The sequence below is a fragment of the Actinomadura sp. K4S16 genome (assembly GCF_008327685.1).
Lineage (GTDB): Bacteria > Actinomycetota > Actinomycetes > Streptosporangiales > Streptosporangiaceae > Spirillospora.
The window spans coordinates 1-113817 of sequence record NZ_BDDE01000020.1 but is presented as its reverse complement, the minus strand read 5'-3'; the positions used below and the strand labels follow the sequence as shown (position 1 = coordinate 113817).

Sequence of the window (113817 nt, the reverse complement as noted above, 5' to 3'; positions counted from 1 at the left end):
GCGTGCCCGGCGCCGACACCACCGTGGTGGACACGCCGCCGGCGCAGGAGGGCAAGGGCTCGTCCGGCATCCTGAAGTCCGGCGCGATCATGGCGGTGGGCACGCTCGCGTCCCGCGTCACGGGGTTCCTGCGCACCGCCGTCATCGTCGCCGCGCTCGGCACCGGGCTGCTCGCCAACGCCTACAACACCGCCAACACCATCCCCAACCAGATCTACGACCTGCTGCTCGGCGGCATCCTCACCAGCGTCATCGTTCCCCTGCTGGTGCGGGCCAAGCAGCGCGACCGGGTCGCCGGGGAGCAGTACGAGCAGCGCGTCTTCACCCTCGCGGTGATCGGCCTCGGCATCCTCACCGTCGTGTCGGTGCTGCTCGCGCCGCTGTTCATCGACGTCCTGGCGGGCAGCTACGACGGCGACCAGCGCGCGGTCGCCATCCTGTTCGCGCGGTTCTTCCTCCCCCAGCTGTTCTTCTACGGCGTCGGGGCGTTCGCCGGGGCCATCCTCAACACGCGCGGCAGCTTCGGCGCGCCGATGTGGGCGCCCGTCCTGAACAACATCGTCGTGATCGCGGTCGGCGGCGCGTTCCTCGCGATCACCACCGGCCGCGTCGACCCGTCCAGCATCACCGACCAGCAGCTCATGCTGCTGTCCATCGGCACGACCGGCGGGATCGTCCTGCAGACGGTCGCGCTGTGGCCGTCGCTGCGCCGCGTCGGGTTCCGGTGGCGGCCCCGGCTGGACTTCCACCGCGGCGAGCTCGGCGAGGTCGGGCGGATGGCCGGCTGGACGCTGCTGTACGTCGTCGCCGCCCAGGGCGCGTTCGCCGTCGTCACCGCGCTGACGAACCGGGCCGGGAAGCTGGCGTTCCAGCAGGGCCTCGGCGAGGGCTACGGCTACACCCCCTACTTCAACGCCTACCAGCTCTTCCAGCTGCCCTACGCGATCGTCGGGGTGTCGGTGATCACCGCGCTGCTGCCGCGGATGAGCCGGTTCGCCGCCGAGGGCAAGACCGCCGACGTGCGCGCCGCGTTCTCCAGCGGGCTCCGGCTCTCCTCCGTGATCATCATGCCGGCGGCGGCGCTGATGCTGGTGCTCGGGCCCGAGATCACCACCGTGCTGTTCGCGCACGGCAACACCAACGCCGACGACGCGCTGGTGATCGCGCGGGTCATGCAGATGTTCGCGGTCGCACTCGTCCCGTTCTCCATCTACCAGCTGATGCTGCGGGTCTTCTACTCCTACGGCGACACCCGGACGCCCGCCCTGATCGGCCTCGTCGTCACCTCCTTCAACATCGCGATGGCGTTCACCGCCTCCAGCGTCCTCGACCTCAAGTGGATCGTGGTCGGCATCGCGGGCGGGTTCGCGCTCAGCAACCTGGTCGGAACGATCACCTGCTGGCTGGTGCTGCGCCGCAAGCTCGGCGGCATGGACGGGCGCCGCATCATCGGCGGCCACCTCAAGCTGCTCGTCGCGATCTGGCCGCTGATCGGGTTCGCCTACGCCGCCCACACGGTCGCGGACGCGCTGGGCGGCACCGACACGATGCTGCCCGCGCTGGTCACGCTGGTCGCCGGATCCGTCGGCGGCGGGCTGCTGTACGTGCTCTTCGCCAGGCTGATGCGGGTGGAGGAGATCCAGACGACCATCGCCACGTTCGCCCGCCGGCTGCCCGGGCGCGCAAAGTAAAAAAGGACGCGCGGCGATAAGGCGGCCACTCGCGTGAGTAACCACTACCATGTGGGGGACTACGGCTTGCGGGGCGACACCCTGGGGAACGCAAAGAGGAGGGTCGGAGGCGTAAGCTGCCACGCCACGAACATGGGATCTGACCACCTGTGCAGGACGTTGCCGTGAGCACGTCAGTCATCGAGCCCGGCACCCGTCTCGCCGGCCGCTACCGGCTCGAGGAGCGCATCAGCGACTCGGGCGGCTCGTCGCTCTGGAAGGCCATCGACGAGATCCTCGCGCGGGCGGTCGCCGTCCGCACCTTCGACCCCGAGTTCCCCCGGATCGCCGAGGCGGTCACGTCCGCGCGCTCGGCCAGCCGGCTGACCGACCCGCGCCTCACCCAGGTGTTCGACGCCGACGACTCGGGCGAGAGCGCCTACATCGTCAGCGAATGGGTCGCCGGCGAGACCCTGGAGGGCATGCTCGGCAAGGCCCCGCTGGAGCCCGGCCGCGCCGCGACCCTGCTGTACGAGGCGTCCGAGGCGCTCGCCGCCGCCCACGCCGCCGGGCTCTCGCACCTGTGCCTCACCCCCCGCGACCTCGTCTGGACGACCGGCGGCACCGTCAAGATCCTCGGCGTCGCCACCGACGCCGTCCTCTGCGACCGCGAGTCCGACGACGCCGCCGCGGAGGACGTCCGCGGCCTCGGCCGGATGCTGTACGCGGCGCTCACCGCCCACTGGCCCGGCGACGAGGACGGCTCCGCGCTGCCCGCCGCGCCGGCGTCCGACGACGTCCCGCACGCGCCCCGCCAGGTCCAGGCCGGCATCTCGCATGCGATCGACGCGATCGTCTGCCGCTGCCTCGGGATCGGCACGGGCGAGCCTCTCGCGTCCCCCGCCGAGCTGGCCAAGGCGCTGCGCGGCGTCCCGCGCACCCCGCTGCCCCTGTTCGCCGGGCTCGGCCACACCCCGCCCGCGGCCCCGCGCCAGACGGCCCCGCCAAGGCGTCCCGCGGCCCCTCCGTCGCCGCCGCCGGCGGCGACGCAGCCGCACCAGCAGCACCGGGCGCCCGCGCCCGAACCGTCTGCGGCCTCGCACGTCCCGCCGCCGCGTGCCCAGCGGCACGCCGCCCCGCCCCCGCCCCCGCCGGCGACGTCCACCCGGACGACGCCCACGCACGGCCACGGCGGCCCCAAGCGCCAGACCAACCGCGCCCTGATCGGCGTCGCGGCGGCCGCGCTGACCGTCATCGTCGGGCTCGGCGCCTGGGCGCTGTCAGGTCCCGGCGGCGACGACCCCAAGGGCGGCCACCCCAGCGACAACTCCCAGACGAGCTCCCCGCCCAAGCCGTCCGTCGTGAAGCTCGTCCCGCAGGACATCGATCCCGCTGAGCGCCCCGTGGGCGGCCACCTCGACGGCACGATCGGCAAGAACCTCCAGACGGTCATCGACGGCAGGCCCAGCGGCGCCTGGGAGACGCAGAGCTACGCCGACGCCGACTTCGGCCGGTACTCGAAGGGCCTCGGCGTCCTGCTCGACATGGGCAAGCCCGTCAAGGTCGCCAGCGTGAAGGTCAGCTCCCCGGTGAGCTCCGGGACGCTGCAAGTCCGCATCGGCGACTCGCAGACCCCGACCGATCTGCAGCGCGTCGGCGAGCAGACGCCCACCGGGGGAGAGGTGACCATCACCGCGAACCCGCAGGCCACGGGCCGCTACGTGGTCGTGTGGTTCACCAAGCTGCCGAGCGGCCCGTTCAAGGGGAAGCTCGGTGAGGTCACCGTCTACGGGACGGCCGGCTGATCACGTTCCGGCAAGGGCCCGACATGAGCTGTGACGTGGAGCGGCGCATGTCTGTATCGTGCCTGTGAGCAGATTGTCCCCTCGCCCCCAGGAACCCGTGGTGCCTACCTCAGCAGCCGGTCGCGGACGCCCGGCGCCGGCCGGGCGTCCCGAACGAGAAAGCGGTCGCTCATGACGTCGGTGAGCATGCGTCGCGTAGGCGAAGTTCCCGACAAGGAGCTCCTCGCCCGGCACGCCCAGGGGGACCCGCACGCCTTCGCCGAACTCGTGCACCGCCACCGCGACCGCATGTGGGCGGTCGCGCTGCGCACCCTCGGCGACCCGGAGGAGGCGGCCGACGCGCTGCAGGACGCGTGCCTCTCCGCGTTCCGCGCCGCCGGGCGGTTCCGCGGGGACGCCGCCGTCACCACCTGGCTCCACCGCATCGTGGTGAACGCCTGCCTCGACCGCGTCCGGCGCAAGTCCGTCCGGCCGGCGACGCCGATGGGCGACGACGCGACGTTCGACGCCGTCGCGCCCAAGATGCCCGACCCGACCGACGCGCACGGCGTCTCCCTCGACGTCCGCACCGCCCTGGAGCAGCTCCCGTACGAGCAGCGGGCCGCCCTCGTCCTGGTCGACATGATGGGCTACTCGGTCGACGACGCCGCGCAGGTCATGGAGGTCCCGCCCGGGACGATCAAGAGCCGGTGCGCGCGGGGCCGCGCCCGGCTGGCGCCCCTTCTCGTCCACCACCGGAACCGACGCGAGCCCAGGAACGTCGGAGGTGTGGAAGGAGGTGGCATGCCCAAGTGAACCCCGCACACCTCGACTACGACGTCCTGGCCGACCTGGCCGAAGGACTCCTCGAAGACGACGAAGCCGCCTCCGTCAACGCGCACCTGGAAACCTGCGCCGACTGCCGGGAGCTGTCCGCCGACCTTGCGGACGTCTCCCGGATACTGGCGGAGGCACCGATGCCGCCCATGCCCGCCGAGCTGGCCGAACGCATCGACACCGCCCTCGCGGCGGAGTCGATGCACACCGCCACCGTGGCGAGCCTGGAGCAGCGGCGCGGAAGGCGCCATTGGCGGATACTGTCGGCGGCCGCGGCGGCGGTCGTCGTGCTCGGCGGCGGAGCGACGGTCGGCAAGGTCGCGCTGGACGGCGCGAGCAGCAGTGACAGCACGGCGCACCAGCCGGCCCCGCAGCACTCCCTGACCGATCCGAGTTCCGGCACCGGATCAGGGGTGCCGAAGGTCGCGCCCGGCGAGCCGGCGCCCGCGTTCAAGGTCGCCCACAGCGGTACCGACTACCGGTCCGGCACGCTGGGCGAGCAGGTCGGCGGCGTCGTCACCGGCGAGCAGAAGCTGCGCGCCGAGGCCGCCGCGCCCGACCCCCGGCTCCACGGGTGCGTCACGGGCGTCGCCGGCTCGCAGGCGCCCTTGCTCGTCGACCAGGCGAGTTACGAGGGAAAGCCGGCGATCATCATCGCCGCACCCGGCGACCAGCCCGGCAAGCGCGACATCTGGGTCGTCGGACCGGACTGCTCACCGCAGTCCCACCACCTGCTGAAGCAGCTGAAGAACGCCTGACCCGCCAAGCCCCGAACCGGGCACCCACCTGTTGAGGCCATGGACGGCCGACCCCGTCCATGGCCTTTCACATGACGCAGGGTCCGGCTGAGACGCTCGGTCCTCTATGTGATGCCGACTCCGCAAGGGAAGTTCGCGGAGCCCGCACCAGCAATTGCCAGGCCCCCACCCCGGGTCACTCGCCGGGGTGCCGCAACGGTGCCCTGGCGATGCGGGGCGGGGGTCAGAGGGAGGCAAGGAAGTCCAGGGCCGTCGCCCAGGCGCGTTCGGCCGCCTCGGCGTCGTAGTCGGGCAGGTCCGGGTCGGTGAACAGGTGGCCCGCGCCGCGGTAGCGGAACACCTCCACGTCCGCGCCCGCCTTGCGCATCCGCAGGTACCACGCGTTCAGCCAGTCGACGGGCTCCCAGGTGTCGGGATCGGCGACGTGCAGCTGCACCGGGATGTCGGTGGTCGCGTCCTCCGCGATGTCGGACGTGCCGTGCATCAGCAGCAGCCCGCCGGCCTTCTCGTCGGCGAACGCGAGGTTCTGGGCGATGGAGCCGCCCAGCGAGAACCCCGCGTAGACGAGCCCGCCCTCCCCCATCAGCGGCGCGGCCGCCACGACGCCCCGGTGCAGCAGCTCGTCCCGCCCGATCTCGTCCTTGATCGCGATCCCGGCCTCGGCGTCGTCGACGACACGCCCGTCGTAGAGGTCGGGGACATGCACCTCGTGCCCGGCCGCACGGAGCCGGTCGGCCGCCTGGTGCACCGCGGGCCGCAGCCCGTACATCGAGTGGAAGAGCAGAATGCGTGCCATGCGCCACAGCCTAGAGCGCCTCCGGCCCCCGGCCGGCGGGCGGACAGTCCCCGGCCGGCGGGCGGACGGCCCGGCGCCGCGTGCCGGGGAATCAGCGGGGCCTAGGATCGGTTGACGCGACTGTGAGGCCGGGTCGTGCGGCACCGACGGCCAACGAGGAGAGGCAAGAACTGTGAGCGACGTCCGTAACGTCATCATCATCGGCTCGGGCCCCGCGGGCTACACGGCCGCCGTCTACGCGGCCCGCGGCGACCTGAAGCCGCTGGTGTTCGAGGGTTCGGTGACGGCCGGCGGTGCGCTGATGAACACCACCGACGTGGAGAACTTCCCCGGCTTCCCCGACGGGATCATGGGCCCCGACCTGATGGACAACCTGCGCAAGCAGGCCGAGCGCTTCGGCGCCGAGCTCATCACCGACGACGTCACCGAGGTCGACCTGACCGCCGACCCGAAGGTCGTCAAGGTCGGCGACGAGACCCACCTCGCCAAGACCGTGATCGTCGCGACCGGCTCCGGGTACCGGGAGCTGGGGCTGCCGGACGAGAAGCGGCTGTCCGGGCGCGGCGTCTCCTGGTGTGCCACCTGTGACGGGTTCTTCTTCCGCGAGCAGGACATCGCCGTCGTCGGCGGCGGCGACACCGCCATGGAAGAGGCGATCTTCCTGACCAAGTTCGCCCGCTCGGTGACCGTGGTCCACCGCCGGGACGAGCTGCGCGCGTCCAAGATCATGCAGGACAGGGCGTTCGCCAACGAGAAGATCAAGTTCCTGTGGGACAGCGAGGTCGCCGCGATCCACGGCGACGACCGGGTGACCGGGGTGACGGTGCGCAACACCAGGACCGGCGCGGAGTCCAGCCTGGAGATCACCGGGCTGTTCATCGCGATCGGCCACGACCCGCGCAGCGAGCTGTTCGCGGGCCAGCTGGAGACCGACACCGACGGCTACCTGCTGGTCGACGCCCCCACCACGAAGACGAAGATCCCCGGCGTGTTCGCCTGCGGCGACGTGGTCGACCACATCTACCGGCAGGCCATCACCGCCGCCGGCAGCGGCTGCTCGGCCGCCATCGACGCCGAGCGCTGGCTGCAGGACCGGGACGCCGCCGAGACCGTCCCGCAGGCCTGACCGCAACGCGGGCCGCCGGCCGCACCACCGGCCCGACCCCCCGCGGCACCCGACCTCACCACCACCCGCCGCCGGCCCGGCGTTTCCGCCGGGCCGGCGCTGCGGTGGGCTGCATCGAGCGGGGGAGCGTCCCCGCCCCACGCGAGAACCGAAGGAGACCGATGAAAGCCGTGACCGACGCCGACTTCGCGTCCGAGGTGCTGGAGAACGACAAGCCCGTTCTCGTCGACTTCTGGGCGGAATGGTGCGGCCCGTGCCGGATGGTGGCGCCGATCCTGGAGGAGATCTCCAAGGAGCACGGCGACAAGCTCCAGATCGTCAAGCTGAACATCGACGAGAACCCGCGGGTCCCGCAGCAGTACGGCGTCATGCAGATCCCGACGATGAACGTCTACAAGGGCGGCGAGGTCGTCAAGCAGATCATGGGCGCCAAGCCGAAGGCCGCGCTGCTGAGGGATCTCGCCGAGTTCATCTGAGCCTTCCCGAGTCGCCTCCCGTCTCCCGCGGCGAGCGCGAGTGTGGCCCGCACTCCACCCGGAGTGCGGGCCACACGCCGTTCAGAAGGCCTCAGACGGGCCGCAGCGCCCCTTCCGGGGTCATGGAGCCCAGGAGCCGTTCGAGCGCCACCTCGACGTCCTCACGCCACGACAGCGCCGACTTCAACTCCAGCCGCAGCCGCGGGTACCGGTGGTGCGGCCGGACGGTCTTGAACCCGACCGACAGCAGGTAGTCGGCGGGCACCATGCACCCGCCCTCCTCGCCCTTCAGGTCGCCGAACGCCTCGATCGCCTTCACGGCGCGGCGCGTCAGGTCCTTCGCGACGCCCTGGACGAGCATCCGCCCGATGCCGCCGCCCGCGAACTCCGGCAGGACGTGCGCCGTCATGAGCAGCACCGCGTCCGCGCTCACCGGGCTCGTCGGGAACGCGACCGAACGCGGCACGTACAGCGGCGGCGCGTACATCACGAAGCCCGCCGGGACGTCGTCCACGTAGACGATCTTGCCGCAGCTGCCCCACTCGAGGAGGGTGGAGGAGATCCACGCCTCCTTCTCCAGCCCCGCGTCGCCGCTCTCCTGGGCACGGTCCCGGCTCACCGGATCCAGCTCCCAGAACACGCAGCCGCGGCAGCGGTGCGGCAGATCATCAAGGTTGTCCAGCGTGATGTTGACGAGACGACGCGACACCGGGTCGGCACCCCCTGCTGCGATCCTCGCCCGCCGGCCTGGACCCGTGGCGGCGGAAGTTCCCGGCAACCATCCGGGACCCGCGGGCATCGTATCGGACAGGAGTTTCCCCAATGCCGCGGCACGCCACACCCGGGCGCCTCGCCGCGTCCCCCATGACGTAGTTTGCATGGAAGCCGTTTCCGCCCCGGAGGTGCCTCGTGGAACAGCACTCGCGCACGGATGCCTATGCCGACCGTTACGCCGCCCGTGCCGCCGGCATGGTGCCGTCGGAGATCCGGGCCCTGTTCGCGATGGTCGCCCGCCCCGAGGTCGTCTCGCTCGCGGGCGGCGCGCCCTACGTCTCCGCGCTCCCCCTCGACGCCGTCGGACAGATGATCGGCGAGCTCGTCGCCGGCCGGGGCGCCGAGGCCCTCCAGTACGGCTCCGCCCAGGGCGACGAGCAGCTCCGCGAGCACATCTGCGAGGTCATGTCGCTGGAGGGCGTCCAGGCGTCCGCGGACGACGTGGTCGTCACCGTCGGCGCACAGCAGGCGCTCGACCTCATCACGAAGATCTTCGTCGACCCGGGCGACGTGGTCCTCGCGGAGGCCCCCTCCTACGTCGGCGCGCTCGGCACGTTCGCCGCCTACCAGGCCGACGTGGTCCACGTGCCGCTGGACGAGGGCGGCCTCATCCCGGCCGCGCTGCGCGAGACCCTCGCACGCCTCCGCGCCCAGGGGCGCCGGGTCAAGTTCCTCTACACCGTCCCGACGTTCCAGAACCCCGCGGGCGTCACCCTCACCACGGCCCGCCGCGCCCAGATCCTGGAGATCTGCGCCGAGTACGACGTCCTGGTCGTCGAGGACAACCCCTACGGGCTCCTCGGCTTCGACGGCGAGCCCATGCGGGCCCTCCGCGCGGACGACGCCGAGCGCGTCATCTACCTCGGCTCGTTCTCCAAGACGATCGCGTCCGGGCTCCGCGTCGGCTGGGTGCTGGCCCCGCACGCGGTCCGGGCGAAGCTCGTGCTGGCCGCCGAGTCCGCGATCCTGTGCCCGTCGAACTTCTCCCAGCTCGCCGTCCGCGAGTACCTCGCGACCCAGCCGTGGCGAGAGCAGATCAAGGACTTCCGGGAGCTGTACCGGGCGCGCCGTGACGCGATGCTGGAGTCCCTTGACCAGCTCATGCCCGAGGGTTGCACCTGGACCCGCCCCGCGGGCGGCTTCTTCGTCTGGCTCACCCTCCCCGAGGGCCTCGACGCCAAGGCGATGGCGCCCCGCGCGATCGCCGAGCGCGTCGCCTACGTCCCCGGCACCGGCTTCTACGCGGACGGCACCGGCCACCGGCACATGCGCCTGTCGTACTGCTTCCCCGAGCCGCACCGGATCCGCGAGGGCGTCCGCCGGCTGGCCGGGGTGGTGGAGCAGGAGATCCGCCTCCGGGAGACCTTCGGAGGAACCACCGGCGGCTCGTCCACCGGCGTCCAGACGCCGGGCCCGGACGTCGTCTGACTGTTTCACGTGAAACGAGGGGCATCTTGGAACTCGGGCATGTCGTCGTCCTCGCCGGAGGGCTCTCCTACGAGCGGGAGGTCTCGCTCCGCTCCGGCCGCCGCGTCGCCGACGCGCTGCGCGCACGCGACATCCCGGTCGAACTCCGCGACGCCGACGCGACACTCCTGGACTCCCTGACCGACGACCCGCCGGACGTCGTCTTCCCCGTCCTGCACGGCGCGGCGGGGGAGGACGGCTCGATCCGCGACGTCCTCGGACTCCTGGACGTCCCCTACGTCGGCGCCCGCCCGGACGCATGTCGCGTCGCATGGGACAAGCCGACCGCCAAGTCCGTCGTGCGACGCGCGGGCCTCCGGACGCCCGAGTCCGTCGCGCTGCCGAAGGAGATCTTCCACGACCTCGGCGCGGCGTCGGTCCTGGACCAGATCGTCCGCAGCCTCGGCCTCCCCCTGTTCGTGAAGCCGACCCGCGGCGGCTCGGCCCTCGGCGCCTCCGTCGTCCACGAGGCGTCCGAGTTGTCCGCCGCCATGGTCGGCTGCTTCGCCTACGGCGACGCCGCCCTCGTCGAGCGCTACATCGAGGGCACCGAGATCGCGGTCAGCGTCATCGAGCGCGACGGCGTCCCGACCGCCCTCCCCGCCGTCGAGATAGTCGCCCCTGGCGGCCGCTACGACTACACGGCCCGCTACGACGCCGGCGACACCGAGTTCGTCACGCCGGCCCGCCTCACGCCGGACGCGACCGCCCGCGCCACCGCCGCCGCCGTGACCGCCCACCGCGCCCTGGGCCTCCGTGACCTCTCCCGAACCGACCTCATCGTCTCCGCCGACGGCGAGGTCCACTTCCTGGAGGTCAACGTCGCCCCCGGCATGACCGAGACAAGCCTCCTCCCCCGAGCCATCAGCGTGGCCGACCTGGACATGGGCGAAGTCTGCGAGTCCCTCCTCCAGGCCAACGTCCGCTAACGACGCCCCGCCGCCTCCAACCCGACCCTGACGCGCCCTCCGGCCGTTTCACGTGAAACACCCCCGCCCCGACGCCAACCTCCAGAGGCACGCCCCACCAGGCGCCGTCGACCGCCGTCCACCGCAACGCCACCCGCGCCAGAGCACGCGCCGTACCGCAGCGCGGGCCGTATCGGAGCGCGGGCCGTATCGGAGCGCTGGCCGTATCGGAACGCGATCCGTACCAGAGCGCGAGCCGTACCAGAGCGCGAGCCGTACCGAAGCGCGGCCCTTATCGGAGCGAGGGCGCGGGTCATGCCGGAGCGCGGGCCGTACCGGAGCGCGGCCCGCGCTGGCAGCCGATCCAGGCTGCAGGGGGCCCAGCGCCTCGCTGGCCGCCGTCCGTTCTCAGCCCATGCCGAGACGTGATGCCGCCCGGGGATGCCCTCGCCGGTCCTCTGGGGCCCTTGAAGCTGCCTTGCTCCGGGAGGTTGGGCGGCGAGGTGGGGGCCCGTCCCCGCAATCTCTCTCCTCGCACGGTGGGAGCCCCGTCTCAAGGCGAACGCCGAACTTGACGACGGGTTGGCTCCTTGGAGATGGACCAGAGCGGTTCCCTTGCCGCGAGTGTTACCCGGCCCAGGCGACGGCCGACTGGCTCGTGGTGGCCGCCTCCCGGTGAGCCCGCGCTTGTTTCACGTGAAACGAGCACCATCACCCGTCCGCCTGAGGGTAGCGAGACGACGGAGCTGTGCAGCTCCGCCGAAGGCAGGGAAGGTCGATCAGGCGGGGACACCCAACCGACTGCCACCAACTGGAAGCTCCGCTACTTCGGCCTCGGCTCGAGGAAGGCGTGAGTACGCCGAGAGGACCTGTTCGCGCGTCGTGACGTCCTCGGACAGAGTTGCCGCTCGGAAGTAGTCGCCGAAGGACGGCTGCTGGGGAGTTCGTACGCCACTCCGCGCGTCGCCAAGGAGCCCGTCTCGGAGGTCGGGGCTTTCGCCTCTACGTCCGCGTCTCTTCGCCGACCGACCATGGGGCAAGGCTCGCCGACCCGGACGGGCGAGGTGGCAGGAGGGGGATTCCATGTTCGTCCGAAACCGTGTGGTCAATCCCGTCATGGGATGGCTACTGCGTTCGCCGCTGCACCGCATGGTGAGCGGCCGCGTCGCCCTGATCACGGTCACCGGTCGCAGGACAGGCCGCGTATACAGGTTCCCGGTCATGTACGCGCGAGCGGGAGACAGGATCTACGTGCTCGTCGGGCAGCACACCCGCAAGACATGGTGGCGCAACGTACGCCGCCCGGCTCCTGTTCGCGTGCTCGTCGCCGGTCGCCGGTTGGACGGGACGGCCGAAGTGCTGGAGGGAGCGGAGGCGGAGGCCGCCAAGGAGGCGTATCTCGCCCGGTTTCCCAAAGCCGCAAGGGCGGTCGATCGGGACACTCCGGTAGTCCGGATCACGCCGCGTCCGGAGCCGTCGGCGGACGCACCTCCTCAGCATCGCGTCCTGGTGTCCCGGTATGGCGGGCCGGAAGTCCTGCGGCTCGTCGAGGAGCCCGTTCCGGAGCCGGGCCCGGGCGAGGCGCGGGTGAAGATCTCCGCGGCGGGCGTGAGTTTCACCGATGTCCTCATCCGAGAGGGCGTCTACCCCGGCGGCCCCCGGCCCCCCTTCACCCCGGGATACGACCTCGTCGGGGTCGTGGACGCGGTCGGTCCCGGGACCACCGGAGCGGCGCCGGGCGACCGTGTCAGCGCGCTCGTGGAGTACGGCGGATACGCCCAATACCTGTGCGTTCCGGCCACCCGCCTCCTGCCAGTGCCGGACGGCGTGGACGCCGCCGGGGCCGTGTGCCTTCCGCTGACCTACGTCACCGCCTACCAACTGCTCCATCGGGCGGCCCACGTGCAGCAGGGGGAGCGGGTACTCGTGCATGGGGCGGCAGGAGCAGTGGGAAGCGCCGTGCTCCAACTGGGCCGGCTGGCCGGGCTGGAGATGTACGGAACGGCCACCGCCGAGCAGGCCGATCTCGTCACGAAGCTGGGCGCGACGCCGATCGACCATGTCTCCGAAGATGTCGTGGGGCGCGTTCGCAGGGAGACCGGCGACGGCGTGGACGTGGTGCTGGACGGAATCGGTGGTGCGGTCGCCCTGCGCTCGTACCGGGCGCTCCGTCCGGACGGGCGCCTGATCATGTTCGGGCACTACGCCACCCTGCGGGCGGGGCGCCGGAACCTGCCCCGGACCCTCGGCTTCTATACGGCAGGGACCGCGGTGCTGCTCGGCTCCGCGCTTCCCCGTGGCCGGCGGGTCGGCTTCTACAGGATCGCCGAACTCCGAGACCTCCACCCCGACTGGTATCGGGACGACCTGGCCCGGCTCTTCGATCTGCTGACCGAAGGCCGGATCGCGCCGAACGTGGCCGATCGACTCCCGTTGAAGGACGCGCGGAGCGCGCACGAGCGCATCGGCCGCGGCGAGGTGACCGGACGGCTGGTCCTCCTACCGTGAACCTCCGCCCGGTCCCCGTGGTCATGCTGCGCGGTTCGTGTCGGGTTCCTGGCGTCCCCCAGTAGACGAGGGGGCGCCGTTGCACGACGCCGCGAGCCCGCTCCACGGGGGCAGGGATGTTTCACGGGAAACATCGGGGGAGCAGGCGGGAAAGCGAAGCGCCCCGGAGCCGTGGGATCCGGGGCGCGCAGCGGTGCGGGGCGGCTTTAGGAGTCGCCGACTCCTCCGTCCTCAGGGGCCATGGACTTGATGATGCGGTCGAGGTCCTCCAGTGTGGCGAACTCGACGACGATCTTGCCCTTGTTGCGGCCCATGTCGACGCGGACCTTGGTCTCGTACCGGTCGGAGAGGCGGTCGGCCAGCTCCTTGAGGCCGGGCGCCACCGGCTTCTTGCGGCGGCCCGGTCGCGGTGCCTTCGGCTCGTCCCCCACCTCGCGGAGCGCGATCATCTCTTCCAGCGCGCGGACCGAGAGGCCCTCCTGGACGATCCGCTGTGCCAGATGCTCCTGGGCCTCCACGCTGTCGAGGGAGAGCAGCGCGCGGGCGTGACCGGCGGACAGCACTCCGGCGGCCACCCGGCGCTGAACGGCCGGCGGCAGGTTCAGCAGGCGGAGCGTGTTGGTGATGTGCGGACGCGACCGGCCGATCCGGGTGGCGAGCTGCTCGTGGGTGGCGCCGAAGTCCTGGAGCAGCTGCTGGTACGCGGCCGCCTCCTCCAACGGGTTGAGCTGCTGCCGGTGGAGGTTCTCCATGAGCGCGTCACGGAGCAGGTCGTTGTCGCCGGTGTCGCGGACGATCGCCGGGATGACGTCCAGCCCGGCCATCTGGGACGCGCGCCAGCGGCGCTCGCCCATGATGAGCTCGTAGTCGTGCTCCTCCGAGGGGGACCTGCGCACGACGATCGGCTGGAGCAGCCCGACGATGCCGATCGACTCCGCGAGCTCCTCCAGGGCCTGCTCGTCGAAGTGCTCGCGGGGCTGGCGCGGGTTGACCGTGATGGAACGGACGGGCAGTTCCGCGAAATGGGCTCCGGCGACCGGTTCGAGGGCCGGTGCGGGAGCGGCCGTTCCGTCCGAGACGGAGCCGCCGGGGTATCCCGGCTCGCTCGCGCCGTTCGGCTCGGCCGACGTCGGCATGGGCGGGGCGGTGGGAATGAGGGCACCGAGGCCCCGGCCCAGACCGCGTCGCTGCTGGCTCACTGGACGGCTCCTCCGTGGGCCATTTCCGAGGCGGCCTCGCTGTAGGCGAGGGCGCCGCTCGATCCGGGGTCGTAGGTCATGACGGACTGCCCGTAGCTGGGCGCCTCGGACACCCGGACACTGCGGGGGATCACCGTGTTGAGGACGACGTCGCCGAAGTGGCTCCGGACGTCTTCGGCGACCTGCGCGGCGAGGCGGGTCCGGGCGTCGTACATCGTCAGCAGGATGGTGGACACCCGCAGTTTGGGGTTGAGGTGCGCCTTCACGAGGTCGACGGTCCGGATGAGCTGGCCGAGGCCCTCCAGCGCGTAGTACTCGCACTGGATCGGGATGAGCAGCTCGTCCCCGCCGACGAGGGCGTTCACCGTGAGCAGGCCGAGCGACGGCGGGCAGTCGATCAGCACGTAGTCGAACTTCTCGATGTCGTAGGAGTCCAGCGCGCGCCGCAGGCGCGACTCGCGGGCCACCTTGGAGACCAGCTCGATCTCCGCGCCCGCGAGGTTGAGGGTCGCGGGCGCGCAGTAGAGGTTGGGGATCTCCGGCGCCGGGACGATGATGTCGGCCAGCGCCATGTCCTCGATCAGCACGTCGTAGATCGACGGGACCTCGGCATGGTGCTCGACGCCGAGGGCGGTGGACGCGTTGCCCTGCGGGTCGAGGTCGACCACCAGCACCTGGGCGCCGTGCATCGCGAGAGAGGCGGCGATGTTCACCGAGCTGGTGGTCTTGCCGACGCCTCCCTTCTGGTTGGCGATGGTGATGACCCGGCACTTGTCCGGCCGCGGCCACTCCCGCTCCCTGCGGCTCGCCATCGTCTTGAGCGCGGTGCCGGCTGTTTCACGTGAAACCTTGGCGTCCCGCAGCGCCTCTCGCACGAGTTCTGACTCCCCCTGAGTTGGTCCGCCGCGCGGGCTCGGCGCCTGCGCGCCGGCGTTCGTCGGCACGTAGCCGACGTTCTCCGCGGTCCCGGACGTCGTGTTACCCCACATCGCGTGCCCTGAGGGCGCGGTGCCCGGCGACGATCCCGGGTCCTGCCGCGTCCCACCGGCGGCGGGCGCCTGGGCGCCCTCGTCCGCGCCGGGCGCGCCCGGGCCGGACGGCTGTTCGTCGGGGGATTCGTCGGCGCGGTCAGGCCTGCCCAGTCCTGGTCCCGTGCTCATGAAGACCTCTTCCTCGACCCTTTGGCGCGCCGGGGGGCGCGCTGCCGTCGCCCGACAACCTCTTCTCGGCCGGCGACCACACGGACGAGTGTTGTCGGCGGATCGACCATACCGCGCCCGACTTGCAGCAGTTCCGTCGAGCGCACCCCGAACCGCTTCAGCACCGGCTCCGCCTCCTCCAACTCGGCCGCGGCCCGCTCGCCCTTGAGCGCGAGGAGCTCGCCGCCCGGGCGCAGCAGCGGAAGCGCCCACCGGGCCAGGCGTTCGAGGGGCGCCACGGCGCGTGCCGTGGCGACGTCCACCGCGAACTCGTCGGTCACGTCCTCGGCCCGGGCCCGCCGGACCTCGACGTTTCGCAGGTCGAGCAGCTCGACGCACTCGTTCAGGAACGTCGTGCGCCGCAGCAGCGGTTCCAGCAGCGTGATCCGCAGATCGGGCCGGACGATGGCCAGGACGATGCCCGGCAGCCCCGCGCCCGAACCGATGTCGACGACCTCGGCGTTCTCCGGTATCGCCGCCGAGACCACCGCGCAGTTGATCAGATGCCGTTCCCAGAGCCGGTCGGCCTCGCGCGGACCGATGAGCCCGCGTTCGACCCCGGCCTTCGCGAGGAACGCCGCGTAGCGCTCCGCGACCGGCAGCGCGTCACCGAATACCTCACGTGCAATCCCCACCAGACGAATCGTTCCACAAAACCCGGTGCCGCCGTACACGCGAAACGTTCCCGTGGTGAACAGGGCGCTGTAGTGGGAGGACCCTTGCGTTATGGCAAGAACCACATGACCCGCCCGCATATTCGCCGGGCGTGGGGTAGAGCCTGCGGTGTCGCCCGTCCGTCCCCCGGAAGGAGCTCCGACACATGGGAATCGGAGTCAGTCTCGCATTCATCGCCCTTGGGGCGATTCTGGCGTTCGCCATCCGCGTTGACCTCAGCGGCCTCGACATCCACATGGTCGGATGGATCCTGATCCTGGTCGGACTGATCAGCATGGGATTCACGCTCAAGTACACCCGGCCGCGCCGCGCGGCCGGACGTGTGGCCGGGGCAGATCCCGCGTACGGGGACGAGCCCGGCACGGTGGTCCGCGAGGAGCACATCATCGAGGACCCGCCGCCGCCCGGCGGCCGCCCGGCCGAGCGTGTCGACCGCGTCGTGGAGCACCCCGCCGACACCGGGGTCACGCACAGCGGCCATCCGCAGGACCCCGCGTACGCCCAGGACCCCGCGATCCAGAACGACCCGGCGATCCAGAACACCACCTCGGTCGGCGGCGGCGACGTCCAGCGCCGGCGGTGGCGCCGGACCGTCAGGCGGTAGTACCGAGAGCCTGCTCGGTGTGCCAGGGCGGCGGTGCACACCGAGCTCCCCAGGGCCCCGCGTCGGCCAGGGCGCGGGGCCCTCTCATGCCCTGAAACGCCGCCCATCCCGCGCGACCCTGCCGAGCGGTGACGCGGAACGCCCGGAACGACGGATCGCGGACATCGCGCCCCCATTGGGATCGGCTCTCTACCGCCTCCGCTCCGAGCGTCCTCTCCGCCCAGCACCGGCTCCCAGTCGGACGCCGGTTCTCAGCCGGTCGGCGTCCGGAAAGGCGACGGCCCCGACCGGAGATCCGGTCGGGGCCGTGTGATGCCCGGGTGGTCAGGCGGGGAAGACGACCACGTAGCGGTCGGGCTCCTCGCCCTCGGACTCGCTGCGCAGGCCCGCCGCGGCGACCGCGTCGTGGACGATCTTGCGCTCGAACGGGGTCATCGGGGCGAGCGGCTTCGGCTCGCCGGACTGCTTGACCTCGTCCGCGACGTCCGTTCCGAGCTTGGTGAGCTCGGCGCGGCGCCGCTCGCGGTACCCGCCGATGTCCAGCATGAGGCGGGTGCGGTTGCCGGTCTGGCGGTGGACGGCGAGCCGGGTGAGCTCCTGGAGCGCCTCCAGCACCTCGCCGCGCTTGCCGACCAGCTCGTCCAGGGAACCGCCGACGACGGCGACGATGGCGCGCTCGCCCTCGACGTCCATGTCGATGTCGCCGTCGTAGTCACCGATGTCCAGCAGGCCCTCGATGTAGTCGGCGGCGATCTCGCCTTCCTGCTCGAGCGCCTGGACGTCGACCTCGGTGGTGTCGGTCTGGCTCAACGCGGTCTCCTTCTCCGGCACGTGCTCGGGGTCCAAACTAGCGCTTCTGGGTGCCGCTGCGCTTGCTGCGCGACTTGCGGGTCGGCTGGTTGCGCACGACCTTCGGCTTGTCCTCGGGCTCGGGGGCCGGCTCCGGCTCCTTCTTCAGCTTCGCCTTGATGCCGGACGACGGCGCCTGGCCGTTCTTGGACGCGCCCGCCTTCGAACCGGCGGCCTTGGGGCCGGTCTTGGTCCCCGTCGTGGCCGCCGCGGCGGCGGCGTCCGTCCCGGGCGGTGGGTACCGCTTGTAGATGTAGTGCTGCTGGGCCAGGGTCCAGCTGTTGGACGTCACCCAGTACATGAGGACGCCCAGCGGGAAGCCGAGGCCGAAGAGGCCGAACAGCGGCGCCAGGAAGACCATCATCTTCTGCGCCTGCATCATCGGGTTGGCCTCGTCCGCGACCGGCTGCCGCTTCATGCTGGCCCGGACGGTGAAGAAGGTCGTGACGGAGCTGATCACCACGGCGATGCCGGTGACGACGATCGCCGTCCAGCTCTTGGGGTCGGTGCCCCAGGCGTTCAGGAACGTGTCCGGGATGTGGGCGCCGAAGATGTTCGCGTTCTGCGCGCTCGCCACCAGGTCGGACGAGACGGCGAAGACGCTCTGCCCCGGCTTGGCGTCCGAGATCCGCTTCAGCGTCTGGAACAGCCCGATGAAGATGGGCATCTGCACCAGGAGCGGCAGGCAGCCCGACAGCGGGTTGGCGCCGTTCTCCTGGTAGAGCTTCATGACCTCCTGGTTGAGGCGCTGCTTGTCGTTCTTGTACTTCTTGCGCAGCGCCTGAACCTTCGGGTTCAGCTCTTGCATCTTGCGCGAAGCGTGGATCTGCTTCACGAAGAGGGGGACGAGGAGCAGCCGCAGGAGGACGGTGAGGAGGATGATCGAACCGCCCCACGCCCATCCGCTGTCCTTGGGGACGACCGTACTGAGCCCCGTGTGGATCCACACGATGAGCTGAGAGACGATCTCGTACAACCAATCAAGCACCGGGCAGCTCCTTGTGCTCTGCTAGGGCGGGGCCGCTCTCCTCGCGGCCGGAGTTCGAGGAAGCCGCCGCGCGCTCTCCGGGCGTCTTCTTCGGCGGTACCGGGTCGTAACCGCCTGGGTGGAACGGATGGCACCGCGCGATCCGGCGGGCCGTCAGCCACGTGCCGCGCAACGCCCCGTGCACCTGAAGGGCCTCCAGGCCGTATGCGCTGCAGCTGGGGTGGAAGCGACACTGCTGCCCGAGCAGGGGACTCAAGAAGCGGCGGTAGGCGCGGACGAGAAGGATCAGCACGGCCGCGACGGGACCCGGGTGGCCCGTCGGATGCTGCGCGGGGACTGCCGTCCCCTGCGGACTTCTCATCTTCGCCCCTTGGACGCGGGCCGCAGCAGCCGGTCGAGCGCCGACTCCAGATCCGCGGCCAGTTCGTCTGGTCGCGCCGCTCCCGCGCGGGGGTTGGCGCGCACTACGAGCAGGCTACCCGCTGAGAGGCGGTCGAGGTGCGGGCGCATCAGGTGGCGGAGCCGGCGCCGCGTCGCGTTGCGGACGACGGCGTTGCCGACGGTGCGGGCCACGATGAACCCGACCAGCGGCTGCGCCGCCGCGTGCGGGGCCTCGTCCGGGCGTAGCAGGTGAACCACGACAGTTGGCCGTCCGGCGCGGCGACCGCGCCGGACGGCCAACGAGAAGTCGTCCCGCCGCCGCATCCGGTTTCCGGACGGCAGCACTGTGAGGGGTGGCTCAGACCGCGATGCGGGCGCGGCCCTTGCCACGCCGGCTCGACAGGATCGCGCGGCCGGCGCGCGTGCGCATGCGCAGCCGGAAGCCGTGCTTCTTGTGGCGGCGACGGTTGTTCGGCTGGAAGGTACGCTTGCTCACTTTGAGGCTCCAGTGCTGCGGTCGGTTCGTCTTGAGGACTTGAAGCTTCGAAGGCTCGCATCGAGGGCCGCGTACGGTCCCCCGCAGCGGGGGCCCACCCGAGCGTTCCTGAGGGGCTGCCGGCGGGCACGCGGCATCTCCGTCGATGCGACTCGACCTCAGAACGTTACGGGGTATCCGGGGGGCCGGTCAAACGGAGGCCGCCGCCGGTGGACGCCGCGGAGCCGGCGCCGCAGGACGGGCGGGATCGGTGGTGACCGTGTTGCGACCGTCCCCGGCAGGGGTTAAGGTCGTCCCGGCGAGCCGACACTTCTTCGACGAATCCGATGTCGGCGATCAGCCCTCAAGCCCCCGTTCGAGAACCACCCCTTACCGGCCCTCACCAAGGCCGGTCCCTTGTCGACCGCGTACCCCTGAACCCGCCTCACGGGTTTTACACAGGGTCCTCCATGCCTATGCACAGCATGTGGACAACTCTGTGGACAACTCGTGAGAGAGTAAGTCTCCCGCGTCGCGGCAGTGCCCTGCGAGGCGTGCGGCATCCCGCGGGACAGCCGAGCAGTCAGGTACTCCGTTCGGCGGAGTTGTGGGGAGGGGACCTTGCGCATGGACGGTCAGGATCTCGGATCGGTCTGGGCCCGCACCCTCACCGCGCTCTCCGAGAGCGATCTGTCGCCGAGTTACCGCGCATGGCTGCCCATGGTCCGCCCGCTTGCGCTCGTGGAGGGGACGGCGCTGCTCGCCGCGCCCAACGAGTTCGCCAAGGACGCCCTGGAGACACGCCTCCGCAACCTCATCACGCAGGCCCTTTCCCATGAGCTGGGCAGGGAGATCCGCGTCGCGGTGACCGTCCAGCCGGAGCCGCCGGGCGGTACCCGTCCCGGTGCGGGCGAGCCTCTTTCCGCGCCGCTTCCGGGGCCGGGAGCAGGGCTCGGCATGCACGACTCCACTCCTTCTTACGGGGAGCCCTACGGGGAGCGGGGGCACGACGAGCGCGACCGCGACCGTCCTTATACCGAGCAGCCGTACGGGGATCAGTCGTACGGGGACCAGTCGTCCTACCCGGAACGGCCCGACCGCCCTTATCCGGAGCAGCCGTACGGAGATCAGGGATACCGGCCGCAGTCGGGAGTTACCCACAACCCCGGTTCGCCCGGAGGTTATCCACAGGCTCAGGACGACGACCGTGGAACGTATCCCCCGGCGCCCCGCCCGCCCGCCTACGGTGCGGGCCCCGGCGGCCGCGGCCCGGCGCCGTACGAAGGGCGCGGCTACCCGAGCTACGGAGGGCAGGAAGGCTTCGGCGGCGAGCCTCCAGGGCGGCCACCGCACTCCCACCTGAACGACCGCACGCTCGGCCCCCTGCGTCCTGGAGGTCGCCCAGAGCAGCAGGGCCGCGAACCCCAGCGCCCTGGGAATGAGGCTCCGCTCGGGCACTCGGACGACACTTTCCAGAGCGGCGAGCAGCCCTATCCCGGGAGCGAGCAGTCCTACACGGGCGGTGGCGGCGAGCAGCCCTACCGGAATGAAGGCGTCTTCAGGGACGAGGAGGGCTCCGACTCCAGGGTCCCTGGCTCGGATCCCCGTGGCCCCACGTCCGACCCACGCGCGCCCGCACCGGCACAGCAGTCCGGCGCGTCCGAGCATGCGCGGCTGAACCCGAAGTACACGTTCGAGACGTTCGTCATCGGCTCGTCGAACAGGTTCGCGCACGCCGCCGCGGTCGCCGTCGCGGAGCAGCCGGCCAAGGCGTACAACCCGCTGTTCGTCTACGGCGACTCGGGCCTGGGCAAGACGCACCTGCTGCATGCCATCGGCCACTACGCGCAGAGCCTCTTCAACGGGGCGCGCGTCCGCTACGTGAGCTCCGAGGAGTTCACGAACGACTTCATCAACTCGATCCGCGACGGCAAGGCCGACGGGTTCCGCCGCCGCTACCGGGATGTGGACATCCTCCTCGTCGACGACATCCAGTTCCTTGAGGGCAAGGAGCAGACGCAGGAGGAGTTCTTCCACACGTTCAACACGCTGCACAACGCGAGCAAGCAGATCGTGATCTCCAGCGACCGGCCGCCCAAGGAGCTCGTCACGCTGGAGGACCGGCTCCGCAACCGGTTCGAGTGGGGCCTGACGACCGACGTCCAGCCGCCCGAACTGGAGACCCGGATCGCGATCCTGCAGAAGAAGGCGCGCCAGGAGGGCCTCGCCGCGCCGCCCGACGTGCTGGAGTTCATCGCCTCGCAGATCGCGACGAACATCCGCGAGCTGGAGGGCGCGCTGATCCGGGTCACGGCGTTCGCGAGCCTGAACCGGCAGTCGGTCGACATGAAGCTCGCCGAGATCGTGCTGAAGGACCTCATCCCCAACGACTCCGGCCCCGAGATCACCGCCGCGATGATCATGGCGCAGACGGTCGAGTACTTCGGGACGACGATCGAGGACCTGTGCGGCCCCTCCCGCTCGCGGATGCTCGTCACCGCCCGGCAGATCGCGATGTACCTGTGCCGGGAGCTGACCGACCTGTCCCTTCCCAAGATCGGCCAGCAGTTCGGGGGGCGCGACCACACCACGGTCATGCACGCCGAACGCAAGATCCGCTCGCTGATGGCCGAGCGCCGGGCGATCTACAACCAGGTCACCGAGCTGACGGGCCGCATCAAGCACCAGGCCCGCAAGCGCTGAGCCCCCTCCTTCGTACACACTGTGGACAGACCGGCGCCACGCCTGTGGACGGGTCGCCGCCGCGCCGTCCACACCCTGTTCAAGGCAAAGAACCGACAAAAGGCGCGCGTCCTCCGAGAATCGGCCGCGCTCCTCACAACTTGTGGAAAACTCTGGGGATTTTCGCGGATAACCCTGTGGGCAACCGTTGGAGAAGCTGAGGATGAACAGTGGACGGGTGTGGACCGGCTGTGCACCGCCGCCCGGCCTTCTGGGGAAAACCGGTGGACGGGCTGGGGACGGCTTGGGGACCGACCCGGCGGCCAGGCGTCCCGTCGTCCCCAGTTCAGGCGAACGGGCGGCGAACCCGCGGATGACCCGTGGAGAACTCGTGGACAACCGGGGGATGACATGAGGACGACGTGTGGGGACGAAATCGCCGTCCCCAGGCGCCGTCGCGCCGTCCACGCCCCGTACACAGCGCCGGTGGACAGAGGAACGCGCTCTCACCTGCGAGGACGGCTGTTGTCCACACTATCCACGGCCCCTATTACTGGTACTGCTCTACTTCTCTATCCAAGAAAAGATCCATCTCAAGTCAGGGCCTGGGGACAACGCGCTGCGAGCGCCCCGGCCCGGACGAGATCAGCTCACCCTTGTCCGACACCTGCAGGAGGCGGGTCCCTTTGAAGTTCCGCATCGACAGAGACGCCCTGGCCGACGCCGTCGCCTGGACCGCGCGCACGCTCCCCGTCCGTCCCCCGGTGCCGGTCCTCGCGGGCATGCACATCGTGGCCGGGGGTGAGGACAACGGCGACCGCCTGAAGCTGTCCGCGTTCGACTACGAGGTCTCGGCGCAGGTGTCCACGGACATCGACGTCGAGGAGGCCGGGACGGCGCTGGTGTCCGGGCGGCTCCTCGCCGAGATCTCGCGCAGCCTTCCTCCCCACCCTGTGGAGGTGACGACGGACGGCGCGAAGGTGATGCTCCGCTGCGGCAGCGCGAAGTTCACACTCCTCACCATGCCTGTGGAGGACTACCCGACGCTGCCGGAGATGCCGCCCGCCGCGGGATCGGTGGGCAGCGACGAGTTCGCCGCCGCCGTCTCCCAGGTCGCGATCGCCGCGGGCAAGGACGACACGATCCCCATGCTGACCGGCGTCCGGGTGGAGATCGAGGGTGAGACCGTCACGCTGGCGTCCACGGACCGCTACCGCCTCGCCGTCCGCGAGTTGCACTGGAAGCCCGAGCGCCCCGACTTCTCCGCCGTCGCGCTCGTTCCGGCCCGCACGCTGGCCGACACCGCCAAGTCGCTGACGGCCGGCGCGGAGGTGTCGATCGCGCTCGGCGGGACCGGCGGCACCGGCGAAGGCATGATCGGTTTCGAGGGCGGCGGCCGCCGCACCACGTCCCGGCTGCTGGACGGCGACTTCGTCAAGTACCGCTCGCTGCTGCCGAGCGAGTACGCGGGCCTCGCCGAGGTCCAGACCGCCTCGTTCATCGAGGCCGTCAAGCGCGTCTCCCTGGTGGCGGAACGCAACACCCCCGTCCGGCTCTCGTTCAGCCAGGGCGAGGTCGTCCTGGAGGCCGGGACCGGGGACGAGGCTCAGGCCGTGGAGGCCCTGGAGGCGTCCCTGGAGGGCGAGGACATCGACATCGCCTTCAACCCCGCGTTCCTCCTCGACGGGCTCTCCGCGATCGGCTCGGACGTGGCCAGGCTGTCCTTCACCACTCCGACCAAGCCGGCCGTCCTCACCGGGAAGCCGCCGCAGGACGGGGAGAACCCGAACTACCGTTACCTGATCATGCCGGTCCGTTTGTCTGGATAAGACCTCCGCTCCGGGGCATGGCATCCGGGATGTCCCGCGGGGGAGCCGCGCCCCCGCGGGAAGGCAGAGCAGGCACGCACAGGGGAGAGTGAGCGTTTCATGGAGCTTGGGATCATCGGCCTGGGCAAGATGGGCGGCAACATGGCCGAGCGGCTGCGCCGCGGCGGCCACACCGTCGTCGGCTACGACCGCGACCCGGACGTCAGCGACGTCGGCTCGGTCGAGGAACTGGTCGAGCGCCTGTCCCCGCCGCGCGCCGTGTGGGTGATGGTGCCCGCGGGCAAGCCGACGGCGGAGACCGTCCACAAGCTGGGGGAGGTCCTGGAGCAGGGCGCCCTCGTCGTGGACGGCGGAAATTCACACTATGTGGACGACCGGAAGCACGGCGAGGAGCTGGCCGCCAAGGGCATCGGGTTCGTCGACTGCGGTGTGAGCGGCGGCGTGTGGGGGCTGGAGAACGGCTACGCGCTCATGGTCGGCGGCGACGAGGAGCACGTGAAGCGGCTGATGCCGATCTTCGAGACGCTCAAGCCGGAGGGCGAGTTCGGCTTCGTCCACTCCGGCAAGATCGGCGCCGGCCACTTCGTGAAGATGGTCCACAACGGCATCGAGTACGCGATGATGCAGGCCTTCGGCGAGGGTTACGAGCTGATCGAGGCCAGCGACGTCGTCACCAACGTCCCGGAGACGTTCCTGAGCTGGCAGGAGGGCACGGTCATCCGCTCCTGGCTGCTCGACCTGCTGAACCGCGCGCTCGCCGACGACCCCGAGCTGGACGACCTGCGCGGCTACGCCAACGACTCCGGCGAGGGCCGCTGGACCGTCCAGGCCGCCGTCGACCACGCCGTCCCGCTGCCCGCGATCACGGCGTCCCTGTTCGCCCGCTTCGCCTCCCGCCAGGACGACTCCCCCGCGATGCGCGTCGTCGCCGCCCTCCGCAACCAGTTCGGCGGCCACGCCGTCGAAACGGCCAAGGGCGCCGACTCCCCCGGCGCCGACGTCAACCCCCCTTCGGTCTGACCCCCAGTTATCCACAGTTGTGGGTTCCGGCCCCGGCTCTCGGCGGTGTGTTCCAGGCTGGGAGTGGGGTCGGCCCCCTGGGCGGGCGGGGTGTGCACAGGCTGGGGGCGTGTGCGCGAGCTGGAGGCGGGGAGGCGCGCCGGGGGTGTGGGGGAGGCTCTACGCTCGTGTGTTGTGCACGTCGCCCACCTTTCGTTGCAGGACTTCCGCTCGTATCCGGCCGCCGAGGTCGCGTTGGAGCCGGGAGTCACCGCGTTCGTGGGGCCCAACGGGCAGGGCAAGACGAACCTGGTCGAGGCCATCGGGTACGTCGCCTCGCACGGGAGCCACAGGGCCGCGACGGACGCGCCGCTCGTCCGGCACGGTGCGCCGCGGGCGATCGTCCGGGCCGGGGTGGTGAAGGACGACCGCAAGGCGCTGATCGAGCTGGAGATCAACCCGGGCAAGGCGAACCGGGCGCGGCTCAACCGGTCCCCCGTCCCCAGGCCGCGCGAGATCCTGGGGATGCTGCGGACGGTGCTGTTCGCCCCGGAGGACCTCTCGCTCGTGAAGGGCGACCCGGGGGAGCGGCGCCGGTTCATGGACGAGTTGCTGACCGCGCGGGCCCCGCGGTTCGCGGGCGTGCGGTCCGACTATGACCGCGTCCTCAAGCAGCGCAACGCCCTGTTGAAATCGGCGGCCGCGCATAGGCGCTCACCCGGTCCGGAGGTGCTCGCAACCCTGGACGTGTGGGATTCGCACCTGGCGCGCACGGGGGCGGAGCTCCTGGCGGGGAGGCTCGACCTCGTCGAGGCGCTGCGTCCGCTCGCGGCGCGGGCCTATGCGGCGCTCGCTCCGCACAGCGGCGGGGCCGATCTGATCTACAGGAGCTCCCTGGGAGACGCGGAGTTGTCCACAGACCGTGGACAACTGGCCGAGCAGATCCTCAAGGCGGTGGCCGAGTCGCGCAAGCAGGAGCTGGAGCGCGGCGTGAGCCTCGTCGGCCCGCACCGCGACGAGCTGGTCCTGCGCCTGGGGGAGCTCCCGGCGCGCGGCTACGCCAGCCACGGCGAGTCGTGGTCGTTCGCGCTCGGGCTGCGGCTGGCCGCGTTCGACCTGCTCCGCGCGGACGGCGACGACCCCGTCCTCATCCTGGACGACGTGTTCGCCGAGCTGGACACCGGGCGGCGCAGCCGGCTGGCCGAGATGGTCGCGCCGGCCGAGCAGGTCCTGATCACGGCGGCCGTCCCCGCCGACGTCCCCGCCGAACTGACGGGCGGCTCGTATACCGTCTCCGACGGCGAGGTCGTGCGTGACTCCAAGGGGGCGAGCGCGTGAGTGATCCACAGGATGTGCACAAGTCAGACGAAGCCGGGACGCCTCCCGCCAAGTCGGGGATCGAGCTGGCTCGCGAGGCGCTCGCCCAGGCGAAGGCGGACGCCCTCAAGCGCGGCACCCTCCCCGGGCAGGGGGGCAAGCGCAAGGGCACCGGCCGGGTCGGGCGCGTGCGGGACCCCGGGCGGGGCGGCGACCCCAAGCTGTTCGGGGCGGCGATCCGGGAGCTGCTGGCGACCCGCGGCTGGGAGCAGCGCGCGGCGGTCGGCGGCGTGTTCGGCAACTGGGCCGGCATCGTCGGCGCCGAACTGGCCGAGCACACCCGGCCGGACCACTTCGAGGACGGCGAGCTCACCGTCGCCGCCGACTCGACGACCTGGGCCACGCAGCTCCGCCTGCTGTCGTCCACGCTGGTGCGGCGGCTGAACGAGGAGCTCGGGCACGGGACCGTCCGCCGGGTCAAGGTGGTGGGGCCCTCGTCCGGGCCGCGCCGGACGGGCGCGTGGCGCGCGCGCTGAGCCCGTGACCCCGGGCCTCACCGAGTGTCAGTGGCGGGTGGGAACATCTGTTCGGTGAGAGGACGTTCAGTTCAGCGGCGAGCGCCACGTAGGCCAGAGAACCCCCCTAGCCCAATGGGGGGATGTGTCTCCGGGGCCGCTCGGCCGCCACACGCGCACACAGCGCTCGTGAGTGCCACTTTTCACCGCGTCACCCGGTAGAATGAATGCGGGTTCAGGATGCTGCGCCGCCATGGGGTGCCCGGGGCTCTGACCAACGCGAACAGAGCACGACCGGGTGCCCTCGTGTGTGTTACGGGGCACACCGCGCCTCCCTCGGGCGCGGAGCGGCAGACATCCCCGGCAGGAGGATCTCCTTTGGCGTACGACGCTAGTTCGATCACTGTCCTTGAAGGGCTTGAGGCGGTTCGCAAGCGCCCGGGCATGTACATCGGCTCGACCGGTGAGCGCGGCCTGCACCACCTCGTCTACGAGATCGTGGACAACGCCGTCGACGAGGCCTTGGCCGGCTATGCCGACGACATCGTGGTCACGCTCATGGCCGACGGCGGCGTCAGCGTCCTCGACAACGGCCGCGGCATCCCGGTCGGCATGCACCCTGTGGAGAAGCGCCCCGCCATCGAGCTGGTGCTGACCACGCTGCACGCGGGCGGCAAGTTCGACGGCAAGTCCTACGCCGTCTCGGGCGGCCTGCACGGTGTCGGCTCGGCCGTGGTGAACGCGCTGTCCACCCGGATGGAGGCGGAGGTCCGCACCGACGGCCACGTGTGGCGCCAGTCCTACACGTGGCAGGGGCCCGAGATCGAGCTCCAGAAGGGTGAGGAGACCGACGAGACCGGGACCCTCATCACGTTCTGGCCCGACCCGGAGATCTTCGAGACCACCGAGTGGAACTTCGAGACCCTCTCCCGCCGCATGCAGGAGATGGCGTTCCTCAACCGCGGCCTGTCCATCACGCTGCGGGACGAGCGCCCCGACCACGTCAACGGTGAGCCGCACGTCGTCCGGTACCACTACGAGGGCGGCATCGAGGACTTCGTCCGCTACATCAACGCGCGCAAGGACGCCGCGCACGAGTCGGTCGTCTACTTCAGCGACGACACCACCGGCATGTCGGTCGAGATCGCCATGCAGTGGAACTCGTCCTACTCCGAGTCGGTGCACACCTTCGCCAACACGATCAACACGGCGGAGGGCGGCACCCACGAGGAGGGCTTCCGCGCGGCGCTCACCACGATCGTCAACCGGTACGCCCGCGACAAGGGCCTGCTCCGCGACAAGGACGACAACCTGACCGGCGAGGACGTCCGCGAGGGCCTCACCGCGATCATCTCGATCAAGCTGGCCGACCCCCAGTTCGAGGGGCAGACCAAGACCAAGCTCGGCAACACCGAGGCCAAGTCGTTCGTGCAGCGGGCCTGCAACGTCTACCTGCGCGACTGGTTCGAGGAGAACCCGGGCGAGGCCAAGGAGATCATCAACAAGGCCTCGCAGGCGGCGCGCGCGCGGGTCGCGGCGCGGCAGGCGCGCGACCTGACCCGGCGCAAGAGCCTGCTGGAGTCGACGTCCCTGCCCGGCAAGCTGTCGGACTGCCAGTCCACCGACCCGGCCAAGTCCGAGCTCTACATCGTCGAGGGCGACTCGGCGGGCGGCTCGGCCAAGGGCGGCCGCAACCCGCACTTCCAGGCCATCCTCCCGATCCGCGGCAAGATCCTCAACGTGGAGAAGGCCAGGATCGACAAGATCCTGAAGAACAACGAGGTGCAGGCGATCATCACCGCCCTCGGCACCGGGGTGCACGACGAGTTCGACATCACCAAGCTGCGCTACCACAAGGTCATCCTGATGTCGGACGCCGACGTGGACGGCCACCACATCAACACGCTGCTGATGACGCTGCTGTTCCGGTTCATGAAGCCGCTGATCGAGGCCGGCCACGTGTACCTGTCGCAGCCGCCGCTCTACAAGATCAAGTGGGACGCGCGGGGCAACGAGGCCGACTACGCCTTCTCCGACTCCGAGCGCGACGCGATCATCGAGGCCGGGATCGCCGCGGGCAAGCGCGACCCCCGCCCGCGCGACCAGGTGCAGCGGTTCAAGGGCCTCGGCGAGATGAACGCCAACGAGCTGTGGGACACCACCATGGACCCCGACAACCGGGTCCTCCTGCAGGTGCAGCTGGACGACGCCGCCCAGGCCGACGAGCTGTTCAGCGTGCTCATGGGCGAGGAGGTCGAGCCCCGCCGGGAGTTCATCCAGCGCAACGCCAAGGACGTGCGCTTCCTCGACATCTGAGGTACGCGCCAAGGCCGGCGGCCCGGCCTGACTCCCAGAGGCGGACGTACTTCCTTCCCACCGAGCAGAAGAGGTCTTGAGAGTGACGGACGTGACCACAGAGGGTGGACACCCGGGCGAGCGGATCGAACCGGTCGACATCCAGGTCGAGATGCAGAAGAGCTATCTCGACTACGCGATGTCGGTCATCGTCGCGCGCGCGCTGCCCGAGGTGCGCGACGGCCTCAAACCCGTCCACCGCCGCGTCCTGTACGCGATGTACGACGGCGGCTACCGGCCCGACCGCGGCTACTTCAAGTGCGCCCGCGTCGTCGGCGACGTCATGGGGAACTACCACCCGCACGGCGACTCGGCCATCTACGACGCGCTCGTCCGGCTCGCCCAGCCGTGGTCGATGCGGTACCCGCTGGTCGACGGCAACGGCAACTTCGGCTCGCGCGGCAACGACCCCGCCGCGGCCATGCGGTACACCGAGTGCCGCATGGCGCCCCTGGCGATGGAGCTCCTGCGCGACATCGACAAGGAGACCGTCGACTTCTCCCCGAACTACGACGGCCGCTCGCAGGAGCCCGACGTCCTGCCGTCCCGGTACCCGAACCTGCTGGTCAACGGGTCCGCCGGCATCGCGGTCGGGATGGCGACGAACATCCCGCCGCACAACCTGCGCGAGGTCGCCGACGGCGTCCGCTGGTACCTGGACAACTACGGCGCGTCCGACGAGGAGCTGCTCGAGGCGCTGATCGAGCGGGTCAAGGGCCCCGACTTCCCGACCGCCGGGCTCATCGTCGGCCGCAAGGGCATCGAGGACGCCTACCGCACCGGCCGCGGCTCCATCACCATGCGGGCCGTCGTCGAGGTCGAGGAGATCCAGGGCCGCACCTGCCTCGTCGTCACCGAGCTCCCCTACCAGGTCAACCCGGACAACCTCGCCCTCAAGATCGCCGACGGGGTGAAGGACGGCAAGCTCGACGGCATCGCCGACGTCCGCGACGAGACCTCCGGCCGGACCGGGCAGCGCCTGGTGATCGTCCTCAAGCGGGACGCCGTCGCCAAGGTCGTCCTGAACAACCTGTACAAGCACACGCAGCTGCAGGAGACGTTCGGCGCGAACATGCTCGCGCTGGTCGACGGCGTGCCGCGCACCCTGCGCATCGACCAGTTCGTCCGGCACTGGGTCGCGCACCAGATCGACGTCATCGTCCGCCGCACCCGGTTCCTGCTCCGCAAGGCCGAGGAGCGCGCCCACATCCTGCGCGCCCTGCTCAAGGCCCTCGACCGCATCGACGAGGTCATCGCCCTGATCCGGCGCTCGCCGTCCGCCTCGGAGGCGCAGCAGGGCCTGATGAACCTGCTGGAGATCGACGAGATCCAGGCGCAGGCCATCCTGGACATGCAGCTGCGCAAGCTCGCCGCCCTGGAGCGCCAGCAGATCACCGACGAGTACGACAAGCTCATGGCGGAGATCGCCGACTACAACGAGATCCTCGCCTCCCCCGAGCGGCAGCGCCAGATCGTCGCCGACGAGCTCGCCCCGATCGTCGAGAAGTTCGGCGACGAGCGGCGCACCCAGATCATTCCGTTCGACGGGGACGTGTCGTACGAGGACCTCATCGCCGAAGAGGACGTCGTCGTCACCATCACCCGCGGCGGCTACGCCAAGCGCACGCGCACCGACCTCTACCGCGCGCAGCGGCGCGGCGGCAAGGGCGTCCGCGGCGCGCAGCTGAAGCAGGACGACATCGTCGACCAGTTCTTCGTCACCACGACGCACCACTGGATCCTGTTCTTCACCAACAAGGGCCGCGTCTACCGGGCCAAGGCCTACGAGCTGCCCGACTCCGGCCGCGACTCGCGCGGCCAGCACGTCGCGAACCTGCTCGCCTTCCAGCCCGACGAGCACATCGCCCAGGTGATGGACCTGCGCGACTACGACGTCGCCCCCTACCTCGTGCTCGGCACGAAGAAGGGCCGCGTGAAGAAGACCGCGCTGCGCGACTTCGACTCGCCCCGCACCGGCGGCATCATCGCCATCAACCTCGTCGACGACGACGAGGTGATCGCGGCGCGGCTCGTGTCGTCCGACGACAACCTGCTGATGGTCTCCACCGGCGCCCAGGCGATCCGGTTCCGCGCCGACGACGAGTCGCTGCGGCCCATGGGGCGCGCCACCTCCGGCGTCATCGGCATGCGTTTCGAAGAGGACCAGGAGGTCCTCAACATGCTCGTCGTGCAGGACACCTCGCAGGACGTCCTAGTGGCCACCCGTGGCGGCTACGCCAAGCGCACTCCGGTGGACCAATACCCGCTCCAGGGGCGTGGGGGTAAGGGCGTTCTCACCGCTAAGATCGTGGAATCTCGCGGAATGTTGGTAGGGGCCCTGATGGTCGGCCCGGACGACGAGGTGTTCGCGATGACGTCGAACGGCGGCGTCATCCGTACCACCGCCGCCGAGATCAAGCAGTCCGGCAGGCAGACCATGGGCGTCCGCCTGATGAACCTCGCCGACGGGGACAGCGTGGTGGCCATCGCGAGGAACGTAGAGTCCATGGAGGACTCTGACGAAGCCGAAGGGGGCGACGGTGAGTGACGTATCCTGCATCGTCACCGAGCCGCTAGGCCAGGAGGACACGTGAGCACCGAGCCCGGCCAGGACAACGACGGGTCCGGCACCGCCGGCGCCGGTGAGGGCGACGACCGGAAACCCGGCGCCAAGTCCGGCCCTGCCAAGCCCACCGGCAAGTCCGGTGCGAAGCCGGGCAAGACGGTGTCGGCCGCGTCCGCCAAGGCCGGGCGCGACGAGACGACCGTCGACATCGACACCGGCGCGACGGACCCCACCGGCAAGGGCGCGGACGAGACGCGGTCCGACCTCGCCCAGATCGACGACGCGCCCGCCAAGGCGGCTGGCGCGCCCGAGATCGCCCCGGTGAAGGACACCGCCGAGCCGCCCAAGCCCCCCAAGCCCGCGCCGCCGGCCGCCGGGGAGAGCACTCCGGCCGGTTCCGCGGGAGGCGCCGGCCCGGCGGGCTGGGCCAAACCCGCCGAGCCGTCCGGTTCGGTCTCGACAGGACGTACGGACAAGCCCGGCACGGCGTTCAAATCGTCGGGCGGACCGTCCGGCAACTCCACGTCGGGATCGTCCGGCTCGGGCGGCCGCGGCTTCGCCGGCACCGTCCTCAAGGACCGGCCGTCCGCGTCCACCTCGGTGGCCCCCGCGGGCGCCTCCAACAAGCCCGTGCCGGGCAAGCCCGCCCGCAAGGCCCAGCTCCAGCTCGCCAGGCTCGAACCCTGGTCGGTGATGAAGTTCAGCTTCGTCATGTCGCTGGTCTGCTTCGTCGTCCTGCTGGTCGCCGTCATCGTCCTGTACGTGATCCTGTCCGGGCTCGGCGTCTTCGACGCGATCAGCGACACCGTCAACAGCCTCACCAAGGAGCAGGGCGAGACCACCGGAGGCGTCGACGCCGGAAGCTGGTTCTCCTTCGTCCGCGTCTTCGGCTACACCGTCCTCGTCGGCGCCCTGAACGTCCTCCTCATCACCGCCCTCTCCACGGTCGGCTCCGTCATCTACAACCTCGCCGCCGACCTCGTGGGCGGCGTCGAGGTCACCCTCAAGGAGGCCGAGTAGCCCCACCCGCCGCCGCCCGGCAATCGATTTCCGGTTGCCAGCCCAGATGGGGTAACCTCTCGTTGCGCCGCCAGGGCGGCGGCACATTCCGGGCCTATAGCTCAGTCGGTTAGAGCGCATCCCTGATAAGGATGAGGCCGGAGGTTCAAGTCCTCCTAGGCCCACTCGGAGTTGGGAGTGGTGTGGTCGAAGCCCTTTGGGCTTCTTCCCCGCCACTCCTTCGTCGTGTTTGCCCGGGGGGCGACCCCCGGACCCCCGATGTGGGGGCTCCGCCCCCACGCCCCCTGCCGGTTGCGGTCCTTGGTCATGTGGCCGTTTGCGCGGGGCTGTTGTTTGTGGGGCTCCGCCCCTACACCCCCTGTCGGTTGCGGTCCTTGAGCAAGTGGCCGTTTGTGGGGCTGCGCCCCTACAGCCCTCCTGGTTGCGGTGGGGGCGCTTCCTGCCTTGTCCGTCGGGCCGTTCTGGCCGGGAGCGGGGTGGCTCTGGCGCCAGGTCCCTGGGCCTTGCTCGATCTCAGCCATTACCATCCCACGATGGAAGACGATCTCAACTGTCTGCGTTGCGGGGCGAACGGCCTGGAGCAGGGGTACCTGCTCGACTCCGGAGACAGTGCGTCCGGTGACACCCGGTGGGTCGAAGGGCCTGTTGAACGCAACTGGGCTGGTCACGCGAAACTCAAGAACAGAAGGGTGTGGCATGTTGTCGCGCTCCGCTGTCCCCGGTGTTCTCACTTGGAGTTGCTCGCCCCCGCCTCGAAGGACTGATCCATACCTGCGGTGGGTGTGGGGGTTTAGAAGGGTGGGCTGTAGGGGCGGGTTTTGACGGCCTCGTAGATGGCGCGTAGCCAGGGTTGGCGGACGTCGCTCAGGCGCGCCAGCGTGTTGAGGAACACGTCTCCGCTGGGGCGGAATGGGCCGTTCGGTAGCAGTGGGGGTAGGTCGTCCAGGCGGGCATCGTCGGCGGGGATCCCGCCCGCTCTGGGGGCGGGGCTGGGGGGTTGGCAGAAGGCCAAGTACGTCCACACGTTGGCGGCCAGTGGCACTGGGGCTGCGGTACCGGACGGCTTCCATGTGTCGTCGGTCTGCGGGTGTTGGGGGACCAAGGCGATCTCCGCGGTGGTGGCGGGCAGGCCCGGTCCGGCGAGGGCCAGGGTCTTCGCCGGTGGGCCCGGAGGCAGCAGGGCGTCCAGGGGGCGGCGGAACACCTCGGCGACGAGGCCGTCAGGGACGGTGACGTGCACGCCGGCCGACACCGCCAGCACGCGGGCCAGTGCGTCCGCCGCGGCCGCCGCCCACAGCGGGCTCCACATGCCGGGCGGTTCGGTCGGCGGTGTCCCCGGCCGTTCCTCGCGGAGCTCGTCCCAGCGGATCACACGCGGGGCGGGGGCGTCGTCGGCGAGACGGCGCACGGCCCGCGGGTCCAGCCGAACCGTCTGCCACAGCGAGCAGTCGTCGATCCGGGTCGCGACCGCCTGCCCGCACTGGACGCACGCCAGGTTCGGGCCGCCCCTGCCGTCCAACCCCATGCAGTAGCCATCGCACCGCTCTGGGATCAGCCTGGTGCCGCGGACATCGCCCGGTGCCACCAGGATCGTTCCCGGCGGCCCATCGGCCAGGCCGTACACCGGCGCGTAGATGCCCCGAGCCTCCGCCTCTTCGGGGCTGACCTCGGCCCACGGCCGCGACGGCGGTCCGAAATGCTCTGGATCCACCGCGTACGTCCCGGGCTCCATGAGCGCGGGAAGCAGTCGATGGCCATACGTCTGGCGAGCGTGGACAGGGAGCGCGACCCGCGACACCGGCACGGTCAACGCGGCCCCGCATTCCGCACATGCAAAGACGACCACGCGTCCTCCCGGCCGGATCGACCCACTTTCAGATCATTCCACCCGGAACGCGTGGACGAGATCGTCCGCATGGTCACGACCCATCAGGGCTCTACGCGTCGCGTGTGCGTAGTAGGGCGCCGCCGGTCACGAGTGCGGCGGTGGCCCATGCGGCGGTTACGCCGAGACCGGCCCAGGGACCGAGGGGCTGGTCGTGCAGATCTGTCGTGGCCTGGATGGTGAGCCCGGCGCTCATCGGCCCGATCTGCCGGAGCAGGCGCTCCCAGTGCGGGTCGCCGATCGCCTGGGAGAGGACGGGGAGAAGGTAGAGCAGGCCTAGGACGCCTCCGATGCTGGTCGCGGAGTCCCGCACGATGGCGGCCATGCCTAGGCTCAGCAGGCCGATCAGGGCCAGGTAGAGGATCGACCCGGCGGCCGCACGTAGCGTCGGCCCGTCGGCCAGGGACAGGGCGGGGTGGCCGTGGTCGGGCGTGAAGCCGTTGCCGGGCAGGATGAGTCGTCCGGCCAGGAGCGAGCCGAGAACCGCGACGGTGCCGGCCGCGCCCACGATGCCGGTGAGGGTGACGGCTTTCGCCGCGAGAGCTGCGGCCCGGCGTGGCATCGCGGTCAGGGTGGTGCGGATCATTCCTGTGCCGTACTCGCCGGCGACGACCAGTACGGCGAGGACGGCGACCAGTGCCTGGCCGAGTTGGACGCCGGTGAGGCTCAGCTTCGCCGGGTCGCCCCCGCAGCCGGCGGAGTCGCATCTCACCACCGAGGCCGCTCCGGCGCTCAGGGCGACCGTCACAGCGATCATGCCGAGCAGCAGCCACAGGGGGCCGGCGACGGTCCGGATCTTCGTCCACTCCGCGTGCAGGGCCCTCAAACGTCCCTCCTACGGAGAAGAACGACGGCAACGGCCAGGCTTGCCGCCGCGTAGCAGGCCAGGACGGCGATCCCCGCCAACGGAGCCAGCGGGTAGTAGCCGTTGTACGGCGTGTAGAGGCTCGAGACCTGGTGATAGGGCACGAGCGTCTGCTGGGAGGCGAACGCCGCGGCCGGGGTCACCCGGGTCAGCCAGTTCGACACGCTCACGGGCATGAACGGGTTGGCGACCAGGATGTAAGGCAGCACGATGACCGCCATGGCGGTGGTGACCGCGCCGGCACCGTGCCGGAGGACGGCGCCGAGGGAGAGCGCCATGATCGAGGCGATGGCGAGCAGCGCCGCGATCCCCAACTCCACCCGTAGCTCGGTCCACGCGGTCACCGGAAAGATGTACACGCCGTTGGCGTGGGCGAGCCGCTCGCCGAGGGGTACCGCGACGGCCGCTCCCGCGAGCCCGGCGACGAAGGTGACGCCTCCTAGCACGATCGCCTTGGCGACCAGGACCCTGCCGCGGCTCGGTTCGGCTGCCATGGTCACCCGGATCAGGTTCTCGCGGTACTCCGCGGTGATGAACAGCGCCCCTACGACGATCACCACGACCAGTGCGGCGAACGTGCCGATGAGGATCTCTCCGAGGGTGCCGCCGGTCGGCAGGGTCTCGCGAACGGCCGGTGCCATGTCGCCCGCGCCGGTCACCGTGAGGGTCCCGCCGGTTTCCGTGACCGAGCCCGAGGTGTTCGGCGGGTAGCCGGCGAAGGTGGGGGATTCGGCTCCCACCTGGTCGCCCGTCCATTCGCCACCGGCCCAGAGCCCCTGGACGCCAAGATCCCCGAAGGCGGCGGTGGACACACTGCCGCGCGTCCCCATGCCGTCCATGTAAGGCGGAGAGGCGACGAACAGCCCGCCTTGCGCGGTCGGTCCGAGCCACCTCGCGTGCACGGTGCCCACCTTCGTCCAGTGGGTGCCGTCCGCGGAGGCATAGCCGGTGATCACGTCGCCCGAACGGTCCAGCCGCAGCCGGCGGACGGCGGAGGCGGGGCCGGGGAGGCCGGCCGTGTCGTGGACGTGGTCGGCCTGCATCCGCACGCCGTGGCGGCCGGTCACCATGATCGCCACGTAGGGCGATCCCTGGCGGGTGCTCTGCTTGATGAGGAGTCCGGCCTTCGCCCAAGGCACGGTGCCGGGCCGCAGCTCCCCCGGGCCGTCCGGAATGCTGCTCGTGAGCGCGGAGACGGAGACGGTGATGCCGCCGTTTCCGGACAGCGGCCGGTGCACGAAGTAGAAGCTGTCGGTCACCGGCTCGCCGCCCGGCCCGATCGGCACGGGCGGTGAGCCCTTCTGATCGCTGCTCGCCCCGGTGAGCACGGCGAACAGCACCAGCATCAGCGCCGCGGCCGCCATGCCGATCACCGAGCTGCGGACGGTCCGGAACTTGGTCCATTCCGCGTGCAGCAAGCGGAGGAAGCCGTCCCGCCCGGCCCTTCGGCCGGATCGGTTCGGCGTGACGGTGGAGGTCATCGCCGCACCTCCGGCGGCGTCGCGGTGCGGAACTCGACCGCGTCGCGGGTGAGCTCCATGTAGGCCTCTTCCAGCGTGGCGCGGTGCGCCGAGACCTCCGAGAACGGGACCGCGCTCTGGTTGAGCAACGCCACGATGCGATCCGCCGGCAGGCCCGAGACGGTGAGGGCGTCCCGGCCGGTGACCGCGACGTCCGCGCCCGCATGCCCGAGCACGGTCATCGCGTCCGGCCCGGCCGTGGTGCGCACGGCCACCCGGTCACGGGACGCGGCCGCGAGGAGGTCGGCCACGTCGGCGTCGGCGATGGTCCTGCCGCGCCCGGCCACGACGAGGTGGTCGGCGGTGTCCTGCACCTCGCTCATCAGGTGGCTGGACACCAGGACGGCACGGCCCTCGGCGGCCAACGACCGCAGGAAGCCGCGTATCCAGACGATGCCCTCCGGGTCCATGCCGTTGAACGGCTCGTCGAGCATGATGATCGGCGGGTCGCCCAGCAGGGCCGCGGCGATCCCGAGCCGCTGCCGCATGCCGAGCGAGAAGCCGCCGGCCTTGCGCCGGGCCGCCGAGGCCAGGCCGACCTGCTCGATCACCTGGTCCACCCGCCGCGTGCTCAGGCCCTGGGAATGCGCCAGCCAGAGCAGGTGGTCGCGAGTGCTCCGGCCGGGGTGCAGCGCCGCCGCGTCCAGCAGGGAACCGAGGTGGCTCAGCGGACGCCGGAGGCTGCGGTACGGCCTCCCCCCGATGAGCGCGGCGCCCGCGTCGACGGCGACGAGGCCGAGGATCGCCCGCATCGTGGTGGACTTCCCCGCCCCGTTGGGCCCCACGAAGCCGGTCACCACCCCCGGACGGACGGTGAAGGACATGCCGTCGAGGGCCCGGGTCGCCCCGTACCGCTTGTGCAGCCCGGCGACGGTGATCTGCGCGGCGCTCATCGGAGGGAGCGGCCGGTCCGGTGTGGTCTCATGCCGGCCGTTTCTACCCGCCGCCCGGTTCCCGCCCGGTCTCAGCCGCTGCGACCTGGTTGGAACCCGCGACCTGGCATCGTTGACGCCATGGCACCTCGGACCGGCGGCCCGTCCCGCCGCCCTTCCCCCGCGACAGGCGGTGATTCACCGTGAGAGTCCTGGTGGTCGAGGACTTCGAGGTGCTGGCCCGCTCGATCGGCACCGGACTGCGCCGCGAGGGTATGGCCGTCGACGTCGTGCTGGACGGGGCCGACGCCCTCGGCCGCCTGGCGGTAACGCGCTATGACGTGGTGATCCTCGACCGCGACCTGCCCGGCGTCGGCGGCGACGACATCTGCCGGCGGCTCGCCGGGGAGCGCTTCCCCGGCCGCGTGCTGATGCTGACCGCGGCGGACACCATCGAAGACCGCGTCGCCGGACTCGGCCTCGGCGCGGACGACTACCTGCCCAAACCGTTCGCCTTCGCCGAACTGGTCGCGCGTGTCAGGGCTCTCGCCCGCCGCTCCGCTCCGCCGGTCCCGCCCACGCTCTCCTGCGGGGACATCACCCTGGACCCTGCTCGCCGGGTGGCGTTCCGCGCCGGCCGGTGCCTCGAGCTCAGCCCGAAGGAGTTCGCGCTCCTCGAATGCCTGCTGGCCTCGCCAGGCCTGGTCCTGCCCGCCGAAGAACTGCTCGAGCGGGTCTGGGACGAGGCGGCCGACCCCTTCACGTCCGCGGTCAAGCACGCCATGCACCGGCTCCGGGCCAAGCTCGGCGACCCGCCGGTGATCGAGACCATCCGTGAGGGCGGCTACCGGATCGGGACGCCATGAGCGGCCCCGAGGGGGTCCCCAGGCGGTCCTTGCAGGTCCGGCTCGCGTTCTTCTACGCCGCGGGGATCTTCGTCGCCGGGATCGTGGTCCTCGCGGTCGCCACCGTCCCCCTGGCCGGCGTCCAGTCGACCGTTCCCATCGACGGCTCAGCGCCAGGCGCGATCACCGGCACCGGGCATGGAATCGGTCCGCGCCGGCTCCTCATCGGCTCCGCCGTCGCGCTCGCCGTCCTCGTCCCCGTCGCCCTCGCCGCCGGCTGGTTCGTCGCCGACCGCTTCCTCAGGCCGCTGCGGGCCATCACCGCCACCGCCACCGCCATCTCCGCGGGGAACCTCCACCACCGCCTCGACCTCGGCGAACCCACCGACGAGCTGACCGCGCTGGGCGGCGTCCTCGACGGCCTCTTCGCCCGTCTCCAAGCGTCCTTCGACGCCCAACGACACTTCGTCGCCAACGCCTCCCACGAGTTGCGCACGCCCCTCGCCGGCCTGCGCACCCTCCTCGAAGTCGCCCTCGCCGACCCCGACGCCGGCGCCGACAGCCTGCGCGCGGCCTGCCGGGAGGCCCTCGCCCTCGGCGGACATCAGGAACGGCTCGTCCAAGCACTGCTCGTCCTGGCCACCAGCGAGCGCGGGGCGACCCGCCTCGACACCCTCGACCTCGCCCAGGTCGTGCGAGCGGTGGCCGCGTCCCGTCGCGACCTGGCAAGGGAGAGGGGCATCGACCTCGCCGAACATCTGACGTCCGCGGTCACGGTCGGGGACCCGGGACTCGTCGAAAGCCTCGTCACCAACCTCATCGACAACGCCATCCGGCACAACCACCCCGGCGGGCACGTGGAGGTCAGCACTCAGAGCTCCGGCACCCAGGCGATCCTGTCGATCATCAACGGTGGGCCGGTCATTCGCGACGACCAGATCCCCGGCCTCCTCCAGCCCTTCCAGAGACTGGCGCGGGACCGTAGCGGCGGCCGCAGCGGATACGGTCTCGGCCTCGCCATCGTCAACGCCGTCGCGCAAGCTCACCAGGCCACCCTCACCACCGTCGCGCGTCCCGAAGGCGGGTTGGCCATCACCGTCCGATTCGCGCGCCCTTCTCCCGGAACGCCCCTGCGGCAGGAGGACGGCGGCTCAAAAAGCGCGACCTAGAGGTCGTCCTCCTCGATGCCTGGTTGCGGAGGCGGATGACCAGGGACAGCATGGCGTTGTCGGCACGCTGAGCAACCGGCAGAAGGCCGACGGCACCGCTTCCCCGCATCACAAGGAATATCGCCTTGAGCAGTCCGCACGCCTTTCCTCTGGATCCCACGCCGATCCATGTGTCCGACGAGGTCCTGGACGACTTGCGCGCCCGTCTCGCAGCGACCCGTCCGCCGCTGGACGAGGGGAACGAGGACTGGTCCTACGGCGTCCCGGACGGCTATCTCCATGGGCTGGTCGCCTACTGGCGGGACGGCTACGACTGGCGCAAGGCCGAAGCCGCCATCAACGCCTACGAGCACTACCAGGTGAGCGTCGCCGGTATCCCGGTGCACTTCATGCGCAAGCCCGGTCGCGGGCCACGCCCGATCCCGTTGATCCTCACCCATGGCTGGCCGTGGACGTTCTGGCACTGGTCGAAGGTGATCGACCCGCTCGCCGACCCGGCCGCGTTCGGCGGTGACCCGGCCGACGCGTTCGACGTCATCGTGCCGTCCCTGCCCGGCTTCGGCTTCCCCGGTCCGCTCACCGGCTTCCCGGACGTCAACTTCTGGAAGGTCTCCGACCTCTGGCACACCCTGATGACGGAGACGCTGGGATACGAGAAGTACGCCGCCGGGGGCTGCGACATCGGCGGGATCGTCACCAGCCAGCTCGGCCACAAGTACGCCGACGAGCTGTACGGCATCCACATCGGCTCCGGGCTGCCGCTCGACTTCTTCAACGGGCCCCGCGCCTGGGACTTCGCCCGGAACCGGCCCCTCACCGACGATCAGCCCGGCGACGTCCGGGCCCGCATCATCGAGATGGACCACCGCTGGGCGCCCCACCTCGCCGTGCACATGCTCGACGGCGCCACACTGGCCCACGGGCTGAGCGACTCACCCGCCGGACTGCTCGCCTGGCTGCTGGAGCGATGGAACGCCTGGAGCGACAACGGCGGCGACGTCGAGTCCGTCTTCAGCAAGGACGACATGCTCACCCACGCCACGATCTACTGGGCGAACAACTCCATCGCCACGTCGATGCGCTACTACGCCAACGCCAACCGCTACCCCTGGGCCCCCGCCCACGACGGCACCCCGGTCGTGCAGGCCCCGGTCGGCCTCACCTTCGTCACGTACGAGAACCCGCCCGGCATCCGCACCGCCGACGAGCGCGTCCGGGCGTTCAAGGCCGGCCCGCAGGCCGGCTGGTTCAACCACGTCAACGTCAACGCACACGAACATGGCGGCCACTTCATCCCCTGGGAGAATCCCGACGCCTGGGTGAGCGACCTGCGCCGCACCTTCCACGGCCGCAGACCCTGAACGGTCCCGCGCCAGTCGTAGTGGCGTGTGTCCATGGTGGGCGGCCGGCGGTGAGCTGCCGTTAGAGAGAATTGCGGGTACGGGGGGCCAGGTCGTCTACTACCTGGGCGACCGCCTCGACCAGCGCTCTGCCTGTTGGAGTGCCGATCACCGTCCACACTTCGCGGTCTTCCTCTTCGACGCCGGTGACGCCGCTGACTCCGCTCAGCGCATCCGCGATGCGGCGGCGCAGTTCGGATTCGAGGGGGTCGGTACGGATGAACTCCATGACCCAGACGCTGACGCTCCACAACGGCCCCGAGCGGAGCTTGGAGGCCGATACGGCGCGCAGGTGTGGCTCGTCCGTCTTGCGAATCCACTCCTCGGCAATCCCGGAGTCGAGCGGCTGAACCTGCTGGACGTCATCACTCACGCGACGAGGTTAGTGCGGATCATCGGCGACAAGTCCAGGTCCAAAGGGAAGTGCGCGAAAGTCGCGCGCCGCCGAGCCGGCTGAGCGGGATGTCAGACCGGCTCGGCGTTTCACTGCGATCTGCGGGTTCGGCATCGTCGCGCCTTAGGTCCCGCCGTGGAGTCGGTAGATCAGGCGGGCTGGGGTGCGCGGGCGGCCTTGACGGCCTCGCGCAGATGCTCCTCCTGCTCGGGGGACAGCGAGGTCTGGATGAGCCTGCCGCCCAGCGGCGCCATTTCCGGGACGGCCTTTTCGGGATTGCGCTTGTCGACCAGGACGAACACGGCCGCCGTGCCGGGCGGCAGGTTCTCGGCGAGATCGCGCATGAACTCGTCGTCGACGCCGATGTCGGCCGAGGCGCCCATGGCGGCACCGGCGGCACCGCCGATGGCCATGCCGAGCAGCGGCATGAAGAAGATCAGCCCGATGAGCCCGCCCCATGCGGCGCCGCCGAGCGCACCGCCCGCGGCGAGGTTGCGGGCCTGATGGAGCTTGATCTTGCCGTCTTCCCTGCGCTCGACGATGACGACGTCCGCCAGCTCGATGATGTGTTCCTTGTGCAGTTGGACGAGCTTTTCGCGCGCCTGCTCGGCGTGCGGCAGGTCGTCGTAGGCGACGGCGATCAGGTCGCTCATGTTTCCCCCGTATGCCTCCTGCCACCGGGTGCAGGAGGGTGCGTGTGCGCTGTCTGCGACGGTTCCCGGCGTGCCGACCACCCGCGATCTGTCGGGATGCCTGAGAAGTCCCCAATGTGTGGTCTGAGGCAAACCCTTGGCGACGCTCTCTTGGCTCGGAGTGGAACGAAACGTGGACTGCGATTGGCGAAGTCGCTGCGGCACAGGCGTCGGAGCCAGTTGGATCATGCCTTGTCGGGACCGGTCGAGAGACGGTTATCCAGATTGGAGGGGTGTTTCTCCACAGGTTGTGGATAACCGGTGTTTCGCTGTGGCTCTACGAGGGCGACGCCAACTCTCGAACCTTGTCACAGTGCGGGAGGAGCGGGCGGTGGTGGGCGCCGATCCGCGGGACCGAAGGTCACGCCGGCTCTCTGCTCAGGATCAGGTCGAACTCGGCGTGCCGGAACGGGGCTTGGACGCCGTTCCGCGCGGCCGCCTCCGCGTCGTCCGACTCCGGAAAATCGACGACGAGGCTTTGTTTGACCGCGAAGACCGCGTCGGAGTCCAGGTAGGGGCTGCCCGCCACGAAGACGTGAGTGGTCAGTGGCGTGTGGCCCTCCGCTCGGACGATGAAATGGATGTGCGCCGGACGGTAGGGATGGCGTCCGGTGGCTTCCAGGAACCGTCCGATCGGGCCGTCCGTCGGGATCGGGTAATGGCTGGGCAGGACGGTCCGGAAGCGGAACCGGCCTTCGTGGTCGGTGTGGAAAAGGCCTCGGCCGTTGCCCGACGGTTGCACCCCCGGCTGCTGGACGTCGTAGAAGCCCTTCTCGTTGCACTGCCAGACGTCCACCTCCGCGTCAGGTAGGGGCGTCCCGTCGGTGCTCAAGACTTGCCCGGACACCACGCATGGTTGTGCTTCTCCGACCAGGTCGATGCTGTCGCCAAGCGCGCGCGGGGGCGACTTGACCATGTGGAACGGGCCCAAGACGGTGCTCTCAGTGCCGCCCTCCTGCTCGTTCAGGGTCTCCACCAGCATGGAGACGCCCAGGACGTCCGACAGCAGGACGAACTCTTGGCGCGTGTCCGTGCAGGTCTTGCCGACGGCGGTGAGGAACTCGATCGCCTGCTCCCACTCGCGGATCGTGGGCCGGACCTCGCCGACGAACGCGTGCAGGTGGCGGGTGAGCGCGTCGAGGATCTCGCGGAGCCGCGGGTCGGGGGTGTCACGGAAACTGTCCTGGACGGCCCGGGTCGCGGTGTCCTCATTGAAGTCCACGGATGCCTCCTTTCCACAACCTGTGGAAAACTTTGCGGTGGGATCATCCCCACGCTCGGGAGTGATGCCGCCGAGCCGCTCCGCCAGGGTGGGATCGACCTCCATGGGTCTTTCCGCGCCCCTGGAGATCGCCCTCGGTGCGCCGGCGGCCGCCCTGCCGGTGACCGCGATCACCCTCACATCATGCTCCACCTCCCCTGTTCACGCCCGCCTGGCCCACGCGTCCGCACGGCGATCCGGCCCGTTGATGAGTGCGCTGTTCCCGTCCTGGAGCCGGAGGTGGAGCGACTCTCGCACTAATCAAACTTGACTAACGCCGAGCGGTCTTCCTAGGCTCCGGCCATGGGCGAGAAGGCGATACCGATCTTTCCGTGCCGGTCGATCGAGCTGACCTGGGACTTCTACCGGGCGCTCGGGTTCGAGCGGTCCACCTGGCAGACCCGTCCCAACCCGTACCTCGCGGTCCGGCGCGGTGACGTGGAGCTGCAGTTCTTCGGGTGGAAGAAGCATGACCCGGCCGTGTCCATGAACATGTGCTACATCACCACCACGGAGGTGGACGCCCTCTACGAGGCGTTTCGCGGCGGGCTCCGCCAGGCCCTCGGCCGGGTCCCGGCCCGTGGGCTCCCTCGGTTGGGTGCCTTGCGGGACATGTCGTACGGCGTCCGGCAGTTCCTGCTCACCGACCCGGATGGGCTCCAACTCCGCATCGGCCAGGCCATCTCGGACGACCCGCGCCATGCGCCCATCCCGGAGGACGAGACGGCCCGGGCCTTCCACATGGCCGCCCTTCTGGTCGAGTCGAAGGGGGACCATCGGGCCGCGGCTCGGATTCTCGACCGTCTGCTGCGCTCGGGTGAGGCGCTGACCCCGTCCGAACGGCTGAGGGCTCTCGTCCTGCGCACCGACGCGGCCGTCCACATGGAGGAATGGCTTCGCGCCCGCACCCTCATGGCCGAGGCTCGCGCGATCGACCTGTCTGACTCGTCCGGCCTCGCCGACGACCTCCGCCGCCTGGCCGACCTTGAGGCCGCCGTCCCCGCCGACGACGCGGATCCACCGACCCGAGGTGCGCGCTGACGGAACCGGCGGGGCCGTGCGGGGCGGTGCCCGGCGGTACCGCAGCTCAGGGCGGGCCCAGGCCGGAGGCGCGGCGTTCGCCCTCGTCATCCCCAAGCCGATGTGCGGTGCTGGGGACGCGGTTGGGGATTGTTGTGGGCAACGCCGTCCACCGGTTCGGCGAGGTTGTGGAGGGGATTCGCCCACAGGGTGTGAACGGGGTGTGGAGCATGCCGGCGCGGAGCGCCTTCTCCCGCTGGTCAGCGGCTTTTCCACGAGGTGGACAACTGAGCGCGCGGGTTGGGGGCGACCTGGGGAAGAATGTGGATCCGGAGCCGCGCGGCCGTACCCAGGTTGTGCACGAGAGTTATCCACAGGTTGTGGATTCTGTGGACGGAGTGGCCGCCTCGGTCATGCTGGGAAGGGCGGCGGCCGACAGGCCGCCCGGACCGTGGAAAGCCCGGCTGTTCTGGGGATCCGCCTGTGGACGCGACCTCCGGACCGCCTGTTGCGGCGACGAGGAAGGTGTGCGCGATGGTTGCCCACAGCCTGTGGATGACGGTGCTCGGAGGTCCCTGGCCCGACGCGGCACTTTCCCCCTGACCCGGACACGGCGGGATGAGGGCGGGGGCGATTTCTGTTGGTCTGTTCATGACTCGCGTGACTCGGCTCGGCGCCACGGAGGCGAGCGCCGCGCCACGCCCGGCGGCACAGGGGTTTCCGTGCCCCGATCGGTCCGGGGGCGGTGCGAGGCCGTGCATGAAAGCCGTCCCGACCTGCGAACATTTGTTCGAACGCGTGCTAGTCTCCCCGCATGGGGCAGTTGCTGAACGAGCCGGTCCGGGCCGAGCACGACCCGGCGGGGCGGCTCACCGCGTACGAGTGGCGGGGGGCGCGCTACGCGGTCGACGCGGTGCTGAAGACCTACGGATCGGCCCAGGAGGGCAGGGTCTACCGCTTCCGGGTGACCGGCGCGGAGGGCGTGGCCGTCGTGGAGCTCGGCCGTGACGAGGACCGCTGGCGGCTCCGGCACGTCTTCTCGGCCTGACCGGCGCGCGGTGGGCGGGGGCCCGCGCGACGCCAGGGGAGTCGACCGCACGCTGTGGACCCGCGTGAGCGGCATCCAGGGCGCGCCGCTCGACCTGCTGACGGCCCGCATCGGCCGCCGGCATTACGCGCCGCACACCCACGACGAGTACGCCATCGGCGTCACCGTCGACGGCACGGAGACGATGCTCTACCGGGGCGAGAGGATCTACTCGGCGGCCGGCAGCGTCGTCGTGATCGAGCCGGGTGAGGCGCACACCGGTGGTCCGGCGCGTCCGGAGGGCTTCGCCTACCTGTGCCTCTACCCCGCGACCGACCTGCTGGGCGCGGTGACGACCGCGGAGCCCGGCCCGGTTCCGGCCGAACCCCACTTCGCGAACCCGATCGTCGACGACCGGCGGCTCGGCGAGGCGCTCCGCCTCGCCCACCACGCCCTGAGGCTCGGCGCCGATCCGCTCGAGGGCGAGTCGCGGCTGCTCGGCGTGCTGGGCGCGCTCGTCCGGCGGCACGCGGTGTCCGGCCCGAAGGCGCCTCCGGCCCACCGCAGGGTCGAGGCCGGACGCATAGCGAGCACGGTCGCGACCCGCCTGTCCGACGAACTGGTCGCCCCGCCCACGCTCGCCGAAGTCGCCACCGACCTTGGGCTTTCGCGTTACCAACTGCTACGCGCCTTCCGGGACGCGATGGGAATGCCGCCCTACGCATGGCTCGCCCAGCACCGCGTGGCCCGCGCCCGAGCGCTGCTGGACGCGGGGCACCGTCCCGCCGAGGCGGCGAGCCTCGTCGGGTTCGCCGACCAGGCGCACCTCACCCGCTGGTTCCGCCGCGTACTGGGCGTCACCCCGGGCGCGTACCGCAACAGCGTTCAAGACAGCCCGACTCGCCCGACCACATCCTGAATGTCCGTCCCGGGGCAAACCCCGGGTGCCTGGGCCGTATCCCTTCGAAAGCGACGCGCCTGCTACACCGCGGTCAGGGGCCGGGAGCGGGGCTCAGGCGGAGGCGGATGAGAACGGAGGTCGGGTTGAGTCGCCGTGGCTGGATGCTGTTCGCGCTGATGAGCGTGCTGTGGGGCATCCCCTATCTGCTGATCAAGGTGGCGGTCGAGAGCGTCTCGGTCCCCATGGTGGTGTTCGCCCGCACCGCGCTCGGTGCGCTCATCCTGCTGCCGCTGGCGATCAGGGCCGGGCGGCTGGACGTGGTCCGCCGCCACTGGCTCCCGCTCCTGGTGTTCACCGCGGTCGAGATCCTCGGCCCGTGGGCGCTGCTGTCGGACGCCGAGAACCGGCTGACCAGCTCCATGACGGGCCTGCTCATCGCCGCCGTCCCGATCATCGGCGTGGTGCTCGCCCGGCTGACCGGGGACGCCGAGCGGCTCGGCCCCCTCCGCTGGGCGGGGCTGCTGGTCGGGCTGGCCGGCGTGGGCGTGCTCGCCGGCCCGCACCTCGGCGGCGGCAGCGCGTGGGCGATCGGCGAGGTCATGCTGGTCGCGCTCGGATACGCCATCGCCCCGATGATCGCCACACGGCGCCTCCAGGACCTCCCGAGCCTGCACATGGCCGCGTTCGCGCTGGCGATCGCCGCGCTCGCCTACACCGGCCCGGCCGTCGCCACCTGGCCGAGCGCCATGCCCGACGGCCGGGTCCTCGCCGCGCTCGTCGCGCTCGGCCTGGTCTGCACGGCCCTGGCGTTCATCGTGTTCTTCGAGCTGATCCGGGAGGTCGGCACGTCGAGGGGCATGGTGTTCACCTACGTGAACCCGGCCGTGGCGGTCGTGGCCGGGGTCGTGTTCCTCGACGAGCCCCTCACCGGGACGATCACCGCGTCCTTCGTGCTGATCCTCGGCGGTTCCGTCCTCGCCACCGCGCGCCGCTCCGCGTCCGCCGACCCTGATCCCCTGCCCGACAACGACGCCACCGCCTACGCCCCCGACCCCGCCGCGAAACCCGCACCGGAGCCGGCCCCCGAGCTCTGAGCCGCCAGGCACCCGGGTCGGCGCCGAGCCGAGGCGCCGACCGCCGAGGCGATCCAGCAAAGGAGCGGCTCGGCCCCGCCGCCAATCGTGGATCAGTACGACCCATCCAAGACGGTGAGCGCGGTGGACCTCGGTCGGCGGAAGGTGGCTTTGAACGTGGCGGGTCTCGGTCAGCGGAGGGTCGCTATGAACCTGCCGGGCTTGCCGATGTTGCCCGCCGGGTCGATCGCGCGGTACTCGATGATGTGGCGGCCATTGCCGAGCCTGCCGTAGGTGAGGCTGTCGATGACCGTGCCGTTCTCGGTGAACAGCCAGGGCGCGGACGAGTCGGTCGGCCAGCCGAAGTAGTTGAACCAGCCGTCACCGTCCACACGGAACTCGGAGACGACCACGCCTGGACGGTCGTCCGCGCCGGTGAGCCGCATGGTGAAGGGGCCGTCGAAGACGTACTCGGGCGTGCGCCCAGGGCGAATCCGGCTCTCGGCCGCCTTGGACAACTCGAAGGCCACTGTCGGCGCCTGCGCGTCGATCGTCCACGTGCGGCTCTTGGAGCCGACCCGTGCGACGAGTGTGTGCGTGCCCTTGGCCAAGCGGAACCGTCCGAGATCGATGTCCCGGTCGCCTCCGCGTACGCGGTGCCCGTCCAGTTCCCAGCTCACCTTGGGCGCGCTCTGCACAGGGTGGGTCGTCTCCACGTACACGACGGAATCGCCCCCCACGGGCTTGTCAGTCGGCGTGGACGAGCTGAAATCGACAGGCACGTTCTCAGGCGGAGTGGTCAGGCCGGTGTCGACCGTCCATGTCCGCACCTGCGTGAGCGCGGCGGACGACCGGATGGCCGGGTCGCGGACGAATCCGGTGGGGTCGGTGACCGTCATCTCAACCGTGTGCGTGCCCTCCCCAAGGTGGAGCCTGGACAGATCGAGGTTCGCGCCTCGCCCGACGGTCTTCCCATCGACCGTCCATGCGACGGACAACGAATGACCGCTCGGATGCATCTTCTCGACCCACAGCACACGGTCGTCGCCCACCGGGGCGTTGGTGGGCGTGTTCGCCTGGACGAGGTTGACCTTGCCTGAGATCCGCTGGGTCATCCGCTCACGCGCGACCTGGTCGTAGTAGTAGCCGAGCGTCTTCATCATCGAGTGCCGGCTCGGCCTCCACACACCCTTACTGGAGTAGAGGCCGCCTTCGTAGCGTCCAATGGTGCCCCCGGCCTCGCTCCGCTCACCGAGCCATCGCCACCACTTCTGCTTCTGCGCCGTCATCTCCTTCTCAGTCAGCAGCGTGTGGTGGATGGAGTTGGGCTCAGGACCGGTATACGTGCCCCCAGGGACGCCCCGCTGGTAGTAGTCGTACTCGTCGTCGAGCTCACCCAGGGAGTGGCCGAGTTCGTGCGGCGCGATGAGCGCCGACATCGCGTTGCCTCCGGATGCCGTCGCATAGGCGCCCCCTGCACCGCCGTAGGTGTCGCTGTTGGCGAGCGCGAGGATCTGACGGTTCCCCACGGTCGTGCCTTGGACGAGATCCGCGTACGTCTTGGCGGCCGCGGAGTCCATGACGAGAAGGCGCTGAATGCCGTCATCCCGGCAGCCGCTCCAGAAGGCCATGCTCAACGGCGTCTTGCGGCGCGGTGAGGACAGCGCCGGGTCGCAGCTCACACCGGATTCGCCGGACGGAATCTCCACCGCGTACACGTTGATGTAGCTGCGGTACGACTTGAACGGCTCGATCGTCCACAGGTCGTTGAGGTGCTCGGCGAGGTGGGCGCGGAACTTCGGCATGTCCGCCGCCGTGTAGCCGTCGCCCATCACGACCAGGTTGAAGCGCTTCGCGGGGTCCCCGGTGACCTGCACCGGCACCACGGTCGCGTCCGCGGGTTCCGCCGCCCGCGCGGGCACCGCCACCAGCGACAGGACGGTCGCGGCCGCCGTCCCGATCACGATCTTCCTGCCCGTCCGCATGCGCAGACCTCCTCGCGCGGGGGCGCGTGCGGCAGGGCGGGGTACGGCCCGGGCGCTGCGCCGGCTCTTCCCGCTGATCAAGCGGGCCCGCCCGGATTATCGCCGGAAGATGCTGATTTGTCGCTAGCGCTTGTCGCGCTGGCCGTCCGCGAGGCCCTGCGAGATCCGGTGCCCGCCCGCGCGCCGCTGCACCGCCGCCGACAGGACGGGCGCGACCCCGCCGATCAGCGCCCCGATCCGCAGCCCCAGCGGCGCCACGTCGATCTCCGCGAGGTCCCGCTCGACGGCCCGGACGGTCGCGCGCGCCACGTCCCGCGGCGACCGCGTCCCGACCCCTCGGGGCAGCGACACTCCGGCCTCGGCGAACATGCCCGCGTCGCGGATGAAGCCGGGGAAGACGGTCGAGACTCCGACGCCATGCGGGCGCAGGTCCTCGCGCAGCGCCAGGGCGAATCCCCGCATACCGAACTTCGTCGCGTTGTAGAGGGACGCGTGCCCGGACGCCGCCTTGCCCGACAGCGACGACACGAAGACCAGGTGCCCCCGGCCACGATCGGCCATCTGCGCGGCGGCGAGCTTCGCCATCACGATCGGCGCCCGAAGGTTCACGTCCAGCGCCCGGTCGATCTGCGCGATCGAGTACTCCGAGAGCAGCCCGGACGCCGGCAGCGCCGCGTTCGCCACCAGCACGTCCACCCGGCCCGCCTCGTCCAGAAGCCCCTCGGCCGTCGCGCGATCGGCCAGGTCGGCGACGATGGCCCGGCAGCCGAGCCGCTCGGCCAGCGGTTCCAGGACCTCCGCCCGGCGCCCCGTCAGCACCAGCCGGGCGCCCCGATCGGCCAGCGCCTTCGCCAGCGCCTGGCCGATCCCGCCGGTCGCGCCGGTCACCAGGACGTTCGCTCCGCGCAGATCCATGCCGAGATGATGGCGGATCACATCCCGATGCGCCACAGCAGCAGGATGATCGACGAGAGCACCAGCCCGGCGGTGCCGAGCGGCACGTCGCCTAACGCGATCACGGCGGCGCACGCTGTGGCGGTCAGCCCTGCGACCAGGACCAGCCCGCGGCCCCCGGACGGCCGCTCGTCCTGCGCGTCCGACTCCAACTCGCGCTCCCAGCGCCCGAAGTCGTCCTCTGCCATCGGCACTCCCGAAGGTCGTCCACCCGGATTATGCGGCCGTTCCGGCGTTCGGACGAGAGGCGGAATGCGGGCCTTCGTCAAAGACTGCGTCCGGTGAGGGGGCTTCGGTGCTGATCGCGTGGCAACGGTTGCTAGGCTGCGGAGAGCCTGGGGGAAGCAGACACTGATGAGCCGTTCCCGGGCTCTGACTTGATAGTCGAAGGTGAAGGGGTCCCACCGTGAAGAAGCTGCTCGTCCTCGCCGTCGTCGCACTCGGTGGCTTCGCCGTCTGGCGCAAGCTCCAGCAGGACCGCGCCGAGCTGGACCTGTGGACCGAGGCCACGTCGTCCGACAACTGATCCACCGGCGACAGGCCCCGGCGTGAGCGAAGCAGAGCCGATCACACTCGCCTGCCTCGATCTCGCCGGGACCACCGTCGCGGACGGCGACACCGTCGAGGCCGCCTTCGCCGAGGCGATCGCCACTCTGGGGATCGTCTCCGGCACGGCGTCCTACGGCCGTGCCCTCGCCCGCTTCCGCGACACGCGCGGCGGGTCGAAGATCGGCGTTTTCCGCTCGCTCTTCGACGAACCCCGCGCCCAGGCCGCGCACCTGGCGTTCGAGCACTCCTACCAGCAGCTCATCGACCGGCGCGGCCTCACACCCGTTCCCGGCGCCGACGACGCCCTTGCCCGGCTGCGCGGCGCCGGCGTCCGCGTGTGCCTGCTCACCGGCTTCGGCCGCGGCACGCAGGCCCGCATCCTCGACGCCCTCGGCTGGTGGGACCGCGCCGACCTGACCCTCTGCCCCGAGGACGTCCCGCGCGACCGCCCGTGGCCCGACCTCGTCCTGACCGCGGCCCTCCGCCTCGGCGTGGACGACGTCCGCCACATCGCCGTCTGCGGCGACACCGCCGCCGACATGCTCTCCGGCCGCCGCTCCGGCGCCTCCATCGTCGCCGGCGTCCTCACCGGCGCCCACGACCACGACCGCCTCCTCGCCGCGGGCGCCACCCACGTCCTCCCCTCCATCACCACCCTCCCGGACCTGGTCCTCCACACCCCGGCCACCGTCGATCACGGATAGCCGCCCGGGAGGGCCTCAGCTCAGCGCCGGACGCACGGTTTTGGCGAGCAGTTCCATCTGGACGAGCTGGGAGTCGAGGGACGGCGCCGCGATGCGGCAGACGAGTTGGCTCGCGCCTGCCGCGGTGTAGCGGGAAAGCGTGGCGGCCACGCGCTCAACTGGGCCGGCGACCACCGCCTGGATGGTCCGCACCGTCTCGTAAGGCAGGCCGTACGTTGATCGGCAGTACGAGTCGAGCCGCCGTTCCACGCCGTCCACATCCTCCGTGATCAGCACCGTCACGAACAACGCCGGACTGATCGCGTCATCGGGGCGCCCCGCCGATGCCGCCGCTCGCCGAACCGCCGCGAGGCCCGCCCGGTAGTCCGCGGGATCGGGCGGATAGGGCAGCCACCCGTCATAGAGCCGTCCGGTACGGTCCAGCGCCGACGGACTTGCACCACCCAGCCAGATCGGCGGGCCGCCCGGCCGGTAGGAGGGTGTGGATTCAGGCAGGTCGTCGAAGCGCAGCACCTTGCCGTGAAAGGCACGCTCACCCGACCACAGCGCCCGCCACAACGCCACCGTGTCGTCCAACCGCCCGAACCGGCGCTCCCACGGCACCTCGGACACCGCATACTCGATCTCCGACCGGCCCGGAAAGCCCGCCCCCACCGTGACGATCAGGCGCCCGCCGGACAGGTGATCGATAGAGGCGATCTCCTGAGCCGCCATGACCGGACGACGGAACGCGGGCAGCAGCGCGGCCGTCCCCAGCGTGACGCGCTCGGTCGCCGACGAGAGGGCGGCGAGCATCGTCAGCGGCTCGATCCGCGGCCCGAGCAGAGTGTCATTGGCCCACACCGAGTCGAAACCGAACCGCTCGGCCTGGACGCCGAAGTCGACCAACCGCCGAGCGTCGTCCCACTGATCCTGACCGGTGGGAAGCAAGATCCCAAGTCCCGTGTTCATGGGGAAGGATCGTCGCCCCCATCAGGAATGACGACAACTCCCTAAAAGGAATGAACCGGCCGAGTGTGAAGCCGCAGACCGACCTCCCACGACACACAGGGACGACGCAGCCCCACCTCACTCCCACGGACGACGGTCACAAGCCTCCAACCGCGCTCATCCCCGCCGACGCAGCCCCGGCATCGCTGCCGGCGAGCCGCCCCACGACCCCGCCAGCAAGATTGAGACGCTGAGCCCCGTCGGCCACCGGCCCGGACAGCCCATGTTCCTCCCACGGTGTACGATCGTCACCGGTCGCGCCCGTGCGGCGTCACCGCAGGTCAACCAACAGGAAACCAGGGGCCTTAGCTCAGTTGGTAGAGCACCGGCTTTGCAAGCCGGGTGTCAGGGGTTCGAATCCCCTAGGCTCCACCAGCCAAAACGCCCCCGCCCAGACCACGGGCGGGGGCGTTCGGGCCATTGGCGGGCCATTAGGCCACCGGAACGAGCGTCCCGGCCTCACCGTCGTCGTCCTGGCCCTCGTCCGACGCGCGAGCAGCCGTGATCCTGTCGTTGAGCGCATCGGCGATCGCCATGCCGGCCTCAGAGGTCGCGTGCTGATAGATCATCGCCGCCCGCACGCTGTCATGTCCCATCCGGTCCATGAGGTCACGCAGACTCGCTCCGCTCTGCGCCGCAAGGGCGTTGCCCGTGTGCCGCAGGTCATGAAGTGCAGGCCCGGAGCACCGATAGCCGCCACCGCATCGGCCCACCGCGACGCCCGCCGGAAGTTGCCCCGTCGCAGGACACCACCCTTCGTCGCCCCAGTGAAGACCAAGGCCGCCGGGTCGGAGGCGGTGCGCTGGCCTGACCGTTACCGGGTGACGGCGCGCAAGTAAAGCCGGCGGCTCTCAGATCCGGCACATGGCCGCGATGTTGGTTACACGAAGTCGCTCCAGAAGGGGACGAGAGGCGGCGGCTCCCAGTCCTCACTGATATTCCAGCTGCCGAATTCCTGATCGATGTAGTCGGCGAGGTCCGTGCCGTAGAAGATGATGTCGGTCTGGTGGACTGATAGGACAGGATGCCCATAGGTGCCGTGACCTGCAGGAAGAAAGCGATGTCCTCGAATCGGTACGAGCTTCGGCGCCTGTTCGAAGTAGGGCCGGGCCATCTCGACAGCGCACTTGGGGTCGGTCGGGCGCTTGCCCCAGGCAGGACGCCAGACGCCGTTCATTTCGATGTCGAAGAGTGCGTCCTCGATCGGCCGGGCGAGTTGCTCGCTTAGATCATTTGGATCACCATTGCGCCAGTCAGGCCAAAGATTTTTCCGTGCTTGCCCCGAATCTGGCGGCGCATTGAGTGGAAGTCCGGCGGCGAGGAATGCGCGATGATCGTCGGCGAACTCGAACCCGTAGGTCTGCTCGATGCGATCGAACTCGGCATCGGTCAATCCCGCAGAGATCGCGACGCGTCCCAACCGAGCGAGACGGTGGGCGGCCTCATGGCCGAGTTGGGAGGCCTCTGTGCTGATCACTGCGGGAGCCTACCGCCTACGGGGTCACTACGCGTTGGCCGACGGCCACCCTTAATGAGACCGGTCCGCCGCTGAGAACAGGTCCCGTTGGGGCCGGGGAAAGAGCAGCGGCTCTGCCGCACGACCAGGGGATTCTGCTGCGAACCAATCCCCTTCGCGTCCCTGCGTTCGATATCTGGCAGAGTCCGGCCATGCGAGCACACTGGTACTTCTGGCACCGCGCCGACCCTGAGATAGACCGCGACCTTGTTCAGGAAATGCTCGGTGAGCATGACGGCTGGGAGAACTGCCTCCTACCGGATCCCTCCGTGATCGACCTGCGGCAGGCTGTTCTGGCTCGCTGGCCGGACCTTGCCGACGAGGTGTACCCCCTGAACCCGGGGGACTTTCCGGCCGGTTTCGAGCCGGATCCTGACGCGCCACCGGACCTCCTGGAGAGAGTCGTCGAGGTGGTCCTCTTCGACAACCGTATGGAGCGCGAGGGTGAACTCGTCCAAATGGCCAAGAGTCGCGGCCTCTCCTGCTTCGAGCAGAACACAGGGCGCACTGTGGTGCCGTAGCCAGGCAGGGCCCTCCGGAGCTGCGCAACCGGTATCCACACCGTGGCACTACGGCTGGTCGCCAAGGGGGCGACAGCGGTCGCCTTTGAGTTCGGTCTTGGCCATCGCGCTCAAGGGCAGTGTCGCGCCGCTGCTCAGCCGTGCAACGGCCAGCCTCTGACAAACGGCGAATGCGGTCACGGGTTTGCGCCGCAGTGCAGCGTCGCGCTGATTTCTGCCGGTCCCGTTAGGCGCGACGAGGTCAAGGAATACCGTCCGCATATGACCTCAGCGGCGCCGCGTCTGACGACCGTCATGCCGGGCCTGGCCGCCGACCTCGTCGAGATGCTCCGTGCCGACCGTGCGGGCGGAGCCATCGTCGAGCAGCTGGGGACGGTGCCGTACATGGGCCGATGCCCGTGCGGTCCTGAGTGCCGGAACATCCTCACAGCACCCCTCGGCTCGCCGGCCGGCTACCTCGTGACGCTGGCCCGTCGAGGAGATCCCGCCGTGTGGCTCTCGTTCGACCCGCCTCCCTCCGCCGGGAACCTCACCAGCGTCGAAGTTCTGGACGACTCCCTCTTGAGCGCGGCGGCTCGTCGAGAAGTCAATGCTGTATGAGGATCGCCCACAGCAGCCGGTACGCCCTTGCGGTCACGCTTGCCGAAACACCGGATACGAGGGGCGGTCGCCTGGTCGCGCTGCGCCACCCTGTCATTGGTCGAAGGAACTGTCGCGCTTCACGCCCGCCTTATGAAGCGCGGCCTGGGCACGAAACGGTATGCGATCGCACTGACGCCGCTCTTCATCGGAAGCGGCGTCAGTGCACACGCAGCGAGCGCCCAACAACTCCAGGTCCTCCGGACTCAACCAAAGGGCCACCCGACCCAGGTTCGCCTCATATTCGGGATCAGTCGGCTCTGGCGGTCTCGGCATGCCGCGAGCCTAGAACAGCCTGGCGCACAGAAGCGCCTTCGTCAGGGCACCCAGGTTCCGGGCAGGGGGTGTCCACGGTGGTTGCCCTGGATTGGCGCCCATGTCCTTGGCAGGCTATTGGGCCACCGGGAGCGGCCCCTTGGTCGTCATCCTCCTGAGTGCCGGTCATCAGAGGGGTGCACCCGCGCCTCCCTCAGCGGCCGGCCACTGCTCGGGTGCTGATCAAGCCGCGCTCGTGGGCTCAGGCCTGGGTGTTGCCTTGGAGTGGCCATGGGGTCTCGGCCGCGATGTCGAAGCCGGACATCTCGTCCCAGGGCATTATGCGCCACAGGTCTTCCAGCGTTTTCCATATCCGTTGGACCAGTGGCCAGTCCGGACGGTCACCACTCAATGTGACCAGTGCTAGGAGATCGCTGCCCCACACGCCGTGGTCGTTATCGGGGTCTGCTGCTATCACGGTCTCAGCGATGGACCGCATGCCGACATGGATCTCCAACAGGAGGTAGTCGGCGGCAGGCTTCATGTCCTCGGTCGCAGTAGCCAGTTTGAAGCTTTGTACGGCTTCGGTCTCAGGACCGGACCACTCGCCGAGTTGGAGCGGGGGCGGGCCGAGGGATTCCCCGAGCAGAGGCGGTCCGCTCTCCAGCATGGCGTCCAGAACATGGTCCATGGCGGCCGCGCCGGTTTCTTGTCCTGTTGCTTTGCCGAAGAACGTGACCTGATATGCCAATGCAAACCCCTTGACCCCTCCTCGCCCACCTTAGTTCGGCGCTCCTCCCATGTCCGATGTCGGGCCGAAGGCTGGATTGACGGCGGGGCTGCCGCGCGCATGGCGGGTGGGTGAGAAGGGGTGGGGCGGGTTTGGGCGAGAGAGGGTATGACGAACGTTCATCGCTGGACGAGGGCGGTCGCGGGTGGCGGTCCTCCGGGCAGTAGTTCGCGTCAGTCGGCCGGTCCTCGGCCCGCGCCATCATCTGCCGTTCGAGGGCGGGTACGAGAGCGGAGCGGCCGGTGACAGATGGAGTGAGCGCCGCCGAAGCCGTTCCGGAGGTGCGCGAGGACGCGGACGCGGAGGTCATCGCTGCGTCCCAGCGCGAGCCGGATCGGTTCACCGAGATCTTCGACCGCTACTACCCCGAGATCCACCGCTACGTGGACCGGCGGCTGGGTGCGGACGCCGCCGACGACATCGCGTCGGAGACCTTCCTGGTCGCTTTCCGCAAGCGGGCCCGTTACGACTCCGGGCAGGGGCCGGCGCGGGCGTGGTTGTACGGCATCGCCACGCGGTTGGTGAGCCGGCACCGCCGGGGTGAGGTCCGGCGGTACCGCGCACTGGCCCGCGCCGCCGACCGCGGTGCGGGTGCCGCGACGCACGAAAGCCACGAGGAGCGGGTGGCCTCCCAGGTGACGGCGGCCGGAGTCGGCGGCCGGCTGGGGGCGGCGCTGGCCTCGCTCTCCCCCGGTGACCGTGACGTGCTGCTGCTGGTGGCGCTGGCAGACCTCACCTACCCGGAGGTCGCCCAGGCCTTGGGGGTCAAGTACGGCACCGTCTGCTCGCGGCTCAGCAGGGCCCGCAAGAAGGTGAGCGCCGCCCTGGGCGGCGCCGATCCCACCCGGCACACCGACCGCGAAGGAGCATGACCATGGACATCGTGAATGGCCCCGTTCCGGGCGGGCGGGCGCCGGTGGACGAGTTGACGGCCGTCCAGGAGTTCCTGGCCGAGGAGCGGCCGGCCGCGGCGAGCACCGTGACGGAGGCCAGGCGGCGCCTGGAGCGGGAGGCCGCCGCGAAGCGCGGGTTCGGTTCGCGGCTGCGGCCGGACGCCGTGAGGCCGGGCAGGCGGCGGATCGTCATGGCGGTGCTCGGCGCGGCGACCGCGGTCTCGGTCGCCGCGGGCGGCTACCACGCCTGGGTGACGCGCCCGCTCTATCACCCCGAGCCGCTGGCCGCGCAGAGCGGTCCCGCCTCCGACTTCCTGCTCGCCGCCGCGGACGCCAAGGCCAGGCACATCACCGACGGGCGGATCTGGTACGTGCGGAAGGTCCGGGGCCTCGCCATGACGATCTCTTCCATCAAGAAGCCCGGCACCGCCTACCAGATCGTGGTCACGCGCAACGACTACAGCGTCGTGTCGAAGGACGGCAAGGTCGACGACGGCTGGAACGATGAAGGCCAGAACGACCTCGACGACGGCCTGGACCCCCACCGGGTCAAGTCCGACGACGTCAGGCCGGCCGGGCCCCGCGACAGGGCCGCCTGGGAGCGGGACGGCCGGCCCGACCAGCAGGATCTGGTCTTCGCAGAGAAGATCAAGGGCGACGAGCTGGTGATCCCGCGGCGAGGTCCCGAGGGGAGGGAGGGCGGTGAGCTGGACTTCGGTCCGGAGGAAGCCCGCGCCCTGCCGGCCGACCCCGAGGAGTTGCGCGCGGAACTGCTGAACTACGCGACCAGGTTCGACCACAGGCGCCTTCGGAACCCCGACCTCTATCTCTTCGTCCACGCGCCGCAGTTGCTGATCGACGATCCGGTCAGCGACCGGGTCCGGATCGCGACCTACCGGATCCTGGCCGCGCTGAAAGGCGTTCGCGTCGTCACCGCGACCGACCCGGCCGGCCGCACCGGACGCGCGGTCGCCATGCGGGAGACCACCCGCGAGCACGGCGTCATCGAGTGGCAGCTGTTCATCGACCCCGCGACCGGGCGGCTGACCGCCAGCCAGGGCATCGTCATCAGCCCGGGCACGGCCAACGCGGCGCTGCGGCCGGGCACCGCCGAGTTCACCGAGGTCGTCGAGCAGGCGGAGTGGACGAACAAGCCCGCCGACCAGCTGCGGCCGAAGTGGTGGAACGACCCCCTTCGACGGGCATCGAACCAGGACTGAACCCTCCGCGGCCCCCGGCGCCCACCTCACCGTGGGCGCCGTCGGCGTCCGGGCCGGGGGCCGCCAGACGCCAGCGTGCCGAACTCGGGGGTCACCTCGGCCTTCGCGTCGAGCGCCGCGGTCGGCCCTTCAAGGTTCTGGCTGCCTGGCCGATTCGACGAGTGCGCCGTCCCGTTCGGGTGCGCGGGCTTGCGGAGGCGTTGGGCTCTGCGGTCAGACGCTCGCAACAGCGGATTTGCCCAGGGTCAGTGTGAATGCTGGGCCGGGAGACGTGGGATTCCAGCCGCGGGCCAATCCCGTGCGGATCGCCTCGGCCACCGTCCGAGGAAGGACTGCGCCCGACGGGAGAGCCACCCAGTTGCTCGGATGTGCGCAGGGCATCTCGACGACCAGCAGTGCGCGGGGTGACTCCGTGGTCTCCGCGACGAAGGTCAGTGGGGACCAGCCCAGCCCCTGGCAGTACGTGGGACGACCGCGCACTTTCCAGCGATACTCGACCCCGTCCACCACGATGCGCCGGGAGCCTTTCCGTGCCAGAGTCACGGGACCTCCACTCGTTTCGTGTTCGCTCTGATCAACTTACGCCGCCAAAGGTTGCATCGAGGTGGATAGAGGTGCTCTCAGTCCGGGGGGCGGCTTGGTCGCTCAGGTCAGTAGGGTGCGCTCGGCGGTGGTGGTGAGGGTTGTCGCCGTCTCCTCGACGGAGAGGGCGCGGCCTGTGTGCAGCAGGTCGAAGCTGTCGAAGCCGGTCAGTAGCCACAGGACGTCGGTGGCCCGGTCCGTGTCGACGTCCGGGCGGAGCAGCTTTTGATCGGCCAGGTGCCGGGCGAGTTCGGCCATGCCGCCGGCGCGGCCTTGTTCCATTCGCTGGATCGCACCGCCGACCGCGTTGGCGTCGAGCATGGCCATTGATTGCAGGACGCGCAGCACGTCGCGGTGGGCCGCGTACATCTCGACCACTCCCCGGATGCTGCCGCGAAGCGCTTCCCGCGCGTCGGGGTGGGCGGAGGCCTGGAGCATGCGGCCGAATCCGCCGCGCTGGAGCAGGTCGGCGCCGACGGCGTCGAACAGCCCGGCGCGCGAGCCGAAGACCAGGTACACGGTCGGACGCGCCACGCGTGCCATGCGGGCGATGCGGTCGATGCTGATCGGCTCCGAAGGCGCCTCGCGCAGCCGCTGGTAGACCGCGTCGAGGATGCGGCGCCGGGTCTCCTGCGCCGCCTCCGCGCGCAGGCGCTGCTCGTACTTGCGGGTGGCCATGGCCCCTCACCCTAGCAATTGGCTTGACGGCTTGTATTTTGGAATACATGCTGTCGTCTGAACTTGAGTGCGGGAGTCCCCGCCGCCGTCCGGGGCGGTGGGACGGCGGCCGCTGACGCCCAGGTGAGGAGGCGGCGATGCAGGTGATGATCCGCTGGAAGATCAAGCCGGAGCAGGTGGAGCGCGAACTGGAACTGCTGCGGGAGGTGTACGCGGAACTTCGGGCGGTCCGCCCGGACGGCCTCCGCTACGCGACCTTTCGGCTCGACGACGAGGTGACTTTCATGGACATCGTCGAACTGGACGACGGTCCCGAGGTCCTGCGGCGAATCGAGGCGTTCCAGCGGTATCGCTCGACCCTCGATGAGCGGTGCGACGAGGCCCCGGCGATGACGGCGCTGCACCAGGTGGACTGCTACGGATTCAACGCTGGGTCGTAGCCGTCCTGCTCTTCCCAAACGAGTACCGACGGCAGAGTATCCGTCAGGCTGAACCGGACGGTGCCCGGCTCAGGTCCACGATGCAGAAGGGGTTGCCGTCCGGGTCGGCGAGGACGACGAAGTCGGGGTTCGGGGGGTAGAGATCCCAATCGAGCCTGCTCGCTCCGAGGCCGATCAGCCTCTCGACCTCGGCCTCCTGCTCGGCGGTGGTGTCCACCAGCAGGTCGAGATGGAGACGGGGATGGGGCTCGACGGGCGATTCGCTGCGCATCAGACCCAGGGCCCGGCCCGATCCGTCCGCGTGATTCAGCGTCTTCCAGTTCGGGCCTTCCCATTCCGGGGAGGCGACCAGGTCTAGCGCGGAGGTCCAGAACGTCACGGCACGGGGAACGTCGGTTACACCGATCACAGGGAATCCGAGTCTCAGCACGTGACCGAGCTTAGAAGGCACCGAGAGGACACCACGGCCAGACCGTGCCGTGGCCGGCGCTCCCTCAAACGGCGGACGTTCGGCGGGGTGGCGCGCTCGGCCACGGCAAGGAACCGATTTTCGGTGTGGGTCGTCTCAGCGGGGTGAGTGTGGCGACGACGGTTCTGCCGCTGGCCGGGGTGGCTCTCGGGTCCGCTGGGACGCTGATCGGGCAGTACCTCTCGACGCGGGTCGAGGCGCGGCGGGCGCGGTTCGAGCAGGCGAGTGCGGAACGGTCGGAGCGCAAGGAAGCGCTCATGGAGTTCCTGTCAGCGGCGCAGCAGGTGGAACTGTTCCTGGATCGGCTCTCCATGGGAGAGCGAGTCGAGGAGTCCGAGAAGTGGCAGTACCTGCACTCGCTCTGGCTCGCCAAGAAGGTCTTCGAACTCGTGTGCTCGCCCTCGGTCGCGCAAGCGGCTCACGACTACACCCTGGCCCTTCATGCGCTGCTCCGGGGACAGGACGCGGGTGCGCAGTCCAAGCGTGAGCTCCGTTTCGCGTTCATGGAGGCCGCGCGCCGGGAGCTCGGAACGGCGGACGAGCCGCTGAGGCGGGATCCGCGGCCGCCCGCGCCCGGCGATTAGCTACTCAGGGCGAATGCGGTTGCGGCCGTATTCCGCGAGGGCGTGGAAGGCGGCCTTGGGTTCCCAGGGCAGGCCCGGGTGGGAGGTGCTCGTGCGGCCTTCCGGGAGGACCTTCACGACGCCGAAGGACGCCTTGTCGAAGTCGCGGTCGTCGCTTTCCGCGTGGGGCAGGTCGTAGCGGGCGAAGGTGTAGGCGAAGGCCGCGTCGATTCCGGAGTCCTCGAAGATGTCGAGGAGTTCGCGCAGGTAGTCGGCCTGTTCCTGCTCGTCGCGGACGACCGGGCGGGTGAACCGTGCGGGCCGGGCCCGGTCGTTCCATTCGATGACCTCGTCGCCGCGGCTCGCGATGGCGGCACCCCCGCGGTAGGGGGCGCAGCCGAACTCGGTGACCGCCGCGGGCTTGCCGTGCGCTTTCAGGGCCTGGAGCCCGGCCGGGAGCTGGTCGGCGTTCTGTGCGTCGCGGTAGCCGGCGTCGGTGGCGACCACGTCGAACTCCGTCCAGTCGACGCCTTCGAAGGGCAGTGAGGCGTAGCCGATCCGGCCGCCGAACTCGGCCCGCACGGCCGCGACGGCCTTGCCGAGGAAGGCGTTGACCGCGGCGGGCAGAGTGGCGAGCGCGGAGCGCACCCGCTGCGGGTCGGACAGGACGGCGGCCCTTTCGAGGAGCGTGTCGCCGGGGAGGAAGCCCGCGGTGCAGATGGAGATCTCCGAACCGGTGAGGAAGACCACCTCGGCGCCGTCGCGGCGCAGACGCTCCGCGCGGGCCGCGCCGTCGGTCAGGAAGTCGAGGAGTTCGTCCTGGGTGAGGTCGTTGGTGAACGGGCAGTACCAGACCTCCAGCCCGGCCTCGGCCGCGAGGCGTGCGGCCGTCTCCAGCCGGTCGCGGTGGCCGCCGGTGATTCGGACGGCGTCGCAGCGCAGCTCGTCGCGGATGACGGCCATCTCGCGGCGGACGGTGTCCGGGTCGAAGGGCTCGCGGGTGGTGGTCCCGGCGCTGGTGAACCCCGTGTCGTAGTTGATGCCGAAGACGCGCATGGTCGTTCCTCCCGAAGATTTAGGGTACGCAACGTACCCTATAGCCTCCGCGGTAGAGAAGGGCATGCGGCTTTCTTGGCGTACGCTTCGTACCCAAGGAGCTGAAGGGGAAGGCATGGCCGGGAGCGGAGGGTCGCGGCGGCGCGGGGCGGCGCTGGAGGAGGCGATCCTGGAGGCGGCGGCCGAGGTGCTGCGGGAGTCCGGTGCGGCGGGCCTGACCATGGACGAGGTGGCCCGGCGGGCCGGCACGAACAAGAACGCGATCTACCGCCGCTGGCCGAACCGCGTCGCGCTCGGGGTCGCCGCGTACCGCCGGCTGGCCGACGCGGAGACCACGGTGCCGGACACCGGTTCGCTCCGCGACGACGCGCTCGACCTGCTGCGACGAGCCAACAGCACCTGGTCGTCGCCGTACGGGGAGATCCTGCGCGGACTGATCGCGGCGGCCGGGGGCGCGCCGGAGATGCTCGCCGAACTGCGGGAGGGCGGCGGTGGCGGCGCTTACGAGGCGGCGTGGCTGACCGTGCTCGGGCGGGCGGTGGCGCGGGGCGAGGCCGCGCCCGAGGCGCTGCATCCGCGGGTCGCGTCCACGCCCGTGGCGCTGCTGCGCAACGAGTACATGGCGCGGGGCGTCCCGGCCGTGCCGGACGGCGTGCTCGTCGAGATCGTGGAGGAGGTCTTCCTGCCGCTGGTCCGGGGGCGCGGCGCCGTCAGCGGATCAGGTTCTTGACGCCGCGGGCCGCCAGGTAGGCGGGGTCCTCGGCACGGCTCTGCAGGACGATGGCCGAACGCTCTCCCCGGTCGACGAATTTCATGAGCGGGTCGAAGAGCCGGGCGAAGCCGGCCAGCGTCTTCATGCTTTTCGCAGCGGCCTGCCGTCAGGACTCCTCGACCGTCCCCGGTGCGGTGGAGGCGCGGACGGCGAGGCGGGGGCGCAGGCGCTCGGACGGGGCCGTCCGCCCCGCGAGCAGCTCGGCGAGCAGGTCGAGAGCCCGCGCGCCCATCTCCCGCATGGGCGAGACGACGCTCGTGAGCGGGATGGGCAGTTCCGCCGCGAGGGGCGTGTCGTTGTAGCCGGCGACCGCGACGTCCTGGCCGGGACGCAGGCCGTGGTCGCGCAGGGCGCCGAGCGCGCCGATGGCCGCGAAGTCGTTGACCGCGAAGACGGCCGTGGGCGGCGGGTCGTGGCGCAGGAGGCGTTCGGCGGCGTCGCGCCCGCCGGCCGCGTCGAACCCGCAGTGGACGACGTGGGAGTCCGGCACGGGGAAGCCCGCCTCCCGGTAGCGGTCCACGAAGCCGGCGGTGCGGTCGGCGCCGGTGCTGGCGAAGGGCTCGCCCGCGATGACGCCCACCCGTCGGTGGCCGAGGGCGAGGAAGTGGTCGGCGACCAGACGGCCGCCGAGGCGGTCGTCGCAGGTGACGGACGGGTGCCGGCCGGCGTGCCGGCTGACCAGGACGAACGGGACGCGCCGCTCGGCGAACTCGTCGAGGAAGGCGGCGCCCGTGTGCGCGTCACCGAAGACCAGGCCGTCGACGTGGCGGGACAGCGCCAGTTCGGTGCGCGCCCGCTGCTGCTCCGGCCGGTCGTGGCTGTTCATGACGAAGGTGGTGAGGCCGTGCCGCGCGGCGGCGTCCTCGATGCCCTCGTAGACCGTGGCGAGCACCAGGTCCGACAGCCGGGGGACGAGGACGCCGACGAGGTTGCTGCGCCGGGTGCGCAGGCTGGTGGCGTGCGGGTTGGGGCGGTAGTCCAGCCGGGCGGCCCAGCGCCGGATCTCCTCGGCGGTCTCGCGGGACGCGGCGCGCTGGGCGTCCTCGGCGGAACCGTTGAGCACCCGGGACACCGTGGAGACGTCGACGCCCGCCGCCTGCGCGATGGTCCGCAGCGTCGCGGGCCGCCGCCGGTCGCTCCGGGCCACTCGTCCGCCCTCCTGTCACCGCGCCCTTGACAGGGCCGCCGTCCGGTGTCTTTTATACAACCCAAACGTTTGACCCAATCGTTTGGGTCACCAAATGATCCACCCGGTCGAGGGGAAAGAGGCGAGCCGTGGCACGAAGGGGCGACGCGGGGAGGCCGGCGTGATCGGCCTGCCGCCGGGGGCGGGCTGGTTCGCCCGGCATACGGTCGCGGGACTGGCCGGCGCCCTGCGGGACGGGCGGACGTCCCCGGGCGAACTGGTGGAGCGGGCACTGGCCGAAGCGACCCGGCTCGAAGCGCTCAACGCGTTCGTCACGCTCGACGGGCCCGGGGCGCGCGCGGCGGCGGAGCGCGCCGGACGGGAACTGGCCGCGGGCCTGGACCGGGGCCCCCTCCACGGCATCCCCGTGGCGGTCAAGGACGTCATCGACACCGCCGGGCTGCGCACCACGATGGGTTCGCGCCACCACGCGGACCGGGTGCCCGAGCACGACGCCGAGTGCGTGCGCCGGCTGCGCGCGGCCGGCGCGGTCATCGTCGGGAAGACCGCGACGCACGAGTTCGCCTTCGGTCCGACCGGCGACCGTTCGCTGAACGGGGCGACCCGCAATCCGTACGGGGACGGGCGGCTCGCGGGCGGGTCCAGCAGCGGGTCGGCCGCGGCCGTGGCCGCCGGCATCGTGCCGCTCGCGGTGGGCACGGACACCGGCGGATCGGTGCGCATCCCCGCCGCGTGCTGCGGGATCGTCGCGCTCAAGCCCACCCTGGGCGCGGTGCCGACCGGCGGCGTCTTCCCCGTCTCGGCCTCTCTGGACACGGTCGGCCCGATGGCGCGGACCGCCGATGACTGCCTGCTGCTGTGGAACGCACTGGTCGGACGCGACGCGCCGGCCCCGGACATATCCGGCGCCCGCGTCGGCTGGTTGGTGCCGGACGCCGTCCACCCGGTGGATCCGCGCGTGAGCGCGGCTGCCCGCGCCGTGGTGGAACCCCTGCTCGTGCGGGACGTCACGGTCCCTGACATCGCGCGGTTGCGCTGGGCCTATACCGCGATCCAGGGCGGCGAGGTCCACCGGCTCCACGCGGAACGGATGGCCGCCGCGCCGGAACTCTACGACGAGGAGGTCCTGGCCCGCCTGCGGGCCGCCGGGCGGTTCACCGCCGAGGACACCGCCGCGGCCCGCGAACTCCGGGAGCGGGTCCGGGGCGCGGTGACGGACCTCTTCGGACGCTTCGAGTTCCTCGCCATGCCCACCGTTCCGGTCGTCCCCCCACCGCTCGGCGCCCGGAGCCTGGCGCTGAACGGGACGCCCGTCGACGTCCGGGCCGCGCTGCTGGCGTTCACCAGCCCGTGGAGCGTGCTCGGACTCCCCGCCGTCAGCCTGCCCGCCGCCCTCATCGACGGGCTGCCTGCCGGTGTCCAACTGATCGCCAGGCCGGGCGCCGAGCGCCTGCTGCTCGCCGCCGCCCGTCACCTCGCCAAGACGGCGTCCTCCGCCCCGGCCGTAATGGAGTAGCCCACGCCGCCGTCAGCCCGGGTCACCGCAGCGAGAAAGGACCTGCTTTTGGGGTACCGCCAGCTCAACCGTGACGGCACCGTGCTCGCCGACGGGTCACCTCGCCCACGCCTCCGCTCCCCGGCTGCTGGCAGAGCAGATCCGGGACGCGGTCAATGCGTACTGAGAACGTCCGCGTGCTCGCTGTTCGCGCCGCTTCCGGCTGGTGGCGGGGCGGGAGCGGCGGCTCGGGCGGCGTCCAGGGCGCCGATCGTGGTGGCCAGGGCGAGGAGCACCATCGCGATCCGGAGTGCGATGCGCAAGATCTTCATCTGTGGGATCCCCCGATCCGTCGACTGGATCCTGTACTCCGTGTGATGCGGACGGACCGGGACGTGTTCTCCGAACTCCTCAGAAAAGGAGCAACGGGCGGTTCGGTGGACGGGTCACGTGAGTTGGGGAGCCGGTGCGGTGGCCTGCTCGCGCCGCCAGAGCGAGCGGTAGGGGCCGGGGCGGTCCAGGAGGTCGGCGTGGGTGCCCCGGTCGGCGACGCGGCCCCCGTCCAGCACGATGATCTCGTCGACGGCCTCCAGGCCGGCGAGCCGGTGGGTGACCAGGAGCGTCGTCCGGCCCTCGGTGGCGGTGAGGAGGTCGACGGTCAGCTCGTCGGCGGTCGCGATGTCGAGGTGCTCGGCGGGCTCGTCGAGGAGCAGGATCGGGAAGTCGGCGAGGAGCGCGCGGGCCAGGGCGATGCGCTGGCGCTGGCCGCCGGAGACCTGGGCGCCGTGCTCGCCGACGCGGGTTTCGAGGCCGTCCGGGAGGGACTCGACCCAGTCGAGGAGCCGGGCGCGGCGCAGCGCGTCGCGGATCTCCTCATCGGTGGCGCCCGGGCGGGCCAGGCGGATGTTCTCGCCGACGGTCGAGTCGAACAGGTGCGCGTCCTGGGCGCAGAGGCCGATGACCCGCCGGACGTCGTCGCCGGAGAGCGCGCGCAGGTCCACGCCGTTGAGGGACGTCCGGCCGCCGGAAGGTTCCAGGAAGCGGAGCAGGACGGAGGTCAGGGTGGTCTTGCCCGATCCGCTCGGGCCGACGATCGCGCAACGGCGGCCGGGCGCCAGGTCCAGGGAGACGCCGTCGAGGGCGTAGGGCGCGTCGGGCGTCCACCGGGCTCGGAGGTCCTCGACCGCGAGCGTGTAGGGCGCCGCGGGCAGCGGGGCCGGGGCGTCCGGCTCCCGCACCGGGGGCGGGGCGTCCAGGACGGCGAAGATGCGCGCGGCCGAACGGCGGACACGTTCCAGGTACTGCGCGGCCATGGGCAACCCGGCGACGACCTCGAACGCGGCCAGCGGGAGGAGGACGACGACCGCGAGCAGGACGCCGTCGAGTGCTCCCGAGCGGACGGCCGGTACGCCGACGGCGAGACTGCCCCACACGGCCAGACCACCGGCAAGGGCGGAGATGGCGGCGCCTGCCCCCGCGGTCGTGGCGGAACGGGCCGTGGCGCGCGTGAAGTCGCGATCGAGTTGCGCGGCCTTGGCGAGCTGCTCAGGCGCGGCGCCGTAGGCGATGAGCTCCGGTGCGCCCTGCAAGGTGTCGACGACGTGCGAGGTGAGTTCGCCGCGCAGGTCGGTCGTGCGGCGTTCGGCGCGGCGGGAGAGGACGGACGACAGCCAGGGGGCGGCGAGCCCGGCGAGCAGCAAGGCCAGCAGGAGGACGACGCCCGCCGAGGGAAGCAGAAGCCAGGCGAGTCCGACGGAGGCCCCGCCGACGACCGCCGCCACGGTGCAGGGCAGCAGCACCCGCAGGAAGAGGTCCTGCACGGCGTCGACGTCGGCGACGAGCCGGTTCAGCAGATCGCCGCCGCGGAAGGCGGGGAGGCCGGAGGGCGCGAGCCGCTCCAGCCGCTCGTACACGCGGGCCCGCAGGTCGGCGAGGATCCGGAACGTCGCGTCGTGCCCGGCGAGGCGCTCGACGTACCGGAACACGCCCCGGCCGAGTCCGAACGCGCGGACCGCCACGATCGCGACCATCAGCATGAGCACCGGCGGGTGCTGCGCCGCGCGCGAGATCAGCCACGCCGACGTCGCCATGAGCCCGACCCCGCTGCCGAGCGCCAGCACCCCGAACAGCACCGCCAGGGCGAGCCGCCCCCGCGCCGGCCGGGCGAACCGGAGAAGCCGGAAGATCATGCCCTCACCCCCGCCTCGTCCGCGAAGCCGTTGCCACGGGCCGAGCCCTCCGTCACAGGGAGCCCGCAGGTTTCACGTGAATCATTCGCGCTCATGTCGTCACCAGGGCCGGGGTGAGCGGGACCGTGCGGTCGGCCATCGCGGCCAGCGCCGGGCGGTGGGCCACGAGGATCACCGTGCGGGACGCCGTCAGGCGGCGCACGGCGTCGAGGACGGCGGCCTCGCTCTCGGCGTCCAGGTTGGACGTCGGCTCGTCCAGCAGGAGGAGCGGGGCGTCGCGGAGGAAGGCGCGGGCCAGGGCGATGCGCTGCCGCTGGCCCGCGGACAGGCCCGCGCCGCGGTCGCCCAGAGGCGTGTCGAAGCCCGATGGCAAGGCCTCGACGAACGCGAGGGCGTTGGCGGCGCGGGCGGCTTCGCGGACCTCGGCGTCGGAGGCGTCCGGGCGGCCGAGGCGGATGTTCGCGGCGACGGAGCCGGCGAACAGGTGCGGGCGCTGCGGCACCCAGGCGATCCGCTCCCGCCAGGCGTCCGGCGAGAGGTCGGCGAGATCGTCCCAGTCGACCAGGACGCGGCCCGAGTCCGGCCGGACGAAGCCGAGCAGCACCGAGAGCACGGTCGACTTGCCCGCACCGCTCGGACCGACGAGCGCGACCGTCTCGCCCGGGTGGACGGTGAGCGAGAAGTCGTCGAGGGCGGGGACGTCGCGGCCGGGGTACGTCACCGTCACGCCGTCCAGGCGGAGCGTCGCGCGGTTCGGGTCGGGGACGTCCCGCCGCGTCCCGGCGGGCGGCGGCGGCGTCTCGAGGACCTCGAAGATCCGCGCGGCGGCGGTGAGGCCCTCGACGCTCGCGTGGTACTGCGCGCCGACCTGGCGGAGGGGGAGGTAGGCCTCCGGTGCGAGGATCAGGACGAGCAGCGCGGTCTCCAGCCCGAGGCCGCCCTCCACCAGCCGGAGCCCGATCGACACGGCGACCAGCGCGACGGACAGGGTGGACAGCAGTTCGAGGACGAGGGCGGACAGGAACGCGATCCGCAGGGTGGACATCGTCGCGCGGCGGTGCCGGTCGGTGATCTCGCGGATCCGGTCCGCCTGCGCGCGGGCCCGGCCGAAGATCTTCAGCGTGGGCAGCCCGGCGACGACGTCCAGGAAGTGGGCGGCGAGCAGGGAGAGCGTCCGCCACTGCCGGTCCATCCTGCGCTGGGTGGTGAGCCCGACCAGGATCGCGAAGACGGGGATGAGCGGCAGCGTCGCCGCGATCGTCACGGCGGACAGCCAGTCGCCCAGCAGGATCCGCGCGCCGACCGCCACCGGGACGATCACCGCGAGGACGAGTTGCGGCAGGTAGCGGGAGAAGTAGTCGTCCAGCGCGTCGATCCCCCGGGTGGCGAGGGTGGCGAGCTCGCCGCTGCGCTCGCCGGACAGCCAGCGCGGCCCGAGGGCCAGGGCGCGGGCGAGCAGCCGGCCGCGCAGCTGCGACTTCACCGCGGCGGACGAGCGGTGCGCGGCGACCTCCTGGAGCCACGCGACGAGCGTCCGCCCGAGGACGACGGCGAGGAGCAGCAGCAGCGGGGTGCGCAGGTCGCCGAGCGAGGCGCCGCCCAGGAAGGCGCGGGTGAGCATGTCGGCGAGGAGCGTCGCCTGCGCGATGATCAGCCCGGCGGTGGCCGTGCCGAGCAGCACGGACGCCGCCAGGAAGGGGCGCGTCGTGCGTGCGTGGCGCAGCAGCCGCGGGTCGAGGGGTTTCATGCGACCGGCTGCTTCACGGGGATGTGGGACGTGCCGATCCGCTTGCGGAAGACCCAGTACGTCCAGCCCTGGTAGATCATCACGATCGGGGTGAACACCACGGCCACCCAGGTCATGATCTTCAGCGTGTAGCCGGAGGAGGCGGCGTTCGCGGTGGTCAGGCCGCCGGTGCCGAGCGTGGACGGCAGGACGTCCGGGAACAGCGCCAGGAACAGGGTCGCGACGGCGAGCACGATGGCGGCGCCGGTCCCGATGAACGCCCAGCCCTCGCGGCCGCGCCGGTTGGCCGCCGCGGCGGCGAGCAGGCCGGCGGCGGCGCCCGCGGCGGTGAGCCAGGTGACGGGCTTGCCGTACTGGAGCTGGGTGATCAGCAGGAACCCGCCCCCGGTGACGACCGCGGCGACCACGGCGAACTCCGCGATCCGGCGTGCCCGCGCCCGGACGCCCCCGGACGTCTTGAGCGCGAGGAACACCGCGCCGTGCAGCAGGAACAGCGTCACGGTGGTGAGCCCGCCGAGCAGCGCGTACGGGCTGAGGAGGTCGGCGAGCGATCCGGCGTACTCGTGGTCGGCGGCCAGCGGCACGCCCCGCACCATGTTGGCGAACGCGACGCCCCACACGAACGCGGGCACGAGGCTGCCCCAGAAGATCGCCTTGTCCCAGCGGGACCGCCAGCGGGCGTCGTCGCGCTTGCCGCGGTACTCGAACGCGACGCCGCGGACGATCAGCGCGAGCAGGATCGCGAGGAGCGGCAGGTAGAAGCCGCTGAACAGGGTGGCGTACCACTCGGGGAACGCGGCGAAGGTGGCGGCGCCGGCGACGATGAACCACACCTCGTTGCCGTCCCACACGGGGCCGATGGTGTTGATGACGACGCGGCGCTCGACGTCGTCGCGGCCGAGCACGGGCAGCAGCATCCCGACGCCGAAGTCGAACCCCTCCAGGAAGAAGTAGCTCGTCCACAGGAAGGCGATGATGATGAACCAGGCGGTGGTGAGTTCCATGACGGGGCCTCAGTAGGCGAACGCGAGCGAGCGCTCGGAGTCGGAGTCGGATCCGGGGCCGTCGGACGGCGGCGGCAGCACCTCGTCCTCGGACGGCGGCCCGGCCTTGGCGTACTTGAGCATCAGCCCGGTCTCGATGACCAGGAGGACGCCGTAGAGCACGGTCAGCGACACGACCGAGATGAGCATCGACGTGGCCGTCACGCCGGGGGAGACGCTCGACGCCGTCTTCAGCACGCCGAACACCGACCAGGGCTGCCGCCCCATCTCGGTGAAGATCCATCCGGCGGAGTTGCCGATGAAGGGCAGGGTCAGCGACAGGATGCCGATCCGGTAGACCCAGGGGTTGGAGGGGAGCCGGCCGCGCCGCAGCAGCCACAGCCCGGCCAGCGAGACCAGCGCCATGACCATCCCGGCGCCGACCATGACGCGGAAGTTCCAGTAGATGACCGGGATCATCGGCCGGTAGTCGCCGGCGCCGTAGCGCGCCTCCTCGGCGGCCTGGACGTCGTTGATGCCCTTGACCTCGCCGTCGAGGGTGCCGGTGGCGAGGAAGGACAGCACCCGCGGCACCTTGATCCCGAAGACCTCCTCGTCGCCGTTCAGCGTCCCCACGGTGAAGATCGAGAAGGACGCGGGCTGCTCGGTCTCGTAGAGGGCCTCCGCCGCGGCCATCTTCATCGGCTGCTGCTCGGTCATGACCTTGCCCTGCAGGTCGCCGGTGATCGCGACGCCGATGGACGCGATCGCGGTGACGGCGAGGGCGAGCTTCAGGGACGGCCGGAACACCTCGACGTTCCTGCGGCGGGCCAGGTGCCAGGCGCTGACGCCGGCCATGAACATGCCGCCGGTGGCGAACGCCGCCGTCATCGTGTGGGGGAACGCGACGAGCTGGGTCGAGTTGGTCAGGACGGCCCAGAAGTCGGTGAGGACGGCGCGTCCGGACTCGTGGTCGATCCGGTAGCCGACGGGGTGCTGCATCCAGGAGTTCGCGGCGAGGATGAAGTAGGCGGACAGCAGCGTCCCGACGTGCACGATCCAGATGCAGGCGAGGTGCAGGCGCTTCGGCAGCCGGTCCCAGCCGAAGATCCACAGGCCGAGGAAGGTCGACTCCACGAAGAAGGCGAGCAGGCCCTCGATGGCGAGCGGCGCCCCGAAGATGTCCCCGACGAACCGGGAGTAGTCACTCCAGTTCATTCCGAACTGGAACTCCTGCACGATGCCGGTGACGATCCCCATCGCGAAGTTGATCAGGAAGAGCTTGCCCCAGAACTTGGTGGCGCGCAGGTACGCCGTCTTCCCCGTCCGCAGCCAGGCCGTCTGGAGCACCGCGACCAGTGCGGACAGCCCGATCGTGAGCGGGACGAAGAGGAAGTGGTACACGGTGGTGATCCCGAACTGCCACCGGGCTATGTCGACGGTGTCCATGGGCGCAGGCCTCTCCCGCTCAAGTACTACAAGCTGTAGTACTACATCCTGTCAGAAATACTACGAGCTGTAGTACTACGAGCGGTCGTTAGTTGGGTCACTCGCCCCGGACACGGCCGGACGGGGCGGCGCGAGGGGTGCGCCGCCCCGTCCAGGGCAGGTTTGCGTTCGGTGTCGCGGCCGCGTGAGCGCGGCGGCGGGTCAGCCAGTGGGGCGCGGGACCAGGCAGCCCGGGCGGTTGAAGTCGAGGACGCTGCCGGGGCCGATGCAGGCGGCCAGGATGTAGGTCTCCTGGGCGTAGCCGATGTGCGGGTGCACCGTGATGTTGCCGGACTCGTCGACCTCGCACGGGTTGTTCAGCGTGCAGCGGCCGCCGTCCTCGTTGATGGTGTTGTTCGCGCCGACGACCTTGCCGGTCGAGGCGTCGACGAGCGGGGAGCCCGACGTGCCGCCGATGACGTCGCATTCGGGGGTGTAGCGGATCGAGTCCTTCCACGTCCACTCCCCTTCGCGGACGCGGTAGGCGAACCCGTCGATGGCGCAGGAGTAGATCTTGCGCCAGTAGCCGGAGACCACGCGCACGTCGGCACCGGCGGTGGGGTGGTCGAGCGAGAGCTGGAGCGCCGGCGTCCGGTAGGACTGCTGGATGCTCGCGTAGCTCCGGTTGAGCTTGTACAGGGTCACGTCGGTGTCGGTCATCGTGGAGTACAGCACCGTCGTGGCGCGCAGGGTGCCGAGCGTGCCCGACCCGCTGGAGTTGAGCAGCTTGAACGTGCGGCTGGACGGGCGGTTCGTGATCACCTGGCCGGCGCTCGGCATGCCGCCCTCGTAGCAGTGGCCGTTGGTGAGCACGAGCGCCGGGTCGCTGTCGGCGGCGGTCGGGGTGCGGACCAGCGAGCCGGAGCAGTTGCTGAGGGCGACGATCCCGGTGAAGTCGACGGCCTTGAGCGGGGCCGGGCGCGCGGGAGCGGCGGCGGCGACGGAGACGGTGGCGGCCGCGGAGGCGGTGGAGGCGCCGGCGGTCAGGGCCGCGGCGCCGACGGCGGCCGCGGCGAGCACTCCGAGAATGCGTCTGTGCATGGCGGGGGTCCTCTCCGGTGAGGGTGGCAGCGTGATGCTAACCAGGCCTCCGCCGCCCAGAAATAGCGAAAATGGACAAAAAGGAGAGCGCCGCGAATCTGGCACGCATTGCAAAGCCGGACCCGCGGCGCTCCCCCGGGGATCAGTAGTGGAACGCCGAGGTCATCCTCGCGCCCTTGGTGCCGAGGTTGACGACGGACGCCCCGCCGGAGGGGACGGTCCGGCAGAACGCGCCGCCGTAGCCGTCCGGAAAGACGAAGAGGCCCCAGACGGCGATCCAGTCCTCGACCGCGCCGGTCTCCGCGTTGAGCATCGGCTCGCTCACGGGGACGACGCGGCGCTGGACGATGTAGTCCTCCTTCAGGCAGTCGGCGACCGTCTCGGCCCACTCGCGGTCGGTCTGGTCCCAGCCCGCGCGGACGCCCCGTCCCGAAAGGCCCGCGACCGGCTTGAGGATCAGCTCCTCCCGCTCGGCGCGGACCTGGTCGGCGAGGTCAGGGGTGAGGGTGCGCGTCCACGGCAGGATCCGGTCGATCAGGGCGTTCTCGTCCGGCGACAGGTCCGCGCGCATGGCCGGATCGGAGACGAGAGGCAGGCAGCTCTTGTAGCTGAACATGGACGCCGTCAGGGGGGTCCACAGGACGACCCTGCCCTCCTCGTAGGCGCGCATGATGGTCTCGACGGGCTCGTCGTTGCGCGGGTCCCTCGCCATCTGGTGGGCGGAGAAGTACCGCAGGACGAGGTCGATCGGGCGGTCGTGCAGGTACAGCCGGCCGTCCCTCTCCTGCACCTGGTGCACTTCGCCGATGAGCAGCTCGATGCCGCACCGCTTCATCGACTCCTGGAAGGAGCGGTGCAGCCCCTCGTACGCCGCCATCCCGTCGACGGCCTCAAGCGTGGCGACGACGGGCGCCTCCTTCTGCGTGGCCTCGACGAAATGCCGCGCTATGGCCGCCGGAGTGTCGACGCTCGACAGGCCGTGCTCGTCGGCGAACGCGGCGAACTCCATGTGGCCGAGCAGGGTGCGGTTGACCTCGCTCATGTCGACGCCGCCGAGTTCGCTGCCGATGTTGAACTCCAGCAGCCGGAACTGCGAGCCGTCGTCGTAGAGATCGGCCCGACCCCACAGGACGGGCTCCGCGTCGAACCGGGTCATGAGGTCGGTGCGGCGCGCGTCCGCTCCGATCGCGGCGCAGAACTTGCGGCGGTCGCCGTCGAACAGCCGGTCCGGCAGGGACGCCATCAGCCGGAACAGCCCGGCCAGGTCGTCCGCGGCCTGGCGCGTCCGCGCCTCCGACGACAGCAGCGGCCGCGTCCCCAGGTACTTGCCCCACGCCTGGCCGAACACGGGCGGGAACTCGACCTCCGACATGACGTCGCGCAGGGGCCCCTCGGCGGCCGCCGCCATGTACTTCGCGGTGACCATCAGGCGGTCTCCTCCACGTCCACGACCAGGTCCTTCTCGATCTTGCGGATGACCTCGCGGTCGGCGTAGATCTGCTCGGCGTCCTCGTGGGCGAGGATGATGTAGCCCATCGTCATGCTCGCGAACAGGTCCGTGCTGGCGTCGACGCGGTCGCCGGTGCTCACCAGGTGCACCGGCGAGTGGTAGCTGGGCAGGTCGCGCGCCTGGTCGTAGATCTCGGCGTTGCGCACGATCCCGGTGGAATGCGACATGAGGAACACGGCCATGACGTTGCGGCGCAGCGTGTAGCCGGGCGGCACCTGCGGGCCGAGGCCGCGGCACACGTCCACGATCCTCGTGACCTGGCTCTCCCCGGTGGCGATCTCGGTCACCGCGGGGTTGCCCGCGCCGGCCAGCCGCGCGTTGACCTCCAGCAGGCGCGGCCCGTCCGGGGTCATCATGATCTCGGTGTGCGCCGCCCAGTTGCGCAGCCCCACCGCGTCCAGCGCGGCGAGCCCGTAGTCGATCAGCTCGCCGTAGGCGTCGGTGTCGTAGGGGAGCCACTCGACGAAGTCGTACACCGCGATGCCCTCGCCGAACGGGACCCGCCGGTACCGGATGATGTCGGTGATCGAGTGCCGGCCGTCGTGGCTGACGGTGTCGATGGCGTACTCGGTGCCGGTCATCATCTCCTGGACGAGGACCTCCTCGGCCAGCACGTCGAGCTTGTCTCGGGTGCCGAGCATGGCCGTGAACTGCTCGCGCCACCCCTGCCCGCCGGGCGCGCGGCTGACCCCGACGGTTCCGGCGCTCGTCGGCGGCTTGACGACGAGGTCCTTTCCGGCGAGACCCTCCCGCTCGATCCAGGCGGCGACCTCGTCGGGGTCGGTCGTGGAGATCTGCCGGGGGACGGGCAGCCCCGCCTCGGCCAGGGCCTGGTGCATGAGGTACTTGTGCCGCCGGGCGTCGACCAGCTCCGGGACGTTGGAGAAATCCGGCGCGAGGGCGTCCGAGCACTCCTGCGCGAGCCGCAGCGCCGCCTCGACGCCGGGGATGACGGCGATCGGCTTCAGCGCGCCGAGCCGGGCGATCGTCTCGGCCATGTCGCCGTGGTGGTTGATGACCGCGTCGTAGTTGCCCGGGTCGTGCGAGGAGTGCAGCGGCGCGAGCGCGGGTCCCGTGTAGTCCATCACGGCCACCGGGCTGAACCCCGCCTCCCGGAGCGCGGGAGCGACCATCGCCGCGGAGGTGAAGGGCCGCACGATTGCGACGACTGGCTTGTCCATGGTGGTCACCTTCTGTTTCGGTCGTTCCGTTCGTTGCGCGGGGGTCGTCCTCGCGGGCGCCGCCGCCGTCGTCCGTGCCGTGTCGTCCCGCCTCAATCGCCGGCCTCGGCCGCGGCGGCCGGCTCCAGGGCCGGGCCGGGCTCCTCGGCCGGGCGCCGCCGCCCCAGCCCGGCGCCCGCGGCCACCGCCGCGGCGCCCACGAGCCCGAACGCCCCGGTCAGCACCCAGACGCCCGAGCCCCACGCGTGCCACGCCGCGACACCGATCATGGGTCCGACGGCGTAGCCGACCTGCTGCGGGATGGTCGCCGCCGCGATGTAGCGGGCGCGCAGCGCGGTCGGCGCGACGAGGCCGGGGTAGGCCATCATGGACGGCGCCGCGATGATCTCCCCGAACGTCCACACGACCGTCGCGAGGAGGAGCAGCGCCACCGGCGTGGGGCCGGTGTAGACCAGATGTCCGGCGCCGAGCATCGCCATGCCGAGCGTCATCGGCACCCCGATCGGCAGGCGCTGCAGCCACTTGGACAGCAGCACCTCGAAGGCGATGACGATGCCGCCGTTGACGGTCAGCAGCATCGCGAACACCCGCTCGTCGTGGCCCGAGCCCGTCACGAACAGAGGCAGGGCGGCCGACGACTGGATGTAGGTCATCGCGGTGAGGAAGAGGCCGAGCACGACGAGCATGAACCGCCGGTCGGCCAGCACCTGCCCGTAGCCGGCGCGGTCCTTGCCGGACCCGCCGCCGGCGGCCTCGGGCTCGGCGTCCGACCGCAGCGCCAGGTAGGCGACCACGCCGAACGCCAGCGACGTCGCCGCGTCCACGTAGAAGAGCGCGCCGTAGGACGCGTAGGTCAGCAGCAGCGCGGCGCCCATCGGGCCGACCGTCGAGCCGACGTTGAAGGTCAGCCGCAGCACCGAGAAGACCATCACGTGCCGGTCCTTCGGCGTCAGCTCGACCACCCACGCCATCGCCGCCGGGCGGTACGCCGTCGCGGTCAGCCCCGCTCCCCCGGCGACGAGGGCGCCGACCCACATGTTCGGCACGTGCACGAGGGCCGCGGTGAGCACCGCCGTGCCCGCCATGGAGCCGACGATGACCCACCGGTACCCGACGCGGTCCGCAGCGGCGCCGCCCACCGCCGACCCGGAGATCCGGCCGATCATGAGCGCGGTCAGCACGACGCCGCTCTCCCACGCGCTGAAGCCCTCGCTGGTCAGGAACAGCACGAGGAACGCGTTGAGGAACGCCGCCAGATTGCTGATCAGGTTCCCGAGGACCAGGATCCGGACCGTCCCGCTCATCTCGCGCAGCGTCGCGAGGATCGTCGGGTGCTCCGCGGACGTCATGGCGCCTGCTCCAGCGGGGTGCCCTCGAACGTGAAGTACCGCCCGGCGTCCGGGATCGCGGCGCGGGTCCGCTCCAGCGTCTCCGCGACCGCGATCACGTAGCCGCAGCGGGCCAGCCCGTTCGGCGGCAGCCGCACCTGCCAGCCCGGCTGCACGGCGAGCTCCACCTCGGCGACCGGCGGGCGCATCGGCTCCCTGTCCACGGTCGCCGAGGTGATCTCCATGTCGTACGGGGGATAGGCGAACCGGATGGACGCCGCCTTGGGCGGCTTCGGGAACGCCACGTCCGGCCGGCGGCCCGCCACCACGTCGGCCGCGGCCAGCGGCCCGTCGACACCGGACGTCAGCAGCCCGAGGTAGGGGATCATCCCCCCGCCGAGCCGGACGTTGATCTCGATGACGTGCTTCGCGCCGTCCGGGGTCAGCTTGAACTCGATGTGCGTGTACCCGTCGGTGAACCCGACCGCCGCGTGGACGCGGGCGAGCATGTCGCGGAAACCGGCGTCGGACAGCAGCGGGTCGCCGGCGTCGACGTCATGGCCGATCTCCTCGAACGCCAGGGTGCCGCTGCCGCCGAGGACCTTGCGCGCCACGATCAGCGGCGTGCACTCCCCCCGGAACAGGACGCACTCGACGGAGATCTCCGGGCCCTCGAGGAACTCCTCGACGACCACGTAGTCGTCGAACTGGCGGATGCCGCCGAGCCGCGTCCCGTCGGTGAGCGCGAACGCGGCCTCCAGCTCCTCGGGCTTCTCGACCTTGCTGAGGCCGAGGCTGCCGCCGAGGTTGCGCGGCTTGACGATGACCGGGTAGCCGATCTCGCCGGCGAACGCGCGCGCCTCCTCCAGCGACGACACGGCGCGGGACGCGGGCTGCGGGAACCCGGCGTCCCGCAGCGCCTCCCGCGTGGCGGACTTGTCCCGGCAGCGCGCTACCGCGCCGGGGTCGAGGACGGGGAACCCGAGCACAGCGCTGAGGTGCGCGGACGCCTCGATGTAGACCTCGTCGTAGCAGAACACGCCGGCGACCTCGTGGTCGCGGGCCACATCGCGCGCCGCCGCCGTCAGCTTGTCCAGGTCGAGGCAGTCGACGACGGTGTGCCCGGCGATGTAGGGCTCCTCCCAGCTCGCCGGGGTCGGGTTGAGCAGCCACAGCCGGTACCGCTGCGACACCGACTTCAGGATGTACTCGCGGTAGACCCAGTAGCTGCTCGCGACCAGGAGAAGGAGCGGACGCTCATCGCCCGCGGGCGGGTCATAGGACATGCGGACCTCGATCGCAGGTTGTCAGGAGAAGTAGTCCTCGGGCCCGCCGCGGCGGCGGACGTCGAGGGTGGCGCAGTGGAAGCCGCCGCCGAAGGTGTTGACCGTGCGGAACGGGACGGGGATGGGAGTGAACCCCTCCTTCTCCAGAACCCGCATCAGCTCGGTCTCCTGCGCCTCGACGAAGATCCGCTCCTGGTCGAGCATCAGGGTGTTCATCGCGATCCACCGGCTGCAGAAGTACATCGTCTGGTCGGCGGGGATGGCGGGCTCGGGGCAGACCATCGTGTCCCAGCCGGCGAACATCTCCGGCAGCTCGGGCACCCGCTCGGGGTTGATCAGCACCCGGCCGGGGCGCAGCGGGACGAACGTGGCGTTCATGTGCATCGGGTGGTCGTCGGCGAACGCGACCTCGTGCACCCGGAACTCGCCGCCGAGCAGCCGCCGCACCCACTCGATGCCGAACCGGTTGGTGACGTGGCTGCGCTGGACGAGGATGTCGCGGCCGAACCGCATGAAGTCGCCCGCGTCCACGATCGGCTCGAACTCCGTGATGACGGAGGTCGCGTCGGGGAACGGGTCGTCCAGGGACATGGTCTCCGGCTTCGCCGCGGCGTAGTCGGGGTTGAAGGACGCGTCGGTGAGCTGCGGCTTCGGCGCCGCGACCCACCGGGCGCCGCGCCGGAAGTAGTCCTTGAAGATCGTCCGGAACGGGTGGGTGGCGAAGTAGTACGACCGCCAGCCCATCGTCGCCTCGACGATCTGGTCGCCGGCGACGAGCGCGATGTCGCGGGGGAAGGTGTGCGACGAGCCGCCGGTGGACGTCCAGTCGGCGGTCCCGAACGGGCGGGACTGGTCGACCGGGTCGGGGCGCCGGACCGTCACGCCCTCGCCCTCCAGGATCGCCACGAACCCTTCGAGCTCCTCCCGGGCCGCCTCGACCTGCTCCTGCGGGAAGCCGCCGCCGCCGTTGCGGCGGTAGAACTCCCATGCCTCGGGCGGGACGGTCGCCTCGATCGCCGGGTGCCACGGCGGGACGGCGGCGCCGTCGATCACGCCGACGATCACCTCCTCCAGCGGGTCCCACTCGTTGTAGGAGCCGACCGGCGAGGACGATCCGGCCGACGGCGCGGCCTGCTGTGCGGTCTCAGTCATCGAGGGACGTCCTTTCGACGGAACGAACGGTGACCCGGGCCTCGGGCGAGGCGGCCTTCAGGCCGTGCAGGCGGCCGCGCGGCACCAGCAGCACGTCGCCCGTGCCGAGCCGGTGCGGGTGATCGGTCGCCCACGCGTACACGTCCACCTCGCCGCCCGTGACCTCCACGAGCCGGTCGGAGTCGTACACGCCGGTACAGAAAGGGCTGTCCGGACGGAGCGTGCTCGTCTCGGCGTCGTCCATCGCGGAGGACGCCAGCGCGGCGCCCGCCTCGGTGTGCCGGTCGAGGTTGTCGGCCCACGCGATCTGCGCGCGGAAGTCGGCGTCGCCCAGGCGCAGCAGGAGCTTGGTGTCCTCGATGCCGCGCACCAGTTCGGGTATGACCATCTCGCCGTGGGCGCGGGCCAGGCCGAGCAGCAGGTTCTCGTAGGTCATCCGCCCGTGGTGGACGTCGATGTGCGCGTGCTCGTCGCAGTATTTGGCGTCCACGCGGTCGCCGTAGACGGCGCGGAGCATGGCGCCGGTGTCGGCGAACCCCTGCGCGAACAGCCACTCCAGGTAGGTCACCGCGGCCATGTAGCGGAACATGCCGCGGTGGTCCTCGGTGAGCCAGTTGAAGTAGTTCACCCCGACCAGGGAACTGGTCAGGTAGAAGTTCCAGTAGGCGTGCAGGTCGGTGCGCAGCCCGACGCTGGCCAGCATCTCCTTGAAGATCGTGCTGTGCTTGGCGCCGTAGACCCCGTACCCGAACTCGTCGTTGAAGATCTTGAAGAGCTCGGACTGCTCGACGCCGTAGGACCCGCCGAGGTTGCGCGCCATCGCCGACGCCTCGGTCAGCGCGTCCAGGGCGAGCTGGATGAGGTGCAGCGCCGCGGCCTCCTCCGGCCGCCGGCACTCGGTGATCAGCCGCATGGTGCCGGTCACCTCGGCCGCCGCGTCCACCGCCGGGTTGCTCCCGGTCATGTCGGCGGGCGCCCCGGCCCCGCTCACCTCGGTGAGGAAGTACGCCTGCAGCTCGTCCAGCGTCCGCACCGGCGGGGCGGTGACGGCGTCGTCCAGGAAGGAGTACGCGTACCGCTCCAGGCCCGGCCGGACGGCGTCGCGCAGCGCCCGCACCTCGTCGCCGTAGAAGAGCTCGAAGTCGTCCTTCGCGGAGGCCAGCCCGGCGGGCGGCAGCAGGATCATGTCGCTCTCGTAGGCGTTGCACAGCACGCGGCCCGCGATGAGCTGCCCGCTGCCGAGGAACTGCGCCTCCGTCGCCGGGACGGAGAAGTCCCGGTCGCCGGCGCCCGGCGGGCCGATCGGCCGCCGGAACGGGTTGCCCTCGATGTAGACCTCGGGCCCCGGCCGGAAGATCGGCTGCGAGCAGTACGCGGCGAGGGCGCTCGCCGCGGCGGCCGTCGGCGCCGTGCCCGTCGTCACCATGCGGGCCGCCGGCGCGCGCACGGCCGCCGCGCCCGCCGCCGGGCCCGTCGCCTCCATGGCGGCGGTCACGCGACCACCTCCTCGGACTCGACCTCGAAGCGGACGCACTCGCCGTCGTGGGCCGCGACCAGCGACACCGGCAGGTCCGGCTGGACGTGCAGCGGGAGGGGCAGGCACTGGATCGCCTGCTTCCAGTGCGAGTCGTGCTCGGGCGCGTTGTCGACCACGATCCCCGGCAGCAGCTCCATCTCGAACCAGAACGCGACCGCGTGCATCGTGCCCGCCGCCGTGGGCCGGACCGTCAGCTCGGTGCGCTGCGGCCGCGCGTCCGCGGTGTAGAAGTCGAACTCGAACACCGTCATCGGCTCCGACAGCGTCCGGTGCTCGTGCTTGGAGAGCCGGGAGTCGAAGTACTCCAGCGTGGACAGCCGGTTGAAGGGCGCGAGGTCGAACCCGTACAGCTTGCCGACGTGGTTCTTGCGGTGCAGCGGCTCGCTCTCGATCAGCTGCGCGATGATCCGGCCCCGCGACGGCATGATCGTCGCGTCCGGGGCGAGGAGGTGCTCGCGGGCGTGCGCGATCGTGCCGAGGACGCCCTCGCCGAGCAGCCCGCAGTCGACGATCTCGGTGACCAGCAGGTCGGCGCGCCTCGGCAGATCGCCGGGCACCGTCATGCGGGTGGACATCTTCGACACGACGCGGACCGCGTCGTCGTACCCGGCCACCTGGACCACCCGCGCCGCGGTCTCGGCGACGGACGGCTGGCCCTCGCAGGCCACCACGTCCCGCGCCCCGGCCCGCGCCGCCATCATCGCGAGCAGGCCCGAACCGGCGCCGATGTCGAGGACCATCGCGCCCGGGGCGGCCGCCACCGCCTGCCGGATCGCCCGGTCGTACAGTTCGGCGCGCTCCTCGTCGTGCAGCATCTCCCAGTGCCAGCGGGGGACCGAGCGCCGGACGGCCCGGTTGCGGCCGATCAGGGCCTCCTGGTTGTCGGCGTCCATGCCGAGGATCAGCTCGAAGGCCCTGGCGGCGTCCTCGTAGCGGCCCTGGTGGTGCAGCTCGCGCCCCCACCTGAGGAACTCGCCGAGCTCCAGTCCGTCGCGGATCTCGGTGACCGCGCCCTGCGTCTGCGGCTGTGCGCTGTTCATCGGCTCTCGGCCCCTTCGTCGTGGGTCGGGTCGGGCGGCAGGTTGGCGAGGATCTCCTTGTGGACGACCGAAACGGGGGCGTCGTCTTCCGGAAGGACGACGACGGCCTCGTCCCCGCTGCGCACCATCGGCAGGCAGGAGCGCTTCACGGCGGAGACGCCGACCTTGGTGCCGTGCCACGGGCAGCTGAGCCGCCGCCCGTCCGGGGTGCGGCGGGCCAGGCTGAGCGGGCCGCCGCGGTGCGGGCAGTGGTCGCGGACGAGCAGCGACCGGTCGCCCTCGTGCAGGACGAAGTAGCGGTCATGGCCGACCATCACGGTGTTGTGCCGGCTCAGATCCATCACGATGACGCGGGCCATCGGCTCCTCTTGTCTTTCGGGCGCGCTCCGGTGACGGGCGGGGTCGGCACTGGGCATGGCGCAGTCAGGCGGGGCAAGAGAGACGGGAGTCTCGGTGGGAGCGTCGAGAGCGGAGAGCGGGAGAGGGGGAGGGGGAGGCGTCAGGCGGGGGTCGTGGCGGGGGTCACCGCGTGGAGCAGGCAGGCGGTCTCCGGCGTGGCCGACCGGATCCCGTAGAGGCGTCCGGCGGGGATCAGCACGGAGTCGCCGCGCGCCAGCCGCTCCGGCGGTCCGGTGGGGGTCGTGACGAGGTCGGCCTCGCCGCGCTCCACCTCCAGGACGATGTCGCCGTCGTGGGTGCGCGTGCCGAACGGGCTCTCGGGAGTCAGCGCGACGCGCTCGGGCGGCTCGGACCCGGTCCGCGCCGAACCGGCGAGCTCCCGGTGCCGGGGGAGGTCGTCCGACCAGCGGATCTGCGCCGCGGTGTCGTCCTCGAACCAGCCGCCGACCAGCCGCGCCTCCGCGATGCCGCGCAGCAGCTCGGGGACGACGCGCGGGCCGTGCCGCTTGGCCAGCGCGAGCAGCACCTGGTCCCTGGTGATGCGGCCGTGGTGCTCGTCGATATGCGCGTGCTCGTCGCAGTAATGCAGATCGACGGCGTCGCCGAATATGCCGCGGAAGACCTTGACCATTTCCACGAAGGCGGGCGCGAAAACGGCCTCCGCATAGGTGACGGCACCCGCGTAACGGAAGAACTTCGCATGGTCGCGGGACAGGTAGTAATAGTAGTTGTTCGTCGCCAGCGGACCGGTCAGGTAGAAGTTCCAGTACGCGTGCACATGGGTCGCCATGGCGCGGCTGCGCAGCATTTTGGCGAAGATCGTGGTGTGCTTGGCGTCGTAGACCCCGTAGCCGAATTCGTCGATGAAGATCTTGAATAGGGCGGACTGCTCGGGGCCGTAGGCGCCGGCGAGGTTGCGCGACATCGCGGAGGCCTCGGTGAGGCCGTCCAGCGCGAGCTGCACCAGGTACAGGTCGGCGGCGCTCTCCTTGTCGCGGGCGCCGGCGATGGCGGTCAGCGCGGGCGACGGCCCGGCGGCGGCCTCGTCCACGACGTGCTGGAAGTAGGCCTCCAGCACCTCGGGAGTGGCCGCGCCGCTGACGTCCACCGCGTCGTCCAGGCAGCCGAACGCGAAACGTTCCAGCGCCGAGACCGAGGTTTCCCGGAGTTCCTTCAGTTGCGGGCCGTAGAAGAGATCGAAATCTTCGTACAGCCCGTCGAGCCCTTGTTCGGGGAGCAGCACCGTCTCGGCTTCGTAGAAGGTGCCGAGGAGCCGGTGTGCGGCGAGCGATCGATGGGCCGACCAGTCGGCGGGCCCGGGCGGGAGGTCGAAGTCGGACTCGGCCAGCGAGCCGGGCACGAGCATGCGGCGGTAGGGGTTGCGGTCGTGGACGACATGGGCGTCACCGCGGAACAGCGGGTGGCCGGCGAATGCCAGGATCCGCTTTCCGAGGGTGCCGCCGGTGCGGGGCGCGGCGGGAGCCGCCTGTGGTTGCACTGTCATTAATTTGTACCGTTCACCTGACTACTTCAAGGGTCGGGTGTAGCTGGAGGCTTGCGCGGCCGATTGTGTCGGCCAGGGTCACCTAGAACGGCTTTCATTTGTTGGCGGGATGAACAAACGTGGCGGAGTGGATTTGGTCTCTCACGATCAGTAAGAGGCCGCTTCCGTTGACTGCCGGGGCAGATTAACAAAGGCCCGGGCCACCGATCAACGATTGATCTGGAACTTTGTGCCAAGGGCCGGCTTTCCCGGCGCGGGGCCCGAAGTTTCGGTCCCGTCCGAAATGATCTTGCGGGCGTCCGCCCGGATCGGCCCCCCGTCCGCCCTGGACGCCTCCGGGGCCCGCTGACCTCGCCGCCCCGTCGGCGGCCCGCCCGTGCCCGACCGTCGTGGTCGCGGCGCAACCAGCTCCTGACATCGGTGACTTCTGCTGGTCAGGGAACTCCGGGGGCACTCCCCGGTTGATGGCCGTAACCGGACGGTTATCTTGGCCGAAGCCCCGCGGGGCCCCGCCTCCCGCCTCCCTCGCCCCTCGGCGGCCTTGCTCAGATCGACCGCCAGGCTCCGCTCCCGCACAGCGCCTGAGGCGCTCGGGCGGCCGGCCGCCGGCCCGGACGTCGGATCCTCTGGGCCGGGCCGTCCGGGGCGCGCCCGCCGGCGGTCAGGTGCCCGCGGTTGCCCGGAACGTGCGCCGGTAGGCGGACGGCGAGGTCCGCATCGTCCGGGCGAAGTGGTGCCGGAACGTGGCCGGGCTCTCGAAGCCGACCGCCGCGCCGACCTCCTCGATCGGCGCGCCGCCCTCCTCCAGCAGCGGCAGCGCCGCCAGGACCCGCTGGCCGACCACCCAGCGCAGCGGGCTCGTCCCCGTCCGCAGCTGGAAGCGCCGCAGGAACGTGCGTGGCGCCAGGCACGCCTCGCGTGCCATCCGGGACACGGTGATCGGCTCGGCGAGATGGTCGAGCGCCCACGCCATGGCCCGCGCGACCGGGTCGTCCTCCTCCGGCGGAAGCACCGCCGCCTCCACGAACTGCGCCTGCCCGCCGTCCCGGTGCGGCGGGACGACCAGCCGCCGCGCCACCGCGTTGGCGACCCGGGCGCCGTGGTCCTTGCGGACGAGGTGCAGGCACATGTCGAGCCCCGCCGCGCTGCCCGCCCCGGTGAGCACGTCGTCGCCGTCCACGTAGAGGACGTCGGGCGTCACCTGGACGAGCGGGTAGCGGCGGCGCAGCAGGTCGGCATACCGCCAGTGCGTCGTGGCCGCCCGTCCGTCCAGGAGCCCCGCGGCGGCCAGGGCGAAGGCGCCGGAGCAGATGGACACCACGCGGGCGCCCCGCGCGTGCGCCTCGCGGAGCGCCGCGACGACCTCGGGCGGCGGGTCCGCGCGGACGTCGGGGACGGCGACGACGAGCACCGTGTCCGCCGACGCGAACGCGTCCAGCCCGTGCTCGGCCGTCATCGTGAAACCGCCCACCGCCCGCATCGGTCCGCGTTCCAGCGAGCAGACCCGCAGGTCGTACCAGGGGACGTCCAGCTCGGGCCGGGGCAGCCCGAACACCTCGACGACCGTGCCGAGCTCGAACGGCGCCATGCCGTCGAACACCAGCACCGACACAGTGTGCCGGCGGGAGGGGGAAGCGAGACGCATGGCGAAATCTTAGCGATAGGCGGCATTCACGCCACTTCCGGACGGGCGGCCGCGAACCCGAGGATCGAGATGGCCACGAGAGAGAGTTCTCACGTTCCTAAGGAGCTCGCAGATGAACACAGCCACCCCGGCGCCCGCGGCGACGCAGGCGCCCGCCGCCACCGCCGACGAGGCGCTCCGGCACTTCGCCGCCCGCCTGGCGTTCGAGACGGACGTGTCGGACGTGGCCGCCCAACTCGCCGAAGGGACGCCCGGCCTCGTGGTCGTCGACACCCGCAGCGCCGAGAGCTGGGCGCAGGGCCACGTCCAGGGCGCCGTCCACCTGCCCACCGCAGAGATCGCCGATCGCGCAGCCGCGCTCGTCCCGGAGGGCGCGACCGTGGTGGTCTACTGCTGGGGGCCGGGCTGCAACGGCGCCCAGAAGGCGGCGCTGGAGTTCGCGAAGCTCGGCCGCCCGGTGAAGGAGATGCTCGGCGGATTCGAGTACTGGGCGCGGGAGGGCTGCCCGGTGGAGACCGGTGGCGGCGCCGTCACCCGGCGTTCCCCGGACCCGCTCACGGCCCCCGTCGACGGCGTTTCGTGTGCATGCTGAGTATGAAGTGACGAATGTTCCTTCCGGGATGGGGCATAAGGTCGTTCCCCGACGACGTTAGACTCTAGGAATCAATCTTCGGCGCCGCCGCTGGCGCCAGGCTCGTCCTTGCAGGCCACGCCCACTGAGGTGCCTCCCGAGACGTGCCCCCTCTCGGAAGGTAATGCGTGACCACAGCTGCTGCTGCACAGAACCCGACCATGCCCGCCATCGCGGACGAGGAGACGGTTCCCACCTTCGCCGAGCTCGGCCTCCCGCCGGTGCTGGTGAGCGCTCTGGCCCGCCAGGGCATCGAAGCCCCGTTCCCGATCCAGGCCGCCGCGATCCCCGATGTCATGTCGGGCCGCGACGTCCTCGGGCGCGGCAAGACCGGGTCCGGCAAGACCCTGGCGTTCGGGCTCCCGCTGCTCGCCCGCCTCTCCGGCCGCAAGGCCGCCCCCAAGCGCCCCCTCGCGCTGATCCTCGTCCCGACCCGCGAGCTGGCCCAGCAGGTCCAGACGAACCTGGAGCCGCTCGGCCGCGGGCTCGGCCTGCGCTTCAAGACCGTCATCGGCCAGACCTCGATGTTCAAGCAGATCGACGCGCTGCGCCGCGGCGTCGAGGTGCTCGTGGCCACCCCGGGCCGGCTCAAGGACCTGATGCGGCAGGGCGCCTGCGACCTGTCCGACGTCGAGATCGCCGTGCTCGACGAGGCCGACCACATGGCCGACATGGGCTTCCTGCCCGACGTCACCGACATCCTGGACGCCGCCCAGCCCGGCGGGCAGCGGCTGCTGTTCTCCGCCACCCTCGACAAGGACGTCGACGTCCTGGTCAGGCGGTACCTGAACGAGCCGGTCACGCACGCGATCGGCCCGGTGGACGAGTCCGTCGACACCATGGACCACCACCTGCTGCTCGTGGCGCCCAAGGAGAAGGGCGCCATCACCGCCGAGATCGCCAACCGCGAGGGCCGGACGATCCTGTTCGCCCGCACCAAGCACGGCGTCGACCGGCTCGCCAAGCAGCTCACCCAGGCCGGCGTCCGCGCGGCGGGCCTGCACGGCGGCAAGAGCCAGGGCCTGCGCACCCGCACCCTCGCCGAGTTCCGCGAGGGCTCCATCAGCGTGCTGGTCGCCACCGACGTCGCCGCCCGCGGCATCCACGTCGACGACGTGACGCTCGTCATGCACGTCGACCCGCCCGCCGACCACAAGGACTACATGCACCGCGCCGGGCGCACCGCCCGCGCCGGCGAGCGCGGCACCGTCGTCACGCTCGTCCTGCCGCACCAGGTGCGCTCCACGTCCGCGATGACGCGCCGCGCCGGCATCAACGCCCCCCGGACCCGGGTGACCACCGGCGACGCCGAGCTGGTCAAGCTGACCGGGGCCCGGCAGCCGTCCGGCATCCCGATCGAGGAGCCGCTCATCCCCGAGCGCCCCGCGCGCCGCGAGGGCGGCCGGGGCCGGCCGGGCGCGCGCCGGGGCCGCGGCCCCCGCACGTTCGACCGCGAGGGCGGCAACCGCCGCCGCGACGGCGAGGGCGGGCGAGGCGAGCACCGCTCCTTCTCCTCCGGCGAGCGCCGCGGCGGTCCCCGGACCGGCGGCGGCTCCCACGGCAACCGCCGCGGCGCCTCCTTCGGGGGCGACCGCCGGACCGCCCGCACCAGCTGACCGACCACGGAAGAGCCCCGCACGCGAGTGCGGGGCTCTTTCGCATGTCCTGTCCGCCCGGCGGGGGCGGAACGGTCAGCCGGCCTCCTCGCTCAGGACGTCGCCGTCCCGGGCGGCGGACTCGGCCCGCAGACGGTCCTGGAGGATCTGGAGGCCTTCCAGGCCGTTGACCGAGAGGGCCGCGAGCTCGTCCAGCGACATGAGGGAGTCGGTGCGCAGGGGCGGCTGCCAGCCGTTCTCCTTGTCGTGGCTGCGCAGGATCTTGGCGGGCACGCCGCCGATGACCGAGTGGTCGGGGAACTCGCCGCGGACGACGGCGCCCCCGGCGACCGCGACGTTGCGGCCGAGGCGGGTGCCGGGCAGGATGATCGCCCCGGTGCCGATCCAGCAGCCGTCCCCGATCACGACCGGGTTGTTCTCCGGCCACTGCCGCCCGATCGGGGTGTGCAGGTCGCCGTAGGTGTGGTTCTGGTCGGTGATGTAGACGTTCGGGCCGGTGAAGACGTCGTCGCCGATGTCGATGGACTGGTGGCCGACGATGTGGGTGCCGCGGCCGAGCGAGCAGCTCGCGCCGATCCGGACGATGACGTCCGGGCCGAGGTCGAGGCCGGGCACGAAGCCGGCGGAGATGGTGACGTGCGTGCCGACCAGCGTGTGGTCGCCGATCGAGATCCAGGGCTCGCCGTAGATGCTGCCGGTCGGGAAGCCGATGCAGGCGCCCTCGCCCAGGTAGGCGAACTGGCGGCGGCCCGGCGTGTGCGGGGTGATCTCCCCGTGCCGCTGGATCCATTCCCAGGCGCGGTGCACTGCCGTGTGCACGCCCTGGCGGGCCCGCTGCCTCGCGCGGTCCGCCAGTACCTGCCGCAGGGGGCGTTTCGGCGACATGGCGTTCACCGTACCGGGTGGTAGCCATCGGAGGCCGCACGGGGACGGAGGAGGGCCCGGCCGTGCGGCCGGGCCCTCCTCCTGCGTGCTCAGTGCGGCGAATGCACCTGGCCGTCGACGTCGGCGCCGCTGACCGTCATGGAGTCGGCCGAGGTGGCGCTGTGCGCCTGCTCGCCCGACCCCTTGGCCATGTCGCGGATGGCGCCGCGCCGCGTCGCCACCGCGCCGGCAACGCCGACGGCGGCGACCACGCCCATCATCGCCATGAGGGCGCCGCGACCGGGCTTGGTCCGCTTCGGCGGCTCCACCCGTCCGGCGACGTCACTCAGGAACGTGCTCACCCGCGGGGCGAGCCCGGTCTCCACATACCGGGCCGCCTGCCGGAGCCTCGGTGCGCTCCATCCGCGGACGACCAACACGCGCTCGTTCGCGATGGGGCCGATCCGCTCGGCCGCGACGGAGGCGCCCTGGCGCCACCTGTCGGCGCCCTGGCGGGCCACCTCCTGGACGCGGCCGAGCCGGTTCACGACCTCGTCCTGCGGCTTCCGGCGGATACTGATCATTAGGGACACGCTAACCTCCCTGTTTGCGAGGTCCTGTCAGGCAGCCTTCCCTGCGACCGAAAGGTAAACACGGCGAGCGTGACGAACTTTTCACGCAGGGTGACGATTTCCGGCATGGCCGAGACCCCGCATCAGACGTCACAGAACCCATCTCACGAGGAGGCGGCCAGCGTGGCCAACGAGATCTTCGCGACGCTCAACACGTCGCTCGGCAAGATCGTGATCCAGCTGTACCCGGAGCACGCGCCCGAGACGGTGGCGAACTTCGTCGAGCTGGCGGAGGGCACCCGCACCTGGACCGACCCGAACACCGGGCAGAAGACGGACCGGCCGCTCTACAACGGGACGATCTTCCACCGGGTCATCGACCAGTTCATGCTCCAGGGCGGCGACCCGCTCGGCACCGGCACCGGCGGCCCGGGCTACCAGTTCAAGGACGAGTTCCACCCGGACCTGAAGTTCAACCGCCCGTACCTGCTGGCGATGGCGAACGCCGGGCCCGGCACCAACGGCTCCCAGTTCTTCATCACGCTGAGCGTCGCGCACACCCAGCACCTGACCGGCCGGCACACCATCTTCGGCAAGGTCATCGAGGGGACGGACGTCGTCGACCGGATCGGCAAGGTCCCGACCGGCCGGATGGACCGTCCGAAGGAGGACGTCGTCATCGAATCGGTGACGATCGAGCGCCGTTAGTCGTTGGTCCAGGTGAGACCCCGTGACGGGTAAGAGCCGAACCGTACCGGCCCCACGGAGCCGCTGATGAGCACAGACCAGAGTCCCGCCCCCGAGACCTCGGTGCCGACCTGCTACCGGCATCCGGGGCGCGAGACGTATGTCCGCTGCACCCGGTGCGACCGCTTCATCTGTCCCGACTGCATGCGGGACGCGGCGGTCGGGCACCAGTGCGTGGAGTGCGTCGCCGAGGGCAACCGGGGGGTCCGCAAGGCGGTTCCCCGGACGGTGCTCGGCGCGCGGGGCTCGGCGTCCGCCGTGCCGGTCGTCACCTACACGCTGATCGGCCTGTGCGTCGCGGCTTACCTCGCCGAGCTGGCGTCCTGGCGCGTGGTCTGGGAGTTCATGATGCTCGGCCAGGCCGTCCTGCCGGACGGCCGGGTCGGCGGGGTCGCCGAGGGCGAGTGGTACCGGCTGTTCACCACGATGTTCCTGCACCAGCGCGGCGGATCGTTCGGCATCACCCACATCCTGTTCAACATGTGGGCGCTGTGGGCCGTCGGTCCCGCGCTGGAGCAGGTGCTCGGACGGTGGCGCTACCTCGCCCTGTACCTGCTGTCGGGGCTCGGCGGTTCGGTGCTGCTGTACCTGGTCGGCTCCCCGCACGACTCGGCGGTCGGCGCGTCCGGGGCCATCTTCGGCCTCTTCGGGGCGTACTTCGTGATCGGCCGCAGGCTCGGCGGGCCGGTCGGCCCCATCGTGGTGCTGCTGGTGATCAACCTGGTGATCACGTTCTCGGTGCCGGGGATCTCCTGGCAGGGCCACGTCGGCGGCCTCGCGGTGGGGGCGGCGCTGGCCGCGGCCTACGCCTACACGCCGGACGCGCGGCGCAGGCTGGTCCACCTCGCGGCGCCGCTGGTCGTGCTGGCGCTGCTCGCGGCGCTCGTGATCCTCAGAACGGCCGAGCTGAGCCCCGCGGTGTAGCCGCGGGCGCGGACGCCGCGCACGCGCACGGCCACCAGGCCCGCGCGCGGCGGCGTCCGCGCTCCGGCGCCTGTGGACACTCCCTGTGGAAAACTTGGGGAAAGGCGCGGTGAGCGACCCTCAACCTGTGGATAACTCGCGATCAGCGCCAGCGGGTCGAAAGGATCACACCGAGGATGATCGCGGTGAAGCCGATCCCCAGGTTCCAGTTGTGCAGGTCGGTCATGTACGGCACGTCCGTACCGGTGCTGGCCGTCACATAGAAGACGGCGATCCAGATCAGACCGAAGAGCCACAGCGCGACCATGGTCGGCACGAGCCAGCGCGGGCTGACCTCGGGCGCCTTGGACTTCTGCGGGGGCGTGTAGACGGCCTTCTTGCGCACTTTGGACTTGGCCACGGTGGGATCGATCTCCTCGGGCGTCCGGCGGCCGGAGCGCCGGGCCGCGCATGGGTGGTTTGTCGGTTAGCGTAGTCGCTGGTGAGCAGCGTACGGCGTCCAGCGTGGGGAAGCATCATCCCAGTTCTCACGCTCCTTGCGGGAACCCTGTTCGCGGCGAGCGCGAGCACGGCCCGCGGTACGAGCCTGCGTGAGCAGGGCCGGACCAGGATCACCGAGCTCATCACCGCGGAGCAGCGCCGGGCCCGGCAGGACCGCGCCGAGTACCGGCGGTTGCGCCGCCAAGTCGACGGTATCTCCCGGGAGGCCGGACGTCACGACGCCAGGGTGAAAAACGCTCAGGCGGAGGCCGACCGGCTGGCCGCCGAGGCCGGGTTCACCCCCGCCGCCGGACGGGCCGTCCGGGTCACGCTCGACGACGCGCCGCTGCCGAAGTCGGGCGACCTGCCCCGCGGCGTCAGCCCGGACGACCTCGTCGTGCACCAGAGCGACGTCCAGTCCGTCGTCAACGCGCTGTGGGCGGGCGGCGCCCGCGCCATGCAGATCATGGACCAGCGGGTGATCTCGACCAGCGCGGTGCGCTGCGTGGGCAATACGCTGATCCTCCAGGGCGTCGTGTACTCCCCGCCGTTCCGGATCACCGCCGTCGGCGACCCGGACCGGCTGCGCGCGGCGCTCGGCGCGTCCCGCGAGATCGCGGTCTACCGCAAGTACGTCCGCGCCTACGGGCTCGGCTACGCGGTGCGGACCGTGGGGCGCGCCACGTTGCCGCCCTACACAGGCAACGTGACCATGAAGCACGCTACGGTTCCGGCGGAACCGCCCAAAGGCGACTGAACCCCCCGGCAGAGGAGGACGCGGTGCGCACGGTGATCCGTGGCATGGGCGAGCTGTGCATCACCGCCGGACTGATCGTCATGCTGTTCGTGACGTACGAGCTGTGGGGCACCGGCCAGTACACCAAGGGCGCGCAGGACCGGCTCGGCGACGAGATGCTGAAGAACTGGCGGGCCACCAAGGTCACCACCGAGAAGGTCGAGCTCGGCAGGGGACTCGCCGTGATCCGCATCCCCAGGTTCGGCGAGCACTACCGCTTCGTGGTGATCGAGGGCGTCGACCGCGCCGACCTGCGCAAGGGTCCCGGCCACTACCCGGGCAGCGCGCTGCCCGGCCAGGTCGGCAACTTCGTGGTCTCCGGGCACCGGACGACCTACTCCGCGCCGTTCAACCGGCTCGGCGAGCTCGACCGCGGCGACGAGATCCTCATCGACACCCGGGACGAGCAGTACGTCTACAAGGTCACCGACCGGCGGATCGTGCGGCCGTCGGCGGTGGAGGTGACCGCGCCCGTCCCGTTCCACCCGAAGCGGCGGCCGACCGAGCGGCTCATCACGCTCACCACCTGCCACCCGAAGTACTCCGCCGCGCAACGAATGATCATCTTCGGCGAGCTGACCGAGGCGCTGCCGCGCGCGGCAGCGGCCCGGCAGGCCGCCGGGACGTAGGAGGCCCCGTGTACGCCTGGATCTGGCGCCGGCTGCCCGGCGCCTGGCAGACCAAGACCGCGACCGCCCTCGGCCTGCTCGTCGCGATCGCCGCCATCCTCTGGTACGTGGTGTTCCCCTGGGTCGAGCCCAAGGTCCAGTTCGACCACGGGGTCGTCCAAGACCCGGTGCCGTCCGGCTCCGCCACCCCGGGCTGACCGGCGATGCGCGTCCTCGTCGTCGACAACCACGACAGCTTCGTCTACAACATCGTCCAGTACCTGCTGGAACTCGGCGCCGAGTGCGTCGTCAAGGACCGGTCGGACGTCGCCGTCCAGGACGCCGAACAGGCCGACGGCGTCCTGCTGAGCCCCGGGCCCGGCCACCCGGCGGACGCCGGGGTGTGCCTCGACCTCGTCCGGGACGCCGAACGCCGCGGCGCCCCGCTGCTCGGCGTCTGCCTCGGCCACCAGGTGATCGCCCACGTGCACGGCGCGACGGTCGCCCGGGCGCCCGAGATCGTCCACGGCTCCACGAGCGAGATCCACCACGACGGCGCCGGCGTCTTCCGCGGCCTGCCGGACCCGTTCGCCGCGACCCGCTACCACTCGCTGGCCGTCGTGCCCGGGACCGTCCCGCCGGACGTCCTGGAGGTGACGGCCCGCACCCGCGACGGCGTCGTCATGGGGCTGCGCCATCGGAGCCGCCCCGTGGAGGGCGTCCAGTTCCATCCCGAGTCGATCCTGTCCACCGCCGGACACCGGCTGCTGCGGAACTGGCTGGCCACCTGCGATGACCTGCGCCTTCACCGGACGGGCCGGGGCTAGGCGGGATCTTCTCCTCCAACTCAGAAAATTTCGGTTGAAATCCGTAACGTCCCATGGGGTCGCGACGAAGACCATAGCGAAGGGCTTCCGCCATTGCCCCCGAGTGGCGGAGGCCCTTCTCTCATGCCCGGGCATGTCCGAACCCGTTCGGGCCCCGCGGCCCGTCCGCGAACGCCGAGGGCCCCGCCTCCTTCCGGAGGCGGGGCCCTCGTTCCTACCTGGTCAGCCCTGGCCGTCCCCGTTGCCCGGGAAGCCGGGGAAGCCCGGCGTCGGCGTGCCCTGCCCGGGCGGCGGCGACTGCTGCTGCTTCTCCGCAACGAAGATCGTCACCGTGTCGCCCGGCGCGACCGTCGCGCCCTCACCCGGCTGCTGGTCGTAGACGAAGCCCGGGGCCACCTGCTTGTCGGGCGGCGGCGCGCCCTTCTGCACCTGGCACTTCAGGCCGAGGCCCTCCAGCTTGCCGCACGCGGCGCGCTGGCTGTTGTTGAACAGGCTCGGCACCTTCAGGCTCGACGGGCCGGTCGACACCGTCAGGGTGACGTTCGATCCCTTCTTCGCCTTCGAGCCGCCGGGCGGGTCGGTCGAGATCGCGTTGCCCCGCGGCACGGTGTCGCTCGACTCGACCCTCTTGTCGACCTCGAACCCGCGGCCCTCCAGTATCTTCTTCGCCGTCGCGTACGGCTTGCCGGTGACGTCCGGGACCTCGATCTCCGTGGGCGGCTTCGGGCCCTTGGAGACCAGCAGAGTCACCGTGGCGCCCTTGGCGGCGTTCGTGCCGGGCTCCGGATCGGAGCTGATCACGTAGCCGCTCTTGACGTCGTCGCTGTAGTCGGTCTTCGGCTGGCCGACCGTGAAGCCGAGCTTGGTGAGCTGGGCCGTCGCGTCGCTCTGCTTGACGTTGACGATGCTCTGCGGGATCGCGACCTGGTCGGCCGCCTTGTCCCCGCCGCTCATCAGCCAGCCGATGAGCGCGGCGCCGCCGATGAACAGCACCGCGAGCCCCACCCACAGCGCGGCCTTCCGTCCGGAGCCGTCGCGTTCGGCGCCGTCGTCGTAGTGGACGGGCGGCAGGCCGTAGCCGTCGTCCTGCGGCCGCCGCACCTGCGTGCGCGCCGGGCCGCCGCCGTACGCGCCCATCATCTGCGTGCCCTGCGGCTGGCCGCTCATCAGCATCGTGGACGCCGCCGTCGACGACACGGGCTGGCCCTGCAGGACGCGCTGGATCTCCTGCCGGAACTCCGTCGCGTTCTGGTAGCGGTGGTCGGCGTCCTTCGCCATCGCCTTCAGCACGATCGCGTCCGCCCACTGCGGGATCTGCGGGTCCACCTGCGACGGCGGGACGGGCTCCTCCCGGACGTGCTGGTAGGCGATCGCGACCGGGGAGTCGCCGGTGAACGGCGGCTTGCCGGTGAGCAGCTCGTACAGCACGCAGCCGGTCGAGTAGATGTCGCTGCGGGCGTCCACCCGCTCGCCGCGCGCCTGCTCGGGCGACAGGTACTGCGCGGTGCCGATCACCTGGGCGGTCTGCGTCATCGTGGACGCCGTGTCGGCCATGGCCCGGGCGATGCCGAAGTCCATGACCTTGACCTCGTGCTGCCGGGTGAGCATCACGTTGGCCGGCTTGATGTCGCGGTGCACGATGCCGCCGCGGTGGCTGTAGTCCAGCGCCCGCAGGATCCCGTCGGTGATCTCCAGGGCCTTGTCCGGCAGCAGCGCGCGGTTCTCCCTCAGCAGGTCGCGCAGCGTGCTCCCGTCCACGTACTCCATCACGATGTACGGGATGGGGGTGTCGCCGATCATGTCCTCGCCGGTGTCGTACACGGCGATGACCGAGGGGTGGTTCAGCGACGCGGCCGACTGGGCCTCGCGCCGGAACCGGGCCTGGAACGTGGGGTCACGGGCCAGGTCGGACCGCAGCGTCTTGACCGCGACGACGCGATCGAGGCGGCGGTCCCGGGCACGGTAGACCTCGGCCATGCCGCCGCGCCCGATGACCGTTTCGAGCTCGTAGCGGCCGCCGAGCAGCCGAGGTTGACTCATATGTGCACTTTCCCTCGTACGTCTACACCTTGTCTCCAGAACCTAGCTTCCCCTCCTGGGTCGGCGGGGGATCCGGGCTCGGAGTTGACGGAGTCGTGGTGCTCCCCGTCGGTGCGGGTGTGGGCTCAGGGGCGGTGGGAGTCGCCCGGGGCGGATTCCTTGATGGCTTATGTGAAAGGGACGCCTTGGGGGTCGCCTGCGTTGACGGACGGATCCTATGCGTCCGGTGCCGCGGCGGAACAGCCGGCATGGGGGTGGTCCTGGCGGTGTGCCGCGGCGGAGTGGCGGGGGCGGTGGACGCCGGGTCGCCGACGCTGCCGTCCCCGACCGGCCGGGTGGCGGTGGGCGCGGGTGGATCCCGCTCGTCCTCGCCCGGCCCGGCGAACGCCAGCCCCTTCCACAGGGAGCCGACGACGATGACGCAGACCAGTACCACGGCGGCCGCGACGGACGCGTACGCCAGTGCCGGGCGCCGTTGCCCGGGCACCGGCCCGCTGGTGAGGTTATCCGCCCTCTCGCCAGCGTCAAATCCCGACAAAGTTGATGATTCTACGACAAGGCGATCGTTGCTGGTGGCGCCGGGGGCTCGCCGAGCGCCGTTCCGGCCCGCGTCCGGCCGGACGCTCCGACGGGCCGCGCCGCCCGCGGCCGTGCTGAGCGACGCGCGGATGCCGAGCGCCCGGGCGGCCACCGTGTCGGCGTCCGGGGGACGGTCCCGCGGCTCCTTCGCCAGCATCTCCATGATCAGCTCGCGGGCCGCCTCGGGCACCCGCGCCGGCAGCTCCGCGGGCGCGTCCCGGACGTGCTTGAGCGCCACCTCCACCGGCGTCCGCCCGTCGAACGGCGGCGCGCCCGTCAGGCACTCGTAGGCGACCACGCCCAGGGAGTACAGGTCCGCCGAGGGGGAGAGCTTCAGGCCCTGCGCCTGCTCCGGCGAGATGTAGTGCGCCGTCCCCATGACCATCCCGGTCTGGGTCTGCGACGCCGCGGCCAGCCGGCGGGCGATCCCGAAGTCGGTGATCTTCAGGGTGCCGTCCGGGGCCACCATCAGGTTGGCCGGCTTGACGTCGCGGTGCACGATCCCCGCCGCGTGCGCGACCGAGAGCGCCCGCGCCGCCTGCACGATCAGGTCGAGCACGGCCTCCAGCGGCAGTCCGCCGTCGCGCGCGAGGATCTCGTCCAGCGGCTCGCCGGGCACCAGCTCCATCACCAGGAACGTCCGGCCGGCCTGCTCGCCGTAGTCGAAAGCCCGCGCGATCCCCGGGTGCCGCAGCTCCGCGGCGAACCGCGCCTCCGACTCGAACCGGCCCCGCGCCCGCACGTCCGAACCGAGCTCCAGGCGCAGCAGCTTCACCGCCACCGGCCGCCCGGACAGCGCGTCGGACGCGCGCCAGACCTCGCCCATCCCGCCGATCGCCAGCCGCTCCAGCAGCCGGTACCGGTCGTTCAGGACGAGGCCCGTACTCACTTCTGCAGCACCTTCGCCATGATCGCCGCCGCGACGGGGCCCGCGTTGGCGGCGCCCGAGCCCGGGGTCTCGACCATCACGGCGAACGCGTAGCGCGGGTTCTCGGTCGGGCTGAACCCGACGAACCAGTTGGCGTTCGGGTTGCCGGGGCCCTGCTCGGCGGTACCGGTCTTGCCGGCGATCCGCTTGCCCGCCAGGTTCTTCGCGGTGCCCTCGGAGACCACCGCGCGCATCATGTCCTCCAGCTGGCCGGCCTGGTCGCCGGACATCGCCTTCCCGAACTCCTTCGGCGAGGCGTTGTAGAGCTCGCTCTGGTCCTTGGCGCGGACCCGCTGCACCACGTACGGGTTCATGATCTTGCCGCCGTTGGCGACCGCGCAGGCGACCATCGCCATCTGCAGCGGGGTGGCCCGCACGTTCTCCTGGCCGATGCCGGAACGGGCCGTGCCGTCCTTGCCGGTCTGGATCGTGTTGCCCTTGGCGTCCTTGATCGAGACCGGGATGTCGCTCTCCGCGGCGTACATGTCGGGCTCCAGCTGCACGTGCTTGCCGAACCCGAAGGACTCGGCGCCGTCGTGCAGCTCCTGGATGCCCATGTCGAGCGCCATCTTCGCGAACGAGGTGTTGCAGGACTCGGCGAACGCGCCGCGCAGCGGGGCGGACCCGGCGCAGCTGCCGCTGTCGTGCGAGTTCGGCAGCGGGCGGCCCGACTCAGGCAGGATCAGCTGCCCGGTGTTCACCGTCGACGAGCTGTTCAGGCCGAGCTTCTGCATCCCGACCGCCGACACCACCGTCTTGAACGACGAGCCGGGCGGGAACGTCTGGCTGAGCGCGTTGTCGACCAGGGGCTTGATGACGCCCTCGCCCTTGTCGAGCTGCTCCAGCCGCTTGCCGCCCTTCTCACCCGTCTGCGGCGCGACCTCGTTCGGGTCGAACGACGGCCACGACGCCGCCACCTTGACCGCGCCCGTCTTCACGTCGATCACCACGGCGCCGCCGCGGCGGCCGTTCGACGTCCCGGCCTTCAGCTGCTCGTAGGCGGTGCGCTGCGCCTGCGGGTCGATGGTCAGCTCGACGTTCGCGCCCTCGGCCTTCTTGCCGATGAACGTGTCGAACCAGCGCTGCTGCGTGATCCGCTTGTCCTTGCCGCCGAGCAGCGAGTTGTAGGCCCGCTCGACCTGCGTGGCGTTGCCGTTGAAGTAGCCGGTGATCGGCGCGAAGATCGGCCCGTCCTTGTAGGTCCGGCCGTACTTCGGGTTGTCCTTGCCGGTCTCCTTCGAGACCACCAGCACCTCGCCGCCCGCCGAGATCTGGCCGCGCGGCGAGTTGAACACGTCCGCGTACTGGCGGCTGTTGCGCGCGTCGGTGCGCAGGTCCTCGGCCTGGCTGCCCTGGACGTAGTTGACCTGGGCCATCAGGCCGAAGAACAGCAGCAATGCGAAGATCGCCACCCGCCGAACCGGCTTGTCCATGTTCATAGGGGGGAAGTCACCTCGTGCTCACGATCTGGGTCATGCCCTCGTCCTGGATCGCCTGGGGGGCCGGCTTGCGCGCGTCGTGGCTCATCCGCACCAGGATCGCGATCAGGATCCAGTTGGCCATCAGCGACGAGCCGCCCTGGGACAGGAAGGGCGTCGTCAGACCGGTGAGCGGGATGAGCCGCGTGACGCCCCCGACGATCACGAAGACCTGCAGGGCCAGCACGAACGACACGCCGCCCGCGAACAGCTTCAGGAACGGGTCCCGCGCCGCCACGGCCGTCTTCATCCCGCGTTGCACGATCAACGCGTATATCAGCAGCAGCACCATCAGACCGGTGAGCCCGAGCTCCTCGCCCAGCGAGTCGAAGATGAAGTCGCTGAACGACAGGGGCGTCCGCCACGGCTCGCCCTGGCCGAGCCCGGTGCCGAGGACGCCGCCCTGGCCGAGCGCGAACAGGCCCTTCATGAGCTGCGCGCTGTCGGAGTACTCCCCGCCGAGCTCGGCGCAGGCCGAGAAGCCCGGCGAGCCGTCGCCCTGTGCCTTGAACCTCTTGTAGATCTCGGTGTCGGGGTTGACCGGGACGACCCTGCCGCTCTCCAGCAGGCAGCCGCCGTCGAAGTAGGGCTTCGGGTTCTGCCAGATGTCGATGCGCTGGTTCACGTGGCCCATGAACGGCAGCAGCGTCGCGATGAAGACGCCGACCGACAGCAGCCCGATGCCGATCAGCACCCACGACACCCGCTGGGTCGCGATGTACAGCATCGACACGAACAGGCCGAAGAACAGCAGCGCCGTACCGAGGTCCTTCTGCATGAACAGCACGCCCAGGCAGAAGAACCAGATCACCATGATCGGGCCGAGGTCGCGGGCCCGCGGCAGGCTGATCGGGCCGAACTTCTTGCCGATCAGCGACATCGCCTGCCGCTTGTTCACCAGGTAGCCGGCGAAGAACACGACCAGCAGCAGCTTCGCGAACTCGCCCGGCTGCACCGAGAACGGACCCAGATGGATCCACACCCGGGCGCCGTTGATCTCCGCGCCGATGCCGGGGACGATCGGCAGCAGCAGCAGAACGACCGCGCTGAGCCCGATCAGGTACGTGTAGCGCTGGGCGGTCTTCGGCGTGAACGACAGGGGCGCGTCCGGCTTGTCGGTGTCGCGCATGATCAGCACGGCGGCGACGAACAGGCCGATCCCGACGAACGTCCACATCAGCTGGCCGGGCGCGTCGGCGGCGTCGGGGAGCAGCTTCTTGCCCGCGGCCGCCGCGACCTTGCGGTCATGGCTGGTGTCGAGGTCCAGCCGGTAGATCATCGCCAGCCCGATGCCGTTCAGCGCCACGGCGAGCGGCAGCAGCAGCGGGTCGGCGTAGGGGGTGAACTTGGCCTGGATGAGGTAGGCGGCGAGGGCCAGCACGACCAGCCCGCCGCCGTAGATGAACAGGCCGCCGGGGATGTTCCCGTCACGCGCGAGGCCGACCTCCGCGAACGCCGACAGCGTCAGGACCATCGCGAAGACGAGAAGCGCCAGCGACGCCGCGTTGCGCCGCTGGTACGGGAGGTGGGCCCTGATCTGGTCGCCGATCGATTGCATCTACGAGCTCCCCCCGCTCGAGGGGCAGTCCTTGATGGACGGGCTGCGCTTCTTGCACTCTTCCCGGCGCGCGCCGAGCTGGTCGAGCCTGGTCTGCGCCGCCTTCTGCCCGATGAACACGAGGGTGCCCTTCTGGACCGCGGAGACGTCCGAGGCGGGGAGTTCGTCGATCCGGACGCCGCTCTTCTTGACGTCGGTCTGCCGGCAGTTCTGCTGCTCCCGGCCCTTCACCATGACGACCTCGCCGTCCTTCTCGACCAGCGAGTACTTGCAGACGGCGGTCTCCAGCTGCTTCAGCGCGTTCGGGCCGTCGACGGTGTAGGTGTCCTTGACCTGCTGCTGGAGGTCCTGCGGGAGGTCGGCGACCAGGATCGGCTGCTTCGGCTGGTCCTTCTTGGCCGCCTCGCGGGACAGGCTGAGGCCCGGCACCTTCTGCGTCGTCCCGCGGTAGAGGACGACCTCGCCGGCCTTGTTCGCGCCGATGTAGTAGCCGTTCCGGACGTTCTGCAGCAGCACGAACCCGCCCGCGACGACGCCCACGACGACCACGCCCGCGACCACGACCAGCCACGTCCAGCGGCGCGTGCCGCTCCGCCTCGCCTGCATCTGCTGCGCCTGCGGCATCGCGCCCGGCGCCGGCGGGGGGCCCATCGGGTCGCCCATCGGCATCGGGGCCTGCGGCGGCGGCATCTCGTCGACCGCCACCGGCGGCTGCGGCCGGGTGTCGCGCAGCTGCGCGGCCCGCCCGGCCGGGGTGTCGGCGACGGTCGTGTTAGGGCCCGTCCCGCCGCCCGGCGGCTCCGGCGGCGCCGCGTTCGCCGCCGCGCCCACCGCGTGGCCGGGGCCGCCCGTCGGGGGCTGGCGCTCCAGGTCCACGACGTCGGCGACGACGCAGGTGATGTTGTCGGGGCCGCCGCCCCGGTTCGCCAGGTCGATCAGCTGCCGGACGGCCTGCTCGGGGTCGTCCACGTCCGTGAGCACCTGGAAGATCGTCTCCGCCGTGACGACGCCCGACAGGCCGTCCGAGCACAGCAGGTACCGGTCGCCGACCTTCGCCTCGCGCAGCGACAGGTCGGGGTCGACCTCGCCGCGGCCGTCCAGCGCCCGCAGCAGCAGCGACCGCTGCGGATGCGAGGCCGCCTCGTCCGGGCTGATCCGGCCCTCGTCGACCAGCGACTGCACCAGCGTGTGGTCGTGCGTGATCTGGAACAGGCTGCCGTCGCGCAGCAGGTAGGCGCGCGAGTCACCGATGTGCACCAGCGCGACCTGGTTGCCCGCCCACAGCATCGCCGTCAGCGTCGTCCCCATGCCCTGCAGGGCCGGGTCGGACTCCACAATGCGGTGCAGGTTGTCGTTCGCCGTCTTGACCGTGTGCTCCAGCGCGGCGAGCAGCTCGGTGGCGGGGAGGTCCTTGTCGAGCGCCCGGAGGGCCTCTATCGCGGCGGCGCTCGCGATCTCGCCGCCGACGTGCCCGCCCATCCCGTCGGCCACCGCGAGCAGGTGCGCGCCCGCGTACGCCGAGTCCTCGTTGCCCTCGCGCAGCATGCCCACGTCGGAGCGCGCGGCGTAGCGGATTCCCAGAGTCATTTGCGCAGCTCGATCACGGTCTTGCCGATACGGACCGGGACGCCCGGCGGGACCGGCATCGGCCGGCTCACCTTCGTGCGTCCGAGATACGTCCCGTTGGTCGAGCCGAGATCTTCCACGATCCACTGACCGTCCTGCGCGAAAATTCGGGCATGGCGGCTCGAAGCGTAGTCGTCGGTCACGACGAGCGTGGCGTCATTGGCACGGCCGATGGTGATGGGCACCCCCGTGAGGTCGATGACGGTGCCGGCCCGCTCGCCCTGGACGACCACCAGCTTCGTCGGGGCGCCGTTCTGGGCGCTGCGCTGCGGGCGCGGCGGCTTCGGCTGCCTCGCCGCCTTGGGGGGACGGGGCTGGGACGCGCGTGTGGCCGCCTTGGTCGCGGCCTTGGAGCCGAACAGGTCGGCCCTGATCACGCCGACGGCCGCGATGACGAACAGCCACAGCACCGCCAGGAACGCCAGCTTGATCAGCGTGAGGGTGAATGGGGACATCGGAGTCGGGGTTACTCCCTATCGCGGCGGAACACAAGGGTCGTGCGGCCCATCGTGACCCGGGAGCCGTCGACCAGCGTGACCCGCCGGATCGGCTGCCCGTTCACGAACGAGCCGTTGGTCGACCCTAGATCCACGAGAGCGATTTCGGGACCTTCTACGCGGATCTCGGCATGGTGCCGGGACACGCCAGGGTCGACGAGGCGCAGGTCGCAGTCGGTGCCGCGACCCAGCAGGGTCACTGGGGTGTTGATCTCATAGGTGCGCTGAGTCGTGTCCGATCCCTCCACCGCCGTGGTCACCAGCAGGCGCGGATGCCCCCCGAACACCCCGCCCCGGCCGCCCTGCGGCACGTCGCTCACCGGCCGGCGGATCTCCCCGCCCTCGACCGTCGAGCCCCGGATCACCCCCGACCTGATGCGGAACATGCCCGTGGCGAGATCGCCCGCGTTCTCGAACCGCACGCGCACCGGACCGACGAAGGAGTACCCCTGCTCCTTCGCGTACTCGCGCGCCAGATTCGCCAGCTCCTGGCTCAGGCTGTCGGCGTACACCTGGAGCCGCTGCCCGTCCTGCTGAGAGATCTCGACGACGAAGTCGTTCGGAACGAGCGTGCGGCCCTGTGCCACGATCGCCGCCCGATCGTCCATCTCGCGCTGCACAGCACTGGCCACTTCGACCGGCTGCAGCTCAGACTTGAAGGCACGGGCGAAGGCCCCTTCGACCATGCCCTCGAGCCGTCGCTCGAAGCGCTGAATGACGCCCACGGGCACCTCCCTTCCCCACTGGTAGACGATCGTATCGGTGCGAAGGTTCGCTCGGCGTATCTGGATACCTAACCACTCCCGACCCCGTGCTAGCCTTTTCAGGCACCCGGAAACGGGACGGCGCCCACGGGCGGGTGGCGGAACGGCAGACGCGCACGGTTCAGGTCCGTGTGTCCGAAAGGATGTGAGGGTTCAAATCCCTCCTCGCCCACACAGGGGTACAGACGAAAGTCGTAGCCCCACAGTGACGGAACAGACCCCGGAGCAGCAAGCTCCGGGGTCTTCGTCGTTACGGAGGCCAGTCTTCTGTGACCGCAGCGACCGAAACGGCACGCGCGCAGGAGGACGCCTCGGCCCTTGGGTCCGGTTTGTGGTGGTGTGCCGGCCGCTGGCGCCGCGCATGGCCGGGCGCTTGGTCGATGCGGTCAAGACCGCCCTGGACGCCCAGAGCGTCGTGGTTCCCGGCACCGCCGCGGCCGCGGCCGTCCGGCCCCACCTGGCCCGGTCCCTGCGATCTGTCCACGACCAGTGCGAACAGGTCGCGGCCCAGGTGGAGGAGATCCTTGATGCCCACCCTCTCGCCAAGGTCCTGATCCCGATGCCCGGCATCGGGATCAGGACCCGCGCACGCATCTGCCCGGCCCGCCGCCGCAGCGACGCCATCTACGCCATGCTTGACGACAAACAGCCCTACCAGCCGACACGCAAACCCGCTGCACGAGCAGCTTGACGAATCCCATAGGGACACCCCCCCGTGAACCACTCCGCCCCGGGCGGACGGGGCGCCGATCAGCGGGGTGCCAGGACGTCCGCCGGGCGCAGCGCCAGCCACACCCCCACCACCGTGTAGGTGCCCAGCAGCCATGCCGCGCTGACCAGGGTGGCCGCGCTCCCGCCGGCGGCCTGCCCCGCCATCGACACCGGCAGCCACAGCCCGCACAGCGGGAGGTACCAGCGCAGCGGGCCGCGGTAGCGGCCGACCTTCAGCACCGCGATGCCGAGGACCAGCATCCCCAGGTTGGACAGCGGCCAGCACGCGTCGATGATCGCCAGCCAGGGCGGCAGGTCCTCGTACGTGTGGCCCACATACGACATCGAGAGCAGGTTGAACAGGAACGCGCCGGGCGTCAGCGCCAGCACCGCGATCGGGAACGCCCGCCCCTTCCGCGCGCCCGTCCCCCCGGTGCGCAGCACGACCAGCGCCAGGCAGAACAGCCCGGCCACATAGCCGAGCCCGGTCACGCAGTCCACCAGCGTGATCCCCTTCTTGACCTCCTCCCCGACGACGACGAGCCCCACCGCCCACACCGCCGCGCCGGCGGCCAGCATCACCCCCGCCAGGCGCACCGCGGCCGCCGTCCGCGGCGCGGGCAGCCCCGACCCCCCGGAGGCCGCGGGCGCGCCGGCCTGGCCCATGTTGACGAGCCTGCTGCGTTCCACGCGGACCGGCGGCTCCGGCGGGTGCGGGTGTTCCGTGGGGTCCTGTCCCATCGGCCGTATCGACATGCTCACTCCACGATCTTCCGTGCGGCGCCCCCTGCGCCGCGGTACGTCCACCATCGGCGGGGGACGTCCCGGGCGGGCAGGGGCGGCGCGCACTCCGCCGTCCCGGATCTGCCCGGCCGGACCGGGATAACGTCCCCGCTGGTCAGGGGCGCCCGTCCCGGCCCGCGGGACGGCGGGCATGGGATCCTCGGTGCGTGAGAAAACCGCTCCCTGCCTCCCGTTTCCGGTGGTCCGGGCGGTGGCTCACGACCGCGGCGGTGGCCGCGGCCGTCGCCGTCGCCGCGGGTACCGCCGCCGGGTTCTGGCTCGACGCGCTGAACGGCGACGGCCGCCGTCCCGAGCCCCTGGCCTGGTCGGCCTGGGGCTCCACGGTGCCGGGGCTGGCGCTGGCGCTGGCCGGCGCGATCCTGGCCACCCGCCTGCCCCGGCACGTGATGACCTGGCTGCTGGTCGGCGGCGGCGTGCTGGCGTGCGGCAACGGCGTGGCCGCCGCGTACGCGTCGTTCTCGCTGCTGGAACATCGCGGCGCCCTGCCGCTGACCTCGCTCGCCGCCTACGTCGGCGGCCGCACCGGCCCCTCGCTCAACCTCATCCCGCCGCTGTTCCTGCTGTTCTTCCCCGACGGGCGGCTGCCCTCGCCGCGCTGGCGGTGGCCGGTGGGCATCTCGCTGGCCTGCACCGGGCTGGCGCTGCTGTTCGGCCTGACCGCCCCGTGGCGAGTCTTCGTCTCCGCCGAAGGCGAGAGCCCGGACGCCCCGAGCATGGCCGGCCTGGCGCTGGACCCGACCACGCCGCCGCTGCCCGACGCCGCATGGCGCACGCTGCTCGGCCTCATCCTGCCGCTCATCGCCGTCAGCCTGTTCGTGCCGGTCGCGGCGTTCGTCCGCCGGTTCTTCGGCGCCGACCCCGAACGGCGGGCGCAGCTGCGGTGGATGCTGCTGGCCGCGCTGCTGAACCTCGCCCTGATGGCCGTCCCGCTGCTCGCGCCGGGGAACTGGGTGAACGACGCCGCGTTCGCCGCCGGGTTGGTGGCGCTGGCCGCCGCCGTGCTGATCGCGGTGTCCCGGTACCGGCTGTACGAGGTGGACCTGCTGCTCGGCCGCACCCTGCTGTACGGGGGGCTGGCGGCCGCGGTGGTCGCCATCGACATGGCCGTGTTCCTGAGCGTGGGCACGCTGCTCGACGAGCCGCTGGCCGCGATCACCGGCGCCGGCGTCGTGGCCGTGCTGTACGCGCCGCTGCGGGCCCGGCTGCAGCGCTCCGTGGCCCGGCTGGTGACCGGCCGCGGCGACCCGTACGACGTGGTGTCGGCGCTGGCGCGCCGCCTGGAGGACTCCAGCGGCTCGGGCGAGCTGCTGGTGGAGGTCGCGCAGGCGGTGGGCGCCGCGTTCCGGTCGCCCTACGTGCGGGTGGAGATGAACCGCACCGACGGGCACACCGTCGTCGCCGAGCACGGCACCGCGAGCGCCGGCGCGGTGGTCCTGCCGGTGGCCTACCGGGGCGTGCCGATCGGCCGGCTCACCCTCGTGCCGCAGACCGGGACGCGCCTGTCGGACGCCGACCAGCGGCTGCTGGCCGACGTGGTCCGGCAGGCCGCCGCCGCCGTCCGCGCCACCGCGCTGACCGAGGAACTGCAGCGCAGCCGGGAACACCTGGTCACCAGCGTGGCCGAGGAACGCCGGCGGCTGCGCCGCGACATGCACGACGGGCTCGGCCCCGCCCTGGCCGCCGCCGCCCTGAAGATCGAGGCCGCCCGCAACCTGGCGGCCCGCGACCCCGCCGCCGCCGACCGGACCCTGGCCGACGTGCGCCGCGACCTGTCGGCCGTGCTCGCCGACGTGCGCCGCCTGGTGCACGACCTGCGCCCGCCCGCCCTCGACCAGTTCGGGCTGGTCGGCGCCGTCCAGCGGCAGATCAGCCGGTTCGACGGCGCCGGCCTGGCCATCACCCTCGACCTCGGCGCACCGGGCGCCGCCGCCGGCTCCGGCGAGGCGCTGGCGGACCTGCCGGCCGCGGTCGAGGTCGCCGGCTACCGCATCGTCTGCGAGGCGCTGGCCAACGTCACCCGGCACGCCGCCGCGAGCCGCTGCACCGTGCGCCTGGCCGCGCCCGCGGACGCCCTGGAGATTGAGATCACCGACAACGGCCGCGGGATGGCGCCGGACGCCGTCGTCGGCGTCGGACTGCTCGGGATGCGCGAGCGGGCCGAGGAACTCGGCGGGCAGTGCACGGTGACCTCTCTGCCGTGCGGCGGGACACGGGTGCACGCCGTCATCCCGTACCGCGCCTCGGCGCGGCGGCACGACCACGAGAAGCGGGACGCCGGGATAGAGTCGCTGCCCGCCGCCGACCTGGGAGGAGCCTGATGACCGCTGCGGAACGGCCTCGGGTGCTGCTGGCCGACGACCATCCGATCTATCGCGATGGCCTGTCGCTGATGCTGACCTCCACCGGCGCCGTGGAGGTGGTCGGCACCGCGGCCGACGGCGTCGACGCCGTCGACATGGCGCGGCGGCTGCAACCGCATGTGGTCGTGATGGACCTGCAGATGCCCAAGCTGGACGGCATCGAGGCGACCCGCCGCATCACCGGCAGGCACCCCGACATCGCGGTGCTGGCGCTGACGATGCACGAGGACGACGAGAGCGTCCTGGCCGCCATGCTCGCCGGCGCCCGCGGCTACCTGGTCAAGGGCGCCGACCAGGCCGAGATCCTGCGCGCCATCACCGCCGTCGCCAACGGCGAGATCATCTTCGGTCCCGCGCTGGCCGCGCGGGTCACCGCGTACTTCGCCAGGCTCGCCGCCCCCCGCGCCACCGAGCCGGACCCGTTCCCCCACCTCACCGCGCGCGAACGCGAGGTGCTCACGCTCATCGCCGGGGGCCTGACCAACCGCCAGATCGCCGACCGGCTGTCGCTGTCGCCCAAGACGATCCGCAACAACGTCTCCGCCGTGCTCGCCAAACTCCAGGTCGCCGACCGCACCCAGGCCGTCCTGCGCGCCCGCGAGGCCGGCCTCGGCCCCTGACCCCGCCCACCGCACGCGCGTTCGTCAGCGGAGCCTGCTCTCGATCCAGGTGACGGCGTAGTCGACGGCTTGCGACGCCTCGAACAGGTGACTGTCGGCGGCGCCGACCCTGCCCTTCCGGCCGATTCCCTCGGCGAGCATGTCCTCGGCGATGACCGCGAACGGGTCCCGCCCTCGGGCACCCGCCGCCCTCATCCGCCTGGCCCATCCGATCGACGACGAACGGTACGCCCTCATCGCCGACATCTAGTCACCCGGCGACGCCCACCACGAGAGCCGTACGGCGTCGACGCGCGGCGAGCGCCTTCGGCCATGCCCGTAGAGGTACCGACCATGTGGCCGGTGGTGCTGGTGATGTTGCCGAACGGTGCCGGTCAGGCGGCGTCGTCGGGTGTCCCGGGTGCTCGGCCCGCTCAGCGCAGGACGGCCGCCAGCAGGTCGGCCCCCAGTGCGGTCAGATCGGTCAACTTCGCGGTGTACCGAACGTAGCGGCCCTGCCGCTGGGCCGTGAGCAGGCCTGCGCGGCGCAGGACGGCGAGGTGGCGGGAGACCTCCGGGGGCGAGAGCTCCCAGGCGTGGGCCAGCTCACCGGTGGTGTGCGGGCCGCGGGCCAGGGTGCGCAGCAGCCGCAGCCGGACCGGATGCGCGAGCGCCTCCAGCCGTAGCGTGACCGTTTCCAGCGATACCGGTTCCGATGGACTCGCCTCGGCGACGGGGTACTGCACCACCGGCTGCCACCCGGGCGCGTAGACCGCCACCAGATGCGGGCGGCCGAAGACGCTGGGGAGGAAGGTGACCCCGGTGCCGCGGGCGGCGGTCGCGCTGTCCTGCAGCTTGTCCACGATGATGTGGTCCCCGTCCGGTGCCAGGGTCACGGCGCTGGAGACCGACGCGAGTGCCGCCCTGACGCCCTGCTGCTTCAGCAGGTCGTTCTTCAGACGCAGGTCGGTGGCCAGTTGCGCGGCGACGCCCGTCCAGGCGAGGTCGAAGAAGGCCTCGGCGCACTGTTCGAGGGTGTCGCGCACCCGGGCTCGCACGCCGGCCGGGTCCGCGAGCAGCCGTTCCGCGAACGCCTCCTGGAGCGCGCCGCGGGCCTGGGCCAGGTCCAGGGCCCGCTCGCGCGCCGCCGCGTCGGCGAGCGGCGACGGCGCGGCGAAGTGGACCCGGTTGCTGCCGCACGTGGTGATGAGCGCGGCGGTCACATAGGTCTCGTCGTCGATCCGGTCCACCTCGTCCAACTCCTCGGCGAGGGTCGGCCGGGGACGAGCGGGGACCAGGAAGTCCGCTCGTGAGGAACGCCAGAGGAACTCCGCCTCCCTGAGCCGCTCGGCAAGCTCCGGTCGCAGTCCGGCCCAGACGCCCCCGGCCCAGCCGGCGAGCCCCGGGTGATGCCCGGGTTCGGCCAGCACGTGCAGCATCGCGGTCAGCTCGGCCAGCGGGGAGGCGGCGAACCGCAGCCGCCCGGCGGGCAGATCGCCGATGTCGATCCTCAACGTCATCCCTTCATCCTCGCTGGTCGGACGGCCTACCGCCGTCTCGGTTGACGGTCTTCGTCAACCGAGACGGCCGGCCGGGCGGCCGGACGCACCGTTGACGCCATGGCGACCACCACCGAGATCCACCCGCGCGCCCTCCTCCGTGCCTCCGGAGGCCCCCGCTATGCCGTCGCCCTGGCGGTGGACGCGCTCGGCACCGGCTTGCTGCGGCCCTTTCTGCTGCTCTACGGGGTGATGGTGCTGAGGCTGTCCGCGTCGGGCACCGGCATCGCCATGACGGCCGGCGTCGTCGCGGGGCTGGTGTGCATGCCCGCTGTCGGCCGTTGGATCGACCGGGGCGCACGCAGCACGGTCGTGGCGGCATCGATGCTGGTGAGGGTGCTGGGCGTGGCGCTGCTGCTGGCCGCTCCCGCAGGGCACGCCTGGCTGTTCGCGGCGGCGGCGCTCTTCCTCGGTATCGGCAACCAGGCGTGGCCGGCCGCCCACGCCGCCCTCGTGGCCACGGTCGCCCACGGCCGCGAACGCGACGCCGCTCTCGCGGGAGGCCGCGCCCTGCGCAACGCCGGCCTGGGCGCGGGCGCCCTCCTCGCCACCGCATGCCTTGCGGGCGGCGCCACCGCGCTGCAGGCGCTGGCGGCCGTCACCGGGCTCGCCTATCTCGCTGCGGCCGCCTTGGCATGGTCGGTCCGCCTGCGCACGCGTCCGGCTGTTCCGGCCAAGGGCGGGGTCGGCGGCCCCGCACCTCGGATGCGTGCGCTGCTGGCCGCCAACGTGGTCTACGTCTTCTGTCTCAACGTCCCCGAAATCGCGGTGCCTCTGGTCCTGGTGACCCAGTTGCACGCATCCCCGCTGTGGTCGGCGGGCGTCTTCGTGGCGAACACGGTGCTGGTGGTCACCCTGCAAGTGCCGGTCACCGTCCTGATGTCCCGCTTCTCCCGGCGGACCGTGCTGGCTCTCGCCGGCGTGGTACTCGCCGCGTCCTACCTCGGTTTCCTGGCGGCCACGTCGCCGGGACACCGCTGGAGTGCCCCGGCCGTCGCCGCGGTCTCCCTGGTCTGCGCCATCGGCGAGATCATCTATGCCGGCAGCGCCACCGCGCTCGTCACCGCCCTCGCCCCGGCCCCGGTCCTCGGACGCGCCCTCGCCCGCTTCCAGCTCTCCACCGGCTTCGGCCTCGCCGTCTCCCCGGCGGTCATCACCGCTCTCGCCTCCTGCGGCCCGCTCGCCCTCTGGGGCGGCCTCGCCGCTTCGACGCTCCTCTCCGCCTCGGCCGTCGCCACCGAGAAAGATCAAGGAACACGCCCGGCTGGTCGCCGCCGCCCGGCGAGAGCGGACTCGTGAGCTCGGCGGTCGCCCCGGGGCCGGCTTGAAGCAGCGGCGGCGGACTTTCACTGGCTTCTTGTGCCGGGACTTCGCCATTAGCGTCAAAGCAAGGCGTCCTGTTCACCGGCGGGTGCCTCGCCCGTGCACCGCTCATTCGAGAGGAGTGGAAGATGATCTTACTGAGCCGGGGGCGGTCCTCTGTGACCGTAGAGGCCGAGGGGCCGGAGCGCTCGTCAGAGTGGCCCGGCTCCTCGGCCCGCTCTTTACTGGGCGCACCCGGGCGCCCTGGGCGGCGTGCGACTGAATGAACGCCCAGCACCTGACCGGGTCGACTGTCGGTGCTCGATGGCACATTGCTTCAATGCCTGAACTCGGATCGATCTCTGCTTTCTGGGACGCGGCCGCCGACTCCTTCGACGAGGAAGCCGATCACGGCTTGCGCGACCCGGGGGTCCGGGCCGCCTGGGCTGACCGCCTGCGTTCATGGATGCCCGCCGCGCCAGCCAGGATCCTGGATCTGGGCTGCGGGACCGGCTCGGTCTCCCTGCTGCTGGCGGAGCACGGGCACCTTCTCGTCGGGGTGGACCTGTCCGCCCGCATGATCGAAGTCGCCCAGGGCAAGATGCGCCGGCACCGGCGGCAGGTCATGCTCCTGGTGGGAGACGCCGGCGATCCGCCGCCCCAGGCCGGAAACTCCTTCGACGTCGTCCTCACCCGGCACCTGATTTGGACACTGCCCGACCCGCAGACGGCATTGCGCCGCTGGACAAGCCTGCTGCGGCCGGGCGGCCGCCTGATCCTCATTGAAGGCCGCTGGGGAACCGTCGACGACGACATGCCCTACACGCCCGGAGCAACGCCGTTGCCCTGGAGCGGTGGAGTGACCGCGGAACACCTCTCCGAAGCCGTCCGTCCACTGGTTCGAGACCTGCGGACCGAGCCGCTGGACGATCCGGTCCTCTGGGGCCATCCGATCGACGACGAACGGTACGCCCTCATCGCCGACATCTAGTCACCCGGCGACGCCCACTACGAGAGCCGTACGGCGTCGACGCGCGGCGAGCGCCCTTCGGGCATGCCTGTAGAGGTGCTGGTCCTGTGGCCGGTGGTGCTGGTGATGTTGCCGAACGGTGCCGGTCAGCGGCATGGGCTGGGCGGCCGCGATGCCGCTCTACCTGATGCTGGGCCGGGCACATTTCGCGATGGACCACGGTCCCCGCCGCGCACCCCGGGGCTCGGCGGCCGGCTTGGTGGTGTCGGTGGCGATCGTCATCTGGCAAGACCCGACGATCCTCCGACCTGTCGCATTCCGATATGGGCATATGATGACGGCCATGGCACGGGCAGCGACGACGTCGGACGTCTTCAACGCGATCGCCGAGCCGCAGCGCCGGGAGATCCTGGCGCTGCTGCGGGCTGGTGAGCGGTCGGTGACCGAGTTGGCCCGGGAGTTGGGGATGACCCAGCCGGGGGCGTCCAAGCACCTGCGAGTGCTCCGGGAGGTCGGGCTGGTGCGGGACCGCAAGGCAGGCAAGCAGCGCCTCTACGACCTGGACGCCCGCGGGCTGCGGCCGATCCATGAGTGGACGGGCGGGTTCGAGCGGTACTGGAACGAGAGCTTCGACCGGCTGGACGCGTACGTGCAGGACCTGAAGCGGGCAAGGCAGGAAGAGGAGTAGCTGATGAGCGCGACGGGACGAGGAGCGCCGGCGCAGTCCGCGACGGCTGACCGCGAGATCGTCATCTCCCGGGCCATCGACGCCCCACGGGAGTTGGTGTTCGAGGCGTTCACCGAGGTGCGGCACCTGTCGCAATGGTGGGGGCCCGATGGGTTCACCACCACCACGCGGGCGTTCGAGTTCCGCGTCGGCGGGGAGTGGGACTTCGTGATGCACGGGCCGGACGGGACGGACTACCCCGAGTGGATCTCCTGGACCGAGATCGCCCCACCGGAGCGGATCGCGCTGCTGCACGGCGAGTCCCGCGACGACCCCGACGCCTTCGAGTCTGTCCTGACGTTCGCGTCCGACGGTGCGGCGACCCGGATCGAGATGCGCACGGTGTTCCCGACCAAGGAACTGCGTGACGAGGCGGCCGAGAAGTACCACGCGATCGAGGGCGGCCGGCAGACGCTGGGCAACCTCGCCGCCTACGTCACCGAGATCGTTCGGAAGGGGGCGGAGGGCTGAGGCCGGGAAACGCTCAGGGTTGAGGAACATCAGTCACAGACCACTAGATGGAGTTCATGGTGTCGGATACCACCTGCCATATGTCGATCTCACTGGACGGCTTCGTCGCCGGACCTGACCAGAGCCGTGAGGCCCCGCTGGGAAAGCGGGGGCGGGAGTTGCACGGCTGGCACATGGGCGACCCGCGGGCCAACGAAGCGGACAAGATCGCCAACGAGTGGCTGATGCGCCCGCGGGGCGCATACGTCATGGGCCGCAACATGTTCGGCCCGATCCGCGGGGACTGGGACGCGGACTGGTCGGGCTGGTGGGGCCCCGAACCGCCGTATCACGCGCCGGTGTTCGTGCTGACCCACCACCCCCACGATCCGATCACGATGGACGGGGGGACGACGTTCCACTTCGTCACCGAAGGCTTCGACGCGGCGTACTCCGCGGCGTGCCAGGCCGCAGGCGACAAGGGCGTGGACATCGCCGGCGGTGCCTCGACCGTCCGGCAGGCACTGGCGGCCGGGGTGATCGACGAACTCACCCTCGACATCGCGCCCGTTCTGCTCGGTTCGGGCGAGCGGATCTTCGACGGGGTCGACTTCGGCTTCGAGCCCGCCGAGGTGCTTCACTCCCCGCTGGCCACCCACGTCCGCTACCGCCGTATCAGCTGACCCTCGGCCCGCCGCCGCGCTGAGCCCGACGTCCTCTCGGATCACGACGAAGAGCACGGCGATTCCGTGCGGGACGGCGTGCGGCTGATGGCCGCCGGGATGTTCGCTGAGATCGCGGGCTACCAAGGACGGACGGCCCAGGCGCGCGCCTACGAAGACCGGGGTCACAGCGCCCCGTTCGACCACGG

At 71.2% G+C, this 113817-nt stretch carries 107 protein-coding genes, 3 tRNA genes and 2 pseudogenes; 54 read left to right on the top strand and 58 right to left on the bottom strand.

What is annotated here, in order from left to right; genetic code table 11:
* Nucleotides 1–2 precede the first annotated feature (2 nt).
* The 4 genes from murJ to K4S16_RS31920 all read left to right on the top strand — a co-directional run bounded on the left by murJ (nt 3) and on the right by K4S16_RS31920 (nt 5049).
* The gene (murJ, locus tag K4S16_RS31935) at nt 3–1691 is read left to right on the top strand and encodes a murein biosynthesis integral membrane protein MurJ (RefSeq protein WP_235037199.1); all 1689 of its coding nucleotides are present in this window, start codon (nt 3–5) and stop codon (nt 1689–1691) included.
* 164 nt (nt 1692–1855) lie between these two features.
* Entirely contained in the window at nt 1856–3475 is a 1620-nt protein-coding gene (locus tag K4S16_RS31930; protein ID WP_149262789.1) for a protein kinase family protein, read from the top strand.
* Between the two features lie 186 nt (nt 3476–3661).
* Nucleotides 3662–4270 (top strand): RNA polymerase sigma factor SigM, encoded by a 609-nt coding sequence (sigM, locus tag K4S16_RS31925; RefSeq protein ID WP_149262788.1) that lies wholly within the window; start codon nt 3662–3664, stop codon nt 4268–4270.
* On the top strand, nt 4267–5049 hold the full coding sequence (locus K4S16_RS31920; RefSeq protein ID WP_149262787.1) for an anti-sigma factor: 783 nt from the start codon (nt 4267–4269) through the stop codon (nt 5047–5049). Before sigM ends, K4S16_RS31920 begins: the two co-directional genes overlap by 4 nt.
* A gap of 223 nt (nt 5050–5272) precedes the next feature.
* Here K4S16_RS31920 and K4S16_RS31915 read toward each other — a convergent pair whose 3' ends face one another.
* Nucleotides 5273–5845, bottom strand: coding sequence for a dienelactone hydrolase family protein (locus tag K4S16_RS31915; protein WP_149262786.1), 573 nt, complete (start codon nt 5843–5845; stop codon nt 5273–5275).
* A 172-nt stretch (nt 5846–6017) separates the two neighbouring features.
* Here K4S16_RS31915 and trxB point away from each other — a divergent pair, with 172 nt between their 5' ends.
* Together trxB and trxA are read left to right on the top strand one after the other, a co-directional pair.
* Entirely contained in the window at nt 6018–6971 is a 954-nt protein-coding gene (gene trxB, locus K4S16_RS31910) for a thioredoxin-disulfide reductase (RefSeq protein ID WP_149262785.1), read from the top strand.
* A 161-nt stretch (nt 6972–7132) separates the two neighbouring features.
* Complete coding sequence (gene trxA, locus K4S16_RS31905; protein WP_149262784.1) at nt 7133–7447, top strand: thioredoxin; 315 nt, start codon at nt 7133–7135, stop codon at nt 7445–7447.
* A 91-nt stretch (nt 7448–7538) separates the two neighbouring features.
* On the opposite strand, the gene K4S16_RS31900 is transcribed toward trxA, so the two are convergent.
* Complete coding sequence (locus K4S16_RS31900; RefSeq protein ID WP_149262783.1) at nt 7539–8156, bottom strand: GNAT family N-acetyltransferase; 618 nt, start codon at nt 8154–8156, stop codon at nt 7539–7541.
* 260 nt (nt 8157–8416) lie between these two features.
* On the opposite strand from K4S16_RS31900, the gene K4S16_RS31895 reads away from it, so the two are divergent.
* From K4S16_RS31895 to K4S16_RS31885, 3 genes are all read left to right on the top strand, one after another.
* The gene (locus tag K4S16_RS31895; RefSeq protein ID WP_149262919.1) at nt 8417–9649 is read left to right on the top strand and encodes a PLP-dependent aminotransferase family protein; all 1233 of its coding nucleotides are present in this window, start codon (nt 8417–8419) and stop codon (nt 9647–9649) included.
* Between the two features lie 23 nt (nt 9650–9672).
* Nucleotides 9673–10617 (top strand): D-alanine--D-alanine ligase, encoded by a 945-nt coding sequence (locus K4S16_RS31890; RefSeq protein ID WP_149262918.1) that lies wholly within the window; start codon nt 9673–9675, stop codon nt 10615–10617.
* 1062 nt (nt 10618–11679) lie between these two features.
* Nucleotides 11680–13104: a nitroreductase family deazaflavin-dependent oxidoreductase gene (locus tag K4S16_RS31885; RefSeq protein ID WP_149262782.1), complete on the top strand. Its 1425-nt coding sequence runs from the start codon at nt 11680–11682 to the stop codon at nt 13102–13104.
* A 206-nt stretch (nt 13105–13310) separates the two neighbouring features.
* On the opposite strand, the gene K4S16_RS31880 is transcribed toward K4S16_RS31885, so the two are convergent.
* The 3 genes from K4S16_RS31880 to rsmG form a co-directional block, all read right to left on the bottom strand.
* Nucleotides 13311–14303: a ParB/RepB/Spo0J family partition protein gene (locus tag K4S16_RS31880; RefSeq protein ID WP_149262781.1), complete on the bottom strand. Its 993-nt coding sequence runs from the start codon at nt 14301–14303 to the stop codon at nt 13311–13313.
* Nucleotides 14300–15115 (bottom strand): ParA family protein, encoded by an 816-nt coding sequence (locus K4S16_RS31875; protein ID WP_149262917.1) that lies wholly within the window; start codon nt 15113–15115, stop codon nt 14300–14302. Before K4S16_RS31875 ends, K4S16_RS31880 begins: the two co-directional genes overlap by 4 nt.
* Nucleotides 15116–15459: 344 nt before the next feature.
* On the bottom strand, nt 15460–16137 hold the full coding sequence (gene rsmG, locus K4S16_RS31870; protein WP_149262780.1) for a 16S rRNA (guanine(527)-N(7))-methyltransferase RsmG: 678 nt from the start codon (nt 16135–16137) through the stop codon (nt 15460–15462).
* Between the two features lie 185 nt (nt 16138–16322).
* Between rsmG and K4S16_RS31865 the strand changes: the two genes are divergently transcribed.
* Nucleotides 16323–16781 (top strand): DUF6458 family protein, encoded by a 459-nt coding sequence (locus K4S16_RS31865; RefSeq protein WP_149262779.1) that lies wholly within the window; start codon nt 16323–16325, stop codon nt 16779–16781.
* 324 nt (nt 16782–17105) lie between these two features.
* Here K4S16_RS31865 and K4S16_RS31860 read toward each other — a convergent pair whose 3' ends face one another.
* Genes K4S16_RS31860 through rpmH form a run of 5 tightly spaced genes read right to left on the bottom strand, consistent with a single transcriptional unit; the run spans nt 17106 to nt 19495 of the window.
* On the bottom strand, nt 17106–17591 hold the full coding sequence (locus K4S16_RS31860) for a R3H domain-containing nucleic acid-binding protein (protein ID WP_149262778.1): 486 nt from the start codon (nt 17589–17591) through the stop codon (nt 17106–17108).
* Nucleotides 17592–17628: 37 nt separating this feature from the next.
* Entirely contained in the window at nt 17629–18618 is a 990-nt protein-coding gene (yidC, locus tag K4S16_RS31855) for a membrane protein insertase YidC (RefSeq protein WP_149262777.1), read from the bottom strand.
* Nucleotides 18611–18979: a membrane protein insertion efficiency factor YidD gene (yidD, locus tag K4S16_RS31850; RefSeq protein WP_149262776.1), complete on the bottom strand. Its 369-nt coding sequence runs from the start codon at nt 18977–18979 to the stop codon at nt 18611–18613. The genes yidC and yidD overlap by 8 nt, the downstream gene beginning before the upstream one ends.
* Nucleotides 18976–19323 carry a ribonuclease P protein component gene (rnpA, locus tag K4S16_RS31845; protein WP_235037197.1) on the bottom strand — a complete coding sequence of 116 codons (348 nt, stop codon included), beginning with the start codon at nt 19321–19323 and terminating at the stop codon, nt 18976–18978. The genes yidD and rnpA overlap by 4 nt, the downstream gene beginning before the upstream one ends.
* Before the next feature lie 34 nt (nt 19324–19357).
* A complete protein-coding gene (gene rpmH / locus K4S16_RS31840) occupies nt 19358–19495 on the bottom strand; it encodes a 50S ribosomal protein L34 (RefSeq protein ID WP_021592695.1) in 138 nt (45 codons plus the stop codon).
* Nucleotides 19496–20101: 606 nt separating this feature from the next.
* Between rpmH and dnaA the strand changes: the two genes are divergently transcribed.
* From dnaA to K4S16_RS31795, 9 genes and pseudogenes are all read left to right on the top strand, one after another.
* Nucleotides 20102–22177 (top strand): chromosomal replication initiator protein DnaA, encoded by a 2076-nt coding sequence (gene dnaA / locus K4S16_RS31835; RefSeq protein WP_149262774.1) that lies wholly within the window; start codon nt 20102–20104, stop codon nt 22175–22177.
* A 665-nt stretch (nt 22178–22842) separates the two neighbouring features.
* Nucleotides 22843–23985, top strand: a complete 1143-nt coding sequence (dnaN, locus tag K4S16_RS31830; protein WP_149262773.1) for a DNA polymerase III subunit beta — start codon at nt 22843–22845, stop codon at nt 23983–23985.
* Between the two features lie 78 nt (nt 23986–24063).
* Nucleotides 24064–25005: pseudogene (gnd, locus tag K4S16_RS31825) on the top strand (phosphogluconate dehydrogenase (NAD(+)-dependent, decarboxylating)); the annotation flags it as partial.
* A 174-nt stretch (nt 25006–25179) separates the two neighbouring features.
* Nucleotides 25180–26322 (top strand): DNA replication/repair protein RecF, encoded by a 1143-nt coding sequence (gene recF, locus K4S16_RS31820; protein WP_149262771.1) that lies wholly within the window; start codon nt 25180–25182, stop codon nt 26320–26322.
* Nucleotides 26319–26837 carry a DUF721 domain-containing protein gene (locus tag K4S16_RS31815; protein ID WP_149262770.1) on the top strand — a complete coding sequence of 173 codons (519 nt, stop codon included), beginning with the start codon at nt 26319–26321 and terminating at the stop codon, nt 26835–26837. Before recF ends, K4S16_RS31815 begins: the two co-directional genes overlap by 4 nt.
* Nucleotides 26838–27194: 357 nt before the next feature.
* A complete protein-coding gene (gene gyrB, locus K4S16_RS31810) occupies nt 27195–29132 on the top strand; it encodes a DNA topoisomerase (ATP-hydrolyzing) subunit B (protein ID WP_149262769.1) in 1938 nt (645 codons plus the stop codon).
* Nucleotides 29133–29214: 82 nt separating this feature from the next.
* Nucleotides 29215–31719, top strand: coding sequence for a DNA gyrase subunit A (gyrA, locus tag K4S16_RS31805; RefSeq protein ID WP_149262768.1), 2505 nt, complete (start codon nt 29215–29217; stop codon nt 31717–31719).
* Nucleotides 31720–31761: 42 nt separating this feature from the next.
* Complete coding sequence (locus K4S16_RS45985; protein ID WP_235037196.1) at nt 31762–32757, top strand: DUF3566 domain-containing protein; 996 nt, start codon at nt 31762–31764, stop codon at nt 32755–32757.
* A gap of 90 nt (nt 32758–32847) precedes the next feature.
* Nucleotides 32848–32921, top strand: a tRNA-Ile gene (locus K4S16_RS31795).
* 626 nt (nt 32922–33547) lie between these two features.
* Here the strand turns inward: K4S16_RS31795 and K4S16_RS31790 are convergent.
* The 4 genes from K4S16_RS31790 to K4S16_RS31775 form a co-directional block, all read right to left on the bottom strand.
* Nucleotides 33548–34468 (bottom strand): hypothetical protein, encoded by a 921-nt coding sequence (locus K4S16_RS31790; protein WP_235037195.1) that lies wholly within the window; start codon nt 34466–34468, stop codon nt 33548–33550.
* Nucleotides 34469–34694: 226 nt separating this feature from the next.
* Entirely contained in the window at nt 34695–35468 is a 774-nt protein-coding gene (locus K4S16_RS31785; RefSeq protein ID WP_149262766.1) for an ABC transporter permease, read from the bottom strand.
* Nucleotides 35465–36988: an ABC transporter permease subunit gene (locus K4S16_RS31780; protein WP_149262765.1), complete on the bottom strand. Its 1524-nt coding sequence runs from the start codon at nt 36986–36988 to the stop codon at nt 35465–35467. The genes K4S16_RS31785 and K4S16_RS31780 overlap by 4 nt, the downstream gene beginning before the upstream one ends.
* The gene (locus tag K4S16_RS31775) at nt 36985–37920 is read right to left on the bottom strand and encodes an ATP-binding cassette domain-containing protein (RefSeq protein WP_149262764.1); all 936 of its coding nucleotides are present in this window, start codon (nt 37918–37920) and stop codon (nt 36985–36987) included. The genes K4S16_RS31780 and K4S16_RS31775 overlap by 4 nt, the downstream gene beginning before the upstream one ends.
* A 182-nt stretch (nt 37921–38102) precedes the next feature.
* Between K4S16_RS31775 and K4S16_RS31770 the strand changes: the two genes are divergently transcribed.
* The 3 genes from K4S16_RS31770 to K4S16_RS31760 all read left to right on the top strand — a co-directional run bounded on the left by K4S16_RS31770 (nt 38103) and on the right by K4S16_RS31760 (nt 41274).
* The gene (locus K4S16_RS31770) at nt 38103–38765 is read left to right on the top strand and encodes a response regulator transcription factor (protein ID WP_149262763.1); all 663 of its coding nucleotides are present in this window, start codon (nt 38103–38105) and stop codon (nt 38763–38765) included.
* Complete coding sequence (locus K4S16_RS31765) at nt 38762–39913, top strand: HAMP domain-containing sensor histidine kinase (protein ID WP_149262762.1); 1152 nt, start codon at nt 38762–38764, stop codon at nt 39911–39913. The genes K4S16_RS31770 and K4S16_RS31765 overlap by 4 nt, the downstream gene beginning before the upstream one ends.
* A gap of 125 nt (nt 39914–40038) precedes the next feature.
* Nucleotides 40039–41274, top strand: coding sequence for an epoxide hydrolase family protein (locus tag K4S16_RS31760; protein ID WP_149262761.1), 1236 nt, complete (start codon nt 40039–40041; stop codon nt 41272–41274).
* 61 nt (nt 41275–41335) lie between these two features.
* On the opposite strand, the gene K4S16_RS31755 is transcribed toward K4S16_RS31760, so the two are convergent.
* The 3 genes from K4S16_RS31755 to K4S16_RS31745 form a co-directional block, all read right to left on the bottom strand.
* Nucleotides 41336–41686: a hypothetical protein gene (locus K4S16_RS31755; RefSeq protein ID WP_149262760.1), complete on the bottom strand. Its 351-nt coding sequence runs from the start codon at nt 41684–41686 to the stop codon at nt 41336–41338.
* Between the two features lie 170 nt (nt 41687–41856).
* Complete coding sequence (locus K4S16_RS31750; RefSeq protein ID WP_149262759.1) at nt 41857–42360, bottom strand: DUF1269 domain-containing protein; 504 nt, start codon at nt 42358–42360, stop codon at nt 41857–41859.
* 400 nt (nt 42361–42760) lie between these two features.
* Nucleotides 42761–43621: a dioxygenase gene (locus K4S16_RS31745; RefSeq protein WP_149262758.1), complete on the bottom strand. Its 861-nt coding sequence runs from the start codon at nt 43619–43621 to the stop codon at nt 42761–42763.
* Between the two features lie 342 nt (nt 43622–43963).
* On the opposite strand from K4S16_RS31745, the gene K4S16_RS31740 reads away from it, so the two are divergent.
* The 4 genes from K4S16_RS31740 to K4S16_RS31725 all read left to right on the top strand — a co-directional run bounded on the left by K4S16_RS31740 (nt 43964) and on the right by K4S16_RS31725 (nt 47702).
* On the top strand, nt 43964–44701 hold the full coding sequence (locus K4S16_RS31740; protein ID WP_200842238.1) for a VOC family protein: 738 nt from the start codon (nt 43964–43966) through the stop codon (nt 44699–44701).
* A 793-nt stretch (nt 44702–45494) separates the two neighbouring features.
* Nucleotides 45495–45728, top strand: a complete 234-nt coding sequence (locus tag K4S16_RS31735; RefSeq protein WP_149262757.1) for a hypothetical protein — start codon at nt 45495–45497, stop codon at nt 45726–45728.
* Nucleotides 45685–46626 (top strand): AraC family transcriptional regulator, encoded by a 942-nt coding sequence (locus tag K4S16_RS31730; protein WP_149262756.1) that lies wholly within the window; start codon nt 45685–45687, stop codon nt 46624–46626. Before K4S16_RS31735 ends, K4S16_RS31730 begins: the two co-directional genes overlap by 44 nt.
* A gap of 125 nt (nt 46627–46751) precedes the next feature.
* Complete coding sequence (locus tag K4S16_RS31725) at nt 46752–47702, top strand: DMT family transporter (RefSeq protein ID WP_149262755.1); 951 nt, start codon at nt 46752–46754, stop codon at nt 47700–47702.
* Between the two features lie 170 nt (nt 47703–47872).
* On the opposite strand, the gene K4S16_RS31720 is transcribed toward K4S16_RS31725, so the two are convergent.
* The 3 genes from K4S16_RS31720 to K4S16_RS31710 all read right to left on the bottom strand — a co-directional run bounded on the left by K4S16_RS31720 (nt 47873) and on the right by K4S16_RS31710 (nt 50808).
* On the bottom strand, nt 47873–49666 hold the full coding sequence (locus tag K4S16_RS31720; RefSeq protein ID WP_149262754.1) for a M64 family metallopeptidase: 1794 nt from the start codon (nt 49664–49666) through the stop codon (nt 47873–47875).
* Nucleotides 49667–49789: 123 nt separating this feature from the next.
* Entirely contained in the window at nt 49790–50581 is a 792-nt protein-coding gene (locus tag K4S16_RS31715) for an SDR family oxidoreductase (protein ID WP_149262753.1), read from the bottom strand.
* Between the two features lie 17 nt (nt 50582–50598).
* Nucleotides 50599–50808: a hypothetical protein gene (locus K4S16_RS31710; RefSeq protein WP_149262752.1), complete on the bottom strand. Its 210-nt coding sequence runs from the start codon at nt 50806–50808 to the stop codon at nt 50599–50601.
* Between the two features lie 218 nt (nt 50809–51026).
* Between K4S16_RS31710 and K4S16_RS45980 the strand changes: the two genes are divergently transcribed.
* Together K4S16_RS45980 and K4S16_RS31705 are read left to right on the top strand one after the other, a co-directional pair.
* A complete protein-coding gene (locus tag K4S16_RS45980) occupies nt 51027–51146 on the top strand; it encodes a DLW-39 family protein (RefSeq protein ID WP_021592723.1) in 120 nt (39 codons plus the stop codon).
* Nucleotides 51147–51168: 22 nt separating this feature from the next.
* Nucleotides 51169–51873 (top strand): HAD family hydrolase, encoded by a 705-nt coding sequence (locus K4S16_RS31705; RefSeq protein WP_200842237.1) that lies wholly within the window; start codon nt 51169–51171, stop codon nt 51871–51873.
* Nucleotides 51874–51888: 15 nt separating this feature from the next.
* On the opposite strand, the gene K4S16_RS31700 is transcribed toward K4S16_RS31705, so the two are convergent.
* Entirely contained in the window at nt 51889–52824 is a 936-nt protein-coding gene (locus tag K4S16_RS31700) for an LLM class flavin-dependent oxidoreductase (RefSeq protein ID WP_149262751.1), read from the bottom strand.
* 338 nt (nt 52825–53162) lie between these two features.
* On the opposite strand from K4S16_RS31700, the gene K4S16_RS31695 reads away from it, so the two are divergent.
* Nucleotides 53163–53238 (top strand) — tRNA-Ala (locus tag K4S16_RS31695).
* Nucleotides 53239–53294: 56 nt separating this feature from the next.
* On the opposite strand, the gene K4S16_RS45260 is transcribed toward K4S16_RS31695, so the two are convergent.
* Complete coding sequence (locus tag K4S16_RS45260; protein WP_200842236.1) at nt 53295–53468, bottom strand: hypothetical protein; 174 nt, start codon at nt 53466–53468, stop codon at nt 53295–53297.
* Between the two features lie 275 nt (nt 53469–53743).
* Nucleotides 53744–54340, bottom strand: a complete 597-nt coding sequence (locus K4S16_RS31685; protein WP_149262750.1) for a hypothetical protein — start codon at nt 54338–54340, stop codon at nt 53744–53746.
* A 191-nt stretch (nt 54341–54531) separates the two neighbouring features.
* Between K4S16_RS31685 and K4S16_RS31680 the strand changes: the two genes are divergently transcribed.
* Together K4S16_RS31680 and K4S16_RS31675 are read left to right on the top strand one after the other, a co-directional pair.
* Nucleotides 54532–54900, top strand: coding sequence for a hypothetical protein (locus K4S16_RS31680; protein ID WP_149262749.1), 369 nt, complete (start codon nt 54532–54534; stop codon nt 54898–54900).
* 261 nt (nt 54901–55161) lie between these two features.
* Nucleotides 55162–55500 carry a hypothetical protein gene (locus tag K4S16_RS31675; RefSeq protein WP_149262748.1) on the top strand — a complete coding sequence of 113 codons (339 nt, stop codon included), beginning with the start codon at nt 55162–55164 and terminating at the stop codon, nt 55498–55500.
* A gap of 556 nt (nt 55501–56056) precedes the next feature.
* Here K4S16_RS31675 and K4S16_RS31665 read toward each other — a convergent pair.
* The gene (locus tag K4S16_RS31665) at nt 56057–56545 is read right to left on the bottom strand and encodes a hypothetical protein (RefSeq protein WP_149262746.1); all 489 of its coding nucleotides are present in this window, start codon (nt 56543–56545) and stop codon (nt 56057–56059) included.
* Between the two features lie 281 nt (nt 56546–56826).
* Here K4S16_RS31665 and K4S16_RS31660 point away from each other — a divergent pair, with 281 nt between their 5' ends.
* Both K4S16_RS31660 and K4S16_RS31655 read left to right on the top strand, forming a co-directional pair.
* Nucleotides 56827–57456, top strand: coding sequence for an RNA polymerase sigma factor (locus K4S16_RS31660; protein WP_235037194.1), 630 nt, complete (start codon nt 56827–56829; stop codon nt 57454–57456).
* Between the two features lie 2 nt (nt 57457–57458).
* Complete coding sequence (locus tag K4S16_RS31655; RefSeq protein ID WP_149262745.1) at nt 57459–58697, top strand: hypothetical protein; 1239 nt, start codon at nt 57459–57461, stop codon at nt 58695–58697.
* 645 nt (nt 58698–59342) lie between these two features.
* Here K4S16_RS31655 and K4S16_RS31645 read toward each other — a convergent pair.
* Complete coding sequence (locus tag K4S16_RS31645) at nt 59343–59957, bottom strand: TetR/AcrR family transcriptional regulator (RefSeq protein WP_149262743.1); 615 nt, start codon at nt 59955–59957, stop codon at nt 59343–59345.
* A 137-nt stretch (nt 59958–60094) separates the two neighbouring features.
* Here K4S16_RS31645 and K4S16_RS31640 point away from each other — a divergent pair, with 137 nt between their 5' ends.
* Complete coding sequence (locus K4S16_RS31640; RefSeq protein ID WP_149262742.1) at nt 60095–60397, top strand: hypothetical protein; 303 nt, start codon at nt 60095–60097, stop codon at nt 60395–60397.
* A gap of 43 nt (nt 60398–60440) precedes the next feature.
* Here the strand turns inward: K4S16_RS31640 and K4S16_RS31635 are convergent, their stop codons facing one another.
* Nucleotides 60441–60827 (bottom strand): VOC family protein, encoded by a 387-nt coding sequence (locus tag K4S16_RS31635; protein WP_149262741.1) that lies wholly within the window; start codon nt 60825–60827, stop codon nt 60441–60443.
* 149 nt (nt 60828–60976) lie between these two features.
* On the opposite strand from K4S16_RS31635, the gene K4S16_RS31630 reads away from it, so the two are divergent.
* On the top strand, nt 60977–61450 hold the full coding sequence (locus K4S16_RS31630; protein ID WP_149262740.1) for a hypothetical protein: 474 nt from the start codon (nt 60977–60979) through the stop codon (nt 61448–61450).
* Here K4S16_RS31630 and K4S16_RS31625 read toward each other — a convergent pair whose 3' ends face one another.
* Nucleotides 61451–62485 (bottom strand): hypothetical protein, encoded by a 1035-nt coding sequence (locus K4S16_RS31625; RefSeq protein ID WP_149262739.1) that lies wholly within the window; start codon nt 62483–62485, stop codon nt 61451–61453. It abuts the gene before it with no gap.
* 115 nt (nt 62486–62600) lie between these two features.
* Between K4S16_RS31625 and K4S16_RS31620 the strand changes: the two genes are divergently transcribed.
* Nucleotides 62601–63215 carry a TetR/AcrR family transcriptional regulator gene (locus tag K4S16_RS31620; protein WP_149262738.1) on the top strand — a complete coding sequence of 205 codons (615 nt, stop codon included), beginning with the start codon at nt 62601–62603 and terminating at the stop codon, nt 63213–63215.
* Here K4S16_RS31620 and K4S16_RS44585 read toward each other — a convergent pair.
* Nucleotides 63196–63342 carry a hypothetical protein gene (locus K4S16_RS44585; RefSeq protein WP_160161097.1) on the bottom strand — a complete coding sequence of 49 codons (147 nt, stop codon included), beginning with the start codon at nt 63340–63342 and terminating at the stop codon, nt 63196–63198. The two genes, K4S16_RS31620 and K4S16_RS44585, sit on opposite strands and share 20 nt — an antisense overlap.
* Before the next feature lie 21 nt (nt 63343–63363).
* Entirely contained in the window at nt 63364–64404 is a 1041-nt protein-coding gene (locus K4S16_RS31615) for a LacI family DNA-binding transcriptional regulator (RefSeq protein WP_149262737.1), read from the bottom strand.
* 160 nt (nt 64405–64564) lie between these two features.
* Here K4S16_RS31615 and K4S16_RS31610 point away from each other — a divergent pair, with 160 nt between their 5' ends.
* Entirely contained in the window at nt 64565–65920 is a 1356-nt protein-coding gene (locus K4S16_RS31610) for an amidase (RefSeq protein WP_235037192.1), read from the top strand.
* A gap of 152 nt (nt 65921–66072) precedes the next feature.
* Here K4S16_RS31610 and K4S16_RS44580 read toward each other — a convergent pair whose 3' ends face one another.
* The 16 genes from K4S16_RS44580 to K4S16_RS31540 all read right to left on the bottom strand — a co-directional run bounded on the left by K4S16_RS44580 (nt 66073) and on the right by K4S16_RS31540 (nt 85929).
* Entirely contained in the window at nt 66073–66231 is a 159-nt protein-coding gene (locus tag K4S16_RS44580; RefSeq protein WP_160161096.1) for a hypothetical protein, read from the bottom strand.
* Nucleotides 66232–66345: 114 nt separating this feature from the next.
* The gene (gene cydC, locus K4S16_RS45255; RefSeq protein ID WP_200842235.1) at nt 66346–68088 is read right to left on the bottom strand and encodes a thiol reductant ABC exporter subunit CydC; all 1743 of its coding nucleotides are present in this window, start codon (nt 68086–68088) and stop codon (nt 66346–66348) included.
* A 91-nt stretch (nt 68089–68179) separates the two neighbouring features.
* The gene (cydD, locus tag K4S16_RS45250; RefSeq protein ID WP_200842234.1) at nt 68180–69835 is read right to left on the bottom strand and encodes a thiol reductant ABC exporter subunit CydD; all 1656 of its coding nucleotides are present in this window, start codon (nt 69833–69835) and stop codon (nt 68180–68182) included.
* Nucleotides 69832–70839 carry a cytochrome d ubiquinol oxidase subunit II gene (gene cydB / locus K4S16_RS31600; protein WP_149262735.1) on the bottom strand — a complete coding sequence of 336 codons (1008 nt, stop codon included), beginning with the start codon at nt 70837–70839 and terminating at the stop codon, nt 69832–69834. Before cydB ends, cydD begins: the two co-directional genes overlap by 4 nt.
* Before the next feature lie 9 nt (nt 70840–70848).
* Nucleotides 70849–72267, bottom strand: coding sequence for a cytochrome ubiquinol oxidase subunit I (locus tag K4S16_RS31595; RefSeq protein WP_149262734.1), 1419 nt, complete (start codon nt 72265–72267; stop codon nt 70849–70851).
* Nucleotides 72268–72468: 201 nt separating this feature from the next.
* The gene (locus tag K4S16_RS31590) at nt 72469–73347 is read right to left on the bottom strand and encodes a serine protease (protein ID WP_149262733.1); all 879 of its coding nucleotides are present in this window, start codon (nt 73345–73347) and stop codon (nt 72469–72471) included.
* Between the two features lie 142 nt (nt 73348–73489).
* Nucleotides 73490–74773, bottom strand: coding sequence for a hypothetical protein (locus tag K4S16_RS31585; RefSeq protein ID WP_149262732.1), 1284 nt, complete (start codon nt 74771–74773; stop codon nt 73490–73492).
* Nucleotides 74773–76038: an ATP-grasp domain-containing protein gene (locus K4S16_RS31580; RefSeq protein WP_149262731.1), complete on the bottom strand. Its 1266-nt coding sequence runs from the start codon at nt 76036–76038 to the stop codon at nt 74773–74775. Before K4S16_RS31580 ends, K4S16_RS31585 begins: the two co-directional genes overlap by 1 nt.
* 92 nt (nt 76039–76130) lie before the next feature.
* The gene (locus tag K4S16_RS31575; protein WP_149262730.1) at nt 76131–77387 is read right to left on the bottom strand and encodes an MFS transporter; all 1257 of its coding nucleotides are present in this window, start codon (nt 77385–77387) and stop codon (nt 76131–76133) included.
* Nucleotides 77384–78652: an ATP-grasp domain-containing protein gene (locus K4S16_RS31570; protein ID WP_149262729.1), complete on the bottom strand. Its 1269-nt coding sequence runs from the start codon at nt 78650–78652 to the stop codon at nt 77384–77386. Before K4S16_RS31570 ends, K4S16_RS31575 begins: the two co-directional genes overlap by 4 nt.
* Before the next feature lie 21 nt (nt 78653–78673).
* Nucleotides 78674–79804: an amidinotransferase gene (locus K4S16_RS31565; RefSeq protein WP_149262728.1), complete on the bottom strand. Its 1131-nt coding sequence runs from the start codon at nt 79802–79804 to the stop codon at nt 78674–78676.
* Entirely contained in the window at nt 79797–81299 is a 1503-nt protein-coding gene (locus K4S16_RS31560) for an iron-containing redox enzyme family protein (protein ID WP_149262727.1), read from the bottom strand. The genes K4S16_RS31565 and K4S16_RS31560 overlap by 8 nt, the downstream gene beginning before the upstream one ends.
* Nucleotides 81296–82381, bottom strand: a complete 1086-nt coding sequence (locus tag K4S16_RS31555) for a 50S ribosomal protein L11 methyltransferase (protein WP_149262726.1) — start codon at nt 82379–82381, stop codon at nt 81296–81298. Before K4S16_RS31555 ends, K4S16_RS31560 begins: the two co-directional genes overlap by 4 nt.
* Nucleotides 82378–82740, bottom strand: a complete 363-nt coding sequence (locus K4S16_RS31550; RefSeq protein WP_160161095.1) for a Rieske 2Fe-2S domain-containing protein — start codon at nt 82738–82740, stop codon at nt 82378–82380. Before K4S16_RS31550 ends, K4S16_RS31555 begins: the two co-directional genes overlap by 4 nt.
* Nucleotides 82741–82880: 140 nt before the next feature.
* Nucleotides 82881–84278: an iron-containing redox enzyme family protein gene (locus K4S16_RS31545; RefSeq protein WP_160161094.1), complete on the bottom strand. Its 1398-nt coding sequence runs from the start codon at nt 84276–84278 to the stop codon at nt 82881–82883.
* Between the two features lie 667 nt (nt 84279–84945).
* Entirely contained in the window at nt 84946–85929 is a 984-nt protein-coding gene (locus tag K4S16_RS31540) for a helix-turn-helix domain-containing protein (RefSeq protein ID WP_149262723.1), read from the bottom strand.
* A gap of 112 nt (nt 85930–86041) precedes the next feature.
* Between K4S16_RS31540 and K4S16_RS31535 the strand changes: the two genes are divergently transcribed.
* Both K4S16_RS31535 and K4S16_RS31530 read left to right on the top strand, forming a co-directional pair.
* The gene (locus K4S16_RS31535) at nt 86042–86521 is read left to right on the top strand and encodes a rhodanese-like domain-containing protein (RefSeq protein WP_149262722.1); all 480 of its coding nucleotides are present in this window, start codon (nt 86042–86044) and stop codon (nt 86519–86521) included.
* 200 nt (nt 86522–86721) lie between these two features.
* Nucleotides 86722–88176, top strand: a complete 1455-nt coding sequence (locus K4S16_RS31530) for a DEAD/DEAH box helicase (RefSeq protein WP_149262721.1) — start codon at nt 86722–86724, stop codon at nt 88174–88176.
* A 75-nt stretch (nt 88177–88251) separates the two neighbouring features.
* Here K4S16_RS31530 and K4S16_RS31525 read toward each other — a convergent pair whose 3' ends face one another.
* Together K4S16_RS31525 and K4S16_RS31520 are read right to left on the bottom strand one after the other, a co-directional pair.
* Entirely contained in the window at nt 88252–89061 is an 810-nt protein-coding gene (locus K4S16_RS31525; protein ID WP_149262720.1) for an acyltransferase, read from the bottom strand.
* 89 nt (nt 89062–89150) lie between these two features.
* Entirely contained in the window at nt 89151–89624 is a 474-nt protein-coding gene (locus tag K4S16_RS31520; RefSeq protein ID WP_149262719.1) for a hypothetical protein, read from the bottom strand.
* A 171-nt stretch (nt 89625–89795) separates the two neighbouring features.
* On the opposite strand from K4S16_RS31520, the gene K4S16_RS31515 reads away from it, so the two are divergent.
* Nucleotides 89796–90320: a peptidylprolyl isomerase gene (locus tag K4S16_RS31515; protein ID WP_149262718.1), complete on the top strand. Its 525-nt coding sequence runs from the start codon at nt 89796–89798 to the stop codon at nt 90318–90320.
* 66 nt (nt 90321–90386) lie between these two features.
* Entirely contained in the window at nt 90387–91283 is an 897-nt protein-coding gene (locus K4S16_RS31510; RefSeq protein WP_149262717.1) for a rhomboid family intramembrane serine protease, read from the top strand.
* A gap of 142 nt (nt 91284–91425) precedes the next feature.
* Here the strand turns inward: K4S16_RS31510 and K4S16_RS31505 are convergent, their stop codons facing one another.
* Nucleotides 91426–91683, bottom strand: coding sequence for a cell division protein CrgA (locus K4S16_RS31505; RefSeq protein WP_149262716.1), 258 nt, complete (start codon nt 91681–91683; stop codon nt 91426–91428).
* 81 nt (nt 91684–91764) lie between these two features.
* On the opposite strand from K4S16_RS31505, the gene K4S16_RS31500 reads away from it, so the two are divergent.
* Genes K4S16_RS31500 through K4S16_RS31485 form a run of 4 tightly spaced genes read left to right on the top strand, consistent with a single transcriptional unit; the run spans nt 91765 to nt 93994 of the window.
* Nucleotides 91765–92520 carry a DUF881 domain-containing protein gene (locus K4S16_RS31500; protein ID WP_149262715.1) on the top strand — a complete coding sequence of 252 codons (756 nt, stop codon included), beginning with the start codon at nt 91765–91767 and terminating at the stop codon, nt 92518–92520.
* A 23-nt stretch (nt 92521–92543) separates the two neighbouring features.
* Entirely contained in the window at nt 92544–93188 is a 645-nt protein-coding gene (locus tag K4S16_RS31495; protein WP_235037191.1) for a class E sortase, read from the top strand.
* An 8-nt stretch (nt 93189–93196) separates the two neighbouring features.
* On the top strand, nt 93197–93385 hold the full coding sequence (locus K4S16_RS31490) for a hypothetical protein (RefSeq protein ID WP_149262714.1): 189 nt from the start codon (nt 93197–93199) through the stop codon (nt 93383–93385).
* 6 nt (nt 93386–93391) lie between these two features.
* Nucleotides 93392–93994: an aminodeoxychorismate/anthranilate synthase component II gene (locus K4S16_RS31485; RefSeq protein ID WP_149262713.1), complete on the top strand. Its 603-nt coding sequence runs from the start codon at nt 93392–93394 to the stop codon at nt 93992–93994.
* 222 nt (nt 93995–94216) lie between these two features.
* Here the strand turns inward: K4S16_RS31485 and pknB are convergent, their stop codons facing one another.
* The 7 genes from pknB to K4S16_RS31450 are packed head-to-tail and all read right to left on the bottom strand — an operon-like array spanning nt 94217 to nt 103425.
* Nucleotides 94217–96034, bottom strand: coding sequence for a Stk1 family PASTA domain-containing Ser/Thr kinase (pknB, locus tag K4S16_RS31480; RefSeq protein ID WP_149262712.1), 1818 nt, complete (start codon nt 96032–96034; stop codon nt 94217–94219).
* Between the two features lie 22 nt (nt 96035–96056).
* Nucleotides 96057–97502: a serine/threonine-protein kinase gene (locus K4S16_RS31475; RefSeq protein ID WP_149262711.1), complete on the bottom strand. Its 1446-nt coding sequence runs from the start codon at nt 97500–97502 to the stop codon at nt 96057–96059.
* Nucleotides 97499–98974: a penicillin-binding protein 2 gene (locus K4S16_RS31470; protein ID WP_235037190.1), complete on the bottom strand. Its 1476-nt coding sequence runs from the start codon at nt 98972–98974 to the stop codon at nt 97499–97501. Before K4S16_RS31470 ends, K4S16_RS31475 begins: the two co-directional genes overlap by 4 nt.
* A gap of 16 nt (nt 98975–98990) precedes the next feature.
* Nucleotides 98991–100577 (bottom strand): FtsW/RodA/SpoVE family cell cycle protein, encoded by a 1587-nt coding sequence (locus K4S16_RS31465; protein WP_149262709.1) that lies wholly within the window; start codon nt 100575–100577, stop codon nt 98991–98993.
* Nucleotides 100578–102164 carry a Stp1/IreP family PP2C-type Ser/Thr phosphatase gene (locus K4S16_RS31460; protein ID WP_149262708.1) on the bottom strand — a complete coding sequence of 529 codons (1587 nt, stop codon included), beginning with the start codon at nt 102162–102164 and terminating at the stop codon, nt 100578–100580.
* Nucleotides 102161–102658: an FHA domain-containing protein gene (locus K4S16_RS31455; RefSeq protein ID WP_149262707.1), complete on the bottom strand. Its 498-nt coding sequence runs from the start codon at nt 102656–102658 to the stop codon at nt 102161–102163. Before K4S16_RS31455 ends, K4S16_RS31460 begins: the two co-directional genes overlap by 4 nt.
* A gap of 11 nt (nt 102659–102669) precedes the next feature.
* Nucleotides 102670–103425, bottom strand: a complete 756-nt coding sequence (locus K4S16_RS31450; RefSeq protein ID WP_067627928.1) for a DUF3662 and FHA domain-containing protein — start codon at nt 103423–103425, stop codon at nt 102670–102672.
* 128 nt (nt 103426–103553) lie between these two features.
* Here K4S16_RS31450 and K4S16_RS31445 point away from each other — a divergent pair.
* Nucleotides 103554–103636, top strand: a tRNA-Leu gene (locus K4S16_RS31445).
* Between the two features lie 189 nt (nt 103637–103825).
* Nucleotides 103826–104155, top strand: a complete 330-nt coding sequence (locus tag K4S16_RS31440; protein ID WP_200842232.1) for a hypothetical protein — start codon at nt 103826–103828, stop codon at nt 104153–104155.
* Between the two features lie 59 nt (nt 104156–104214).
* Here the strand turns inward: K4S16_RS31440 and K4S16_RS31435 are convergent, their stop codons facing one another.
* Nucleotides 104215–104931 (bottom strand): hypothetical protein, encoded by a 717-nt coding sequence (locus K4S16_RS31435; RefSeq protein WP_149262706.1) that lies wholly within the window; start codon nt 104929–104931, stop codon nt 104215–104217.
* Nucleotides 104932–105125: 194 nt separating this feature from the next.
* On the opposite strand from K4S16_RS31435, the gene K4S16_RS31430 reads away from it, so the two are divergent.
* On the top strand, nt 105126–107297 hold the full coding sequence (locus tag K4S16_RS31430; protein WP_149262705.1) for a sensor histidine kinase: 2172 nt from the start codon (nt 105126–105128) through the stop codon (nt 107295–107297).
* Complete coding sequence (locus K4S16_RS31425) at nt 107297–107959, top strand: response regulator transcription factor (protein ID WP_149262704.1); 663 nt, start codon at nt 107297–107299, stop codon at nt 107957–107959. Before K4S16_RS31430 ends, K4S16_RS31425 begins: the two co-directional genes overlap by 1 nt.
* 24 nt (nt 107960–107983) lie before the next feature.
* Here K4S16_RS31425 and K4S16_RS31420 read toward each other — a convergent pair.
* Both K4S16_RS31420 and K4S16_RS31415 read right to left on the bottom strand, forming a co-directional pair.
* Nucleotides 107984–108150, bottom strand: a pseudogene (locus K4S16_RS31420) (AAC(3) family N-acetyltransferase); the annotation flags it as partial.
* A 222-nt stretch (nt 108151–108372) separates the two neighbouring features.
* Complete coding sequence (locus tag K4S16_RS31415; RefSeq protein ID WP_149262702.1) at nt 108373–109458, bottom strand: DUF5937 family protein; 1086 nt, start codon at nt 109456–109458, stop codon at nt 108373–108375.
* Nucleotides 109459–109557: 99 nt separating this feature from the next.
* On the opposite strand from K4S16_RS31415, the gene K4S16_RS31410 reads away from it, so the two are divergent.
* The 5 genes from K4S16_RS31410 (at nt 109558) to K4S16_RS31390 (ending at nt 113629) form a co-directional block, all read left to right on the top strand.
* Nucleotides 109558–110796: an MFS transporter gene (locus K4S16_RS31410; protein ID WP_149262701.1), complete on the top strand. Its 1239-nt coding sequence runs from the start codon at nt 109558–109560 to the stop codon at nt 110794–110796.
* A gap of 343 nt (nt 110797–111139) precedes the next feature.
* Nucleotides 111140–111790 (top strand): class I SAM-dependent methyltransferase, encoded by a 651-nt coding sequence (locus K4S16_RS31405; protein ID WP_149262700.1) that lies wholly within the window; start codon nt 111140–111142, stop codon nt 111788–111790.
* A gap of 322 nt (nt 111791–112112) precedes the next feature.
* Nucleotides 112113–112457 (top strand): helix-turn-helix transcriptional regulator, encoded by a 345-nt coding sequence (locus tag K4S16_RS31400; protein ID WP_149262699.1) that lies wholly within the window; start codon nt 112113–112115, stop codon nt 112455–112457.
* Between the two features lie 3 nt (nt 112458–112460).
* Nucleotides 112461–112967, top strand: coding sequence for an SRPBCC family protein (locus K4S16_RS31395; RefSeq protein WP_149262698.1), 507 nt, complete (start codon nt 112461–112463; stop codon nt 112965–112967).
* A gap of 80 nt (nt 112968–113047) precedes the next feature.
* Nucleotides 113048–113629 (top strand): dihydrofolate reductase family protein, encoded by a 582-nt coding sequence (locus K4S16_RS31390; RefSeq protein WP_235037189.1) that lies wholly within the window; start codon nt 113048–113050, stop codon nt 113627–113629.
* Nucleotides 113630–113817 lie beyond the last annotated feature (188 nt).

Excerpts from the sequence above, each read along its gene's own strand:
- sigM (WP_149262788.1), top strand. The coding sequence starts at position 3,662 with ATGCGTCGCGTAGGCGAAGTTCCCGACAAGGAGCTCCTCGCCCGGCAC.
- K4S16_RS31915 (WP_149262786.1), bottom strand. The coding sequence starts at position 5,845 with ATGGCACGCATTCTGCTCTTCCACTCGATGTACGGGCTGCGGCCCGCG.
- trxA (WP_149262784.1), top strand. The coding sequence starts at position 7,133 with ATGAAAGCCGTGACCGACGCCGACTTCGCGTCCGAGGTGCTGGAGAAC.
- K4S16_RS31895 (WP_149262919.1), top strand. The coding sequence starts at position 8,417 with ATGGTGCCGTCGGAGATCCGGGCCCTGTTCGCGATGGTCGCCCGCCCC.
- K4S16_RS31885 (WP_149262782.1), top strand. The coding sequence starts at position 11,680 with ATGTTCGTCCGAAACCGTGTGGTCAATCCCGTCATGGGATGGCTACTG.
- K4S16_RS31875 (WP_149262917.1), bottom strand. The coding sequence starts at position 15,115 with ATGGCGAGCCGCAGGGAGCGGGAGTGGCCGCGGCCGGACAAGTGCCGG.
- K4S16_RS31865 (WP_149262779.1), top strand. The coding sequence starts at position 16,323 with ATGGGAATCGGAGTCAGTCTCGCATTCATCGCCCTTGGGGCGATTCTG.
- yidD (WP_149262776.1), bottom strand. The coding sequence starts at position 18,979 with ATGAGAAGTCCGCAGGGGACGGCAGTCCCCGCGCAGCATCCGACGGGC.
- rnpA (WP_235037197.1), bottom strand. The coding sequence starts at position 19,323 with ATGCGGCGGCGGGACGACTTCTCGTTGGCCGTCCGGCGCGGTCGCCGC.
- dnaA (WP_149262774.1), top strand. The coding sequence starts at position 20,102 with ATGGACGGTCAGGATCTCGGATCGGTCTGGGCCCGCACCCTCACCGCG.
- K4S16_RS31780 (WP_149262765.1), bottom strand. The coding sequence starts at position 36,988 with ATGACCTCCACCGTCACGCCGAACCGATCCGGCCGAAGGGCCGGGCGG.
- K4S16_RS31775 (WP_149262764.1), bottom strand. The coding sequence starts at position 37,920 with ATGAGCGCCGCGCAGATCACCGTCGCCGGGCTGCACAAGCGGTACGGG.
- K4S16_RS31765 (WP_149262762.1), top strand. The coding sequence starts at position 38,762 with ATGAGCGGCCCCGAGGGGGTCCCCAGGCGGTCCTTGCAGGTCCGGCTC.
- K4S16_RS31750 (WP_149262759.1), bottom strand. The coding sequence starts at position 42,360 with ATGAGCGACCTGATCGCCGTCGCCTACGACGACCTGCCGCACGCCGAG.
- K4S16_RS31740 (WP_200842238.1), top strand. The coding sequence starts at position 43,964 with ATGGGCGAGAAGGCGATACCGATCTTTCCGTGCCGGTCGATCGAGCTG.
- K4S16_RS31735 (WP_149262757.1), top strand. The coding sequence starts at position 45,495 with ATGGGGCAGTTGCTGAACGAGCCGGTCCGGGCCGAGCACGACCCGGCG.
- K4S16_RS31720 (WP_149262754.1), bottom strand. The coding sequence starts at position 49,666 with ATGCGGACGGGCAGGAAGATCGTGATCGGGACGGCGGCCGCGACCGTC.
- K4S16_RS31715 (WP_149262753.1), bottom strand. The coding sequence starts at position 50,581 with ATGGATCTGCGCGGAGCGAACGTCCTGGTGACCGGCGCGACCGGCGGG.
- K4S16_RS31710 (WP_149262752.1), bottom strand. The coding sequence starts at position 50,808 with ATGGCAGAGGACGACTTCGGGCGCTGGGAGCGCGAGTTGGAGTCGGAC.
- K4S16_RS31700 (WP_149262751.1), bottom strand. The coding sequence starts at position 52,824 with ATGAACACGGGACTTGGGATCTTGCTTCCCACCGGTCAGGATCAGTGG.
- K4S16_RS45260 (WP_200842236.1), bottom strand. The coding sequence starts at position 53,468 with ATGGACCGGATGGGACATGACAGCGTGCGGGCGGCGATGATCTATCAG.
- K4S16_RS31680 (WP_149262749.1), top strand. The coding sequence starts at position 54,532 with ATGCGAGCACACTGGTACTTCTGGCACCGCGCCGACCCTGAGATAGAC.
- K4S16_RS31675 (WP_149262748.1), top strand. The coding sequence starts at position 55,162 with ATGACCTCAGCGGCGCCGCGTCTGACGACCGTCATGCCGGGCCTGGCC.
- K4S16_RS31655 (WP_149262745.1), top strand. The coding sequence starts at position 57,459 with ATGGACATCGTGAATGGCCCCGTTCCGGGCGGGCGGGCGCCGGTGGAC.
- K4S16_RS31645 (WP_149262743.1), bottom strand. The coding sequence starts at position 59,957 with ATGGCCACCCGCAAGTACGAGCAGCGCCTGCGCGCGGAGGCGGCGCAG.
- K4S16_RS31640 (WP_149262742.1), top strand. The coding sequence starts at position 60,095 with ATGCAGGTGATGATCCGCTGGAAGATCAAGCCGGAGCAGGTGGAGCGC.
- K4S16_RS31625 (WP_149262739.1), bottom strand. The coding sequence starts at position 62,485 with ATGCGCGTCTTCGGCATCAACTACGACACGGGGTTCACCAGCGCCGGG.
- K4S16_RS31620 (WP_149262738.1), top strand. The coding sequence starts at position 62,601 with ATGGCCGGGAGCGGAGGGTCGCGGCGGCGCGGGGCGGCGCTGGAGGAG.
- K4S16_RS44585 (WP_160161097.1), bottom strand. The coding sequence starts at position 63,342 with ATGAAGACGCTGGCCGGCTTCGCCCGGCTCTTCGACCCGCTCATGAAA.
- K4S16_RS44580 (WP_160161096.1), bottom strand. The coding sequence starts at position 66,231 with ATGAAGATCTTGCGCATCGCACTCCGGATCGCGATGGTGCTCCTCGCC.
- cydC (WP_200842235.1), bottom strand. The coding sequence starts at position 68,088 with ATGATCTTCCGGCTTCTCCGGTTCGCCCGGCCGGCGCGGGGGCGGCTC.
- cydD (WP_200842234.1), bottom strand. The coding sequence starts at position 69,835 with ATGAAACCCCTCGACCCGCGGCTGCTGCGCCACGCACGCACGACGCGC.
- cydB (WP_149262735.1), bottom strand. The coding sequence starts at position 70,839 with ATGGAACTCACCACCGCCTGGTTCATCATCATCGCCTTCCTGTGGACG.
- K4S16_RS31595 (WP_149262734.1), bottom strand. The coding sequence starts at position 72,267 with ATGGACACCGTCGACATAGCCCGGTGGCAGTTCGGGATCACCACCGTG.
- K4S16_RS31590 (WP_149262733.1), bottom strand. The coding sequence starts at position 73,347 with ATGCACAGACGCATTCTCGGAGTGCTCGCCGCGGCCGCCGTCGGCGCC.
- K4S16_RS31585 (WP_149262732.1), bottom strand. The coding sequence starts at position 74,773 with ATGGTCACCGCGAAGTACATGGCGGCGGCCGCCGAGGGGCCCCTGCGC.
- K4S16_RS31580 (WP_149262731.1), bottom strand. The coding sequence starts at position 76,038 with ATGGACAAGCCAGTCGTCGCAATCGTGCGGCCCTTCACCTCCGCGGCG.
- K4S16_RS31575 (WP_149262730.1), bottom strand. The coding sequence starts at position 77,387 with ATGACGTCCGCGGAGCACCCGACGATCCTCGCGACGCTGCGCGAGATG.
- K4S16_RS31570 (WP_149262729.1), bottom strand. The coding sequence starts at position 78,652 with ATGTCCTATGACCCGCCCGCGGGCGATGAGCGTCCGCTCCTTCTCCTG.
- K4S16_RS31565 (WP_149262728.1), bottom strand. The coding sequence starts at position 79,804 with ATGACTGAGACCGCACAGCAGGCCGCGCCGTCGGCCGGATCGTCCTCG.
- K4S16_RS31555 (WP_149262726.1), bottom strand. The coding sequence starts at position 82,381 with ATGAACAGCGCACAGCCGCAGACGCAGGGCGCGGTCACCGAGATCCGC.
- K4S16_RS31550 (WP_160161095.1), bottom strand. The coding sequence starts at position 82,740 with ATGGCCCGCGTCATCGTGATGGATCTGAGCCGGCACAACACCGTGATG.
- K4S16_RS31540 (WP_149262723.1), bottom strand. The coding sequence starts at position 85,929 with ATGCGTCTCGCTTCCCCCTCCCGCCGGCACACTGTGTCGGTGCTGGTG.
- K4S16_RS31535 (WP_149262722.1), top strand. The coding sequence starts at position 86,042 with ATGAACACAGCCACCCCGGCGCCCGCGGCGACGCAGGCGCCCGCCGCC.
- K4S16_RS31530 (WP_149262721.1), top strand. The coding sequence starts at position 86,722 with ATGCCCGCCATCGCGGACGAGGAGACGGTTCCCACCTTCGCCGAGCTC.
- K4S16_RS31525 (WP_149262720.1), bottom strand. The coding sequence starts at position 89,061 with ATGTCGCCGAAACGCCCCCTGCGGCAGGTACTGGCGGACCGCGCGAGG.
- K4S16_RS31520 (WP_149262719.1), bottom strand. The coding sequence starts at position 89,624 with ATGATCAGTATCCGCCGGAAGCCGCAGGACGAGGTCGTGAACCGGCTC.
- K4S16_RS31510 (WP_149262717.1), top strand. The coding sequence starts at position 90,387 with ATGAGCACAGACCAGAGTCCCGCCCCCGAGACCTCGGTGCCGACCTGC.
- K4S16_RS31485 (WP_149262713.1), top strand. The coding sequence starts at position 93,392 with ATGCGCGTCCTCGTCGTCGACAACCACGACAGCTTCGTCTACAACATC.
- pknB (WP_149262712.1), bottom strand. The coding sequence starts at position 96,034 with ATGAGTCAACCTCGGCTGCTCGGCGGCCGCTACGAGCTCGAAACGGTC.
- K4S16_RS31470 (WP_235037190.1), bottom strand. The coding sequence starts at position 98,974 with ATGGACAAGCCGGTTCGGCGGGTGGCGATCTTCGCATTGCTGCTGTTC.
- K4S16_RS31465 (WP_149262709.1), bottom strand. The coding sequence starts at position 100,577 with ATGCAATCGATCGGCGACCAGATCAGGGCCCACCTCCCGTACCAGCGG.
- K4S16_RS31460 (WP_149262708.1), bottom strand. The coding sequence starts at position 102,164 with ATGACTCTGGGAATCCGCTACGCCGCGCGCTCCGACGTGGGCATGCTG.
- K4S16_RS31455 (WP_149262707.1), bottom strand. The coding sequence starts at position 102,658 with ATGTCCCCATTCACCCTCACGCTGATCAAGCTGGCGTTCCTGGCGGTG.
- K4S16_RS31440 (WP_200842232.1), top strand. The coding sequence starts at position 103,826 with ATGGCCGGGCGCTTGGTCGATGCGGTCAAGACCGCCCTGGACGCCCAG.
- K4S16_RS31435 (WP_149262706.1), bottom strand. The coding sequence starts at position 104,931 with ATGTCGATACGGCCGATGGGACAGGACCCCACGGAACACCCGCACCCG.
- K4S16_RS31425 (WP_149262704.1), top strand. The coding sequence starts at position 107,297 with ATGACCGCTGCGGAACGGCCTCGGGTGCTGCTGGCCGACGACCATCCG.
- K4S16_RS31415 (WP_149262702.1), bottom strand. The coding sequence starts at position 109,458 with ATGACGTTGAGGATCGACATCGGCGATCTGCCCGCCGGGCGGCTGCGG.
- K4S16_RS31410 (WP_149262701.1), top strand. The coding sequence starts at position 109,558 with ATGGCGACCACCACCGAGATCCACCCGCGCGCCCTCCTCCGTGCCTCC.
- K4S16_RS31405 (WP_149262700.1), top strand. The coding sequence starts at position 111,140 with ATGCCTGAACTCGGATCGATCTCTGCTTTCTGGGACGCGGCCGCCGAC.
- K4S16_RS31400 (WP_149262699.1), top strand. The coding sequence starts at position 112,113 with ATGGCACGGGCAGCGACGACGTCGGACGTCTTCAACGCGATCGCCGAG.
- K4S16_RS31395 (WP_149262698.1), top strand. The coding sequence starts at position 112,461 with ATGAGCGCGACGGGACGAGGAGCGCCGGCGCAGTCCGCGACGGCTGAC.
- K4S16_RS31390 (WP_235037189.1), top strand. The coding sequence starts at position 113,048 with ATGTCGATCTCACTGGACGGCTTCGTCGCCGGACCTGACCAGAGCCGT.